This is a genomic window from Arthrobacter sp. STN4, assembly GCF_024539665.1.
Lineage (GTDB): Bacteria > Actinomycetota > Actinomycetes > Actinomycetales > Micrococcaceae > Specibacter.
In genome coordinates, this window is the sequence record NZ_JAKZGX010000003.1 from 114899 (window position 1) to 229470 (window position 114572).

Here is a 114572-nt window from a genome sequence, read left to right on the forward strand (position 1 = left end):
ATCAAGGTGTCCCCCTCACTGGACGGGACCGCCATCACGGCCCTGCGCACGGACATCGCCTCGGCGTTGCACGTTGACGAAAACCAGGTGGACGGGGCCGTGCTCGAGAAGGTCATGTTCAACCAGGTCATCAACACGCTGCTGCTGGTGGTGACCGGCCTGCTGGCCGTGGCGATTGTCATCGCCCTCATCGGGGTGGCCAACACGCTGTCGCTGTCAGTGCTGGAACGGACCCGCGAGAACTCGCTGCTGCGGGCGCTGGGCCTGACCCGGGGCCAGCTTCGCGGCATGTTGGCGCTGGAGGCGGTGCTCATTGCCGGGGTGGCCGCCGTCATCGGCTCCGTCCTGGGTGTGGTGTACGGCTGGCTCGGGGCGCAGTCCGCCCTGGGCAGCTTCACCACCGTGGTGCCGGTGGTTCCTTGGGCCCAGGTGTTGCTGGTGGTGGCCGTGGCCGCCGCCGCGGGGCTGCTGGCCTCGGTGGTTCCGGCCCGCCGCGCGGCCCGGCTCTCCCCCGTCGAGGGCCTGGCCGTGGACTGACGCGCGCGGCGGGGGTGCCCGCGGCCGCCTGTCACCGCGGCAATGACTGCAGCGGGACCAAATTTCAGCTGGTGCAGGCGTGCCGAGGGTTATCCACAGATCCCGGATTGCCCCTTTCGTGGCGCAGGCCCTGATGACACGCTGGGAGGCATGAACAAGCCGCGCCTGATCCTTCCGGCGGATTTGAGACTGGTGGTACAGGACTCCAGGAAGCTCGCCCAGCGAAAGAACAAGGGAGAGCTGGTGCGCATCCGTCGGGGCGTCTACACGAAATCCGACGACTGGAACAGTTCCAGTCCGGCGCAGCAATATGGGCTCCGGGCTGCGGCGTTCCAGGCGCTGGCACCGCGCCAACCCGTCCTGTGTCATGCAACCGCAGCACGCCTAGGGGGACTGTGGATTGTCGGACTGCCGTCAAAGCTGCACGTGGTGACGGAGACCGCCACCAGCGGACGCAACAACAACGGGGTCATCCGTCACCTTGGATCGCTGACCAACGGCGTCGTGCAGTGCGGTCCGTTCCTGCCCACCGACAAGCTGACCACCACCGTGGCACTGGTCAAGGGGCTGTCGTTCCCTTTTGCGGTCGCTGTCTGCGACTCCGCCCGGCGATCCCCCGAGGCCGGCCAGGCTGTCAACGAATTCATGGCCGCCGGCTCCGTGCCCGACCTCCATGAGCTGTCACGGGAAACTGACGGTCCACAGGGACAGGCCGTTTCGGTGGACGATCTGCGCGGCCGCCGGCCGTCTCGGCAGCAGGGCTGCCCGCGAACGAACCTTGGCGGTCATCAACTTCGCCTCGGACCTGTCCGGGTCTGCAGGTGAATCCATCAGTCGCGCCAAGATGTTCCAATTCGGATTTCCCGCACCAGTGCTCCAACAGCCGTTTGTCCTGCGTGACCGCAGAAAGGCAAAAGTCGACTTTTGGTTTGAGGAACAACGGGTCGTCGGCGAATTCGACGGCAAGGGCAAGTATCTCCGCGCCGACGGGGGTGCAGGCCTGTCCATCCAGCAACGGGTGATGAAGGAAAAGGCCCGTGAGGACCAGATCCGCGCCCAGGGCGTCGGGTTTGTCCGTTGGGAATGGAAGGAAATGATGAACCGTCAGCAGTTCATCCACTTGTTGCGCCGAGCCGGGCGGCCCCGGAAATGACGTGCCACGGCAATTCCGGGTGGCGGACACTAGGCCTCGGCCGGCTCCTCGTACTTCGGGAAGACCGGCGCCGGGGCGGGCAGGACGGTACCGGGCACCAAGGGCACGGAAATGGCAGCAAACTGGCGGACGGCGTCGTCCGGGGCGGTGCCCTGGCCCAACATGTCCAGCAGCTTCGCGGCGGCGTCCGGCATGACCGGCTGGACCAGGATCGAGACGATCCGCAGCACCTCCAGGGTCACGTACAGCACGGTTTCCATGCGGGGGACGTCCGTCTTGCGCAGCACCCACGGCGCCTGGTCGGCAAAGTAGGCGTTGGTGTCGCCGAGGACGTGCCAGATCTTCTCCAGTGAGCCGTGGAAGTCCTGCACCCCATACGCGGCGCGGGACTGTTCCAGCAGGGCGCCGGCGGCGGCGAGGATCGCCTCGTCGGCCGCGGTCAAGGCACCGGGCACCGGCACCACACCGCCGCAGTTCTTGGCCACCATGGACAGGGACCGCTGGGCCAGGTTGCCCAGGTTGTTGGCGAGGTCGTGGTTCATGCGACCCACCACGGCTTCGTGGTTGTAGGAGCCGTCCGCGCCAAACGGGACCTCGCGGAGCAGGAAAAAGCGCACGGCGTCGAGCCCGTACTGGGCCACCCAGTCGGCCGGCGCCACCACGTTGCCCAGCGACTTGGACATCTTCACGCCGTTGTTGTGCAGGAAGCCGTGGATCATGACGCGCTTGGGCAGTTCGATCCCGGCGGACATCAGGAAGGCCGGCCAGTACACGGCATGGAAGCGGGAGATGTCCTTGCCGATGACGTGCACGTCCGCCGGCCAGTACTTCCTGAACGATTCCGATTCCGTGTCCGGGTAGCCGACGCCGGTGAGGTAGTTGGTCAGCGCGTCGACCCACACGTACATGACGTGCTTGTCGTTGCCGGGCACGGGGACGCCCCAGTCGAAGGTGGTGCGGCTGACGGAGAGGTCCTCCAGCCCGCCCTTGACGAAGCTGATGACCTCGTTGAAGCGGGTGCGCGGGGCACCAAAGTCGGGCTGGTCGGCGTACAGGGCCAGCAGCCGGTCCTGGTAGTTGGAGAGGCGGAAGAAGTAGCTTTCCTCCTCCGTCCAGGTCAGCTCGGTGTCGGTGACCTTCGAGTAGCGCTTGCCGTCCTCGCGCAGTTCGGTCTCGTCCTCGCCGTAGTAGGCCTCGTCGCGGACGGAGTACCAGCCCTCATACTTGCCCAGGTAGATGTCCCCGGCCTCTTCCATCTTTTTCCAGATGGCCTGCGACGCCGCATAGTGGTCGGCGTCCGTGGTGCGGATGAAGCGGTCGTAGGTGATGCCCAGCGCCGCGTGCGCCGCCTTGTAGATGGCCGCGTTGCGGTCCACGAGCTCCTTGGGCGTGATGCCCTCCTTCTCGGCCGCCTGCGCAATCTTCATGCCGTGCTCATCCGTGCCGGTCAGGAACATCACGTCAAACCCGTCCAGGCGCTTGAAGCGTGCCATGGCGTCGGTGGCGATGTACTCGTAGGCATGCCCGATGTGCGGGACGCCGTTCGGGTACGTGATGGCGGTGGTGAGGTAGTAAGGCGTCTTGGCCGAGTCAGTAGATGTCACCCTACGAATTTACCGTGAAGCAGCCGGTTTCGCCGCTTCGTGTCCGGCGCCCGGGCGTTAACGTGCGACGGCGGCACCCGGGTGGGATGTTCGTCCCACCCGGGTGCCGCCGTCGTCCGGTTCCCGGCAGGCCCGGCGTCAGTCTTCCAGGTCGACCTCGCGGGCCACGGTGGCGCCGATGCCTTCCTTGATGGCCTCCAGCACGCCCTGGGGGACGGCGCTGTCGACGGTGATGAGGGCCAGGGCCTGGCCGCCTTCGCTGTGGCGGGCCACCTGCATGCCGGCGATGTTGACGTTGTTTTCCCCGAGCAGGCGGCCGAGGGTGCCGACCACGCCGGGGCGGTCCGCGTAGGAGATGACCAGCAGGTGGTCGCTCATCGGGATTTCCAGCTCGTAGCCGTTGATGCCCACGATCTTCTGGACCTGCTTGGGCCCGGTCAGGGTGCCCGCCACGGAGATCTGCGAATCGTCGGAGAGCGCACCGCGGATGGTGAGCACGTTGCGGTAGTCGCCGGATTCCAGCGTGGTGATCAGGCGGGTGTTGATGCCGCGCTGTTCGGCCAGGACGGGGGCGTTGACGTAGGACACCTGCTCGGAGACGACGTCCTTGAACACGCCCTTGAGCGCGGAGAGTTCCAGGGCCTTGACGTCCAGGGCGGCAATTTCGCCGGCCACCTCGACGTCGATCTGGGTCACGGAGGCGTGGGTCAGGGCGGTGAAGATCCGGCCCAGCTTCTCGATCAGCGGGATGCCCGGGCGGACGTCGGCGGCGATGACGCCCCCGGCGACGTTGACGGCGTCGGGCACCAGTTCCCCGGCCAGGGCCAGGCGCACGGACTTGGCCACGGAGACGCCGGCCTTTTCCTGGGCTTCGCCGGTGGAGGCGCCCAGGTGCGGGGTGACAATGACGTTGTCCAGGCCCAGGAAGTCGACGTCCGTGGCAGGTTCCTTGACGAAGACGTCAATGCCGGCGCCGGCAATTTCGCCGTCGCGCAGGGCGATGTTGAGCGCGGCCTCGTCCACCAGGCCGCCGCGGGCGACGTTGATGACGTAGGCGCTCTTCTTCATCTTCGCGAACGCCTCGGTGCCGATCATGCCCAGCGTCTCCGGCGTGCGGGGCATGTGGATCGTGACGAAGTCGGACTGCTCCAGCAGCTCGTCCAGGCCCATCAGCTGCACGCCGAGGCTGGCGGCGCGGGCGGAGGTCACATAGGGGTCGTAGGCAATGATCTCCATGCCGAAGGCCTTGGCACGTTCGGTGATCAGGGCGCCGATGCGGCCCAGGCCGATGATGCCCAGCTTCTTCTCCAGCAGTTCCGTGCCGGTGTACTTGGAGCGCTTCCACTCGCCGTTCTTCAGGGCGGTGCTGGCGGCCGGGATGTGGCGGGCCAGGGAGAGGATGTGGCCGATGGTCAGTTCGGCGGCGGAGACGATGTTCGACGTCGGCGCATTCACCACCATGACCCCGGCCTGCGTTGCGGCCTTGATGTCCACGTTGTCCAGCCCCACACCGGCACGGGCAATGACCTTCAGCTTCTTGGCGGCCGCAATGGCCTCGGCGTCGACCTGGGTTGCGGAGCGGACCAGGATGGCGTCCACGTCCTCAATGGCGGTGAGCAGCTGGGACCGGTCGGACCCGTCCGTCTGGCGGATTTCAAAGTCGGGGCCCAGTGCCTCGACCGTGGCGGGTGAAAGTTCCTCTGCGAGGAGTACGACTGGCTTGGTGGCGCTCACCTGTGACCTCTTTAGCTCTCGGGTATGTTCTGGTGGGGATTTTGGTGGCTGGTTTTTTGCGAAGCGAATCAACAAAAAAGCCGGACTCCAGTTTATGGGAGTCCGGCTTCCTTGGCCGTAACATTCGGCGGTGGCGGCGACGCAAGCGATGCACGTCACACGCCCGGAGGATGCGTGTCAGCGGGCGACGGAACCTTCGGTGTAGTCGTCCGCGGACTTGATCCAGGAGAACAGCTTGCGCAGCTCGCGGCCGGTGGCCTCGATCGGGTGGTCCTCACCCTTCTTGCGCAGCGCCTTGAACTCGGGGGCGCCGGCGTCCTGGTCGTCGATGAAGCGCTTGGCGAAGGCGCCGTTCTGGATGTCCGCCAGGACCGCCTTCATGTTTTCCTTCACGTCGGGGGTGATGACGCGCGGGCCGGAGACGTAGTCGCCGTACTCTGCGGTGTCGGAAACGCTCCAGCGCTGCTTGGCGATGCCGCCCTCAACCATCAGGTCAACGATGAGCTTGAGCTCGTGCAGCACCTCGAAGTAGGCGATTTCGGGCTTGTAGCCGGCCTCGGTAAGGGTCTCGAAACCGTACTGCACCAACTGGGAGGCGCCGCCGCAGAGAACTGCCTGCTCGCCGAACAGGTCGGTTTCGGTCTCTTCGGTGAAGGTGGTCTCGATGACGCCGGCGCGGGTTCCGCCGATGCCCTTGGCGTAGGACAGCGCCAGTTCGCGGGCCTTGCCGGACGGGTTCTGCTCGACGGCGATCAGGTCCGGCACGCCGCGGCCTGCTTCGAACTCGCGGCGCACAATGTGGCCCGGGCCCTTGGGGGCGACCATGGCGACGTCGACGTCGGCCGGCGGCTGGATGTAGCCGTAGCGGATGTTGAAGCCGTGGCCGAAGAAGAGTGCGTCGCCGGCGTTCAGGTTCGGGGCGATCTCCTCGGCGTACACGAAGCGCTGTACCTGGTCCGGGGTCAGGATCATGATCAGGTCCGCTTCCTTGACGGCGTCGGCAACGCTGAGGACGCGCAGGCCCTCGGCCTCGGCCTTGGCGCGGGACTTGGAGCCTTCCTTGAGGCCGACGCGCACGTCGACGCCGGAATCGCGCAGGCTCAGTGCGTGTGCGTGGCCCTGGCTGCCGTAGCCAATGACGGCGACCTTGCGACCCTGGATGATGGAGAGGTCTGCGTCGTCGTCGTAGAACATGTCGGTCACTGTGTAACTCCTTGAATAATTGTTGGGTGCTGCTGTGTTTTCACTACGTTTGCGTGGCGGCCGCGGACGGCCGCCGGTGCGCTGGGAAACGCTGCGCTAGGAGGCGCGAAGTGCCCGGTCGCTCATGGAACGGGATCCCCGTCCGATGGCCAAGGTGCCGGATTGCACAATCTCGCGGACGCCGAAGGGCTCGAGCACATTGAGCAGTGCCGTGAGCTTGTCCGGGTGGCCGGTGGCTTCGATGGTGAGCGAGTCGGTGGACACGTCGACGACCGAGGCACGGAAGAGGTCTGCGGCTTGGGTGACCTGCAGCCTCGTGGCGGCATCCGCACGTACCTTGACCAGGATGTGGTCCCGTTGCACGGAGTTCTCTGAAACGAGTTCAACAATCTTGATGACGTTGACCAGTTTATTCAGCTGTTTGGTGACTTGTTCAATCAGGTCCCCGTCGGCGTCGACCACGACGGTCATCCGGGACACCCCGGAGACCTCGGTGGGACCGACGGCCAGGGAATTGATGTTGAAGGCGCGGCGGGCGAACATGCTGGCCACGCGGGTCAGGACGCCGGGCTTGTCCTCAACCAGGACGGAAAGGGTATGGCGTGTCATGTCTAGTCCTCTTCTTCCCACACCGGGGTCATGTTGCGGGCCACCTGGATCTGGTCGTTGCTGACGCCTGAGGGGACCATTGGCCACACCATGGAGTCGGGGCTGACCACGAAGTCAATGACGACGGGGCGGTCGTTGATGGCGAGCGCCTTTTCAATCGTCGCGTCAATGTCCTCGACCCGTTCGCAGCGCAGGCCCACACAGCCGTAGGCGTCGGCGAGCTTGACGAAGTCCGGCACGCGCATGGAGTCATGGCCCGTGTTCAGGTCGGTGTTGGAGTAGCGGCTGTTGTAAAACAGGGTCTGCCACTGGCGCACCATGCCGAGCGAGGAGTTGTTGATGACGGCAACCTTGATCGGAATGTTGTTGATCCGGCAGGTGGCCAGTTCCTGGTTGGTCATCTGGAAGCAGCCGTCGCCGTCAATGGCCCAGACCACGCGGTCCGGGTTGCCGACCTTGGCGCCCATGGCTGCGGGCACCGAATACCCCATGGTGCCGGCGCCGCCGGAGTTCAGCCAGGAATGCGGGCGCTCGTACTTGATGAACTGTGCGGCCCACATCTGGTGCTGCCCGACGCCGGCCACGTACACGCCCTCCGGGCCCGTCAGCGCGCCGATGCGGGAGATGACCCGCTGCGGGGACATGAGGCCGTCCTCCGGTTCGGTCCAGCCCAGCGGGTAGGTCTCGCGCAGGTTTCCCAAAAACGCCCACCAGTCGCTGAGGTCCGGGGTTCCGCCGGCCTCAAACTCGGCCTTCACCGCGGCGGTGAGGTCCGGGATGATCTCCTTGACCGAGCCCACGATCGGGACATCGGCCGTGCGGTTCTTGGAGATTTCCGCCGGGTCGATGTCTGCGTGGATCACCTTGGCATGCGGGGCGAAGCTGCTCAGCACGCCGGTAACGCGGTCGTCAAAACGGGCGCCCAGGGTGATCAGCAGGTCCGACTGCTGCAGCGCCGTCACGGCCGAGACGGATCCGTGCATGCCCGGCATGCCCACGTGCAGGGGGTGCGAGTCCGGGAACGCGCCCCGGGCCATCAGGGTGGTGGCCACGGGCGCACCGGTCAGCTCGGCCAGCTCCATGAGTTCCTTGGCGGCGTGCGCCTTGATGACGCCACCGCCCACGTACAGCACCGGCTTCCTGGCCTCGCGGATCAGCTTGGCGGCCTCGCGCAGCTGCTTGGAGTGTCCGCGGAACACGGGCCGGTACCCGGGCAGGTCGATGACCGGCGGCCAGGAGAACGTCATCTGGCCCTGCTGGGCGTCCTTGGAGACGTCCACCAGGACGGGGCCGGGCCGGCCGGTGGAGGCGAGGTGGAACGCCTCCGCCAGGATGCGCGGAATGTCCTGGGCGTCGGTGACGAGGTAGGAGTGCTTGGTCACCGGCATGGTGATCCCGACGATGTCGGCTTCCTGGAAGGCGTCCGTGCCGATCACGGAGCTGGAGACCTGGCCGGTGATGGCCACGAGCGGCACCGAGTCCATGTGGGCGTCCATGATGGGTGTGACCAGGTTCGTGGCGCCCGGACCGGAGGTCGCGATGCACACGCCGACCTGGCCGGTGACCATGGCGTAGCCCTGGGCCGCGTGCCCGGCACCTTGTTCATGGCGGACCAGGACATGGTTGAGGGAGGAGGCCATGAGGGGGTCATAGGTGGGCAGGATGGCTCCGCCGGGAAGCCCGAAGACGTCCTTGACGCCCAGCTCTTCAAGTGAACGGACAAGTGCCTCGGAGCCGGTCATTTGTACGGGCGCCACAACGTTGTTGGGGCCGACGACGGCGGTGGCCGGGCTGGCCGGGCTGACTGCTCCTGAGCTGCTTCCTGCCGTGGCACCATGTCCGTGGGACTTGGTGGCCATCAGCGCAGGGCTGGCGGGCTTTCCTTTACTCATCGGTTCTTCCTTTGCGGAACTCGTGTTCTTGGTACTTCCATGGCTTGCGTTTCGGGTCGCTTACGCAGTGTTACGAGTTGCCATACTGTGGTGGAAACAAAAAAACCCCTCAGCCGTCAGGCTCTCATCGAGGGGTTTGCACGTGTTGCGACGTTCTCTTCACTGGTTTGTCAGAGGGTCATGGCCTTATGGTGTGGCCATTTTGCGTCACGCGCTAGCTAATGACGACTACGAGCAACATGTTCATGTCTGTAGTCTTTCCTTTTGCCGCCGGAGGTGTCAAACAGCATACCCCGTGATTCCAGCATGTGGACGCATGGTCCACTCTGTGGAATCACCCGCAGTAGGCGCCGGTGGAGGCGCTGTTGACCAGCTTCGCATACTTGGCCAGCACGCCCGTGGTGAACTTGGCCGGCAGCGGCCGCCACGCCACCTTGCGTGCCTCCAGTTCGACGGGCTCCACCAGGAGGTCGAACGACCGGGCGGCGATGTCCACGCGGATCCTGTCGCCGTCGCGCACAAAGGCGATGGGTCCGCCGTCGGCCGCTTCCGGGGCCACGTGGCCGATGCACAGCCCGGTGGTGCCGCCGGAAAAGCGCCCGTCCGTCAGCAGCAGCACCTCCTTGCCGAGCCCGGCTCCCTTGATGGCGCCGGTGATGGCGAGCATCTCGCGCATGCCCGGGCCGCCCTTGGGGCCTTCGTAACGGATGACGACGACGTCCCCGGCGTGGATTTCGCCGCTGTCCAGCGCGTCCAGGGCGCCCTGCTCGCGTTCAAACACGCGGGCGGTTCCCTCGAACACATCCAGGTCAAAGCCGGCGCTCTTGACAACGGCGCCTTCCGGGGCGAGCGAGCCGTGCAGGATGGTGATGCCGCCGGTCTTGTGGATGGGGTTGTCCAGGGCGCGCAGCACCTTGCCGTCGGGGTCCGGCGGGTTGATGTCGGCAAGGTTTTCCGCCACCGTCCTGCCCGTGACGGTGAGGGCGTCGCCGTGGAGGAGCCCGGCGTCGAGCAGTGCCTTCATGATGACCGGGACGCCGCCGATCCTGTCGACGTCGAACATGACGTAGCGGCCAAAGGGCTTCAGGTCGCCCAGGTGCGGGATCCTGTCGCCGATGCGGTTGAAGTCCTTCAGGGTCAGGTCCACCTTGGCTTCGCGGGCAATGGCGAGCAGGTGCAGGACGGCGTTGGTGGAGCCGCCGAAGGCCATGGTCACGGCGATGGCGTTTTCAAAGGCTTCCTTGGTCATGATGTCGCGGGCACGGATGCCCTTCTCCAGCAGGTGGACCACGGCCTCGCCGGACTTGCGGGCGTACATGTCGCGGCGGCGGTCGGCACTCGGCGGGGCGGCCGAGCCCGGCAGCGACATGCCGAGGGCCTCGCCGATGCAGGCCATGGTGTTGGCCGTGTACATGCCGCCGCACGCGCCTTCGCCGGGGCAGATGGCCCGTTCGATGCTGTCCAGGTCCTTCATGCTCATCCTGCCGGCGGCGCAGGCACCGACCGCCTCGAAGGCGTCAATCAGGGTGACTTCCTTTTCCGTGCCGTCCTCCAGCTTGGCAAAGCCGGGCATGATCGAGCCGGCGTAGAGGAATACGCTGGCCAGGTTCAGGCGGGCCGCGGCCATGAGCATGCCGGGCAGGGACTTGTCGCAGCCGGCCAGGAGCACCGAGCCGTCCAGGCGCTCGGCCATCATGACCGTTTCCACGGAGTCGGCAATGACCTCCCTGGAGACCAGGGAGAAGTGCATGCCCTCGTGGCCCATGGAGATGCCGTCCGAGACGGAGATGGTGCCGAACTGCATGGGGAAGCCATCCGCCGCGAAGACGCCTTCCTTCGCGCCCTGGGCCAGCCGGTTCAGGGACAGGTTGCAGGGGGTGATTTCGTTCCAGGAGCTGGCGACGCCGATCTGGGGCTTGCGGAAGTCGTCGTCGCCCATGCCCACCGCGCGGAACATGCCGCGCGCCGGGGCGGCGTGGATCCCGTCGGTGACGACCCTGCTGCGGGGCTTGATGTCCGGCTTGCCCTCTGCGGTCCGGACAACTTCTTCTGCTGAATTGGCATCCACGCTCATGGGGGCAGTCTATGACGGAGATCACGTCCCGGCCAGCCTTTGCCGCGGGTCGGCCCTCAGGAAGGGCCGGGGAAGGGCAGGGAAGACCGCCGGAAGGGCTCGGGAGGGAACATGGGGCGGCCGTGCCGGTTTCAACGCGGAAATTCGTGTCCTGGCCGCCAATAAACCGCGTCTTTCCCGGGATTTTGACCCCGGCCGCCTGTGATCTGTGCCGCAAACGGACTTTTCGATTTCACACCCGCCCAAAAACCATGTAGTGTTTCATGTCGTTGCAGGGAACACAACGGACACAAACCGGCGTGAACCGCTGCAGCCAGAAGATGCACCTCTAGCTCAATTGGCAGAGCAATTGACTCTTAATCAATGGGTTTCGGGTTCAAGTCCCGAGGGGTGCACAGTTGAAAGACGGCCTCCGGTCCGCTTAGGCGGACCGGAGGCCGTTTTGTTTTCCCCGCCAGGTGCGCGAGCGCCGCCCGGCCGCTGCCCGGGCAGGTGGCCTCCGATGCCGCCGAAGGCGGGGCCCGCCGCGAATTTAAGGGTCCACGGCAACTGGCCTAGGCTGAAGTGAACATCCCGCCGCGTTCCCTTGCGGCGCCCGTCCACACACCGCCCCAGGAGCCACCATGACCGAACGCCTCGTCCCCGGCGACACCGCCCCGGCCTTCAGCCTGCCCAATGCCGACGGCGGCACCACGGCACTGCAGGACTTCACGGGCCAGAACGTGGTGGTCTACTTTTACCCCGCCGCGGCAACGCCGGGGTGCACCAAGGAGGCCTGCGACTTCCGCGACAACCTGGCGTCGTTGAAGTCGGCCGGCTACCAGGTGCTGGGCATCTCCCCCGATCCCGTCGCCAAGCTGGCCAAGTTCGCAGCCAAGGAGGAACTCACGTTCCCGCTGTTGTCCGACGAGGACCATGCCGTTGCGGACGCCTACGCTGCGTGGGGTGAGAAGAAGAACTATGGGAATACGTACCAGGGGCTGATCCGCTCCACGATCGTGGTCGACGGCGGCGGGAAGGTGGCACTGGCACAGTACAACGTCCGCGCCACCGGCCACGTCGCCAAGCTGCGCCGTGACTTGAAGATCGACGCCTGATCGAAAATCGGCCCTCCGGCCCGCCCGTTTCGCGATCCTGGCGCGGCCGCAAGGCCGGCAACGGCAGTGATCAATGTGTGCGCAAGAGGGGACTTGAACCCCTACGCCCGAAGGCACAGGTACCTAAAACCTGCGTGTCTACCAATTCCACCACTCGCGCCGGCAAATACATGCGGTAAAGACCTGCACAATACTACCCGGCAATCCCCCCGGCCCGTCACACCCGCAACCACGGCTCCAGCCCGCAGCCTGCCGCTGCCGGGCTTGAGCAACTAGGATGAGTGGCTGACGGAACACCCTGCGGCAAGGAGAACCCCCACGTGCCACTTCAGGCCCGCACGCAACGCACGCCGAGCCGACGCACGCCGCACCGGGCCGCGGGCAGGGCGGGCCGTCAGCACCCGCGCACGCGAGGCCTGCTCGCGGCGGCGATGGCCGCCGTCGTCCTGCTGGGCGTGACTGCCTGCTCGGGGGCGCCGTCACCGGGCCCGAGCGCCACGGGGCAAGACAGCGCCAATGCGGCCCCCGTGACCTTCCGCTTTGGCACGGGCGCGGACCCGGCGGGCCTGGATCCGGCGCTGGTGGCGGACACGGAATCGTACCGGGTGACGCGGCAGGTCCTGGAGGGGCTCGTGACGGTCGACCCCGTCACGGGGGCGCCGGCGGCAAGCCTGGCGACGTCGTGGAAGGAGTCCGACGGCGGGCTCAGCTACCAGTTCAAGCTGCGCCCCGGCGTCACGTTCCAGGACGGGACGGCGTTCAACGCGGAGGCCGTCTGCAAGAACTTCCAGCGCTGGTACACCTTCCCAAAAAATGTCCGCGGCGACGGTTCCGGCACCATGTTCAAGCAGGTTTTCCGCGATTTTTCAGACCAGCCCAACGACTCGCTGTACGGCGGCTGCACCGTGGACGGGCCGCTGGAGATGACCCTGCAGCTGAAGCGGCCGCTGACAGGCTTCCTGCAGGCCCTCACGCTTCCCTCGTTTGCGATCTCCTCCCCCACGGCACTGGCGAAGGGCACGGCAAACATCCTGGACCGGACGCTTAACGGCAACAAGGTGTCCCGGTACGCCCTGCACCCTGTCGGCACGGGACCGTTCATGTTCACCTCCTCGGCCAAGGGCAGCGTCACCATGACCGCCTACCCGAAGTACTGGGGCAAAAAGGGCCAGATCCACACCCTCATCTTCACCACCTACAACGAACCGGTGAGCCGGCTCGCCGCACTGGAGGACGGCACCCTGGACGGGTTCGACCCGGTGACGCCAAGCAACTTTGACAAACTGGTCAAGGCCGGAAAGCAGGTGCTCCAGCGCGACCCGTTCTCCGTGATGTACCTGGGCATCAACCAGGCCATCCCCGTGATGAAGGACGACAAGGTGCGCGAGGCCATCGCCGCCGGCATCGACAAGACCACCATCGTGGGCAAGTTCTTCATCGCCGGCACGGCCACCGCGGGCCAGTTCATCCCGCCCAAGCTCAGCGGCTTCAACAACGCCGTGGCGGGCATCCCCTACGACCCCGTCAAGGCCAAGGCGCTCCTGAAGGAATCCAGCTACCGGGGCCAGGAAATCAAGTTCTACTACCCCACCGACGCCACCCGCACCTACCTGCCCACCCCCGAAAAGGTGTATGCGGAAATTGCGCGCGAGCTGACGGCCATCGGCTTCAACATCAAGCCCGTGCCGATCGCCTGGAACGCCGGCTACGTCCAGGCCGTCACCCGCCCGGGCGACCACGCACTGAGCCTCATGGGCTGGAACGGCGGCTACGCCGACCCGGACAACTTCGTGGGCCCGCTCTTTGGCGCCCCCAATGGCGAGCTCGGCCTGCAGGACCCCCAGCTCGTCTCAAAAATCACCCGCGCCCGGAGCCTGCCCAACGGGCCCGAACGCGTCGCCGCCTACGACGCCATCAACAAACTGATCGCCACCTCCGTCCCCGCCGTCCCCATTGCGTTCCCGATCTCCGCGATCGCCCTTTCCGACAAGGTTGCCAGCTACCCGCTCAGCCCTGTCCTGAACGAAGTCTTCAACCAGGTGACGCTGGCCCCCGGCAAATAGCGCCCCGCGTGGGGTACGGCGCCCGGCCCCTCCCGTGTGACCCAGCTCCCTTGATTTACGCTGGGAGCACCTGCCGCGATACGCTTCTACCGCTAGGAAGAGCCTCTATTCGGAGTTGACTGTGACCTTCATCTCGACCACCAAAGACGCTGACGTCGTACTCATCGGAGGCGGCATCATGAGCGCCACTCTGGGTGCAATGCTCAAGCAACTCGAACCAGACTGGAAGATTGTGCTGTTTGAACAGCTCGGTTCGCCAGGTTTGGAATCCTCCAGTCCCTGGAACAACGCCGGCACCGGCCACTCCGCGCTCTGCGAGCTGAACTATTCACCGATGGCCAAGGACGGCTCCGTTGATCCGGCGAAGGCGCTGAACATCAACGAACAGTTCCAGCTCTCCCGCCAGTTTTGGGCACACATGGTGGACAACAACATGATCGGCTCCCCCAGGGGCTTCATCAACACCGTCCCGCACATGAGCTTTGTCATCGGCGAGCCGCACCGGAAGTTCCTCAAGACCCGGCACCAGGCCCTGGCCGGCAACCCGCTGTTTGCGTCCATGGAGTACACCGAGGACCCGGCACAGATCGCCGAATGGGCGCCGCTGGTGATGAAGGGCCGCGACCCGCAGCAGGTGGTGGCCGCAACCCGTGCAGCCGAAGGAACCGACGTCGACTTTGGCGCCCTGACCCGCGAACTCATCGGCTACATGGACCACAACGGCGTCGAGGTGAACTTCAACACCTCCGTCACCGATGTCCAGCGGACCGGCGACGGCCAGTGGGACATCGACACCAAGCACCCCTCCTCCGGGGAGCGCGGCCGCATCAAGGCAAAGTTCGTGTTCATCGGCGGCGGCGGCGGGGCCCTGCACCTGCTCCAAAAGTCCGGCATCCCCGAGGGCAAGGGCTTTGGCGGCTTCCCCGTCTCCGGCCAGTTCTTCCGCTGTACGGATGAGGCCATCGCTTCCAAGCACAGCGCCAAGGTCTACGGCCAGGCCTCCGTGGGGGCCCCGCCCATGTCCGTCCCGCACCTGGACACCCGGTACGTGGGCGGCAAGCGCTCCCTGCTCTTCGGCCCGTACGGCGGCTTCTCCACGAAGTACCTGAAGACCGGCAGCTACCTTGACCTGCCCGGCTCCATCCGCCCCGGCAACATCATCCCCATGCTCGCCGTGGGCAAGGACAACCTGGACCTGGTGAAGTACCTGGTCAGCGAGGTCACCAAGTCCCACGCCGGCAAGGTGGAGGCGCTCCACGAGTACTTCCCCGGTGCCGACGGCAACGACTGGGAGCTGATCACAGCCGGCCAGCGCGTGCAGATCATCAAGAAGGACGCCAAGAAGGGCGGCGTGCTGCAGTTCGGCACCGAGGTCATCACCTCGGCCGACGGAACCATCTCCGCCCTGCTGGGCGCATCCCCGGGTGCGTCCACGGCCGTGCCGATCATGCTGCAGCTGCTCCAGCGCTGCTTCCCGCGCAAGTTCAAGCTCGAATGGCAGGATTCGCTGCGTGGCATGATGCCCACCTACGGCACCAAGCTCAATGAGAACGCGGAGCTGTTTGCGCAGACCCTCGCCGCCACGGCCGCGTCCCTCCAGCTGCAGACCGACGCAGCCTAGCGTTCCCGCCCGGCAGGGCCGGGCAGACCAGGCATAACGCAGTGGGAGTGTATTGATGTTTCGCTTGGCACGGATGTCGCTGGGCAACCGGGCGCTGATTGCGCTGATCACCGTCTTCGCCGTGGTGTTCGGCGTGATCACGCTCGGTTCGCTCAAGCAGGAACTGATCCCCTCCATCGAGTTCCCGCGCATCACCGTGGTCTCGGCCATGCCGGGCGCGTCGCCGGAAGTGGTGGACAAGCAAGTTGGCGCCCCGCTGGAGGCTGCCCTGAACGGCGTCGAAGGCCTCGAGAGCAGCACGTCGACCTCCCGCAGCGGCGTCTCAACGATCAACCTGTCCTTCGCCTACGGCACCAACCTGGACCGGGCCCGGAACCAGATTGACCGGGCCATTTCCAATGTCGCCCCCAAACTGCCGGACGGTGTGCAGCCGCAGCCCATTTCCGGCAGCATCGACGATTTCCCGATCGTGTTCCTTGCCGTGTCCTCGGACCAGGACCTGGCAGCCCTGAACACCAGCCTGCAACGCCTGGCGGTGCCGGCGCTGCTGAAGATCGACGGCGTGCGCAGCGCCGACGTCACCGGCGCCAACACCCAGCACATTGCCATCCTGCCCAATGCGGCCAGGCTGTCGGCGGCCGGGCTGAACCCCGGCTCCATCACGAAGGCGCTGAAGAACAACGGCACGCTGGTGCCCGTCGGGTCGCTGGGCAACCAGGGCCTGACGCTGCCCATCCAGGCCGGCAGCCCCGTCGATTCGCTCGACGCCATCAAGGCCCTGCCGCTGTCCGGGGGCAAGGCGGCCACGGCCCCCACGATCGGATCCGTGGCTAGCGTGGCGCTGGCGGATGATCCCACCACCTCCATCACGCGCACCAACGGCAAGCCCACGCTGGCACTGTCCATCACCAAGACACCCGGGGCGGACACCGTGACGCTCTCGCATGAGATCGCCGCGCAGCTGCCCCAGATCCAGGCCTCCCTGGGCCACAACACGAAGTTCACCACCGTCCTGGACCAGGCGCCGTTCATTGAAAAGTCCATCCACGACCTCACCCAGGAGGGCTTGCTAGGACTCGGCTTCGCCGTCGTGGTGATCCTGGTTTTCCTGCTGTCCGTCCGCTCCACCCTGGTCACGGCGATCTCCATCCCGCTCTCGCTGCTGGTGACGTTCATCGGGCTATGGGCCACGGGCTATTCGCTGAACATCCTGACCCTGGGCGCCCTGACCGTCGCGATCGGCCGGGTGGTGGACGACTCCATTGTGGTCATTGAAAACATCAAGCGGCACATGGGTTACGGCGAGGACAAGAAGGCAGCCATCCTTTCCGCCATCCGCGAGGTGGCCGGCGCCATCACGGCGTCCACGCTGACCACGGTGGCGGTGTTCCTGCCCATCGCGTTTGTGGGCAGCCTGGCCGGGGAACTGTTCCGCCCGTTTGCCCTCACCGTGACGTTTGCGCTGCTGGCCTCGCTGCTGGTGTCGCTGTCCATTGTCCCGGTGCTGGCCTACTGGTTCCTGAAGTCCCCCGCCGGCACCGCGGACGACGCCGGCACCGCCCTCGCCGGGCAGGCGCTCCTTCGCGCCGTGGAAGGGAAGGAACGCAGCTCCTGGCTGCAGCGCGGCTACCTGCCTGTGCTTGCCAAGACGCAAAAGCACCCCGTCTACACGCTGCTGGCCGGGGCTGTCATTCTGGGAGCAACGCTGGCCATGACGCCGCTGCTGCCCACCAACCTGCTCGGCGACACCGGGCAGAACAGCATGACGGTCAACCAGGCGATGCCCGCGGGCACCAGCCTGGACGTCACCGACGCCGCGGCGAAAAAGGTCGAGGCCGTGCTTGCTGGCATCGACGGCGTCCAGGACGTGCAGGTCACGGTCGGCAACGCCTCGGGCGGCTTCTCCTCGCTGCTTTCCTCGGGGGCGTCCAGCGCCTCCTTCCAGGTCATCACGAACCCCGACGCCGACCAGGTGAAGCTGCAGGACACCGTCCGGAAGGCCGTGGCCCGCATCAAGGATGCCGGGACCATTGCGCTGGGAGCCTCCGGCGGCGGCTTTGGCACCTCAAACTCGGTGGACGTCATGGTGAAGGCGGGCACCGGCGTCGAACTCCAGGCGGCGTCCGACACCCTGGTGAAGGCCATGGCCGGCCTGCCCGGTGCGCAGTCCGTTTCCAGCAACCTCTCCGGCGCGCAGCCAGTGGTGCAGGTCAGCGTGGACCGGGCCAAGGCCGCCGCGGCGGGGCTGGACGAGGCACAGATCACCGGGCTGCTGGCGGCCACCGTCAGCCCCATCCCGGCCGGGACGGTGCGCATCGACACGACCGACTACAAGGTCCAGGTGGGCACTGGCAGGACCTTTGACTCCGTGGCGGACCTCGCCGCGGCCGTCATCCCCACCGCCGCCGGGCCCGTGCCGCTGGGTTCCGTCGCCACGGTGAAGCAGGTGGACACGCCGCTGACCATCACCTCCTCCAACGGCCAGCGGACGGCCACGGTCTCCGTGGTGCCGGAAGCCAACTCGCTGGGCTCGCTGAGCGCCGAGGTGCAAAAGAAGCTCGATGCCGTGACACTGCCGGCCGGTGCCATTGCCACGATCGGCGGCGCGGCCACGCAGCAGGCCGATTCCTTCCGGCAGCTGGGGCTGGCCATGCTCGCTGCCATCGCCATCGTGTACGTGATCATGGTGGCCGCGTTCAAGTCGCTGGTGCAGCCGCTGATCCTGCTCGTCTCCATTCCCTTTGCGGCCACGGGCGCCATCGGGCTGCTGCTCATCACGCGCGTGCCGCTGGGCCTGGCGTCCCTGATCGGCATGTTGATGCTGGTGGGCATCGTGGTCACCAACGCCATTGTGCTCATTGACCTGATCAACCAGTACCGCCGTCCCTCCGGCGACCGGCCGGCCATGAACGTGGCCGACGCCATTGAGCACGGCGCCCGGCAGCGCCTGCGCCCCATCCTGATGACGGCGCTGGCCACCATTTTCGCGCTGACGCCGATGGCGCTGGGCGTGACGGGCGGCGGCGGGTTCATCTCCCAGCCCCTGGCCATCGTGGTGGTGGGCGGACTCGTGTCCTCCACCCTCCTGACGCTGGTGCTGGTGCCGGTGCTGTACCGCCTCGTGGAGGGCCGCAAGGAAAGGCGTGAGCTGCTGAAGGCGCTGAAGACGGTGCACCGGCCGGCTGCCGGTCCCGGCCGCGGCCCCGGCGGCCCGGCGTCGCCGGCGCAGCCCGCGTTCGAGGACTGGACCACGGGTGCCATCCCGAAGGTCCGCGGCCGCCGCGCCGCCCTCGACTAAACCCCGCCCGGGCCGCCCCTCCCCTGTCCTTGTTGCAGATCCTGGCCCAAAAAGGGACATTTCAGCGGATTTTCGTCCAAGAGCTGCAACATGGATGGCGGGTGGGGCCCGGTTGTGGATAACTTAAACGCCCACTGCCGGAAATTGCCATGCTTGGGGGCATGGCAGCGCTTGACCGTCTTCCCGAAATGTTCCGGGCAGCCCCGTTCACCCTCGAGGAAGCGCGCGCGGCCGGAAGCAGCTACGGCGAGCTGTGCCACCGCGACGTGGTCACGCTCAGCCGCGGCATCAAGACCTTGAAGAACGACGCCGACCTCCCCCTGGCGCTCCTCACGCGCCCCTATACCGTGGTCACCGGATATTCGGCCGCCTCCCACGGCACTGCGCTGGCCATCTGGGACATTCCGGGGTTCCTTCCCGGTCAGGACGGCAAGGCGATCCATATCTCCCGCCAGTACCCCCGCGTCCCGGCGCGGCGGCGCGGGGTGGCCGGCCACCGCACCATGTTCCGCGACGACGAAGTCTGCATTCTCGACGGCCTGTGGATCACCACCAGGACAAGGACTTGGCTGGACTGCGCCCGCAAGATGGCAGTTGCTGAACTGGTGGTGGCTGCCGACCACCTTGTCCGTATCCCGCGGCCCGTATTTGAAGGCCGCAGCGAGCCCTACGCAACCCTTTCGGAACTCGCCGTTCTCCTGGAACGGCATCCGGGAACGCCGGGCATCGTGAAGGCACGTGAGGCGCTGCACCTGGCCCGGACCGGCTCCGACTCGCCCCAGGAAACCAGGCTCCGCCTGGCGTGTGGGCAGGCAGGCCTTCCGGAACCCCAACTCAACGTTGCCGTCCGGCTCACCGACGGGGTGGAACGGACACCCGACCAGTCCTACCGGGACTACAAGGTCGCTGTCGAATACGACGGAGCAACGCACGCCGATCCACGGCAGGTGGAAAGGGACGTCGCCCGGGAAGAGGACTATGCCCGGGCGGGCTGGAAGGAAGTGCGCATCATGAGGAGGCACATGGCCAACGACGCCCAGGAAGCCGTCCGCAAGGTCCGTGCGGCCCTCCACGAACGCGGCTGGCGGCCCTCCTAAGATCTGTGTTGCAGCTCTTGGGTCAAAACCGGCCATTTGCGCCGAAATCGGTCCAGGACCTGCAACATGGATGCTGCGGGGAGGTGCCAACCGCTGCAGGAGGAGGCCCGGGAACATTTTGGGCCTTCCCCGGGTTGGACCGTATATTAGATGCAAACGCATATATATCCCGGGTCGCGTCCGGGAGACCAAGGAGCACACCATGCAGTTCGGAATATTCAGTGTTGGCGACATCACCATGGACCCCACCACGGGCCGGACGCCCACCGAGCACGAACGCCTGAAGGCCATCACCACCATCGCCAAGCATGCCGAGGACGTCGGCATGGACGTCTTTGCCACCGGTGAACACCACAACCCGCCGTTCTACCCCAGCTCCCCCACCACCATCCTGGGCTACATCGCTGCGCAGACGGAGAAGATCATCCTCTCCACGACCACCACGCTGATCACCACCAACGATCCCGTGAAGATCGCCGAGGACTTCGCCACCCTCCAGCACCTTGCCGAGGGCCGCGTGGACCTGGTCCTGGGCCGTGGAAACACCGCCCCCGTCTACCCCTGGTTTGGGAAGAACATCCAGGATTCGGTGGAGCTGACGGTGGAAAACTACGCCCTGCTGCGCCGCCTCTGGGATGAGGAAGTGGTGAACTGGGAGGGCAGGTTCCGCACGCCGCTGCGCGGCTTCACCGCCACACCGCGCCCGCTCGACGGCGTTGCCCCCTTTGTCTGGCACGGCAGCATCCGCACGCCCCAGGTTGCCGAGATTGCCGCCTACTACGGCGACGGCTTCTTCGCCAACAACATCTTCTGGCCCAAGGAACACTACATCCAGTTGATCAACCTCTACCGGGAACGCTTCGCCCACTACGGCCACGGCACCCCGGAACAGGCCATTGTGGGCCTGGGCGGCCAGTTCTTCATCCGGAAGAACTCGCAGGACGCCGTCAACGAGTTCCGCCCGTACTTCAACAACGCCCCCGTCTACGGCCACGGCCCGTCCATGGAGGACTTCACCTCCCAGACCCCGCTGACCGTTGGCAGCCCGGCGGAAATGATTGAAAAGACCCTGGCGTTCCGCGACTACTTCGGCGACTACCAGCGCCAGCTGTTCCTCGTGGACCACGCCGGCCTGCCGCTGAAGACCGTCCTGGAACAGCTGGACCTCTTCGGCTCGGACGTGCTCCCCACGCTCCGGAAGGAGTTTGCGGCGAACCGCCCGGCCAACATCCCGGAGGCCCCGACGTTCGCCGCCCGGAAGGCGGCAAAGGAAGCCAAGGAGGCCGCCGGCGTCGAGCATGAAACGGCTGGCGGTGTGGGCGCATGATCTCCGCCGCAGCCCACCGACGCCTCGCCACCGAGGCGTGGGAATCGCTGCTGCGCTCGCAGGTGGCCGTGATGCGCGAACTCCACAAGGAACCCATTTTCAAGAAGGTGGGCAGCCGCGAGTACGACGTCCTGTTCAACCTCTCGCGCTGCCCCACGGGCTGGCTGCGCCTGAATGAACTCAACGACAACGTGTTGCTGACCCAGCCGAGCATCTCCCGCCTCGTGGAGCGGCTGGAGGCGCGCGGCCTGGTGCAGCGCCGGACGCCCGACGACGACCGGCGGGGTGTGCTGATCGGGCTCACCGAGGCGGGCGCGGCCCTGCAAAAGGAGGTGGGGCGGGCGCATGTGCAAAACATCATGCAGCTCATGGAGGAGGCCCTCAGCGATGCCGAAATGCAGACGCTGTTGGAGCTGACCGGCAAGTTGCGCTCCGCCGTGGCACTCCGGGCCGGCGGGGCGGCTGCGGCCGCCGCTGCGGTCAGTCCAGCACCTTCAGCGACGTGACCATGCGTTGGATGTCCAGGTAGCCGCCGGTGCGCATGTAGGCCTGGGCGTCCGCGATCGTGGCAAAGGCACGCAATCCGGCGGACCCGTCCAGGGCGCTGGTGAACTGCCGGACGTCGCCGAACATGTAGGCGCCCAGGGCGTTCGACTGGACGGTGTTGTGGACCAGGCAGGCCTTCCCGTCGGCCCCGCCCGCCTGGTCGGTGATGCCATATGACGCGTAAAAGTGCGTGCCGCCCTGGATCACGCGGTAGACGAAGCGCGGGGCCACGGCGGCCGCGCCCGTGTTGTCCGAGGGAATCTGCAGCGGGATGCTGGCCAGCACGGTGTAGGGCCGCTTCGCCGCGGCCGGGCAGGTCCCGCCCGGCGCCGGGAGGTGCGTTTGCAGGGTGGCCATGAGGTCGCCGGAACCGCCGCGCACCTCGACCCGGATGCCCTTGCCGGGCTTCCCGGGCACCAGCTGCGTGGTCCAGGCGGCGGGCAGGTCAAAGCTGACGGTCCGGGCCGGGTCCGTATACGTCTTCCATTGCGCGGCCGTGGACCCCGCCGTTGACGTGGCGCTGCCCGTGGCTGCGCCACCCGTGGTTTCCGCGGACGACGGCGCCGGGCCGGCCTGGGTGTCTCCGCCGGCCGACGCTGCGGGGCTGGCCGCGGTGATCGTCACCCCGCAGGCTGCCAGTGACAGGGCGGCCGCCAGCCCCGTGGCCGCCAGGAACCACGCCCGCAATTGCCTGCCTCCACTAAAACGTTGCATTGCATCCCCTCAAAGGTCCGTTTCCCCCCTTCGGGACCAACACTAGCCATCACGGCCGTGGCCGCGTCGGCGGCGCGCCATCCTGGTCGCCGTCCGGGGAGGCCCGGGTCGGTTCACAGGCCCTTGACCAGCTCCCGGTAAAACACCACGCCGGCGCCCAGGGAGGCGATGCGCACCTTCTCGTCGATGCCATGCAGGCTGGCCCGGTCGGCGTCGTCCATCAACAGCGGGGAGAAGCGGTAGACGGCGGGGCAGATGGCGGCGAAATGTCGGGAGTCCGTGGCGCCGGTCTGCACGTACGGCGTAACCACCGCCTCCGGATAGGAGACGCCGACGCTGCGCGCAATGAGTGCAAACTGGGCGTTGGTGAAGGAGGAGACCGGCGAAGGGCTGTGGCCGCTGCGGAACCCCAGCTCGACGGCGGGGTCGTTGATGGTGCGCCGCACGCGTTCGAGGGTGCCTTCCACGGTCTCCCCGACGGCGATGCGGATGTTGGCATGGGCCCGGGCCGTGGCCGCAAGCACGTTGGCGCCATGGCTGCCTTCAAGTTCCGTGATGGCCACGGTGGTGCGCGTCATGGCGCGGGTTTCATCACCGAGGGCGTCAAACAGTTTCGTCACTAGTCCCTTGAACGCCCACATGTTCGACGTCACCAGCCGCAAGCCCAGGCCGCTGTTGGCGCCGGTCCTGCGCAGCATTTCCACAACCGGCGCCGGCATGGACTGCGGAAACGGGTTTTCCTCCAGGGCCATGATGGCACGGGCCAGGCGCGCTGTGGCACCCATTTTCGGCGGCGTCGAGGCGTGTCCGCCCGGGCTGCGCGTGAGCAGTTCAAGGTCCAGGACACCCTTTTCCGCGACCCCGACGACCGCGGCCGGCGGCGCCAGCCCCGGAAACGCGTTTTCAGCCACGGCACCGCCTTCATCGAGCACCATCCAGGGCCGGACGCCGCGGCCGTTCAGCAGCGATGCCGCCGCCGCGGCGCTGTCCCCGGCGGTTTCCTCGTTGTTGCCCAAGGACAGGTACACGTCGCGTGCCGGGGTGAAGCCTTCCTGCACCAGCGACTCCACGGCGCTGAGGATGAGTACGACGGCGCCCTTGTCGTCGAGCGCGCCGCGCCCCCACACGTGGGTCCCGTCCTGGTGGCCGGAGAACCCCGGATGGGTCCAGGCGTCGCGCGCGTCCACAGGCACCACGTCGTAGTGGGCCATGAGCACCGCCGGCGCGGCATCGGCCCCCGGCCCCGCACCCGGCCATTTGAAGAGCAGGGCGTGGCCATTGACGAACTCGCGTTCCAGGTGCGCGTGCACACCGGGGAAGAGGCGGGCCAGGGCGTCGATGAAGCCGGTGAATTCATCCAGTTCAATCTCGTCCCGCCGGCGGGAAAACACCGTGCGGAAGCGGATCAGTTCGCCCAGCCGGTCTGCGGCGGCCCGGGCGAAGTCCGCTCCGATGGCGTCCGGGTGCGCAGTCCCGGCACGCTCCCCCGTCTTTGCCGCCTGGGCTTCGGCGCCCGCGCGCACGGCACGCGCGCCCATGACGGCTGCGGTTCCGGCGGCACCGGCCGCGAGCGCTGCGGCGACGGCACGGTTCACTGACTTTGCGCTGACGCGTCCCATGGCCAAAGTCTAGGTCACGGTCCCCGTCCCGACCGAAGGTAGGATGTCCTCATGACCTTCGTCCCGTACCGCCTGGCCCGTGTCCGCCCCCTCGATGCAGAGGCGGGACCACTGCCGGAGCAGTTCTTTGTCCGCAATGATGCCGCGGACTTCGCCAGCGCCGAAGGCGGCGTCTGGACCGTGGTCGAGTCCCCCTTCCCCACGTCCCCCGCCAACCAAAACAGCCGGGCCCGGGCCGGCTGGACCACCGGGGCGACGGTTGTCGAGAGCCAGTTCACCTTCCTGGCCCCGTGCTCCCCCTCCAACGTGTTCGGGATGGCCCACAACACGGGGGCACCCGGCCGGGCCCTGCCGCCGCAGGCGTTCCACAAGGCGGCCAGCTCCGTCGTCGGCCCCGGCGAGGCGATCAGGCTGCGCCCCGGGGCGGGGTACGTGGACCCCGAAGCCGAGCTGACCGCCGTCGTCGGCAGGCCGGCGAGGAACCTGACCCTGGACAATGCGCGTGAGGCCATCCTGGGCTTCACCATCGGCAACGACGTCTCCGACCGCGACGCCCAGAAGAGCGACGAACTGTGGCTGAGCGCCAAGAGCCCCGACACGTTCACCCCGCTGGGACCGTGGATCGTGGTCGGCCTCCAGGACCGCGGCCAGCCCATCGGCATCGTGCACAACGGCACCGAACTGGCGCAGGGGTCCACCGACGACCTCGGCTGGGGTGTGGAGGAGATCCTCGTCTACCTCAGCGGCTTCATGACCCTGCAGCCGGGGGACGCCATCCTCACCGGATTCCCCGCCGAATGCCGCCGGATCGTGCCCGGCGACGAGGTGGCGTGCCGGATTGGCGGCATCGGGGAGCTGTGCAATCCGGTGGTGGCCGGCCTCTGACCGCGCCCTGTGCAGGGCGTTCTCACAGCGAATACACAAGCAACGTTTTGGGCAGCCCCAACCTCAAGTGGCAGTATTGGTGACAAATGGCAACTACACCTCCGGGCGAACCTGCAGCCCTGGAACCAGGTCCCAACACTGGAGCCGGCGGGACAGCGCCAGTGGCCATGTCACCGGCGGCGATGAAGCACATCGTCCTGCTCGACCAGCTGCGCGGATTCGGCATCGTTGCCGTGATTTGCACAGTGGTTTCCATGCTGATTTTTGCCGCGCTGCGCCACCCCCTCGGCACCCAGTGGGCCAATGCCATCTCCCTGGTGCTGTGCTCGGTGCTCAACACGGAGTTGAACCGGCGCATCAGCTTCGGCATCACCGGCCTGCACCTGTGGTGGCGGGACCAGCGGCGCGGGCTGTGGATCATGCTGCTGGCGCTCGGCATCACCAGCGGCAGCCTGTTGGTCCTCCACGCGGTTTCGCCCAAAGCGTCCCTGGCCACTGAGCTTGCCGTGATCGTGCTGGGCAATGTGGCCTCCGCCGTGACCCGGTTCGTGCTGCTGCGCTATTGGATTTTCCGTCGGCTGCGCCACGGCGCCACCGCCGTGCCGCTGCACAACTGACCCGGCTGGGCCGCCGCGGCATCGCGGCTTATGCCCGCAGCCGCTTGATCCGCCCCATGGCGGCTTCGAGCTCCTGGGCGGCCGTGGCCAGCTGGGCCTGCGTGGTCTCCGCCCCAAAGCTGAACCGCAGCGCTGTCTGGGCCACCCCGCGCGCGTACCCCATGGCCGTGAGCACGGCTGACGGCTCGTCGGAGCCTGCCGCGCAGGCCGAGCCGGACGAACACACGATGTCCCGCCGCTCCAGTTCCAGCAGCACCGATTCGCCGCTGGTGCCGGGGAAGCAAAACGACGCCACGGACGGCAGCCGCCGGGTTCGGTGACCCGTCAGCTGCGCGCCGGGAACCCTTGCCAGGACCTGGTCGATGAAGCCGTCCCGCAGGGCCGTGGCCTGGCCGGCGGCGGCGTCGCGGCCGGCTTCCGTGAGGCTCAGCGCGGTGGCCAGGGCCACTGCGAACGCCACGTTTTCCGTGCCGGAGCGCGTGCCGCGTTCCTGCCCGCCGCCGTGGACCAGCGGCTCGCAGGGCACACCGGCGCGCAGGTACAGCAGGCCCACGCCTTTCGGCGCGCCAAGCTTGTGGCCGGAAAGGGCCAGCGCATCGACGCCCAGCCGCTGGACGTCAAGGTCCAGCCAGCCTGCGGCCTGCACGGCGTCGGTGTGGAACGGCACGCCCAGCCCGCGGGCGGCCGACGCCAGCGCCGGGATGTCCTGGACGGTGCCGACCTCGTTGTTGGCATACATGACCGAGGCGACCGCCACGTCGCCGGCCAGCAGGCGCACAAAGCCCGCCGTGTCCACCAGGCCGTCGGCCCCCACGGGCACCATGTCCACCGTGAAGCCGTGGACTCGCCGGAGGTAGTCGGCCGACTCGGCAATGGCCGGATGCTCGATGGAGCTGATGACAATACGGGTCCGGCACGGGTCGGCGGCGCGGCCGGCCAGGGCAATGCCCTTCAGGGCAAGGTTGTCCGCCTCGGTGCCGCCGGAGGTGAAGGTGAGCTCGCCCGGGTGGCAGCCCAGCACGGCTGCCGCCTGGGTGCGGGCGCCGGCCAGGGCGGAGGCGGCCTGCTCCCCCAGTTCGTGGTGGCTGGACGGGTTGCCGAACTGGTTGGTTAAAAACGGGAACATGGCCTCAATCACCTCGCGGCGCACCGGTGTGGTGGCCGCGGCGTCGAGGAAGATCATCGTCAGGCCTCGATGGCGATGTCCAGGCCCAGGTCCAGGGCCCGTACGCTGTGGGTCAGGGCGCCGACGGAGATGATGTCCACGCCCGTGCGCGCAATCGCGGCGATGGTGGCCAGGTTGACGTTGCCGCTGGCCTCCACCAGCGCCCGGCCGTTCACGAGCGCCACACCTGCCGCGAGTTCTTCGTTGCTGAAGTTGTCCAGCATGATGGTGTCCACCCCGGCGGCGAGCACCGGTTCGATCTGCTCCATGTTGTCCACCTCGACCTCGAAGTGGACGGTGTGCGGCAGCTGCGCACGGACGCCGGCGAGCGCCGGCGTCAACTTGGCGGGGTCGCCGCCGGTGAGCACCGCCAGGTGGTTGTCCTTGGCCAGCACGGCGTCGGAAAGCGAGAAGCGGTGGTTGTGCCCGCCGCCGCAGCGCACCGCGTAGCGTTCCAGCGCGCGCAGGCCGGGGGTGGTCTTGCGGGTGTCGGTGACGCGGGCCCTGGTGCCTTCGATGAGCTTGGCATATTCGGCGGTCTGGGTGGCGATGGCGCTCATCCGCTGGGTGAGGTTCAGCGCGATGCGTTCGGCCGTCAACACGGCCCGCGCCCGGCCGGTGACGGACATGATCCGCTGGCCCTTCACAAACGGCTGGCCGTCGGCGACCAGCTGTTCCACCTCGGCAGCCGGATCCTGCATCACCATGGCCGCGGTGAACACGTCCCCGCCGGAAAAGATGCCCGGTTCGCGCGCCACGAGCCAGGCTGTGGCCCGTGCCGTGGCGGGCAGGAGCGTGGCGGAGGTGATGTCGCCGTACGGTGCGTCCTCCACAAACGCCGTGCGCAGGATGTTGTCCACAATCGCGCCGGGCAGGGTTGGCAGCGGGGCGGTGGGGGCAAGGTCGACGGCGTTCATACTGTTTCGCTTTCAAGGACGGGAAGGCTGGTGGGAAGGTGGGCATCGTCGCCGCTGGCGGGCCGCACCGGGGCGTGCGGGCCCTGGACCTGGGGGTGCGGGCCCCGCCCGGGCGCGGGGACCTGGGGGAAGTCGCTGCGGCAGTGGGCGCCGGCTGAATTGCTGCGGGCCAGGGCCGCGCGGACCAGCAGTTCGGCCCCCAGGAGGAGGTTGGCCAGTTCGGCTTCGGCTTGAGTGGCGGGCTGTCGGGCCAGGCCGGCTGCCTCCTGCCGCCACACGGCAAGCTGCCGCGCGGCCTCCTGGAGGCCGGCAGCATTGCGGACCACCCCGGCATGGGCTCCCATGAGGCGCTGCAGCGCCTGCCGCGTCAAGGGCACCGGCCGGGCCCCGCCGGCCCGGGCAGGGGCCGGCCCGGGCCAGCCGGGCAGGCCTCCCCCGTATGGCACTTTCACGGCAACTTCTTCCTGGCGCGGGGGGCGGCCCACGGGCACCGGGCTGGCGCCATCCCACGCGCTGGCGAATCCGGGCGCCGTGGACTGCACGAAGGAGTCCACTGCGCGCCGGCCAAACACGAGGCCTTCGAGCAGCGAGTTCGAGGCGAGGCGGTTGGCGCCGTGGACACCGGTGCAGGCCACTTCGCCGGCCGCGTAGAGCCCCGGCAGGGACGTCTGCCCGTCAAGGTTGGTGGCCACCCCGCCCATCCAGTAGTGGGCTGCGGGCGTGACGGGCAGCCACTGGCTGGTCCAGTCAAAGCCGAGTTCGCGGGTCCGGGCGGCGATGGTGGGGAACCTCCGCGCCAGGTAGCCTGCCCCGCGTACGTCCTCCACGCCAGTGGCATCCAGGAAGACGGTTTCGCCGGCGGCTGCACCCATGCTTGACAGGTGCGCGGCGATGCTCCGGGAGACCACGTCGCGCGGGGCCAGGTCTGCCTCGGGGTGGTACCGGGACATGAACGCGGTCCCGGTGCTGTCACGCAGCACGGCACCCGCACCGCGGACGGCCTCGGAGACCAGGAAGTGACCACCAACGGCAAGGGCCGTGGGATGGAATTGGAAGTATTCCAGGTCGGCAACGGCCGCCCCTGCGCGCCAGGCGGCGGCGAGCCCGTCGGCCGTGGCCACGGCCGGATTGGTGGTGAAGTCGAACAGCTGCCCGGCTCCCCCGCTGGCCAGCAGCACGGAGTCGGCCGGGAGTTTTCGGCGCCCCCCGTCCTGGGTCAGCAGCGAGATCCCGGCGACGCGACCGGCGTCGAGCACCAAGTCGCTGACAAAGGAATGCTCAAGGATGGTGACCGTGCCCAGTTCCTGGGCGTCACGCACGGCGCGGATCAGCCCGTCGGCGATGGCCGCGCCGGTGGCGTCGCCGCCGGCATGGAGGATGCGGGCGGCGGAATGGGCGCCCTCAAGCCCCAGCGCCCGGCGCCCGGTCCTCGCATCGCGGTCAAAAACCACGCCGAAGCGCTCCAGTGCGGCGATGTCAGCGCGGGCCTCGCCGCACAGGATGCGCACGGCGTCGGGGTTGCACTGGCCGGCACCGGCCTTGAGGGTGTCGGCGATGTGCGCCTCGACGGTGTCCCCGGGGGCGGCGTCGCCGGGGCCCAGCACTGCGCAGATGCCGCCCTGGGCGAAGTGGGTGTTGCTCTGCGCCAGCGCACCCTTGGTGACCAGGGTGACGCGCAGCCCGGCTTCGGCAGCCAGCAGGGTGCTGAACAGGCCGGCGATGCCGCTGCCCACCACGGCCAGGTGCGAATTGCGGGCACTCATGCGCGCGGGTCTCCCTGTGTGGCGGGCTGCCGGGTCCTGGATGCGGCCTGCCGCGCGGAGCGTTCCTGCACCGAGCGCGGCTTGGCGGCAAGCATGCGTTCGAGCGCCACCCGTGCGTTGACGGCCGTGGCCTCGGGGACGGTGATCTGGTTCAGGACCTCCCCGCGCACCAGCCCCTCAAGCACCCAGGCCAGGTAGCCGGGGTGGATGCGATACATGGTGGAGCAGGGGCAGATGACGGGGTCCAGGCAGAAGATGGTGTGCTGCGGGTACTGGGCGGCCAGCCGGTTCACCATGTTGATTTCGGTGCCGATGGCAAAGGTGCTGCCGTCCGGGGCGGCCTGGACGGCCTTGAGGATGTAGTCGGTGGAGCCGGATTCGTCGGCGGCGTCCACCACCTCCATGGGGCATTCGGGGTGGACGATGACGCGCACGCCGGGGAAGTCGGCGCGCGCCTGGTCGATCTGCGCCGTCGTGAAGCGCTTGTGCACGGAGCAGAAGCCCTGCCACAGCACCACCTTGGCGTTATCCATGACGTCGGCGGTGTTGCCGCCCAGGGGCAGGCGGGGATTCCACAGCGGCATCTGCTCCAGCGGGATGCCCATGGCCTTGGCCGTGTTGCGGCCCAGGTGCTGGTCGGGGAAGAACAGCACGCGCTGGCCGCGTTCGTAGGCCCATTCGAGCACGGTGGCGGCGTTGGACGATGTGCACACGATCCCGCCGTGCTCGCCGCAGAATGCCTTCAGGGCCGCCGAGGAATTCATGTAGGTCACGGGGATGACGGGCACCCGGCCGTCGGCATCCGGCTCGGTGCCGTACAACTTCTCCAGCTCGGCCCAGCAGGCCTCCACGGACGGCACGTCCGCCATGTCGGCCATGGAGCATCCGGCGGCCAGGTTGGGCAGGACCACCGACTGGTGCGCGCCGGAGAGCATGTCCGCGGTCTCGGCCATGAAATGCACACCGCAAAACACGATCGCCTCGGCAGCGTCCCTGGCCTTTGCGGCGTTGGCGAGCTGGAAGGAGTCGCCCAGGAAATCGGCAAACCTGACCACCTCGTCGCGCTGGTAAAAGTGGCCGAGGATGACAACGCGGTCGCCAAGTTCGGCCTTGGCGGCCAGGATGCGCGCGGTGAGTTCGTCGTCGGACGCGTCCTTGTACTCCTGCGGCAGCTGGCCCTGGCGCGGGGTGGCCGCCGGGGCGGTGTCCGCGTTGGAGGCGCCGGGGCCGTAACCCGGCGTGCCGGCGAGCGCCTCCGCCAGGTCGAACTCCCAGGGCCCCTGGGCCAGGGCGTCGTCGCAGCTTTCCTGGGCCCGGCCCGGCTTGCCTTTGGCCCCGGAGCCCGGCGCTTCGGCCTGGCTGCGGGTGATGAGCTGGATGGTGGTGTTGACGGATGGCATGGTGTGCTCCAAGGGGTGGGACGGGAACGTGGAAGGAGGGGTGGGACGGCGCAAGTCACGCATTGTCTGCGCGGGGATGGGGGGCCGGGGAGTCTTCGGCGATGTTTCCGGTGTAGCGGTAGAGACGGGGCGGGCGATGCTTGCCGCCCTGCAGGTATTCGCCGGTGGGTTCAATGTGGGCGGTCTGCTTGAGCTGGCGCCGGAAGTTTGCCGGGTCCATGGTGCGGTCCAGGACTGCCTCGTACACCTCGCGCACCTGGGCCAGCGTGAACGTTTCGCCCAGCAGGTGGTACGCGATGGGGCCGTACGCCATCTTGTTGCGCAGCCGCCAAAGGGCATAGTCAACAATCTGGTTGTGGTCGAAGGCGAGCGTTTCCAGCCCGTCGGCCCGGAACCACTTCACGTTTTCCGACTCCTGCGCCATCTCCGCCTCGGTGGGCTGCACCATGGCCCAGTACACGATCGAGACAACGCGCTGGCTCGGCGAGCGGTGGAGGCCGCCAAAGGCGTACAGCTGTTCCAGGTAGCTCGGGGCCAGCCCGGTGGTGTCCTGCAGGTTGCGTGCCGCCGCATCCTGCAGCGATTCCGCCTGGGTCAGCGGCCCGCCAGGCAGCGCCCACAAACCCTGGAACGGCTCGCGGATCCGGCGCACCAGCGGCAGCCACAGGGTGGGCCGGCCGCTGGCTTCGCTGGGGCGCAGGGCAAAGATGACGGTCGATATTGCCAATGCCGGTGGCTGGGCCAGCCGTTCGCTGACGTTGGCCGCACTGGCAAAAGGCTGCCGTTCCATGCCGTAGCGCCCCGCTTCCTTAGTTAAAGTCATGTTGACTACAACTGATTCTACGGCCTCGTGCCGGCTGAAACAAACTTTTTGGCGAAAAAGTCGCTGCCTGTCAGCCGGCCGGGCACCGGCCGGACCAGGAGTTCGGCGGCGCTGCTTGTGCGGATTTAACGCGCGTTTGAGCCCCGCCAGCCCGTTTTACGTGCGCCGTCGAACCGTCCCCCAGGCGTCAGGCAGCGGGCCGCCGTGATCAAAGGGCTTCCGTCCCACGGGGCGGGTGTGGGTGGCTGCGGCCACCGCGGTTTCCGGACCGGCGGCAACCGGTCCGGGGGCGCGCCCGTCCCGCGGACTTGGGAGCAGGCAGGTGGCCGGTGGATAATGACCCCTTGGCAGGGCACCGCCCGGCCGCCCGCGCAGGGCCGCCCAACGGCCCCGACCAAAACTGCTGCACCCGTGACGCCGGCCCCGTAAACCCGGCACCGCCCGTGCCGCACCGAACCAGCACCCCGAAGAAGGCCGACCCGTCCATGAGCACCCAGCCGACCGCTGATACGCAAACCGCACCACCGACCACCGGCCTGGGCCATTCCCTCAAACAGCGGCAGCTCACCATGATGGGGTTGGGCAGCGCCATCGGCGCCGGGCTGTTCCTGGGCTCCGGCAAGGGCATCGAGGCGGCCGGCCCCGCCGTCCTGATCTCGTACCTCACCGCCGGCACGCTGATCATCCTGGTCATGTGGGCCCTGGGCGAAATGGCCGCGGCCAATCCCAACTCCGGCGCGTTTTCCGTCTACGCACAAAAGGCGCTGGGCAGCGTGGCCGGATCCACGGTGGGCTGGCTGTGGTGGCTGCAGCTGGTGGTGGTGATTGCCGCCGAGGCCCTGGGCGCCGCATCCCTGCTGGTCACCGTCTGGCCCGTGCTCCCCGTCTGGGCCCTGACGCTGGTCTTCATGATGGCGTTCACAGCCGTCAACCTGACCAGCGTAAAGAACTACGGCGAATTCGAGTTCTGGTTTGCGCTGCTGAAGGTGGCCGCCATCGTCCTGTTCCTGGCCTTTGGCGCAGCCCTGCTGCTGGGCTGGATCCCCGGTGCCACGTCCCCGGGCCTGGGCAACTTCACCAGTCACGGCGGCTTTGCCCCCAACGGGCTCACCGGCATAGCGACGGGCCTGTTCGTGGTGGTGTTTGCCTTCGGCGGCACGGAAATTGTGGCGGTCGCCGCCGCCGAAACGGCCAACCCGGCCCGCAGCGTGGCCATCGCCGTGCGGACCGTGGTCTGGCGGATCCTGGTCTTTTACATCGGATCCATCTTTGTCATTGCCGCCGTGCTCCCCTGGAATTCCACGCACCTCGATTCGCCGTTCGCGGGCGTGCTGGACTCCGCCGGCGTCTCCTGGGCCGGCACCGCCATCACGCTGGTGGCCGTCGCCGCCCTGCTCTCCGCCCTGAACGCCAACCTGTACGGCGCCTCCCGCATGGTCTATTCCCTGGCGGAGCGTGGCGAGGCCCCGCGGTTCTTTGCCCGCACCAGTGCCCGCCGGGTCCCGCTCGCCGCCGTCGCGGTTTCCGTGGCCTTCGGATTCGCCGCCGTCGTCCTGGAACTGCTCTTCCCGGGCCGGGTGCTGGACGCCCTGCTGAACCTGGTGGGCTCCACCTGCCTGATCGTGTGGGGCACCGCCCTGGTCTCCCAGCTGGTCCTTCGCCGCCGGGCCGACCGCGACGGCACCGCGCTCCCCCTGCGCATGAAGGGCTTCCCCGTCCTGACCGGGATCGGCCTGGCCCTGCTCGCCGCCATTTTCGCCGTCGGCTTCTTCGGCGCCCAAAGCCGCATGCAGCTGATCGGGACATTCGCCCTCGTGGCGGGAATCGCCGTCGTTTGTTGGCTGGCGGGGCGCCGCCAGGCGGTGGCGGCACGCCGCTGACCGGGCCGAGATTGCTTCCGCCCGGGAATGTGACTACCGTCTCAGGTGGACGGTGTGCTCAACGGTGCGCATGCCGTTCCGAAATTGGGTCCCTTGGTTCGCTACTGTGGAGGTACGACGGCGGCACGCGCCACCGCGGGAAAGGTCACCATGTCCGCCCCTGGCAAGCACCCGGCCGCTGCGGCCCTGCACAACATCGAAGGCGCCAGCGCGGGCCTCAACGTCGCCGTCTTTGACCCCGACTCCCCGGCACCCCTGCCCCCGGTCTTTTTGATCCACGGCTTTGCCTCCTCGATTGACCTGAACTGGGTCAAAAGCGGCTGGGTTGCCGCCCTGAACCGCGCCGGGCGCCGCGTGCTGTCGGTGGACCTGCCCGGCCACGGGCAGAGCACCGCCCCGGTGGACCTGGATTCCTACACGCCGGGGAAGGTCCGCGCGGACCTGCTGCAGGTGCTCATTGACGAGGGCGTGCGCCCCTTGCGCGACGGCGACCCCACCTCCGGGGTGGACCTGATCGGGTATTCGCTCGGCGCCCGGCTGGCCTGGGAGTTTGGCGCCACACAGCCGGAGCTGGTCCGCCGCATGGTGCTCGGCGGCCCCAACCCGCACGACCCCCTGGCCGACTTTGACCTGGCCGCCGCGCAAAACTTCCTCAACGACGGCACCCCCATCGCCGACGAATCCACTGCCTGGCTGCTGAACATGGCCCAGCTGGTCCCCTCCAATGACATCTTCGCGCTGCTGGCGATGATCCAGGCCATCAAGCTGGAACCGTTCGACCCCACCGACGCCGTGCCGAAAATGCCCATCCTGCTGGTGGCCGGCGACCTGGACGAACGCGCCAAGTCCATGTCGCTGCTGGCCAGGCTCAGCGGCCGCGCCGAGCAGCGCATCATTGCCGGACGGACCCATGAAAACGCCGTGACGTCGCGCGAATTCAAGGACGCCGCCATCGCCTTCCTGATGTAGCCGGGGCACCGCCGCCATGGACTACACCGCAGAACCGAAGCCCTGGCAGCCGTTCCTCGACAGGGACGACGCCGGCACCCGGCTGGGGCGGGCCCTGCTGGAGGCGCCGGGCGGGAAAGGCCTGGACCGCCCCCTCGTGCTGGGGCTGGCGCGTGGCGGGGTCCCGGTGGCCGCAGGGGTGGCGCGGGCGCTCGGGGTGCCGCTGGGCGTGCTCGTGGTCCGCAAGCTCGGGGTGCCCGGCTCTCCCGAGGTGGCCTTCGGGGCCGTAGCCACCTATGCCGGCGCCGCGGCAGCCGTGCACCTGGAACAGACCATCCACGAGTTGCGGCGCCACGGCTACGGCGCACGGGAACTCGAACAGGTGGAGCAGGAGGAACGCGCCGAACTGGCACGTCGGCAGGCGCTGTACGCCCCCGAACCGCAGGATCCCGCCGCCGGGCGGACCGTTCTGTTGTGCGACGACGGGCTGGCCACGGGTGCCACCATGCGTGCCGCCGTCACCCTCATGCGCAACGCGGGTGCCGCGGAAGTGCTGGCCTGCATCCCGGCGGCGCCGGAGAAAGTATGTGCTGAACTTCTCACGGTTGCGGACCGCGTGGCCTGCCTCCAGCCGTGGCCCGGCCTCCGTGCCGTCAGCGAGGCCTACCTGCGCTTTGGGCAGCTGGGCGACGCCGGGGTCCTGGCACTGCTGGGCGGCTGGTGACGGCCCCGGGCATTCCATTGCCCTCCGGCCCGCTAGCATGGCAGTGACCCCGCGGACTGCACTGGGCACCCCGGGGACCGTGGAGGAGACATCGCCCATGCCAGGCATGTACATCAAGATTTGCGGGCTGCAGACGCCCGAGACCGTTGCCGCGGCAACGCAGGCCGGGGCCGACGCCGTGGGTTTCGTCTTTGCACCCGGCAGCCCGAGGACGGTCACCGCCGACGCTGCCCTGCAGCTGGGCCGCGACGTGCCTCCCGGGGTTGAAACCGTGGGCGTGTTCCGCAACCAGCCCATCGACGACGTCGTTGCGACGGCGCGCCGGGCGGGGCTGACCTCCGTGCAGCTGCACGGCGACGAATCGCTGGCCGACATCCGGCGGCTCCAGGATGAAGGATTCCGCACCCTGCGGGCGTTTTCGGCCGCTGCGTACGGCGCCCTCGCCCCGGAGGAGAAGCGGGCGTGGGAGTCGGAGCGGATCCTGCTGGACGCCGTCGAACCCGGGGCCGGCGTGGCCTTTGACCCCAGCCTCCTGGCAACGGGGGCGCCCGGCGGCTTCTGGCTGCTGGCCGGCGGGCTCACCCCGGGAAATGTTGCGCACCTGGTCTCCGTGGTGCGGCCGGCGGGCGTGGACGTTTCCAGCGGCGTGGAATCCAGCCGCGGCGTGAAGGACACCGGGCTCATCCGGGACTTCATCGAGGCCGTGCGGGCCGGGGCCTAGGCAATTGCCGCCCATGCTTTGCACTGAAGGCCGGCCGGCGTCCACGCCGGCCACCGTCGTGACGCCGGCCGGTTTCCAGGGCGGCCCTAACCTCTGAATGCGGGATGCTTTCGGCCGGAGCAGCACCAGGTTCGCAAATCCTGTGTGCGCTGTCCTCGGGCCCGCAGGGATTTTCGATGGACCCCGGGGGGCGGGAGGTCTAAAATGATCAACACCAAAAATGCCTGCGCCTGCCGGAAAAGGGTGAGGAACCATGGGAGGCAACAACCAAAAAACCGGCCGTCCGAAGCTGGCCGGGATGGTCGAGGAAGAGACGGCTTATCCGATCTGGTGCGACCGCTGCGGCTCCGACGCGTTCATCTTGATCGAGTCCGCCCGCCGCCAGCACTGGGCCCCGGCCGGCTATCTTGACATTACGTACTTTTGTTCCAAGTGCAACGCCATCTATGGCCATCTGGTCAGTGAAGCGGACCTCAAGGCGGAATTCATGGCGGCCATCGCCGTGGCCGCCCGCCCACACCCGATGGCCGAGTACACGGGCTACGACGAGGCTTCCTGACGCACGGTGCCGGAGTTCCGGGCGGCGCGCGCCCGGACGCATTACGGGCGGGCTATTTCTTCCCGCGGCGCAGCACCATGGCCGTCACGAGGCCCAGGAGCAGCAGCGTTCCGGCCGCGGAGACCGGCACAATGAATGCGGCCGCATACCCGGAGGACTGCGCCAGCGCCCCGGCAATGGATGAACCCACCGCGGTCCCGGCCACAATGCCGCTGGCCAGCGCCGTCATGACCGTGCCCATCCATTGGGGCGGGGCGATGACACTGCCCACGGTGAAGATGGTCACCATGGTGTGGGACCCACCGGCAGGCCCACCAGCAGCAACACGACGATCATCATCCCGAGGCTGTCCGGGAGGAAGAAGGCGGCCGAGGCAGCGGCCATGAGCAGGGCAGCCAGCACCCACCGCCAGGCGTGCGTGAAGGCGGCCGGCCAGTAGGCCACGGACAACGCGGCCACGGCGGAGCTGGCACCCAGGACCGAGTACATGAGCCCGGCCTGGTCGACGGAGCCGTGCACGCCGGTGAAGGCCGCCAAGGCTGTCTGGGAGGCCCCGAAGAACGTCCCCATGCAGAGCATGGCCGCCACCGGCACGGCCACCTTGAACCAGTTCACCGATTCCTGTGGGACGTACCCGGCGTTGCCGGCGGAGGCGGACTTCCGGGCGGCCACGGCTGCGTGGGTGGGGTGGACGGCAAAAAGGGTCACGAGCACCAGGGTCATGGCGGCGGCCAGCACCAGCGGCAGCCACGGCGCCACCAGCGAGGCCAGCAGTCCCACCAGCGCGGGCCCGAGCACGAACGTGACCTCATCGGCGGTGCCTTCCAGCGACAGGGCGGTGTCCACCATGGCCCCGCGCTGCTCCGCAGGCAGCTTTCGGCTCAGCGCCATCCACCGCACGCGGGACAGCGGCCCCACCTGCGGCGAGCTGGCCCCGGCCAGCAACGTGGTCCCCAGGACGGCCCAGGTGGCGGCGGGCGTGAACTGCCCCGTGGCATAGACCAGGACGACGGCGGCACCCACGATCACGGCGTTCGCCACCGCCGCGACGACCAGGACCGGTTTTTGGCCCAGCCGGTCCGCCAGGTAGCCGAGCAGCGGGGCGCCGATCGCGGCGCCGACCCCCACCGAGCCGGCGGCAAAACCGCCGATGGCATAGGAATTGCTGATGGCCGTCACCAGCGTGAGAACGCCGATGGTGAGCATCGCCAGCGGAACGCGGGCAAACAGGCCCAGGGGGATGTAGGAGTTTCCGGCCAGGTGCGGCAGCATGCCGTAGCGGCCCACTTTCTTCGCGGGGCCGCTGCCGGCCGGTCCCCCTTGGTGGGGAGGCACCGGCGGGGGCCCGGCCAGGGCGCCGGTGGAGGAGGGGTGGGGGGTCGTCATGGTTTATCCGGTCAGCAAAGGGCGTGCACCGTCCCGCCACCCGGTGCACCCGACCCAGATACGTGCCCCATTCTACCGGCCCCGCCAACCATCGGGCGCCCGCAGGCGGCTCACACCACGCCGAGGGCCAGCGTTGAGCCGTTGCGTCCCTTCGTGACCTGCAAATGCACGGGAATGCGCGTCTTCATCTCGGCCACGTGGCTGACCAGGCCCACCACGCGGCCGCCGTCGCGCAGCCCTTCGAGGGCATCCATGACCTGGTCCAGGGACTCCTCGTCCAGGCTGCCGAAGCCTTCGTCAACGAACAGCGTTTCGATGTCCAGGCCGCCGGATTCCTGCTGGACCACGTCGGCGAGCCCCAGCGCCAGCGAGAGTGAGGCCATGAAGGACTCACCGCCCGAGAGCGTGGCGGTGTCCCGGCTGCGCTGTGTCCATTCATCCACCACTTCCAGCCCCAGGCCCGACTTGCGGTTCCCGCCCGCCTTCGCATCCGTGTGGCTGAGGGTGTACCGCTGGCCGCTCATGGTGGAGAGCCGCAGCGAAGCGGCGATGGCCACCTGCTCCAGCCGGGCGGCCAGCACGTAACTGGTCAGCGTCATCTTCAGCTGGTTGTCCCCGCCGCCGCGGACCGCCTCGGCCAGGCCGGCCACCAGGGCGGCCCGCTCGCGCAGCGGCGCGACGAGTGCTTCCAGGGCCGCGAAGGCCGCGGCGGTTTCAGCCACCTGCTCCCCCGCCTGGCGTGCCAGGCCCAGCCGCACGGCCGCCGTCTGGGCCAGGTCGCCGCGGCGCTGCGCCTCTTCCTGCAGTCCGGCCAGGTCACCCGCCGTCGGGGCTTGAAGCCCCTGCGCCGCCTCGAGCGCGGCTTCGGCCACCTCGGCCCGCTCCAGCTGTGCCGTGTTGAGCGCGCCGTCCCGGTCAAAGGCGGTGAGCCGCTCCCGACGGGCGGCCGCCTCCTCCTTCGCCAGCAGCGCCCCGCGCACCTGCGCCGCGTCGGTAAAGGTGCCTTCCGCGAGCGCCGCCTCCAGTGCCCGGCCGGCCGAGGCGGCCGCCTCCGCCGCAGCAATTTGGCGCCGCAGTGCCTCCGCCAGTGCCGACGCGGCCTGCTGGGCCCCCTCCACCGCCTGCTGCCGATCGGCCAGCGACGCATACCCGGCCCGGGCTGCGGCAAGCCCGTCTTCCAGCTGCCCGGCTTCCTGGGCCAGTGCGGCGTTCCCCGCAGCAAGCGTCGCAACACGCTGCGTGCCGGCCAGCAGCGCCGCCTGCGCCGCGGCCACGGCGGTTTCCACGGTGTCGGCTTCCCGGGCCAGCCCCACAATCCGCGCCTCCGCGGCGGCGGCGGCGTCCAGCGTCTCCCTGGCCCGGACGACGGCGGCACGGGCCTCCCCTGCCTCGCCGCCGCCGCCGCGCTCGGCCAGGACGGCGAGCGCCTCCCGGGCCTGCGAGAGTTCGGCGTGCGACGCCGCCGCGCGCTTGTCGGCCTTGTCGCTCGCGGCCTTGGCCGCCTTTTCCTGATTGGCTGCCTCCGGGCCGGAACCGGCCAGGGCCGAGGGCGCCGGATGCGCCGTGCTGCCGCAGACCTGGCACGGTTCGCCGTCCACCAGCAGCATGGCCAGTTCCCCGGCCGCCATGGAGTGGCGCAGTTCGACGGCGTCCAGCCAGGCCTGCCGGGCGCGCAGCGCCGCCTCGCGCACCTCGAGGTCGTCGGCGGCGCGGCGTGCCACCACCTCGGACTGCGCTGCATGGGCGGCGATGCTGGCCACGAGCCGGGCGGCTGCCTCATGCCGCTCCCAGGCTTGTTCGACGGGGACTGCGCTGCCGCGCAGGGCGGCAAGTTCTGCCTTGGCCTCAGCCAGGCGGGACTTGCCGGCGGCTTCGCCATCGCGTTGTTGGGCGACCTCCGCCGTGGCGGCAGCGAGTGCCTGTTCCCCGGCGGCAAGGTCTGCCGTGACGCGGGCCAGCCGCTGTTCGCCGGGCAGTGCCGCCGTGACGGCTGCCAGCTGCCCGGCCAGCGCCTTTTCCACGTGTGCCGGCAGGGCAAGGTCCGGCACGGCGCCAGGCACCTCGCCCGCGTCCGTCCCTGCACCCTGTGTTCCGGTGCCGGTGGCGGCTTGTCCGGCCAGGTCCTCGGCGAGTCGGACAGCGAGCGGGTTGGCTGCAAAGCCGTCCCGGGCGGCCGCGCCGGCGGCGTCGGCGGCCATCAGGGTGCGGGCCGTGGTGGTGGCAGCGGCCACCACAGGGGCCAGGACCTCCGCCTCGTGGTGGCGCTTGAGCGACTCCCGCCATTGGCCGGCCTCACCGGCCAGGGCGGCCAGCCGTGCCTGCCCGGCCAGGGCCGCGTCCCGCAGGGCGTGCCTGTCCTGGCGTTGTTTCGCCGTGGCGACCGCCTCGGCAGCCGCCCGGGCGGCATCGGCCGTCGCCTCCGCATCCGCCTTGGCCTTCCGGACGGCAACCTCCAGCGATTCGGCCAGCCAGCCAAAGAGCTCGGCACCGGAGGATGCCAGGCTGCGCCCGTCCGCGGCTTCCCCCTCATCGTCCCCGGTGTCGTCCGCCGCCGCAGGCCCGGCTTCCGCGGCGGCACCCCCGGCTTCCCCCTCAGTCCCGGCCGCAAGGCCCGTTTCCGCAGCCTGGCCCGAATCCGCCGGCAGCCCCGCCTCCGCCAGGGCCGCGGCGGCCTGGCTGCGGGCCAGGGCCTCCTGGGCCGCCAGCGCTGCCAGGCCCGAGGCAAGCTGGGCTGCGGCCTCCCGGGACTCGGCGGCCAGCTGCGCTTCCAGGTCCTGGTAGACCTCGGTGCCAAAGAGTTTCTCCAGCAGTTCCTCGCGGTCCTTGGCGTTGGCGCGCAGGAACGCCGCAAATTCGCCCTGTGCCAGCAGGATCACCTTGGTGAACTGTTCCATGTTCATGCCCAGCAGCCGCTGGATCTCGCCGGCGGCCTCGTCGTTGCGCTGGGACAGCGGGACCCATTCGCCGTCGGCCCATTCACGCAGCTGCGTGCTCGCCTGTTCCCGGGTGGTGCCGGAGCCGCGCTTGGCCGGGCGCATCCATTCCGGGCTGCGCCGCACCTCCAGGCGGCGGCCGCCGGCACTGAATTCGCACACGACTTCCGGGCCTACGCCCTCGGCGGCGTGGTGGCTGCGCAGGCTCTTGACGGCATTGTTCCGCGCCCCCGGAATGCTGCCGTACAGGGCGTAGGCCACGGCGTCCAGGACGCTGGTCTTCCCCGCGCCGGTGGGCCCGTTGAGCAGGAACAGCCCCTGCGCCCCCAGCGCGTCGAAGTCAACCACCTCGCGGCCGGCGAAGGGGCCGAACGCCTGCATTTCCAGACGGTGGATTCTCACAGGGCGGCCTCCTGGGCATGGACGGAGGCGAGCACATCGCGCAGGAGCCCTTGTTCGTCGTCGTTGGCGGGCCGGTGCCGCACGTGGTCAAGGAATCCGCAGCACAAATCCAGCTCGTCCACGGCGGCCAAGACGCGCTGGCTGTACGATTCCGCGCCCCGGTCGCGCGCATTTTCCGGCTCAAACATGAGCACGAGCGTGTTTGGAAAGCGTGTGCGAAGCGCTTCCATGGCGTTGGCCGGGCGGTCGTTGTCCGTCAGGGTCACTTGGCAGAAGTGCGCCTCCGCAGCGTCCCACTGCGGGTCCGCCAGCAGATCCGCCAGGGTGCCCCGCAGCACGGACAGCGGGCGTTCCGCCGGCCAGTCGACGCGCCGCACCTCCTTGAGCCCGTCCGCCGTGACCTCCACCAGCCATGCCCCCTTGGTGTGGGCGGCCTCCGAAAAGGAGTACGGCAGCGGCGAGCCGGAATACCGGACGGTTTCGCTCAGCCTTTGGCGCCCGTGCAGGTGCCCGAGTGCTGTGTAGGTGAACCCGTCAAAGAGGTCCAGCGGCACCGCGCCCACCCCTCCCACGGCCAGGTCCCGTTCGCTTGCGGAGGTGATGCCGCCGCTGGCGAAGGTGTGGGCCAGCACGACGGCGGCCGTCCCTTCCGGGCGCGCCGACAGGTCCGCGCGGACCAGCTTCAGGGCCGCCTCGGTGACGCTGAAGTGGGAGGCGGGTTCGGCGTCGAGCGCCACGGCCACCAGCCTGGGTTCCAGGTACGGGATGCCGTAGACGGCCAGCTGCGGTCCGGCGGGGCCGGTGGCGTCGAGCGGGAAAAGCGCCGGGGTGGCGAGGTCCGCGAGGCGGGTACGCAGGTGCACGCCGGCCCGTTCCATGATGCGCCCGCCAAAGCCGAGCCGGGTGGCGGAATCATGGTTGCCGCTGGTGATGACGATCGGCACCCCGGCCTCATTCAGCCGCGCCAGGATGTCGTCAAAGAGGTTGACCACGTCCACATTGGGCAGTGCGCGGTCGTAGACGTCCCCGGCCAGCAGGACCACGTCCACGCCTTCCGCCGCAACGGTGGCGAGCAGCTGGTCGGCAAAGCGGCGCTGGGCCGGCAGGGTGCCCACGCCGTGGAAGGAACGGCCCAGGTGCCAGTCGGAGGTGTGCAAAAGCTTCATGGTTCAAAGCTAGCCGACGCCACTGACATCGGGTGCCGGTGCGCCGTTCAGCGCAGGGCGCTACTTGCTGGGTGCGTCAAAGAAGTCCTGGGCGTCACTTTTTGCGGCGGCCGGCTCCACAGCCGCGGCGGCGGCAGGCGTTGCGGGAACCGGTGCCGGGACGCCGCCGTCCACGGCAGCGTCCACGCCCCTGGCGGAAGGCGCACTGTAGTCGATGGCCCCCGGCTTGGCTGCAGCGTCGGCGGCAGCGGCATTGTCCGCTGCCGCCTCATCCGCGGCTCCAGCGGACGCGGCGGCGGACTGCGGGGCAAAGGTGCGGTAGATGGCCGCGGCCAGCGCTGCGCCGAAGAGCGGTGCCAGCCAGAACAGCCACAGCTGACCCGCAGCCCAGGAATCGGTCAGGAACGCCGCCGCGGTGGAGGCAGCCGGGTTCAGCGAGCTGTTGGCCACGGGCAGGGCGATGGTGATGGTGACGGCCAGGGCCAGGCCGATGCCGACCGGGGCCAGGACGGTCGCATTGCGTGCGTGGGTGGCGCCCAGGATGATGGCCACCAGGACGGCCGCGGCCACCAGCTCGACGATCATGACACCCACCATGGGCACCTTCAGCGGGGAGTGCGAGTCAAAGCCGCTGGACAGGGTTGCGAACACCTTGGAAACGCCGCCCGTGGACTCTGACGGGAGCACATTGACCAGCGCGTAAATGACGCCCGAGGCCAGCACGGCGCCGACGGCCTGCGCCAACACGAACACCACCATGTGCAGCCACTTGATCCGGCCGGCAACGGCCATCGCCAGTGAAAAGACGGGGTTGAAATAGCCGGTGGAGACGCTGCCGAAGGCAACCAGGGCCGCCACCATGGCCAGCCCGTAGCCAAACGCCACCGTGGACGTTGACGCACTGAACAGCGCGGTGGCCATGCCGGCGAAGACGATGAAGAAGCTGCCCAGCGCCTCAATGAAGACGTGGGTGCTCAGCGGGCGGGGCTGCACGGTGGCCGGGGCCGTACCGGAAGTGCTCATGGTGAAGAAGGTCCTTCGGTGGGAAACGTCGGTGGGATTCATCGGTTCTGCGGTTGCGCCGCCCCGGGCCATGCACGCCATCGAAAAATTACATCCCCAGGACAATGGCGAAAATCGCCGCGACCGCCAGAGCCACTATAGCGGCCGATGCTGTGCGTAAGGTAAGTGCCGGTGCTGCGATGCCGCCCTCGTGGTCCTGGCGGTCCACGCCGGCGTGCAGCGACTTGATCCGGCCCACCGCACAGCACACCAGCACGACGGTGGTCAGGCTGGCCACGCCGGCACACACCCCCAGACCCGTGACGTGGGCGGGCAGGGCGGAGAGAAAGAGCCCGCCGGGCTCGCTGTGTTCATGGGTGAGGGCGTGAAAAAAGCCGCGCCAGATCAGGAGGTCGGCGACGATGATGCTCATGATGGTCCGGCGCCAGGACAGTGCCGTGCGCTCGGGCTGCAGCCCCGGGTCCCGGGTTGCCCGTTCAGTGGTTTCCGCCACGGTCAGGTCCGGGTCAGGATCAGGATCGCAAAGACCAGGGCGGCGGCCGACACCACCACCGTCATCCCGAGCATCAGCCAGGAATGCGGCAGTTCCTGGTCGTTGCGCATGGCCTGTTCCTGGTGCGCCCAGCGCCGGTAGCTGACAACGGCCAGGGAGGCGCCGATCAGCGCCAGCACCAGGCACAGGATGATCCGCACCACCGTGGGGGCGATTTCCGGCGCCAGCTGGTCGATGGCCACGGCCCCGGCCAGCAGCGCCAGGGCCGTGCGGACCCAGGCCAGAAAGGTGCGCTCGTTGGCCAGCGAAAACCTGTAGTCGGGGGTCTTTCCAGTCCGTCGCCAAGCAGGCTCGCGCATGTGTCTCCTAATTTTGGGGGTCCGGCCAATTCTACCGGCTCTTGTTGAACGCAACACCTCACCCCGGCCGTGCGCGTGCCGCCGGTGACGGTAAATTGGAACCATGACTTCCCAGCCGCAACCCACCAACGCTCCCCCGGCCGACTTCGGGCGCCGCGTCCACGGCACGATCATGGGCGGCGCCCTCGGCGACACGTTGGGCTACCTCGTGGAATTCGATTCGCTGGCGGACATCCAGGCCAAATACGGCGCCGCCGGGTTGGTGGACCTGTCCCAGGAAACTCCGCCGCTGCACTTCTCCGACGACACGCAGATGACCCTCTACACCCTGGACGGGCTCCTGGAAGTGCTGGAGTGGGCCAACGACGGCGTGGGCGCGGACATCAATGCCTGCCAGTGGCTGGCCTACCTGCGCTGGCTGAAGACCCAGGGCATCCAGGCCACGGGGCCGGCCCCCGAGCCGCAGCCGCGCTGGATCGACACCCAAAGCGTGCTCCACCACCGGCGCCACCCCGGCAATGCCTGCATCACGGGGCTGTCCGGCGGCGAGATGGGCACCGTCCACCGCCCGGTCAACCCCGATTCCAAGGGCTGCGGGACCGTCATGCGTTCGGCCCCCTACGGGCTGATCCCCAACATCCCCGCGGAAACCGTGTACAAGATCAGTTCCGAGGCCGCGTCCCTGACCCACGGCCACCCGTCGGCCCGGCAAAGTTCGGGCGCGTTCAGCTGGCTGATCCACATGCTGGCCGTGGCCGGGCTGGGGTTGCGCGAGGCGGCCGCGTCCGCAGGCGTCCGGGCCCATGCCGAGCCCGGCGCCGACCCCGAGCTGTTGTCCCGGCTCGACGCCGCCCTGGCCCTGTCCGCCCCGGAGGTCCTTGCCGCGCACGACGGCGTTCCCCTCTCCGGCGCGCAGCTCACCGATGCGCTGGGGCTGGGATGGGTGGCGGAGGAGGCCCTCGCCGTCGCCCTGTATGCCGTGCTGGCCACGGCTCCCGGCGCCGTGTCACCCCCGGAGCACTTTCTGGCCGCCGTGCGCCTGGCCGTCAACCACGACGGGGACAGCGACTCCACCGGCTCCATCGCCGGGAACGTCCTGGGGGCGTTTTACGGGGAGGAGGCGCTTCCGTTGGCCTGGCTCAAGCTGTGCGAGGACCCGCAGCTCATCCAGCACCTGGCCGGGCAGCTGGTCAAGCTGACGGTGGGCGCCTGAGGCGCAGCCTGGCTTCGACGGGCCCGGCTACGCCTTCCGGAAGGAGAAGTTGGCGCATTCCTCGCAAATGCCGGCCGGAATGAGCCCCCGGCGTTGAAGGATGCCAAAGATGGCGCAGCCCAGGCACAGGCCCACGAACGCCTCGAGGGAGGCCGCCACAAGGAGCAGTACAATCAGCGTCCAGCCGGCCAGGGACGCCCCGGACAGCAACAGCGCGACGGCGCCGATGGACAGTACGGCGCCGATGCCCTGGGCAAAGCGCTTGGGCGGGCCCGGCACGAGTTTCGGCCGGCCGAACCGCGGCGCGAGCACCTTGACGGAAAGAAGCGCCGCCGGCGAAATGCGCGGACCGAAGGCCAGCCGCAGGACGAAGCCCGCGGCGATGACGGCCACCAGCCACGCCTGGCCGGAGACCAGTGCGGCCAGGGCCAGGGCCACCACGATTCCCGCTGTGGACCGTGCGGCATATTCGTTGACCGGGTTGGGGAAGGCAAACAACCGGCGCAGGCCCCCCGCCCGCGGCACCTGGATGAATTCGGTTGCGGACGGAAGGTGGTCATTGAAGGCGGTCATCCTTCAAGGCTAGGGCCAGCCGTCCCGCGCGCTCCAGCATTGTTGCGCAGCATGACGGAACCGGTCCATCCCGGCCGTTCCCCGTGGGGCGCAGGCCGGTCCCGCCCCGCCGCGTGCTCAGCCCACCATCTGCATGAACTCGCCCTCGGAGAGCACCTCAATGCCCTGGCCGCGGCGCTGCAGTTCCAGCACACGCGCCGCCTTCGACGTCACGCGGCCGCTGCGCAGGTCGGCCGCTGCGAAGCCGCTGCCCACCACCAGGACGGTCGTATTTCGGGTCACGCTGCTGGCGCACCGTGCACCGTGGTGTGCGGCCCGCAGCTTCGCCTCCGGCCGCTGCAGGCCCAGGTTGCCGGTGAACACCACCGTCTGCCCGTAGAGCGGGTGCGCCGGATCGGCGGCCGCGTTGGGTTCCGGGTTGGGGCCTTCCACGGACCAGCCGGAGCGGCCGGGCCGGCCGCCATAGGCTGCCGCCGCACCGCCCGCCGCCAGTTTCTCCAGGGCCGACCTGGTCGCCTTGGACACCTGGTCGGTGGCGGGGTCCCAGGAATCGACGTGCGGCATCGAAAGCTTCATCGCGGCAAAGACCCCGGCCACGGACGACGCCTCCTGCCGGGCGGCAATGTCCACCATGATCCCGGCGCAGGCCCGGGCGTCCTCGGTGGCGTCGTGGTGGTTGACCAGCGGGACGCCGGCCGCCTCGGCCACGTAAGGCAGCGAATAGGACGGCAGCGAATAGTTCTTGCGCGAGAGCACCACCGTGCAGGCGTAGTCAAAGGCCGGGGCGGGCATGGCTGACACTTCCGAGGCGGACCGGATCACGCCAAGGTCAAACGCCGCGTTGTGCGCCACCAAGGCATCGCCGCCAATGAAGTCGCGCACCTCGCCGAACACGTCCTTGAAGCGTGGGGCGCCCAGGACGTCGTCGGGCGAGATGCCGTGGATGGCGATGTTGCGCGCATCAAAGTGGTCGTGGCCGGCCGGCGGGCGCATGAGCCAATAGGCCTCGTCGACCACCGCCCCGTCGCGGACCTTCGTCACCCCCACCGAACAGGGCGATCCCCGAAATCCGTTGGCGGTCTCAAAATCGATGGCAGTAAAGTCCACAGGCACCCTTCAAGGCTACCGCTCCCGGAGCCCGGTGCCCGACGCGCCTCCTGCGCGCCTACGGTGTGTTCCCGCCCACGGACCGGGGCCCCGGTGCGGCCCGTACCGTAATCTGTAACGATGATACTTTCAGCCTTGGGTGAATTCGCCCTGCCCGCCCTTATGGGCCACGGCCCTGCCCCCACGTTGAGCATCCTTCCCCCCTGGCTCAACCCGGACGTCTTCCTGCGCGACCCGGCGCTGGCGCCCTGGATCATCCTGTTGGTCTGCGGCATTGTCTTTGCCGAGACCGGCCTGCTGGTGGGGTTCTTCCTGCCGGGCGATTCAATGTTGTTCACGGCCGGGCTGCTCGTCGCAACGGGCGCCCTGGACATCCCCCTTCCGTTCTTCGCCCTGTGCATTTTCGTGGCGGCCTTCATTGGCGACCAGACAGGATTTTTCATCGGGCACAAGGCCGGGCCCGCCATCTTCAACAAGCCGGACTCACGCCTTTTCAAGCAAAGCCATGTGGCCCGCGCCCATGCTTTCTTCGAACGGTTCGGCGGCCGCGCCGTCATCCTGGCCCGGTTCGTGCCGATCGTGCGCACCTTTGTCCCGGTCATCGCCGGGGTGGCGAAAATGCCGTACCGCACCTTCATCGGATTCAACGCCATCGGCGCCGCGCTGTGGGGCATCGGGGTGACCCTGCTCGGTTTCTGGCTTGGCCAGTACAGCTGGGTCGGGGACAACATCGACCTGATCTTCATCGCCATCGTGCTGCTCTCCGTCATCCCCATCATCACCGAGCTCACCAAGGCGTTCCTCGCCAACCGCAGGGCGTCCAAGGCCTAGCGCCCGCCCGGCACCAACCCCGGCCATGCACGACGGCGGCCCCCGGCACCCAAGCCGGGGGCCGCCGTCGTGCATGGGGGCCGTGGGAAAGGTTAATGCGTGCTGGCCACGGCGATGGGCTCCCCGGAGACTTCCTCAAACTGGCGGCTGCGGCCGGCGAGGAAGTAGTAGAGCACTGCGGCGATGCCGGCGCCGAAGAACCACGAGAAGTCTGCAATGTCGTGGAAGAACGGCACCAGGCCAAGGACGATGGCAATGACGGCGGCCGGGAGAAAGGCGGTGATGGCCCGCGGGTTGACCCCCTGCCGGTAGAAGTACGGCCCGGAATCCTGCTGCGTGTAGAGCGCCGGAACGTTGACGCGGGCCTTGCGGATCAGCCAGTAGTCCACCATGATGATGCCGAACAGCGGGCCGAGCAGTGCACCCAGGCCGCCCAGGAAGTACACGATCACCACCGGGTTGTTGTATAGGTTCCACGGCAGGATGACCAGGCCGATGATGGCGGAAATCAGGCTGGCCCGGGCAAAGTTGAGGTGCTTGGGGAAGAAGTTGTTCAGTGCGTAGACCGGCGCCACGAAGTTGGCCATCATGTTCACGGCGATGGTCAGCACCAGCAGGGCCAGGCTGGCCAGCACCACCAGGAGCGTGTTGGGGATGGCCTGCACGATGTCGGAGGGGCTGGAAATGATGTGGCCGTTGATCCTGAACTGTGCACCGGCCATGACCACCGCAATGACGCCAAAGAGCATCGTGTTGACCGGGATGCCCCACAGGTTGCCCCTGGCGATCGACTTACGGGACCTGGAGGCGCGGGTGAAGTCGCAGAAGTTCAGCACGAAGGTGCCGTAGATGGTCACCCAGAGCGCGGCGCCGCCAAAGATGCTGCGCCACATGGCGCCTCCCGTGAGCGGATGGCTGGTGGAGAAGGAAATGGACAGGCCGGCCTTGAAGAACATCCAGACGGCCAGTGCAATCAGCGTAAACAGGACGACCGGGCCGGCGAAAACCTCATATTTGCGGATCATGTCCATGCCGTAGCGGACGATCACCACCTGGATGACCCACAGGAAGAGGAAGGTCAACCAGCCAAGTGTTGAGAGGCCGAGGAAGGAATTTTGGTCCAATGCCCCGAATCCCGGGGCGATGGCGATGAGCATGACCCGAAGGACCAGGGTGGCCAGGTACGTCTGGATGCCGAACCAGACGATCGCCACCGCACCGCGGATGGCTGCCGGCAGCTGCGCACCCCGGATGCCGAAGGCGATCCGGCTCATGACCGGGAAGGGCACGCCCGTCTTGTGTCCCATGAAGCCGGAGTAGGTCAGCAGGAAAAACAGCAGTGCGGCGCCGATGGCCAGCGCGAGCAGGATCTGCCAGGCTCCCAGGCCCAAGGCGAACAGGCCGAGTATGAAGCCGTAGTTGCCCAGGCTGTGCACGTCGTTGGCCCAGAGTGCGAAGATGCTGTACGACGACCAGTGCCGGCCCTCTTTTTTCGTCGGGGCCAGGTCCTGGTTGTACAGGGTGGCACTGATCCGGGGCAGCCCGGGCACTTCACCGCTCGGCGGGTAGTGCAGCACGCGGTCCATGTGAGCGCGCCTGACTGTTTCATCGTGCAGCGGGGTGGCGGGTTCGATTTTCATGATGCTGGGCCAATCACTCTCGGGCGGCCTCATCGTTGAGGCCACCCTGAAAGTGTAGGCAGAATCACATTGATTCCACAAGGGGATATTACATTTTCATAATGTGAAAATCTGGACGTCTGGGCCGCCCTGCCCGGGGCGCCGGAATTACCGCGCGAGTGCCTTGACGATGTGCGGGAGCAGGGCGCGGAAGGCCTGGCCGCGGTGGCTGATGGCGTTCTTTTCCTGCGCCGTCAGTTCGGCGCACGACTTGGCCAGGCCCAGCGGCTGCAGGATGGGGTCATAGCCAAAGCCGCCGCTGCCGCGCGGTTCCGAAAGCAGGGTGCCCTCCAGGGTCCCCTCCTCCACGATGTCCAGGACGCCGTCCGGGCCGGCCAGCGCCGCGGCGCACACAAAGCGGGCGCCGCGGTGTGCGCTGTCGATGTCGGCGAGCTGGGCCAGCAGCAACTGCAGGTTCGCGGCGTCGTCCCCGTGTTTCCCGGCCCACCGGGCGGAGAAGATCCCGGGCGCGCCGCCCAGGACATCCACTGCCAGGCCGGAGTCGTCGGCAATGGCCAGGATCCCGGTGAACCTGGCCACCTCATGGGCCTTCAGCCGCGAGTTCTCCGCAAAGGTGACCCCGGTTTCCTTGACGTCCGGCGCCTGCACGGCACCGGCGTCGACCACATCCACATCAACGTCCAGGCCGGGCACCTGGCCCCGGAGCAGCTCGCGCAGCTCACCCAGCTTGCCCTGGTTGTGGGTCGCCAGGACCAGCCGCGGGCCGCTCACTTGGAGCCGAGCGTTTCGCGCTGGATCTCGGCCAGCTGGCTGGTGCCGATCAAGGCAAGGTCCAGGAGCTGGTTCAGCTCGGTCCGGTCGAACGGCGCGCCTTCGGCGGTGCCCTGGACCTCCACGAACTTCCCCGAGCCGGTCACCACCACGTTCATGTCGGTCTCGGCCCGCACGTCCTCCACGTAGGGCAGGTCCAGCATGGGGGTGCCGTCGATGATGCCAACGGAGATGGCCGAGACGGTGTCGATGAGCGGCTGGGCGTTCTTGGCGATCAGCTTGTTCTCCTTGGCGTAGGCGATCGCGTCGGCCAGCGCCACGTAGGCGCCGGTGATCGCCGCGGTGCGGGTGCCGCCGTCGGCCTGCAGGACGTCGCAGTCCAGGACGATCGTGTTTTCGCCGAGCGCCTTCGTGTCGATGATGGAGCGCAGCGAGCGGCCGATGAGCCGGGAGATCTCGTGCGTGCGACCGCCGATTTTGCCCTTGACGGACTCGCGGGAGTTGCGGGTGTTGGTGGCGCGCGGCAGCATGGCGTATTCGGCCGTGACCCAGCCGGTGCCTTCGCCCTTGAGCCAGCGCGGCACGCCGGCGGTCAGCGACGCGGTGCAGAGCACGCGCGTGTTGCCGAATTCGATCAGCGCCGAGCCCTCGGCCTGCTTGGACCAGCCGCGTGTGATGGTGATGTCGCGGAGCTGGTCGTTGGTGCGCCCGTCGGCGCGCAATGTCTGCGTGGAAGTCATGCTGACAAGCCTATCCGCCCGCAGGGCCCCGGCCGGTTAGCGGAACTTGTTGGCCTGCTTGAAGTTCTTCATGTCAGTGAAGAACAGTGATCCCGGCTTGATGAAGCACAGGACGATGGCGGCGATGCCGGCCAGCACCTGCAGGATCGAGAAGATCCCGGCGGGCATGTGGAGGCCGAAGAGCTGGGAGAGCGAGACCACTGCCAGCACGAGTCCGGTGATGCGCGCCCAGCCGGCACCCTTGTTGATGAACAGGGCAATGATGATGTAGACGACCACCGCCACCACGGCCGAGACGATCAGGAAGCCGATGGTCGTGGCCACCGTGACCGACACCAGGTCACGGCCGGTGGTGTTGGGCAGGTGTTGCTTTTCGATGGCCGCATGCGCCGTGGCACGGAACGAGTCCGAGGTGGCATAGACAATGCCGAAGATGGCGGCCACGACCTGCAGGAGGGCTGCGGCCAGGATCAGCTGGAAGGCCCAGCCCACCTGCTTGGGCTTGACCGGGGCCGCCACGGCGGGCTGCTTGGACCACTCTGGGTTGTAGCTGGGCATCGGCATGTTGCTCATGGCATTGTCCTTTTGCTGGGAACGGCCTTGGCGGTCCCGCCGGTCCTGTCAAGCAACCGTCAGACGCCCCCAAGTCTTGTGCATCGGTAGCCCCGAGCCTATCGGACCCGGCCCGCCCAATCATGATCATTTGGGATGATTCTTCAGGGCCTAGATGATGTAGTGGACCCCGGCGACGGCGACGGAAACGTCGCGCGAATACACCCCCCGGGCCTCGCCCACCACGGTGTTGGGGTCGGTCCAGACCGGGATGTGCGTGAGCAGGAGCCTGCGGGCGTTGGCGCGTTCGGCTGCTTCCCCGGCCCGCTTGCCCGTCAGGTGCACGTCCTTGATGTGGTCGTCGCGGCCTTCTTCAAAGGCCGCCTCACACAGGAACAGGTGGGCATCCCGGGCGGCGTCCTCCAGTCCCGTGCAGGCGTCGGTGTCCCCCGAATAGGCAACAACGATCTCCCGGTCAACACCGGTTCCGTCATATTCGATGGTTTCCACCCGCAGGGCGTATGCCTCCGCCACGGGATGGTTTACGGGGTGCGGGATGACCTTGAACGGGCCCACGGTGACCGGCTCCAGCGCCTGCCACGGCTGGAAGTCAAACTCCTCGCGCATGCCCGGGTCCAGTTCCAGGCCGTAGGCGGTGGCGAGCCGGTCCGCCGTCGCCTCCGGGCCCCAGACGGGGATGCGCCCGCGGTGCCAGCCGTGGGGGTTCCAGCGCACGGCCACGTGCAGCCCGCACAGGTCCATGCAGTGGTCCGGGTGCAGGTGGGAGAGGAAGATCGCGTCGATGTCCTCCAGGTCCATGTACTTTTGGACATCGCCCAGCGCCCCGCTGCCCAGGTCCAGCAGCACGCGCCAGGGCCGGGCGCCGTCGTGGGCGGTCAGCAGGTAGCAGGATGCGGATGACGACGGGCCCGGGAAGGACCCGCTGCACCCCACGATCGTCAGTTTCATGTGCGTTCCCCAGCCGCAGCTTCCGGAACGGAGAGCCTGCCCGCAGGCTGGTGCAAGACAAAATTGGACATGCGCGGGCCGGCCTGGCCGCCCGCCGCACGGGCGGCGGCGATCATGTCCGGGGTGATGAGGGCCATCGAGCCGGTGGGATAGTGCGCCGAGACATGGCTTGCCTGCTCCACGCCCCGGACCTCCGGGCCCAGGAAGCGGCGGGCCAGGACGCCGAACTGCCCGGCGTCGCCCGTGGAGAGGAAGGTGTGCGTGGGAGGGTTGTCGGAGAGCCGTTCCAGGTCGTGCCCCACCAGCGCCTTGTAGACGTCCTTGGCCGTCTCCTCGGCGCTGGAGACCAGGGTCACGCCGTCGCCCATCACGTAGGAGATCACGCCGGTGAGCAGCGGGTAGTGCGTGCAGCCCAACACCAGGGTGTCCACACGGGCCTCCCGCAGCGGGGCCAGGTAGGCCTCGGCCGTGGAGAGCAGTTCGGGGCCCGCCGTGACCCCGGATTCCACAAAGCGCACAAAGTCCGGGCAGGCCACCGAGGTGATGCACAGGTCCGGCGCCGCCGCAAAGGTATCCTCGTAGGCGCGCGAGCCCACGGTGGCCACCGTGCCGATGACACCCACGTTGCCCGTACGCGTGGCGGCAACCGCCCGGCGCACGGCGGGCTGGATGACTTCGATGACGGGGATGCCGTAGCGGGCCGTGTAGCGTTCCCGGGCGTCGCGCAGCACCGCGGCGGAGGCGGAGTTGCAGGCAATGACCAGCAGCTTCACGCCGGCGTCAACGAGTTCGTCCATGACGCCCAGGGCGTTGGCCCGGACCTCGGCGATGGGCAGCGGGCCGTAGGGTCCGTTGGCGGTGTCGCCCACGTACAGGATGGATTCGTTGGGGAGCTGGTCGATGACGGCGCGGGCCACGGTCAGTCCGCCCACCCCCGAGTCGAAAATGCCGATGGCGCGGTCTGCCAGGGGCTGCGCGGCACCAGGCAGGGCTGTGGTCAGGGGTCCCCGGGGCAATGTGCTCATGATCGTTTCAGAATAGATGCCAAAGCCGACGGCCGGGTACTTTTGCTCGCGTCTGTTTTGTCACAGCGCCCCCAGCCCGGCACTTATTTGCTGCCCTTCAGCCCCGCCAGCATGGCCTGGACCAGGCTTTCCTGCAGCCACGAAACAAAGTTGTAGACCAGCGAAAGGTAGCTCTCCACGTCCTCCGCCTCGCCCCAGTCCTGCACCTGGTGCACCCGCTCGGCGTCGTCCTCGTCCTTGATTTCCAGCCGTTGCGCCAGGACCAGCCGGACGTCGTTCAGGGCCCGGGACCACAGCCGGGCCGCCTCGGCATCCAGGACCAGTTTGTCCTTCTCCAGGTCCAGGGTGGCCGCCCGCAGGGCGCCAATCTTCGTTTCCCGCAGGGAACGCTCGGTGAGCTGGCGGAACTCGAGGGAGGCTTCGGCGTCGTCCTTCACGGCGTCCGGCAGGAGGCGCAGGAGGGCGGGGTCGGTGGGGACGGTGACGTCCATGTCCAGTCCGATGAGTGCCGCGAGCGGGTCCTCGTGGGCGGGCCGGGACGGTTCGAGCATGGTGATGATGTCCGCGAAAAGCTTGCGCAGGAGGTCGCGCTCGGCCGGTTCGAGGAATCCGGTGACGCCGCGGCGGCCGGCATTGAAGGCCTTAGCCACGTCCGCCGCCTTTCTGGACCGTGGCCCACAGGCCGAATCCGTGCATGGCCACCGCGTGGGCCTCCATTTTTTCCTTGGCACCGTGTGCCACGGCCGATTTCCCCTCGGTATGGACCTGCATCATCAATTCAGCGGCCTTTGCTTCGGAATAGCCAAAATAGCTTTGGAATACGTAACTGACATAGCTCATCAAATTCACGGGGTCGTTCCAGACAATCAGCTCCCAGGGAATGTCAGGGGAAGTGAGTTCGTGTGTGGATTGGTCCCGATCAGTTTCCGGGGCTGTGCTGACACTCATGTGACCATTCTAGTGTTGCGCCACTAAAGTGAATTCCGTGACTTATGCATCAAGCTGGGGACAGCCCCGCACGTCCCTGTTCACGGACCACTACGAGCTCACCATGCTCCAGGCCGCCCTGCATTCCGGTTCCGCCCACCGCCGCAGCGTGTTCGAGGCGTTCGCGCGCAGGCTCCCGGACGGGCGCCGTTACGGGGTTGTGGCCGGGACCGGCCGGTTCCTGGAGGGGCTGGCGGCGTTCCGTTTTGGCGCCCGGGAGCTGGACTTCCTGGCGCAGAACAAGGTGGTCAATGACGAGACGCTGGCGTGGCTGGCCGATTTTTCCTTCTCCGGCAATGTCTACGGTTACGCAGAGGGCGAACTGTACTTTCCGAATTCCCCCATCCTGACCATCGAGTCCACCTTTGCCGAGGCCTGCATCCTGGAGACGTACGTGCTCTCGACGCTGAACCACGACTCCGCGATAGCCTCCGCCGCCTCGCGCATGATCACCGCCGCCGGCTCCCGCCCCTGCATCGAGATGGGCTCCCGGCGCACGCACGAGGAATCCGCCGTGGCCGCCTCCCGCGCGGCCGTGATCGCCGGCTTCCACAGCACCTCCAACCTCGAGTGCGGGCTGCGTTACGGCGTCCTGACCCAGGGCACCGCCGCCCACTCGTTCACCCTGCTGCACGACTCGGAGGACGACGCCTTCCGCGCCCAGGTCCAGTCCATGGGCGCCGGCACCACCCTCCTCGTTGACACGTACGACGTCGAAGCGGCCGTCCGCAGGGCAGTGGCCATTGCGGGCCCCGCCTTGGGCGGCGTGCGGCTGGACTCCGGGGATCTCCTCGCCCAGGCCCACGACGTCCGCGCGCTGCTCGATTCGCTGGGCAACGTCAACACGCGCATCACCGTCACCTCCGACCTGGACGAGTTTGCCATCGCGGCTCTCGCCGCCGCGCCGGTGGATTCCTACGGCGTGGGCACCTCCCTGGTGACCGGCTCCGGCGCGCCGACGGCCTCCATGGTCTACAAGCTGGTCTCCCGCGAAGGCAATGACGGCAAATTTGTCCCGGTGGCGAAGGCCGCCAAGAACAAGGCGAGCGTGGGTGGCAAGAAGTTTGCCCTGCGCCGCCTCAATGAGCGCGGGCTGGCCACCGCCGAGATGGTGGGGATCGGCGACATGCCGGGGAACGACGGCAACGACCGCCCGCTGGTGCAGGAGTTCATGCACGACGGCGTGCTGGCGCCCGGCTGGACCGGCGCGGAAGGCGTCCGCCGGGCCACCGAACGCCACGCCGCGTCCATGGCGGAACTGCCCGGAGCCGCGCGCCGGCTCCAGCGCGGCGAGCCCGTCATCCCCACCGAATTCATCCAGCCCTCCACCGTACGGAACTAAAGGAGCAACGCATGGCCAAGGCACTGATCATCGTGGACGTGCAGAACGATTTCTGCGAAGGCGGCTCGCTCGCCGTGGAAGGCGGGGCCGATCTCGCCTCGGAGATCAGCGAGCTCATCTCCGAATCGCGCGATTTTGACTTCATCGTGGCCACCCAGGACTGGCACATCGACCCGGGCAGCCACTTCTCCGACACCCCGGACTTCCGCACCAGCTGGCCGGTGCACTGCCTGGCTGGTTCCAAGGGCGCCGCCCTCCACCGCAACCTGGACACCGAGGACATCGACGCCTATTTCCGGAAGGGCAAATACCACGCCGGCTATTCCGGCTTTGACGGCCTGCTGGCCCCGGAAGACGAGGTCATGGTCGGTGAACGCGAGGCCCATGAGCCTGCCGACCCGGAGGCCGCCGGGGCGGATGTCAGCCTGGACGACTGGCTCCGCGAGAACGATGTCGATGACGTGGTGGTGGTGGGCCTCGCCACCGACTTCTGCGTCCGCGCCACCGCCCTGGATGCCATCAACGCCGGCTACGGCACCACGGTGCTGCGCGACTACGTTGCCGGGGTGGATGCGGACGCCAGCGAAGAGGCCCTCCAGGAACTCGCCGAAGCCGGCGTCGAGGTCAAATAGCCCGGCTGCTCGAGCAGCGAGCCCGGTGTTCGCGATCCGGGACCCGGACCGCACCGAGTCCAACCAAGCGTCGATCCCTCCACCGGAAGCCGTGTCGAGTGCGTTGTCCACAATCCCGCTTACGACCCTCGACGGTTGATCGGCAGGGACCGAGAATGTGAACATGCCACATGTCCATATCTTCAAATGCCATGACATCTTGAAATGCAATGACATCTTGAAATGCAATGACTGTTCGTACTACGTCGGCAGTAGGTGGGACTTGGAGCGCCGGCTTTTCCAGGACAACTCCGGGGAGGGTGCCACCTACACGCGACGTCGCAGACCCGTCGTCTTGGTGTGGGCCCATAAAACCGAACGTGTCGACGCCGCATACGCCCTGGAAAAACAGATTCAAGGCTGGGGCAGGGCCAAGCGCGAAGCCTTGGTTGAGGGTCGTGTTGCGGACCTGCCCGCATTGTCCCAGGCCAAGTCCCGGCAAGCGGACCCCTGTCTGACCACGCTGTAACCAACCGGGTCTCGACGCGCTCGCAGAGCTCGCTGCTCGAGCACCGGCGGCCGCTATTTGCGGCCGACGAACCAGTCCTGGAGCTTTTTCAGGCGCTGCTGCAGTTGCGGTTCGTTGGCCTGGGCCACCGCCGGTCCCCCGCAAATGCGCCGCAGCTCGCTGTGCACCATGCCGTGCGGCATGCCGGAGCGGGCACTCCAGGCGGAAACGTTCTTGGCCAGTTCGTGGCGCAGGTCCATGAGCATCCGGTGGTCCACCACAGCGGGGGCTTCCGCCTGTGGTGCCGCTGCGGCCTTGCCCCGGCGCCGCGTCTGCTGGTCCGCTTGGCGCTGGCGCAGCAGCACCCCCACCTGTTCGGCGTCGAGCAGTCCGGGGATGCCGAGGAAGTCCAGTTCGTCGTCGGAGCCGATTTCCCCGCCGGCGCCGAATTCGCCGCCGTCGAACAACACCTTGTCAAAGGACGCCTGTGACTCGAGTGCCTCGAACTTGAATTTCTCCAGCGTGTCCGAGGCCTTCTCCTCGCGGTTGGCCTCCTCCATCTCGTCATCGGTGATGAACCCGTCCGGGTCCTTGTCCGGCCGGTCCAGGGCGTGGTCGCGCTCCAGCTCCAGCTGGTTGGCCAGTTCCATCAGGTTCGGCACGGAGGGCAGGAACACCGATGCCGTCTCCCCGCGCCTGCGGGCACGCACAAAGCGGCCGATCGCCTGGGCAAAAAACAGCGGCGTGGCGGTGGAGGTGGCATACACGCCCACGGCCAGGCGTGGCACGTCCACGCCTTCGGACACCATGCGCACGGCCACCATCCAGCGCTTCTCGCCAGCGGAAAACGAGTCAATCTTGTCGGAGGCCTTCGCGTCGTCGGAGAGGATGACGGTGGGCGATTCCCCCGTGATCTTCTTCAGCTGCCCGGCGTAGGCCCGCGCGTCCTCGTGGTCGGTGGCAATGACCAGGCCGCCGGCGTCGGGCACGGCGCGGCGGACCTCGGTAAGGCGTTTGTCCGCGGCGGCCAGGACGGCCGGGATCCACTCACCGGCCGGGTTCAGCGCCGTGCGCCAGGCCTGCGAAGTGATGTCCTTGGTGACGGGCGCGCCCAGGGTGGCGGCCATTTCCTCGCCGGCACTGGTTCGCCAGCGCATCTGGCCGGAGTAGGCCATGAACATGACGGGGCGCACCACATGGTCCTTCAGGGCCTCCCCGTACCCGTACGTGTAGTCGGCCTTGGAGCGCCGGATGCCGTCACGGTCCTGGGCGTATTCCACGAACGGGATGGGTGCCGTGTCGGAGCGGAACGGGGTGCCGGTCAACGCCAGCCGCCGCGTGGCCGGGTCGAAGGCCTCGCGGATGCCGTCCCCCCAGGACAGGGCGTCCCCGCCGTGGTGGATCTCATCCATGATCACCAGGGTACGGGCGGCTTCGGTCTTGGCCCGGTGCAGCAGCGGCTTGCTCGCCACCTGTGCGTAAGTGACGGCGACGCCGATGAAGCCCCTGCCATGGCGGCCGTCGGCGTTTTTGAAGTTGGGATCGATCGAGATGCCCACCTTGGCCGCGGCATCCGCCCACTGGCGCTTGAGGTGGTCGGTGGGGGTGACGATCGTGACCCTGTTGATGGTGCCGCGCGCAATCAGTTGGGTGGCGATGTGGAGGGCGAAGGTGGTCTTGCCGGCGCCGGGCGTGGCCACGGCCAGAAAGTCCCTGGGTGCTTCGGCGAAGTACTTCTCCATCGCCTCGGACTGCCAGGCGCGCAGCTTCTGTGCCGTACCCCAGGCTGCCCGTTCCGGGTAGGCGGGAGGCAGCGACGGGCCCCCAAACAAAGTTTCCGTCACGATTTCCCCGCCATCAAATCACTTCTTCCATGGGCATCCCCGTTATCCGGGCACGCCAAATCTAGGCACGGAACCGCACCTTTGGAACTGCTGTTGTTGCTGTTACTTCTTGGGATTCTTCGGGCCCTTGCCCTTGCCTCCGGCGGGGCTCATGCCCTCATAAATGGCCTTGCATTCGGGGCAGACGGGGAACTTGTGGGGGTCCCGGCCCGGTGTCCAGACCTTGCCGCAAAGGGCCACCACGGGTTCGCCGGTCATGGCGGACTCCATGATCTTTTCCTTGCGCACATAGTGCGAGAACCGTTCGCTGTCGCCCGGCTCCACCTCCTGGCGGAGTTCCTCACGTTCAATGACAGCCGTGGAACCGCCGGTATGGCCGGGGCCGTGCATGGGGTCGTTTTCGAAGGGATCTGGTGGCAAGCTCATGGAAACCATTCTAGCCTCTCCACCCCTGCGGCACGCCCAAGCCCCGGCCCCGCCCACGGCCCCCGTCTAGAGACCTTGCCAGGCCGGCTTGTTCGCAAAGGCGTGCCGGTACGATGCGGCACCGGCCAGCTTGGCTGCCGCATCCTCGTCGACCAGGATGGTCGCGTGCGGGTGGAACTGCAGCACGGAGGCCGGGCAGGCGGCGGAGACCGGGCCCTCGACAAAGTCCCGGACGGCCTGGGCCTTGCCCGCGCCACAGGCGACAAGGACCACGTGGCGGGCGTCCATGATGGTGCCCAGGCCCTGCGTCACCACGTGGTGCGGGACCTGGTCGATGTTCTCAAAGAACCGGGCATTGTCCTGGCGTGTCTGGTCCGCGAGGGTCTTGATGCGCGTGCGGGACGCCAGCGAGGAACCTGGCTCGTTGAAGCCGATGTGCCCGTTGGTGCCGACGCCGAGAATCTGCAGGTCCACGCCTCCGGCTGCCCGCATGGCCTCCTCATAGGCGAGGCAGGCAGCGGCAATGTCCGCAGCCGTGCCGTCGGGGCCGCGCACGTTTTCCGGGGCCACGTCCACCCGGTTGGTAAATTCCCGGCGGATCACCTCACGGTAGGACTCGGGATGGCCGGCGGGCAGGCCCACATACTCATCCAGGGCAAATCCGCGGGCCTGGGTGAAGCTCAGGCCCTCCTCATCGTGGCGGCGGGCCAGTTCGTCATAGACAGGCAGAGGGGAGGATCCGGTGGCCAGTCCGAGGACGGCGGCAGGCTTGTTCCGGACCAGGTTCTCGATGGCGTCCGCGGCAAGCGCGCCAATTTCCTTGCTGCTGGGGAGGATGATGACCTCCATGAAACACGATCCTTTCAGGGCACCGGCGTGCCGGCGGGTGGGAGTGCGTGGAGCCACCTTGGCGGACAGGAACGCCCCGCCCGCCCGGACGCGGCTGCATCGGGGCGGACAGGGCGTCTACGCCGGACAAGGGTGTTCGCTGGAACCAACCTTATCGAGTGTCAGCGGTCAGCCGAAACGGCAAGCAGCAGTTCGGGCGCGCGGCGGTCGTAAATCCGGGCCCCGATCCGGATGCCGGCCAGCACGGACACGGCCCCCAGGACGATGCCGCACGCCAGGGACATCCAGCCGAACACGGGCTGCCTGGTGGCCATCGCGACGACGGCCAGGACAATTTCGGGGAGCAGCAGGACGCCGACACCGGCAAAGCCGGCCATCTGGATGAGCATGGCGGAAAAGTTGTTGCCGGGCTTGGATTTCAAGGGGCTGTCACCCGGCAGCGGCGCGTTCATGGTGAAGCGGGCGGAAAAGACGCTGGCCAGGCCCAGCCCGCTGCCAACCACCCCGACGGTCAGGCCCAGCACGGCTGGCAGGGGCGCCCACGTACCGGCCATCCCGGCCCCCACAACTGCGTACAGGAGGCCGAGCGGGAGCGCCAGGCAGGCTGCCGCCATCGCACGGCCGGCACGGTCGGCCGTCCCGGAAACGCCGGCGGCCAGGTGCAGCGCAAAGGCGGTGTTGTCGTAGGAAATGTCGGAGGAGATGCTCCACACCACCAGGAATGCGGCAAGCACCCCGCCCAGCCCCAGGGTCAGGCCCAGGGTCCCAATCCCCCCGGTCCGGGAGCCGGCAAAGACAAACACCAGTGGCAGGAGCGGCGCAATGACCAGGCCTGCGCTGTAGCGCGGATCCCGAAGCCAGTACGTCAGGCTGCGGGCGGCAACGGCGCCGGCAGGCGTTGGCGGAAACAGCCTGAAAAAGCCCATGTTGCCGGCACTGCGTCCGGAGTTTCCTGCATAGGCGGGCGTTACCAAGGCCTTCGCCAGGCAGGCCTTCCACATCCAGGCCAGGGCGGCAGTGGCCGCCAGGGCAATGGCCAGCTTCGCGCCGGCCAGGCCCCAACGGTCCGCCGCCACCTCAGCAGGGACGGCCCAGACCGCGCCCAGCGGGGTCCATGACAGGGTGTTGGCGAGCGAGGGCAAATACGCCTGGAGGTCCTTGACGCCGGCCGTGACACCGGCGATGATCGGGCCGAGAAAGAGCAGGGGCACCAGCAGGACCACGCCGCTGAGGTCCTTGAACCTGCGGGAGGACGCCAGGCTGGCGCTGGCCGCAGTCATGGCACGGGACGCGACAACGCATGTCAGGGCGGCGAGTGCCCCGCACAGGACCGCCGCACCGGCGGCCACGGGCTGCCGCCACCAGGCGGCGGCCGTGCCAACGGAGGCCAGCAGCGTGATGGCCCCCGGAATGCCGATGAAGCCGGACAGCGCCAGCCCGGCCAGCAGCGACGTCATGGGAACCGAATAGGTGATGAACCGCGCAGGGTCCAGCGTCATGTCCAGCCCGGCGGCCACCACGGGAATGATCAGCCAGCCCAGGAACAGGGCCGAGCCCGCCAGGACAATGACGACCCCGATCGTCCCGGGACCCTGCGTGCCCAGGACGGCGAGGCCCACCAGCACCATGCCCAACACGCCCAGCCCATACAGGGCGCCGATCGCCAGCCCAATAAGCTGCATGGGGCTGCGGCGCAGCGAGTTGCGCAGCAGCGCCAGCTTCAGCCTTAGGAGGTGCGCAACCACGCCAGCCCCGTCCCCTGGTTCCTGCCACCGACCAGCTCCACGAACCTGTCCTCCAGGCTCAGCCCGCCGCGGACCTGCTCCACGGTGCCCGCGGCGAGGACGTTCCCGCCGGCGATGACGGCCACGTGGCCGCACATGCGCTGGACCAGGTCCATGACATGGCTGGAGACAATCACCGTGCCGCCCGAATCGACGTAGCCGTGCAGGATGTCGCGGATGTTGGCCGCAGAGACCGGGTCAACGGACTCGAACGGCTCGTCAAGGACCAGCAGCCGCGGCGCGTGGATCAACGCGGCAGCCAGGGCAATCTTCTTGGTCATCCCTGCTGAGTAGTCAACCACCAGCGTCCCGGCGTCCTTGGCCAGGTCGAGGGTGGCCAGCAGGTCCGCGACGCGCCCGGCCACGGTGTCCTTGTCCATGCCGCGCAACAGCCCGGCGTAGGTGACCAGCTGTTCGCCCGTGAGCCGGTCGAACAGGCGGACGCCGTCGGGCAGCAGGCCCATGAGGCGCTTCGCCTCCAGTGGGCGGCCCCACACCTCGACCCCGTGCACCCACACCTGGCCGGCGTCCGGGCGCAGGAGCCCTGTGGCCATGGAAAGCGTGGTGGTCTTGCCGGCCCCGTTGGGCCCCACCAGACCGTAAAAGGACCCCGCGGGAACGTCCAGGTTGATGGCGTCGACTGCCACCTTGGTGCCGAAGCGCTTGACGAGGCCCCGGATGGCCAGGGCCGGTGGCCGTTGGGCGGCTGCCGCGGGCTCCGTCAGGTGCGGCGCAATCTCAGTCATGGCGCCACACTAACAAGCCAGGGCCGCCGGGATCGCCATCCGAAAGGATGAATTCCGCCCGGTCCGGGGCGGCACCCGGCGGCCTTTGGTGCGCCGGGTCTAGAACAGGGCCCGGGCCAGGGCCTGGCGTGAGGCTGAGACCCGCGGGTCCGCGGCGCCCACCACCTCGTAAAGTTCGAGCAGGCGCAGGCGGACGGTGTCCCGTTCCGGCCCGAAGTGGAGGGAAATGAACTTCACCAGCCGGGCGAGCCCGTCCTCCACATGGCCCCCCGTGACGTCCAGGTCGGCGATGGCCAGCTGTGCCTCGACATCGTCCGGGTCCCCCGCGGCCCGTGTGCGAAGGGCGTCGGCCTGGGCCGCGTCCAGACCGGCCGTACGGCGCATGAGGTGGACCTGCGCCAGCCCCACCTTCGCGTCGGCGTCGTTCGGCTTCTCCGCCAGTGCCTTTTCGTAGGCTGCCTCCGCGGTGGCCAGGTCGCCCGCCTCGATGGCGTCGAAGGCGGCCTGGTGCAGGGGCGGCAGCGGCGGGGCCTCCGCCGCGGCAGGGTCGGGGGCGCCACCGAGGTTTCCGGTGACCCCGTTGGTGGCTGCCACCTTCAACAATTCGTCCAGGAAGTTCTTGATCTGCTCCTCCGGCAGATCACCCTCAAACAAAGGCACGGGCTGGCCGTTGATCAACGCCACGACCGTTGGAATGGCCGCAACGCCAAACGCCTGGGCGATCCCGGGGCTCGTGTCGGCATCCACGCGGCCCAGCGCAATCTTGCCGGCATAGTCGTTCATGAGCTTTTCCAGCACACCGTTCAGGACGGCCGACTGGTTGGAGCGGCTGGACCCCAGGGACACCACCACGGGCACCTTTTGGGACAGGCCCACGAACTCCTGGAAGCTTTGTTCATTGACATCAACTGCGTACGGGGACCCGCCGCGGTTACCGCCTGCCGGTGCCGTGGCACGGTTTTTCAGGGCGGAGAGGTCGACGGCGCCGCGCAGGTTGGCGCCGGAGGGCGGTACGGCAGGCATGGAACTGTTTTGGCTCATGGACCCACTCTAACGTTGCGGCGCCCGCGGCGTTTTGGAATCACGCCGCGGGCGAAACTGACGGTACAGCCCGGTTACTTGAACTTGGCCCCCACCAGGCTGCGGTTGGCGGAGACAATGCTGATCTGCCCCTTGGCCGACGCCGGCGGAATGTACATGACCACCGGCTCGCCGTACTGCAGCACGAAGCCCGTGGTGGTGGTCGTGCCGCCGGCAAAGACCGCCGCGTCCGGGCCAATGGTCAGGGTTGCCTCCGCCTTTGACGTTGCATCAATGCCGAAGGTGTAGCCCACCACCACCATGGCGCCGCCGTCGGCCGTGCGCATGGCCAGCGCCGACTTCAGGTCCGGTGTATGGCTGAAGACGTAGCTGGCGTCCTTGGCTTCCTTGAGCACATTCGCCTGCGTGCTGAGCACGCTCGGGATGTACACGGTGTCCTTGAACGTGGACTTCCACTTACTGTCCGCCTTCGTCAACCGGTCACTGAGTGCGGCAATGGCGGCCTTCGGGCTCATCTGCAGCCCGGTGGCCGAATCCAGCGGAACACCGGCGGCGCCCTCCTTGTCGACCTGCGGGAACGTCTGTCCTGGCAGCAGCGGCGAAGCGTTGACCAGCTTGTAGTTGTCACGGGGGCCGGCCTGGACGAGGGTCAGCAGCTGGGGCAGGGCGTTGCCGTCCCCCTGCGTGACAAAAATGGCTGAACGCGGCCACGACGAGTCCGTCGTCACAACCCGGGCCAGCAGCCGGGTGCCTTGGACCGGGTCCAGGGCCGCCTGCGTGGACACCTTGGACCGGATCTTGTAGTTGGCCGCCCGGACCTGCAGCGCCATTCCGGCGACGCGGGACTGAAGTTCTTTGGCGTTCTTGGCACTGTCGCCCGAGGCCACCACCGTGGACACGGCCGCGGCGATCCGCTGCACCTGGCTGTCCAGGAGCACGGGGAGCCCGACGGTTGCCCCTTCCGTGGCCGAGACGCTGGCCGTTGACGACGCCGAGGGGCCGGCCGCGGGCGTGGTGGGGTCGGCCGCCATGGCCGGCCCGACGGTTCCTGCCACCAGGACGGTGGCAACGGCAGCCCCCCAGCGCAGCCTCACCGGCAACATGCGCCGGTCCTGAGGACGTACGACGGCGGCCGGCCCGGCCGTGAACTCCTTCTTCCCTGCCCCGGGCTTGCCTTTTGCGCCGCCCTTCGTGTTGTTTTTGGTCTTGTTGCCGGTGCCGGTCTTGGCAGTGCCCTTGGCACCTTTCCCGTTATTGTCCTTGGTGCCTCCCTTGGCCGTGCCGGTCGTGGCCCCCTTCGCGGCCCCGCTGCCGGGGCCTCCTGCGCCCGCGTTGTCCGCCGAGCGGGATCCCCCGGCCGGAGGCTGTTGTGCGGCAGCTCCGGAACCAGCGGAGGTGCCTGCGTCGCCGCCGTCGTTCCGGTCCCTGTTCCCGCCCGTGGGCTTGACTGCCTCATTGCCGCCGTCGGAGGCGGCGTCGGCACCGTCCCGCTTCTCATCACCGGAAGCGCTGGCGGCCGGCGCCGTGCCGGGAAGCGGGATGGCCGTGGTTGCCGCGGCACCCGTACCGCGCCTACCTCCCAGGACTGCCCCCGGCAGTGCAGTGGCGTGGTCCGTGCCCGCCTCCGTGCCGGGAGTGGCCGCCGGGGCGGCTGCGCCGTCAACCGGGACCGCGGCTTCGTTGCGGCGCGCGGCGCGGCGGGCATCGGCGATCGTCGCCGGCTTTGGCTCCCGCGCCCGGGCAGCCTGTTCGCGGGCTGCCAGGATCTTCTCCACCTCCATCGTGCCGGTTGCGGCATCGGACGGGGCCCGGCCCGCGGCCCGGCGCCCGGCCACGGCGGCCTGCGGCCTGCGCGGTGCGATGAAGAACAGCAGTGCAGCCAGCGCCAGCAGCGCCGAGCCGATGATCATCAACGGCACCGCCCAGGGGGTCCCGGCGTCGTTGTCCGTGGTGAGCGAAATGTCGGTGGGCGCCGGCGCCGTGCCGTCCGAGGACAGGAGCAGGGCCCAGTCTCCGTGGCCCGGAGCCTGCCAGGTGTAGCTCAGCTCGCCGGTGGCCTTTTCCTCACTGACCCACATGTCCGAGCCTGCCGGGTTCGGAACCTTGGCATCGCCGGCGACACCCTTGGCGGCCAGGGCCGTGAAGTCGCTGTTCACGCCCGTAATGTCGGTGTGCGCGGCCTTGCCCACCCAGCCGCTGATGTCCCGCTGCTGGCCAACGGCCAGTTGGATGGGGCCCTTGGCCTTAATGGTCATCGTGAAGTTGCCGTCCTTGGCGTTGAGCACGTCGGGGCCGATCACGGTCAGGGGCGCAGGCGCAACACTGCCCTGGACGCTGGCCGTGATCGTGGCCGGCGGGAGCCAGATGGTGCGCTGGCCGATCCCCAAACCGAGGACCACCAGGCCCAAAATGGCCAGGACAACTGCAATCTTGGAACGCAAATACATACCTAACATCGGCGGAAAACTACTAAGATCGTTGGTTCAAGGGTAACCGAAACGTTATCTTTGGCCCCGTTTTGCGAGGAAACTCTCATCCCCGGCACCGCCCCGGACGGCAACCGGCACGGCTTGGCGCACCCTGTCCGGGCGGCGGAAATGGCCATCCCGGGCGACCTGTCGCTGATACTGTCGACTCACCATGAACAACCCGGCTTTGGCGAGGCCTGACACTCCCGAACACGAAGGCAGCATCCCTTGAGTTCTTCCCATGAATCCGACGCACCTGGACCGGATCCCTCCGGCAACCATGCCTCCCTGAGGAACGACGCCGGCCCGGAACCGGAGGCTGCGGGCGCCCCCCGGGTGCCGTCCCCGGCAGACGGGGCGTCCCCGCGCGCCGGCAACGGCACTGAAAGCAACGGGCCCGCCAGCCCCGGGCCCGCCACGGCTAACCGCACCGCTCCCGACGGAACACCGACGGGGGGCCGGGGCGGGGCGCCCGGGCCGGAGCCGGCGTCGTCCGTCCCCGCAGCGGGTCCGGCAGCCCCGGGATGGCGCGCCTGGCTGGCCCAGAGGGTCCGGCAGCCGCTTCCGGGCGCACAGCCGCGCGTGCGCTTCGCGCTGCCGTCCGAAACGGCCGGGGCCGGTGTCGAAACCGAAGCCGGTTCCGCGCTGTCCCCGACCGCCGGCATGTTTCGCCACCCCATCTATTTTGGCTTCATGGGCACGGTGGGTGTGGGAATTGCGCTGTTCCTGAACTACATCATGGCCAACACCTCCCAGCTGCTGCTGTGGATTGTCACGGCCCTGTTCATTGCGCTGGGACTGGACCCCGTGGTGCGGTGGCTGGAGATGCGGAAGGTGCCCCGGCCGCTGGGCATTGTGCTGGCGCTGGTGGTCCTCCTCGGCCTGGTCGCCATCTTCTTCGCCACGCTGATCCCCACGATTGTCGACCAGACAACGCAGCTTGTTGTCAAGGCGCCCGGCTGGATCAATGAGTTCCTCAGCTCGGACCTGTTCCATCAACTGGACGTGCAGTACCACGTGGTGGACACCATCAATGCCCAGGTGGCCAAGTTCTTCCAAAACGCGCAGACCGTCGGCGGCATCTTTGGCGGCGTGGTGGGTGTTGGCAGCACCATCGCCAACGGCCTGTTCGGCACCTTGATCGTGCTGGTCCTGAGCCTCTATTTCCTGGCGTCGCTGCCGTCCATGAAGAAGTGGGGCTACCGCCTGGCGCCACGGTCGAAACGGGCCCGTGTGGAGGAGCTCAGCGAGGAAATCACCCGCGGCGTGGGCAACTACGTGATCGGCCAGGTTTGCGTTGCGGTGCTCAATGCCGTGTTCGCCTTCATCGTCATGAGCATCCTGCACGTCCCCTTCAGCGTCCTGCTGGCCTTCGTGGTGGCGCTCCTTGCTTTCATTCCGCTGGTGGGCGGCATGCTGGCGGCCGTCGTGGTGATCGCCGTCAGCCTGACGGCCGGGTGGCAGACGGCCGTCATTTACGCCATCTGCTATTTTGCCTACCTGCAGTTCGAGGCCTACTTCATCTCCCCGCGCATCATGCAGAAGGCCGTGGCCGTGCCGGGCGCCGTCGCCGTCATTTCCGTCATTGCCGGGGGCAGCCTGCTGGGCGTTCTGGGCGCACTCATTGCCATTCCGACCGCCGCGGCCGTCATGCTGCTGGTCAAGGAAGTGTTCATCATCCGGCAGGACAAGATGTAGCGGCCTGCGTGTCCCGCCGCGCTGCCCGGCCGCCCTGTCGGGTGGACGCCGCGGCGGCCACCGCCTATCCCGCGGGCGCGGCGGCCACCGGCCCCTGCCACGCGGCGGGCAGTTCCACGCTGCGCCCCAAGACCGTCGAGGCCATCTCGGTCAGCACCCGCACCACATATTTTTCCCCGACCCACAGGTGCTTTGCGCCGTCGACGGCCACCATCCGGGCCTGAGGGACCAGTGCGAACCGCTCCCGCGCGGCCTCCGGCTGCAGGTAGTCGTCAAACTCGGGCACCAGCACGGCCAGCGGCTTGCCGAAGGCAGCCCAGGCTGCCAGGTCCGCGTCCCCGGCCCGGTGCAGCGGCGGGGAAAGCAGCACGGCGCCCTCCACCTGGGAGGCCGCCGGCTCCAGCGCGCCGTACTTGAGCACCAGTTCGGTGCCAAAGGACCAGCCCACGAGCCACCGGTTCGGCAGCCCGCGGTCCACGGCAAACTGCACCGCCGCTTCCAGGTCCAGCCGCTCCCCCACACCGTCGTCAAATGCGCCGCCGCTGGTGCCTCGCGGCGACGACGTGCCGCGGGTGTTAAACCTCAACACGGCAATCCCGGCCATCGCCGGCAGGCGGTACGACGCCTTCTTGTAGACGTGCGAGTCCATGAAGCCGCCGTGGGTGGGCAGCGGGTGCAGCGTGATGAGCGTGGCCCGGACCACGCCGTCGGCCGGCAGCGCGAGCTCCCCGACCAGGGTGAGCCCGTCCGCCGTCGTCAGTTCAATGTTTTCGCGCAGGGCGGGCAGCACCGTGGATGCACGGACCGCAACGGGTGCGCCGGGGGTGGAAAAGTCAAGGGTTGCCGGGTCAAGTGCCATGCCTACCAGCCTATCTGTAACGGTAGCTGCGGCCCCGCCAACAGTTGGTGTGCCAGTGCCGGCGGTCGCGCAGCCCGGCTTCCGCGCCAAACAGGGCATCCTCCTGCCACACCACCAGGTGCGCCACGCCCGGCTGGACGGGGTGGTTGCAGCCCGGGCAGGTGTACACCTTCTGCGCGTTGCGGGCCGTGATGGTGCGCACCGCCCACTCGCCGTCCGGCGCCGATTCCCGCTCGGGGATGCCCAGCCGCGCCCGGTCCAGGTCCAGTTCTTCGTCCGCCGCCGCGCCCTTCCCGCCCGCTGCCCGCCCCAAGCTGGACGTTCGACGGCGTCGCGGATGGTTTGAGCGGGGCATGCCACCATTGTGCCGCACGGGTGCCTGCCGCACCCAACCAGGCCGCCGGCCCACACCGCTGCCACCGGCGAAGACCCGCTATTGTGGAGGGCGTGCGTTTAGTGATTGCCAAGTGCTCCGTCGACTACGTCGGACGCCTCAAAGCCCATCTTCCCCTGGCCATCCGGCTGCTGCTGGTAAAGGCCGACGGATCCGTGCTGGTCCACTCCGACGGCGGTTCCTACAAGCCGCTGAACTGGATGAGCCCGCCGGCCACGCTGCGCACGGTGCTGCCCGCCGACGCCGAGTTGGAGGACGGCGTGGTGGAACAGTGGGTGGTGCAGTCCACCAAGGCGGACGACAAGCTCATCATCAACGTCCACGAGCACATCCACGAGTCCAGCCACGACCTTGGCACCGACCCCGGACTGATCAAGGATGGTGTCGAGGCGGACCTGCAACGGCTGCTGGCGGCCCAGATCGAGCTCCTGGGCAGCGGCTTCACGCTGGTGCGCCGGGAGTACTTCACGGCCATCGGGCCGGTGGACATCCTGGCGCGGGACGCCCAGGGCGCCGCCGTGGCCATCGAGCTCAAGCGCCGGGGCGACATCGACGGTGTCGAACAGCTCACCCGGTACCTCGAACTGCTCAACCGGGATCCGCTGCTGGCACCCGTGCGCGGCATCTTCGCCGCCCAGCAGATCAAGCCGCAGGCGCGCGTGCTCGCCGCGGACCGGGGCATTGAGTGCCTAACCCTGGACTATGACGCCATGCGCGGGGTGGACGACAGCGCCTCGCGGCTCTTTTAGCAGCCTCGCCTCCCCGGCGGCGGCAGGCGCCGCCCCCCCCAACGCGCCGCTGGCTAGACTTGACGCATGAGCGAACCCACTGACGCGGCCCAGCCCGCCAAGACCCTGATCCACGGTCCCGTCCACACCGACCACGGACTGGTGGAGGACGGCCTGCTGGCGGTGGAGGGGGAACGGATCGCCTATGCGGGCCGGGCCGACCACTTCGACGAACCCGGCTTTGAGCCCGCCGGGCTGGACCCGGCCAACATCATCACCCTGCCCCCCGGGCAGCGCCTCATCCCGGGCCTCGTGGACGTCCACAACCACGGCGGCAACGGCGGCGACTTCCCCAGCGGCGACGAGGCATCGGCCCGCACCGCCGTGGGCTTCCTGCACCGTGCCGGCACCACGACGCTGCTGGCCAGCCTGGTCACCGCGGCGCCGAAGGACCTTCTCAAGGGCATCGGCATCTACGCGAAAATGACCGCTGAAGGGCTGCTCGCCGGCATCCACCTGGAAGGCCCCTTCCTCTCCCACGCCCGCTGCGGCGCACAGAACCCCGATTTCCTGCTCGAGCCGGACCTGGAGCTGACGGCCGCGTTGATCGAGGCCGGCGAGGGCACCATCGCCACCATGACCTACGCACCCGAACTGGCCGGCGCCGCCGACCTCGTGGACCTGCTGACCGCCCACGGCATCACCCCGTCGGTGGGCCACTCCGACTGCGACACCGCGACGGCGGCCGAATCCCTCGCCCAGGCCCGCGAAGGCCTCGGCTCCACCGGCTTCGACGGCGTTTCCGGCCGTCCCACAGTGACCCACCTTTTCAACGGAATGCCTCCCATGCACCACCGCTCCCCCGGCCCCGTCGCCGCCTGCCTGCGCGCTGCGAAGGCAGGCCACGCCGCCGTGGAGCTGGTGGCCGACAACACCCACCTGGACCCGGAGACCGTCAACACCGTGTTTGCGCTGGTGGGTGCCGCCAACATCCTGCTGGTCACCGATTCCATGGCGGCCGCGGGGCTCGCCGACGGGCAGTACATGCTGGGCCCCTCGCCCGTCACGGTCAAGGACGGCGTGGCCACCCTTGACGCCACCGGCTCGATCGCCGGCGGCACGGCAACCCTGCTTGACGTGGTGCGCCGCACCGTGGGTGCCGGTGTCAAGTTCACGGATGCGCTCCGCTCCGCCACCGCGGTTCCCGCCGAAGTGCTGGGCCTGACCGATGAGGTGGGCTCCCTGCGCCGCGGCCTGCGCGCCGACGCCCTGGTGGTGGACGAATCCCTGGCATTGCAGCACGTGATGCGTGCCGGCAAGTGGTTGAATTAGTTACTTTCCAGGTAATGATTGCGTCGTCTCGTTGACCAGAAATGTGATGCATGCCATGCTGAAGGCTGTCTTGCATGAGCATTACATTTATGAGGAGAAACAATGGCACAGGGAACCGTCAAGTGGTTCAACGCTGAAAAGGGCTTCGGCTTTATCACCCCGGACAATGCCGATGGCGATGTCTTCGTCCACTATTCGGAAATCGAGGGCGCCGGCTTCAAGTCGCTGGAAGAAAATGCACGCGTCGAATTTGAAATCGGCCAGGGCGCCAAGGGGCCGCAGGCCACCGGTGTCTCAACGCTGTAGCAGGTAACGCTGCCTGAAAGGGCCCCGGCCATGGCGCCGGGGCCCTTTTTTGCGCCGGTTGGGCGGCCGGCTACGCCCGGCGCAGCAGCCGCGTCAGCTCGCGGACGGAGACATTTGGCATGTAGGCCTCCCCCACGGCGCGGCCGATGGCCGGCAGCGACAGCGGATCCTGGTAGGCCATGTAAAGCGTACGGTGCCGCGGCTGGAACCTCTTTTTGAAGTTGGCCAGCGACGCGAATCCGTACACCGGCTCCAGGGTCCGGGCCAGCACGCCCAGGATCCGTTCCATCGAGGTGCCCTCGAGTGCCAGAAGCGGATGCATGTCCGTCCCGGGCGCCTCGGCGGCCGCGGTGCCCGGGCCGCCTTCGGCCGCCGGCACTTCCGGCGCGCTGACGGCCAGGGGCGATCCGGACAGGGAGATGTATTCGACCTGGTCGCGGAAGTGCAGCACGGCCTCCGCAATCAGGAACTCCATCACGCCCTTGAAGGCGCCGTCGTTGCGGCGCATGAAGTCCAGCGTCCAGCTGACCACTTCCCCGTCCGCGAAGACGGGCAGCCAGCTCGTGACACCGTGGACGCGGCCGGTGCCGTCCACGGCGAGGCAGACCTGGACGTTGTCGTCCTTGAGCTGCTCCACGGTGCCCAGCGTGAATCCCAGTTCGGGCAGCGCCCTTTCCGACACCCAGTCTTCGGAAATTTCGTGGATCTGCGTGCGCAGGCCGGTGCTGAGCCCCGAGTATTTCTGCCAGCTCGCCTCAACCTGGAGTTTGGCCGCCTTGTTGAGGGCCGTGCGCACGTTTTGCCATTCCTTGCCCTTGAATTCCATGGCACGGATGTCCAGGAGGGTTTCGGTGGCCACGCCCGCACGGTGGAAACCGCGGCGCTCCAAGGTTTCCCAGCATTCATCGGTCAGTGAATAAAAACACGGGGTCAGGGATTGTTCGGAGCAATAATCAATGAATCCGTTCACGGCGGCCGGGTAGTCCGCCGGCTCCCCCAGGGGTCCGCCTACGGTCACCGCGACGCCAAAATGTTCCTGGTAGGCAAAGCCGGCGGTCCGCGCCGGCGTAAACCAGTACTCGTTGCCGGGCCAGAGCGCCATCCAGGACAGCGAATCGCCACCGCGGTGCACCAGGGCCGCCGCGGCTGCCTTGTCCGCACCGGCCGGACCGGACACCACGCGGCGGCTCAGGAACAGTCCCAGGACCACGACCACACTGGCGGTCCATAACGCGGCCCCGCCCATGCTGAAGAGCAGCGTGGAGAAGAAACCCTGCGGGTACACGGCGGCCCCATAACCAAAGGGGAAGGGGTAGGGCAGCAGCACCCTGGGCAGGCTGGCAAAGAGGCCGATGAACCCGTATTTGCCCTGTTCGTTGCCTTCCAGGTACCAGGCGGCTGCGTACAGCGCCACGAAAGCGCCGAGCATGATTGGCAGCAGGACGGCGGCCCGGCGGCGCAGGGCAGGGTCCGGGTCGATGTGGAAGTGGCGGCGCCGGGACACCAGGACGGCGGCGATGACAAACGGCACCAGGACCACGGGGAATACCTCCCACGCGGAGCTGTCAATGCTCAGAACGCGGCGTCCCCGCAGCAGCGGCAGCCCGAAGCCGGCAAACACCTGGAGGTAAAACGCGCTCATGACACCGATCACCAGGTGCAGGTAGACGGCCATCCAAAGGGCCAGCCGGTTCCCCCGCCGCAGCCCCTCGGCACACGCCAGGAGCAGCAGCATGGGGGCCAGTGCCAGCAGGTGCCCGCCCGGACCCCAGAGACCCATGCCGTGCCCCAGGCCGCGGCAGGATTCCTCCAGCGGCGTGCAGGCCGCCTGCAGCTGGCCAATGCTGGGCACCGGGTTGACCACCAGGTTGCGCAGCCTGGCCAGCGGACCCACCGGGATGTGGGCGACGGCGGCCATGAGCGGGCCCACGGCAAAGACGGCCACCACAATGGCCAGGTTGGTCCGCGTTTCACGGCTGGTGGAGCGCACCACGTAGGGGGCGGTCCGTGCCGGGAGCAGTGCCATACCCATCACCAGGCCCACCAGCGCCGCCACCAGGATGAACAGGTTCTGTGCATGGCCCACATAGAGGGTCAGCATCACCGCGGTGGCCAGCACCAGGTTGCGCATGCGCCGGCGCCACATGCGGCTGACCAACCGGCTTGCAGCCATCAGGGTGCCGGCCGAAGCCGCGTACGGCCCCATGAGGGTCGCCGCCTGCATGCCCTGAAGCCATTCAATGCCAAGGGCCCCGCCCAGCTGCACGACGCCGGTGAAGACCACCGCCGCCGCGAGCTGCACCGAGAAGAACAAAGCTGCGGCCCGCCACGTGCCCACCGTGACCTCTGCGAGGCCCAGCACCCCTATCAGCAGGGCCAGCGCGGCCAACAATCCGGCAGGGCCCTGGGTGAGGAACAGCGTGGTGATGAACGACCACCACTGCCCGTGCACCAAGTCGGTGGACTGCAGCCCGGCAGCGCCGGCCACAAACCGGGACAGGGGGTAAATAACCGACCGGGTGCCAACCACCACGACGACGGTCGCCGCCACGACGGCCAGCGAGAAGGGCGTCCGGCGCACCCAGCTGGCGAAGGCAGCCGTCACTGCAGTCCCAGCCGCGCGCCGAGGTAGGCAAACGCCGAAGGCAGCGCCTCCGTCACCATGATCCACGAGTGTCCGCCCGGGAAGGTGGTGCGTTCCACCTTCATGCCGGCCTTGCGCGCCGCAGCCTCAAGCACCACGGCATTGTGGGTGTACACCTGGTCCTGTTGGCCACTGGCAAACCAGCCCTGGACGAACGGGTAATTTTTGTGGTCGAGCAACGTCAAGGGCACCACGGCGTCGAACGCGGACGCATTACCGTGGAAGGCGCGCTGGATGGTCACGGCCCGGTCGGCGGTCAGCGCCGGCTCCCGCTCCGCGGAGATGGCTGCAAATGTCCTGTAGACGCTGGGGTGCCGGGTGACCATCTCCATGGCGCAGGTGCCGCCGTAGGAAAACCCCGCCACGGCCCAATGCTCGTGGTTCGTGTCCACGTTCAGGGTGGCGGAAATCCAATGCGGCACGTCCACCGCCATGTAGGTGTCCGCGCGGCCGAGGGCCGAGTTCATGCACATCGTGTTGGCTTCCTGGCTGCCGTTGGCATCCGGCATGACCACGACGGGTGCCAGGCCGTGATGGGCTCGGGCGTAATCAGCCATGGTCTGGGGCAGGTGCCCGGAGACGAGCCAGTTCTCCGGCGATCCCGGCTGCCCGGTGACCAACACCACCACCGGAAGAGCTGGCGCACGTGGCGCGAAGTAGGCCGGAGGCAGGTAGACCACCGCAGGGCGGGCATGAAAGCCGGAAACCTTCCCGGGAATGGTGACCTGGCGGAATTCGCCGTTCAACATCTTGCTGGGCGGCACCCAGCCGTCTTCCACCGGCAGCAGCCGGAAGCGCTCCGCGCTCTTCTTTTGCAGGAAATGAGGGATGCCCCGGGCCAGGGCCGGGTCCCCGCGTACCAGGCTGCCCACCGTGGGGTATTCGCCAAAGTAGACATTGACCTGCACCGCACAAACCACGAGCACGACGACGCCGGCAGCCACGCCCAGCAACCGCCTCACCAAGGACGTGCCCGCTCGCACCTGGCGGCCGCCATGGCGCACCTGTCCCTCGCGCGCGCGACGCCCGCCCAAGCCAAGAAGCGCCGTCGCCAATCCGAGGACCAGGCCCCAGATGCCGAAAGCCACGCAGGCAACGACGGTGGCGGGAAGGTCTTCAGGCCACCAGTACCAGACGTGGATGACGGCCCAGCAAAGCAACATCCCCAGGGCCGCCGAGACGGCTGCGGACAGTGCGCAGAAAATCCACCAACGGCGGGAGCGGCGGACCAGCAGGTACGCCAGCGCAACGACGCCCAAGACAAAGGCCGCCAGAGGCAGGAATCCCGAGGCCAGGCTCAGCCCATAAATCCACACACCTAATTGCATTGCTTGCCCTTTTCCGCCTGTCCCGCATCCAACATCGGGCAACACTGGAGATATTAGTGCCAAATTCTGGGAGGCTGCTGGAGCTTATCTCCAAGTACCGATCCCCACCACGGGACCGGCCTCCAGCCAGGACGACAATCCCGCGTAGGCACCGAATTTCATGGCCAGCAGCACTTCCTCACCCTTGTAGGAGAGCGTGACAATGACCACCCCGGGCGGCACCCGGGTCAGTTCCGCCTCGGTGGGCTTGCGCCGCCCCACCAGCTCAATGGAACTGCGGACCATCTTGCGGCGCGGAATGGGGCTTAACGAAAGAAGCCGGAACCATTCAAGGTCCGACTCCTGATAACGGCAAACCCCCATCTGCCAGCGGTTGCCGCCAATGCAGAGGGAGGCGTCCACGGTACCCAGGGCGCGCCGCAGTTGAAAGCGGCGCACCCCAAACAGGCACAGTGCTATAACGACCAGCAGGAAAATCGCTGCCAGGACGATGAACGGGATGCCGGGTTCGTTCATCAAATACTTGCTAGTGGTTGCCTGCGTTTGACGCTGCGCCGTCTTGCAACTGCGCGTTGTCGGCAACGATCACCACCCGGTCCTTGTCTACCGAGAAGAAGCCGCCGTCCACGGAAACCGCCATGCGGCCTCCGTTGACGGGCTCGATGGCCAGCTCACCCTCTGCCAAAATGGCCAGCAGGGGCGAGTGGCCCGGGAGGATGCCGATCTCGCCGTCGGACGTGCGCGCCTTGACCATCTTCGCCGCACCGGCCCACACATGGTGGTCCGCCGCTACGATTTCAACTTCCAGTTCGGCCATGGTTACTTGGTCGATTCCTGGATCTTGGCCCACTGGCGTTCGACGTCGGTCATGTCACCGACGTTGAAGAACGCCTGCTCGGCAATGTGGTCGACGTCGCCGTCGCAGATCGCGGTGAAGCCTTCGATGGTGTCCTTGATGGAAACCGTGGAGCCCTCGACGCCGGTGAACTGCTTGGCGGTGTACGTGTTCTGCGACAGGAACTGTTGGATGCGCCGGGCACGGGCCACGACGATCTTGTCCTCTTCGGAGAGCTCGTCCACACCCAGGATGGCGATGATGTCCTGCAGTTCCTTGTTCTTCTGGAGGATCTGCTTCACGCGCACTGCGGTGTCGTAGTGCGCCTGGCCGATGTACTGCGGGTCGAGGATGCGCGAGGTGGATGTCAGCGGATCAACGGCCGGGTACAGGCCACGTGAGGCAATTTCACGCGAGAGCTCGGTGGTGGCGTCCAGGTGGGCGAACGTCGTTGCCGGGGCCGGGTCGGTGTAGTCGTCGGCAGGGACATAAATGGCCTGCATGGACGTGATCGAGTGGCCCTTGGTCGAGGTGATGCGCTCCTGCAGGAGGCCCATCTCGTCGGCAAGGTTGGGCTGGTAGCCCACAGCGGAGGGCATGCGGCCCAACAGCGTGGAAACTTCCGAACCGGCCTGCGTGAAGCGGAAGATGTTGTCGATGAAGAGCAGCACGTCCTGGTTCTGGACATCGCGGAAGTACTCCGCCATGGTCAGGGCGGACAGGGCAACGCGCAGACGCGTTCCCGGCGGCTCATCCATCTGGCCGAACACCAGGGCGGTGTCTTTGAGAACACCTGCCTCGTCCATTTCAACCCAAAGGTCGTTGCCCTCACGGGTGCGCTCGCCAACACCGGCGAACACGGAGGTGCCTCCGAAGTTGCGGGCAACACGGGTGATCATTTCCTGGATCAAAACGGTCTTGCCGACACCGGCACCGCCGAACAGGCCGATCTTTCCACCCTGGATGTACGGGGTGAGAAGGTCGATCACCTTGATGCCGGTCTCGAGCATCTGCGTCGAGCCCTCAAGGGTGGCGAAGGCCGGGGCCTTGCGGTGGATCGGCCAGCGCTCGGTGGTGGTCAGCTCCGACTCTTCGATGTCCAGGGGCTTGCCCAGGACGTTGAAGATGTGGCCCTTGACGCCTTCGCCGACGGGGACGGAGATCGGCGCGCCGGTGTCCTTGACAGACGTGCCGCGGACCAGTCCGTCGGTAGCCTGCAGGGAGATGGCCCGGACCAGGTTGTCACCGAGGTGCAACGCGGTTTCGAACGTGATGGTGCGCGTCTCGCCGGCGAGCGTCAGCTCTGCTTCGAGGGCGTTGTAGATGCCGGGGATGGACCCCGCTGGGAATTCTACGTCAACAACGGGGCCAATGACGCGGGCAATGCGTCCAATGGCACCGGCCTTGGCGGCTACCTGCTCTGTAGTAGTGGCAGTCATCTCTCTCACTTCAATCAGTAGATGGCGTGGGGTTAAGTGTATCGGGGTCAGAAACCGGGCGGGCGGACCCGCCCCGGGGTGCGGCGTGGGCTAGGACGCGTTCAACGCGTCGGCACCGGCCACAATCTCGGACAGTTCCTGGGTGATTTCGGCCTGGCGGGCCGTGTTGCGCAGTCGCGTGTACTTCTTGATCAGGTCCGAGGCGTTGTCGCCGGCGGACTTCATCGCCCGCTGGCGTGCTGCAAGTTCGCTTGCGGCAGCCTGCAGGAGCGCGTTGAAGATACGGGATTCGATGTACCGCGGAAGCAGGGCGTCAAGCACCTGTGCCGGCTCGGGCTCGAACTCGTACAACGGAAGAAGGTCGGACTCGCTGGTTGCCTGCTCCTCCACCACCTCAAGGGGCAGCAGGCGGACAACCTGGGGAACCTGCACGACCATCGACTGGAATCGGGTGGAGACAATGTGGATTTCATCCACACCGCCCTTTTCGTATTCCGTGGCGAAGGCTTCCAGGACTGCCTGGGCAATCTCCTTGGCGGTGCTGAATTCGGGGGCATCCGTGCCACCGGTCCAGACCCGCGCGTAGCCGCGGTCACGGAAATCGAAGTACGCCTGTGCCTTGCGGCCGACCAGGAAGTACGAAACTTCCTTGCCTTCCGAGCTGAGCAGCTCCGCGAGCTGTTCAGACTGCTTGAGGACACCGGCGGAATAGGAACCCGCGAGGCCCCGGTCGGAGGCAACAACGACGACGGCGGCCCGGCGGATCTGCTCCGGCGTCGTCACCAACGGGTGGTCGATCACACTCTGCGATGCCACGGCAGAAACGGCGCGGGTAATGGCATTCGAGTAGGGCAAGGATGCCGCCACACGCAGGCGCGCCTTACCGATGCGCGAGGTGGCGATCAGTTCCATCGCCTTGAAGATCTTGCGCATCGAGGTGGTCGATGCGATCTTCTGGCGGTAGACCCGGATCTGGGCTCCCATACTTTTCCTTTCCTAAAGTCCCGGTGGCCGGTCCTGCCGGGGACATTGCCCCGGCAGGACCGGCCGACGTAGAGTCAGCGCTTCTGCTTGACGATCTTCTCTTGGTCGACGTCGGAGCCGGCAAGAGGGTCGTGCTCCTCGTGTCCGGCACCAACCAGCTGGTTGGCCCCGACACCGAAGAAGCCGGCCTTGAAGTCCGTGATGGCGGCCTTGAGCGCATCAACGGTTTCGTCAGCCATGACGTTGGTCTGTGCCAGCGTGGTCAGGATGGAGGTGGCGTGGCGCAGGTGTTCCAGGAACTCCTTCTCGAAGCGCGAAACGTCCTGGACCGGGACATCGTCCAGGTAACCGTTCGTGCCGGCCCAGATGGAGACAACCTGGTCTTCCACCGGGAACGGTGCGTACTGGCCCTGCTTGAGCAGTTCCATGAGGCGTGCACCGCGGGTCAGCTGCTGCTTGGAGGCGGCATCCAGGTCCGAGGCAAACATGGCGAACGCCTGCATGTCGCGGTACTGGGCCAGTTCCAGCTTCAACGTACCGGAAACCTTCTTCATGGACTTCACCTGTGCGGCACCGCCCACGCGGGAGACGGACACACCGACGTCAACGGCGGGGCGCTGGTTGGCGTTGAAGAGGTCCGACTGGAGGAAGATCTGGCCATCGGTGATGGAGATCACGTTGGTCGGGATGTAGGCGGAAACGTCGTTTGCCTTGGTTTCGATGATCGGCAGGCCGGTCATCGATCCTGCTCCGAGCTCGTCGGACAGCTTGGCACAACGCTCCAGCAGGCGGGAGTGCAGGTAGAACACGTCGCCCGGGTAGGCTTCGCGTCCCGGCGGGCGCCGCAGCAGCAGGGACACGGCACGGTAGGCCTCAGCCTGCTTGGACAGGTCATCGAAGACCACCAGGACGTGCTTGCCCTGGTACATCCAGTGCTGGCCGATCGCCGAACCGGCGTAGGGTGCCAGGTACTTGAAGCCGGCGGGGTCCGAAGCCGGGGACGCCACGATGGTGGTGTACTCCAGCGCGCCGTGGTCTTCCAGGGTCTGGCGGACGGCGGCGATGGTCGAAGCCTTCTGGCCGATGGCAACGTATACGCAGCGGACCTGCTTGTTCGTGTCGCCGGAAGCCCAGTTCGCCTTCTGGTTGATGATCGTGTCAACGGCCAGGGCGGTCTTGCCCGTCTGGCGGTCGCCGATGATCAGCTGGCGCTGGCCGCGGCCGATCGGAATCATTGCGTCGATGGCCTTCAGGCCAGTCTGCATGGGCTCGTGGACGCTCTTGCGCTCGGTTACGCCGGGGGCCTGGAGTTCCAGGGCACGGGTGGTCTCGGCGGCAATCTCGCCCAGGTCGTCAATGGGTGTGCCCAGCGGGTCAACCACACGCCCCAGGAAGGCGTCGCCCACGGGCACGGACAGGATCTCACCGGTGCGGTGAACTTCCTGGCCTTCTTCAATCCCGGTGAAGTCACCGAGGATGATGACGCCGATTTCACGGACGTCAAGGTTCTGGGCGAGGCCCAGGGTGCCGTCTTCGAAGCGAAGCAGCTCGTTGGCCATGACGGAGGGAAGACCCTCCACACGGGCAATGCCATCGCCTGCGGTGGTAACCCGGCCAACCTCAACGCGCTCGGCGTTGCCCGGTTCGTAGGACGCCGCGAAGTCATTCAACGCAATACGGACATCGTCGGCGTTGATGGTCAATTCGGCCATCTGCAGTCCCTGCTCTCCTATTTCGCGATCACCGCGTGTTTCCCGGTGACCTAGCTTTCGCACCATTCCCGTCCTGGTGGGCGGGCGGTTTGGTTTCTTACTTTTTTGCTTTGCGGCTATCCAGCCAGCTGGCGGCGCAGTTCGCCCAACCGGGCCATGACGGAGGCATCCACTACCTCGTCACCCACCCGGACACGGACGCCGCCGATGAGCGCGGGGTCCACGCGGACGTTGACGTTCAGCTCGCGTCCGTACAGGGAGTTGAGCCCGCGCTGCAGCCGCTCGAGCTGCGTGGCGTCCATCGGACGGCTCACCGTGACCTCGGCAATCCAGCGCTGCTGGCGTTCCGCTGCCAATTTGGCGAAGCGTTCAATGAGCTTGACGCTCTTGAGCCCGCGCGGGTTGACGACCGCCTGGCGAATAAGAAGCTGGGATTCCTCGCTCGCGCCAGGTGCCAGCCTCAGTGCCAGGTCCACCTTGGCGGACTCGTCTGCCTGCGGTTCCACCAAGGCGCGCTGCACCTCGTGGCTGGATTCAACGGACTGGTTGAAGGCGAACAGGTCGCTCTCCAACGCAGCCAGGCCGTTGAGGCCGGAAACGGAGTTGCCGGAACTTGCAGACGCGCTCCGATTTTCAGCAACGGCGATGACCACGGTTGCGGCCACGGTCTCGAGTGCATCGCCAAGGTCACGCGCATCGCTCCAACGGGCTGCGGCCAAACGGCCGACGATGGCCTCCGCTTCCGCGGAAACCTTGCCCTTGACAAGTGAGGCAACCAGCGCCGTCTTCTGCGCACCCTCGCGGGACGGGTCAGTCAGCGAACGGCGCAGGCCGGCCGAGCTGTCCAGGACCGCCAGGATGGAAAAAAGCTCCTTGGCCAACGACAGCGTCGCCGTGGGAAGCTCTGCTTCCAACTGGCCCAATGCCATGGTCAGCGATTCGCTCGATACGCCTGCCATTACTTCGTAGCACCTTCGCTCTGCTTTTCCAGGTCAGCCAGGAAACGGTCCACCACGCGGGCTGCGCGGGCGTCGTCGTCCAGCGACTCGCCCACAATGCGTCCCGCCAGCGTGGTGGCCAGCGAACCGACCTCGGCACGGAGGGACACGACTGCGGCCTGGCGCTCGGCGGCGATGGCCGTCTGTGCCTGTTCCGTGATGCGGGCAGACTCACTGGCGGCCTTTTCCTTCAGGTCCGCCAGGATCTGGGCACCTTCGGTGCGGGCTTCCTCACGGATGCGGTTTGCTTCCGTGCGTGCGTCAACCAGCTGCTGCTTGTACTCACCGAGAGCCGCCGACGCTTCCGCCTGCGCCTTCTCAGCCTTGGCGATTCCGCCTTCAATGGCTTCAGTGCGGTCGGCATAGGTCTTCTCAAACATCGGGACAACGAACTTGGCCACGATGACCATGAGAATGGCGAAGCCGACAGCGACCACCAGGACTTCAGACCAGCTGACAGCCAGTGGGCTGGGCGCTGCATCCGCCGCATTGACGGAGGCTAAAACCATGAGATTATTCATATTTCACCCGTCCTTTTCTACTCGTGTTTTGAAACTTCGAAGTTCTCTTTACTTGAGAACGAACGCAAACACGAGGCCGAGGATGGCCAGTGCTTCGGTCAGCGCCAGGCCCAGGAAGGCGAGGGGCTGGAGCACACGCTGGGCTTCCGGCTGGCGTGCAACGCCGTTGATGTAGGCAGCGAAGACCAAGCCCACGCCAATGGCACCGCCGATTGCGGACAGACCGTAACCAATGAGGTTCAGCGAGCCGTTGATATTTCCCGTCATTGTGTTTCCTTTCAAGATGCCCGTAGGCAGGTTGTTTGGTTCAAGTTATCCCCCAAGGGGAATTCTTTTGGTGCGGTTAGTGGCTGTCCGCGTGGACAGCACCCTCAATGTAGATTGCGGTCAGCAGGACAAAGACGTAGGCCTGCAGGACCATAATCAGGGCTTCAAGCATGTACATGGCCACTGCTCCGACCAGTACCAAAATGGAGGTGCCCTTCAGGAACCAGCTTTCCTGTGCAATCAGGAACTCGATGCCGGAGCCGGCGATCATGACGATCAAGTGGCCGGAGAGCATGGTGGCGAAGAGACGCAGGCTGTGGGTCATCGGTCGAACCACAAAGTTTGAGATGATCTCGATCGGGACCACCATCGGCAGGATGTACCACGGCACACCCGACGGGACCACGGCCAGCTTGAAATAGCGCAGGCCGTTTTCCTTCAGGCCCACACCGATCCAGACCACGTACACGAGCAGGGCCAGGACATAGGCGCCGGAGACGTGCGAGAAGCTGGGCAGCTGCAGGATCGGGATGGCACCGAACAGGTTGTTGACCAGGATGAAGAAGAACAGGCAGAACAGCAGCGGCACGTACTTTTTGTAGTCCTTGGCCCCGATGACGTCCTTGCCAACGGAGTTGCGCACGAAGCCGTAGGCCATTTCGCCCACAAATTGCAGCCGGCCCGGAACGAGCTGGCCTTTGCGTGCCGCAGCCACGAAGAACCAGGCGATGATCACGACCGAAAGCAGCACCAACAAAATCTGCTTGTTGAATTCCAGGCCACCGATCGTAAAGAACGGGGTCAGGTGGCTTTCGACGCTGGGCGGGGTAAAGCTTCCACCATCTTGGGCGGGGAGCATAAGCGCGATCAACGCGTTTCCTCTCTGCAGTGTCCGTAATTGGGCTGGTTTGCGGGAGCGGAGACGGAACGCGCCTCGAAGCCCCCAAGGTTATAGAAAAAATGTGGTATCAATGTTGCTCAGGCCCCTGGCCGTTGGTCGCGGTTGGAGGTCCGTCCACACGCTTGGAACTGCCCATTCCGAAGCGGCGGGCAAATGACAAATAAAATCCGCCGGCGAGGCCAATGAGTGCCCCGGCCAGAACCATCCAATGTGTTCCGAGCAAAATATCCAGACCCCACCCTATCAAACTCCAGACCACTATTCCGCCAATAATGTAGCTGAACACGACCATTCCGGAGTTGTAGCCGCCCGTGCCTTCGGTGTTGTCGGGGTTGCCGGAAGCCGCGGAATACTTCTCCCCGCGTCCGTTGCCGCCGCTCATGCCTGGCCCGCTTCCGACGGTGGTTTGACGGGGTCGTTGTAGAGCTGCAGGCGCTGGCGGCTGAAGGTGACCACCTCGGTGGCCTGCCACAGCAAAACCACCACGACGCCGGCCGTTGCGAACCAGGGGCCGTTGAGCCAGGTAGGGGCACCCAAGGTGAAAAGGATGACCGCGAAGCCCACCACTTTCACCAGGTAGGTGACCATGAAAACGCCAATGGCACCGGAGGGATTCTTCCGGCCGTAAATGTGGCCCACCAGAAGACTGAGGCCGAAGAAGGCAACCACGACGGCGGCACCAAAGGCGACACTGCCAACCCCCGGCCAGCCCGAAACGACGAGCGCCGCAACGGCAAGCACCACCGTGGCGGCCACAGCCACCAGCAAACACTTCACGAGGATGTTCAGCCAAGGGGTGGCAGAAGGACCGGCGACCTTGACGGGTCCCCGAACGGCGCCGTGGGGGGCACTTTTATCCTTCATTACCACTCTCTTCAGGAGAGACTTTTATCGCACGAAAGCCAATGAAACGCGGGGGCGGAATTCGCCAAAAACAATTCTACACGAGATAGAACTGTTACATGACCTAACTAATGCCCCTCCGCACCGGGCCACGGCCGGTGCCGTGGCGCACAGCCGCCGCTACCGGGCTTCGGCGCCGGCCTTCCGGCGGAAATGCCGCTGGAAAAGCGTGGGCGTGCGAAGGTACAGCAGCACCGCCACCAGGCACAGGGCCGTGGCCACAACCTGCACCAGGCTGCTGCCCTGGGCGGCCACAATGCCCAGCACGCTGACCACCACCGTTGCTGCGCACACCACCGCGGTGGACTGCACATGGCTCAGGCCCACAATGTTCAGGCGCTGGTAGACGTGTTGGCGGTGCGAGGCATACCAACGCTCCCCCGCCAGCAGCCGCCGCAGGAACGTGACAAAGGTATCCACCAGGTAGACCAGCACGGGCGAGAAAATGTATTCCACCGGAACGTGGGCCAGGAAGGCGGCCATGGCGGTGACGGAGATGGACGCACCCAGCAGGTAGCTGCCCACGTCGCCCATGAAGACCTTGTTGCGGCCCAGGTTCCATGGCAGGAACCCGGCAAACGCCGCGGCGATGGCCACGCCGGCATACACCAGCCACTGGTGGCCCGTCACGGCACCGCCGAAGGCATAGAAGCCGCCCACCAGGAGCCCGTGCGTGCCGGAAATGCCGTCCATGCCGTCCATGAAGTTGGTGACGTTCACGTAGGCCGCCACGGCCACCGCGCCGGCCGGGATCCACCACAGCTGCTGCGCGGCCGGGTCAATGATCGCCACGGCTGCCGTGGCCAGGGCCCCCACCAGCAGCTGCAGCCCGGCACGGACGGTGATGGCCAGGCCCCGGATGTCCTCCACCCAGCCAATGGCAGCGGCACAGAGGGTCACCAGCAGGATCACGACCAGGGTGGCGCGCGCCTGCGACTCGTTCACGCTCCCCTGGGGGAGGAACAGGGCGAGGGCCAGTGCGGCCGGCAGGGCAACGGCCGTCGTGATTCCCATGCCCCGGATGGTGGGCCGCTGGTGGGAGCTGCGCGCGTTGGGCACGTCCAGCACCCCGGCGCGCACCAGGAGCGGGCGCGCGACGGCGGGCAGGCCGAGGGCCAACACGAGGGCGACGGCGGCCACGGCGGCGGACGCAAGCAAGCTGGAGGTGTCCATCAGGCGCCTGCCGCAACGTCGCCGTCGGACTCGTCAATGCTGGGCGCGTCGCCGCCGGACTCCTCACGGCAGCGCTGGAGCCACAGTTCGAGGTCCAGGTCCGCGGGGGCCAGGGGTCGGGCGTGGGTGTGGGAAATCTTGGGGTGCCCGTCGGGCTTGTTGATCTCGTCGTCGCCGGTGAGCTGTTCGTGGAGCTTCTCGGACGGGCGCAGGCCGGTGATCTGGATGTCGATCTTTTTCCCGGACATGGCGATCATGCGCCGGGCCACGTCCATGATGCGCACGGGTTCGCCCATGTCCAGGATGAGGACGTCGCCGCCGTGGCCGATGGCACCGGCCTGGATGACCAGCTGGCAGGCTTCGGGGATGGTCATGAAGAAGCGGGTGACGTCAGGGTGGGTGACCGTGACCGGTCCGCCCTTGTTGATCTGGTCCGTGAACAGCGGCAGCATGGACCCCCGGCTGCCGATGACGTTGCCGAAGCGCACGGAGACATAGCGCTTGCCGGTCTCCCCCGCCATCCAGGACGTCAGCTTTTCCGCGGCGCGCTTGGAGTGTCCCAACGCGGTGGTGGGGCTGGCGGCCTTGTCCGTGGAGACGTTCACGAAGGTTTCCACGTCGACGTTGCGGGCGGCGCTGAGCACGTTCAGGGAGCCGAGGACGTTCGTCTGCCAGCCCTCTTTCGGGTACATCTGCAGCAGGGGGGCGTGCTTGAGGGCGGCGGCGTGGAACACGACTTCGGGGCGGCGCTTGGCGAAGATTTCGTCGAGCGCGTCCGCGTCGCGGATGTCCGCCAGCACGGTGGAGTTGTCGTTGAGGAGGCCGTGGCCAAAAATTGAGAGCTGCGTGTGCTGCAGGCCGGATTCGTCACGGTCCAGCATGATCAGCTCGGCCGGGTTGAAGCCGTGCAGCTGGCGGCAGAGTTCGGAGCCGATGGAGCCGCCCGCTCCGGTGACCAGGACCCGCTTGCCGGTGACATAGCCGGCAATCTGGTCCACCTTGATGTCCACCGGGCGCCGGCCGATCAGGTCCTCGACGTCGATCTCGCGGAAGTCCGTGAGGCCGCCGGCGTTGTCCCGGTTGGTGTTGGAGGTGAGCATTTCCTGCAGCGGCGGGAGCACCAGGACCTTCACGCCCAGCCCGGCGACGGAGTCGGAAATTTCCCGGATGCGTTCGGCGTCTATGTGGGCCATGGCCAGCACCACCACGGTGGACCTGGTGCGCTTGATGATCTCGGGCAGCTCGTCGCCGCGGCCCAGGACACCCACCGAACTCAGGCGCAGGTGCTTCTTGGCCGTGTCGTCGTCAATGAGGCCCACCGGGACAAAGGGCGACTCCGGGTCCTGGACCATGCGGGTGACCAGCGAGTTGCCCAGGAATCCCGCCCCATAGATCAGCGTCTTTTGGGCCTCGTCGCCGAAGGTGGGCTTGCCCTCAACGTACAGGCGCTTGGCGTAGCGCACGGCCGCCATGATCAGCGCGGCAAAGGGAAAGGCGATGGCGCTGACGGAGCGGGCAATGTGAAGCTCCTGCACCGTCAGGAACAGGAAAACTGACGTCACGGCGGCCACAATCAGGGTGGTGGCCACCAATACCCGGGCTTCCTGGATGCTGCCGAACGTGTAGCGGCCGCGGTACAGCGAGAGCCACCAGCCGGCAACGAGCTGGGTTGCCACCGCCACGGCGATCAGCAGTGCCATCCCGCCGGGATTGATCAGCCGCACGTCCAGCTCGTAGCGCAGCAGCACGGCGAGCAGCAGGGCGGCGGCCCAGGACAGGGAATCCAGGATGGCCTGCGACCACAGCCACAGGCGCGGCTTGGCGTCGCCTTCGGGGTGCGTGGCTCCGGGTTTTCCTGCTGCTGTGGTGCTCGACATATTCAACGTGATTCGTAGTCCGTTTTCTGCCCGTAATTGGTTGGCATGCGCTTCGGGCCCAAATAGCCCTACAGTCCGTTCGAGGCGCGCTGTACTAAAGTAATGGCTATTACGATAGTAATCGCTTCACCCATGCCACACCGCCAACCCGCGCCGCGCGCCCCCGCCGGCCGAGAGGATCCAGGACTTGCAAAACACCGTAGCCGTGGCTGCCGTAACCTTTGACCGGCCGGGGGACGTACGCACTTTGCTGGAAGCCCTCTCGCGGCAGAGCCACGCACCGCATTCCATCTCCCTGGTTGATTCGGGCACGCAGCCGGTGGACCGGATTGCCGCGGACGCGCCGGCCCCCGTGACCTATCTGAGGTCCGAGGCCAACCTGGGCGGGGCAGGCGGCTTTTCCTTCGCCATCCTCAGCGCCCTGGCCTCCGGCGCCGAGTGGGTGTGGATCATGGACGACGACGCCCACCCGGAGGACCCGTCGTGCCTGGCGACGCTGCTGGAGGCGGCCCGGGAGCGTGGTTTGGACGTGGTGCTGCCGCTGGTCGTCGCCCCCGGGGAACCCACCAAGCTGTCCTTCCCGTTCCGCCTGGACGGGCGCCTGACGCACGAGCGTGCCGATGTGGAGCCGCTGGGCCTGATTGAAAACGTGGGCCAGTTCTTCAACGGCGCCCTGATCCGCTCCGACGTGTTCTTCAAGGTGGGCCTGCCGGACCTGCGCCTGTTCATTCGCGGCGACGAGGTCGACTTCATGCTGCGGCTGCGCCGGGCCAACGTAAAGTTCGGCACCGTCACCACCGTGGCACTGACACACCCCGCCGGCTGGGGCGAGGTCCAGGAACTCATGGGCAACCGCTTCCACGTGCTGGTCCCGGAATCGCCGTTCAAGCGCTTTTACTTCTTCCGCAACCGCGGCTACCTCACACGCAGGCACCGGCGGCTGAGGTCGTTCGTGGCCGACGCGGTGGGCTACCCGCTCTACTACCTAAAGCACGGGGACGTGAAAGGGCTGGCCGAATGGGCCGGCGCCTATTCGGCGGGGCTGCGCGGGGCAAAGTTCGGGCCGTTGAAGGACCAGAAATTCTAGCCGTGGGGCGACGCGACCGCTTCTTCATCGTGATCACCACCTTCAACCGGGCGGACTATCTCGCCGGGCTGATGGAGTCCGTGGCCGCCCTTGACCCGGCCCCCGACGCCGTTGTGGTGGTGGACAACGCCAGCACCGACAACACGGCCGCAGTCATTGCCGCGGCACGGGAGCGGCTGGCCGCCCTCCCGTCCCCCGTTGCCCTGCACCACCAGGCCCTGGGCACGAATGTGGGCGGCGCCGGCGGCTTTTCCGCCGGCGTGGAGCGCGCACTGTCCGAAGGCGCCCAGTGGATGTGGCTGATGGACGACGACGTAACCGCGGTTCCCGGGGCCATCGGCGCCTTCGGGCCGTGGATGGACAAATACGACGCGCTGGTGGGCCGCCGCTACGACCCCGCAGGCAAGCCGTTCTTTTGGCAACACACATTCAGCAGCTTTCTGGGCATCCACCTGCCGGTGCGCGGCGACGTTTTCGCCCACACCAACGAGTTCCCCACCAACGTTGGCTGCTTTGAGGGCATGCTGGTGCACCGTGACGCAGTGGCGTCGGCGGGCCTGCCGGACCCGCGCTTCTTCATCACCTGGGACGACGCCATTTACGGCTGGCTGGTGGCGCAGGAGCGTCCCGTCATGTACGTGAACGAGTTTGTGCTGCACAAGGTCCGTGAACAACGCACCGTTGACCTGTACATCCGGCACCTGAACGACTCCTCCAACCTGAGCCGCTTCTATGTGATGCGCAACCGCGGGCTCGTGGCCCAGTACCTGCGCGCCCACGGGCAGTTCAACCCCATGGGGTTTGCCGTCGGGACGGCCCTGACGGCAGCCAAGGAACTGGTGCGGCTGCTGGCCGTGGAAAAGACGCTGCGCGGCAGCGCCAGGCTGTGGGCAGGATGGCGCGCCTCGCGCCCCATCCTGGCGGACCGGCAGTGGCAGCCCATGGCAAAGCTGGACCTCTAGGCACCGAGCGTACAGCTCCGGCGGGCCGGCTGAAAGCGGACCCGCCGGAGCTGTACATTCGTCACGGAATCAGGCCTGCTCGGTGTTCGAGGCCGCCTCCGGTGATTGGGCCCCGGCGTGCTCGACCTGCGCGGTGCCAGCGGGCTCCGGGGCCGCCTTTTCCAGGCTGACGGGCGAGTCCGAACCACTTGGTTCCCACATGTGGGGTTCCTCGTCATGCCCCAGGGCACTGGGCACCATGCGCCGGATCTCCTCCAGCGTGATGGCACCTTCGCGGACCAGGCGGAGCCGTGGCCCGGTGGCGTCAATGATCGTTGACGGAACACCGTCCGTGCCTGCTAGGGGGCGAAACCCGGCCTCCAGGTAAACTTCCACGGATTCAGCAAGCTGTTCACGGGCCGCCTGGGCCGTCTGCGCAGCGGGCTGCCCGGTCCGGTTGGCGCTGGAGACGGCCAGCGGTCCGGTCAGGGTCAGCAGGTCCAGGGCCAGCTGCTCGTCCGGCACGCGCAGTGCCACGGTGCCGACGGTGTCACCCAGGTCCCAGGTCAGGGACGGCTGGGCGTGGAAGATCAACGTCAGCGGTCCGGGCCAGTACTTTTCCGCGAGCCTGCGGGCATCGTCAGGAATTTCCGTGGCGAGCCCTTCCATGGTGCCGATCCGTGGAATCAGCACTGGCGGGGGCATGTTCCGCCCGCGGCCCTTGGCGGCGAGCAGGGTGGCGACGGCCTGCGGCGAGAACGCGTCGGCCGCGATCCCGTAGACGGTGTCCGTAGGCATCACGATGACCTGCTTGGCCGCAATGGCCTTTTGGGCGTGCGCCAGTCCCTCGGCCCGCTGTTCATCATTGGTGCAGTTATACGAAGTGGTACTCACATTGACCATTCTTTCATCCGGAAACCCCGGTACGTGAACGCCGCATCCCCGGCCACGGCGATGGGCCCTTCCTTCAGCCGGCACTCCCCGGGCGGCGTGCGCTGGTGGCCCGGTCCCGTCCCGTCAGGTCGGGGTGCGTTGCAATGTCTTCCCAGGCGCCACTGCCTTTCAGCAGTTCCGCCATCTGCGCAGCCTGGACTTCGGCGTGTTCCATGACGAAGTACCCGCCAGGGCGCAGCAGGCGCGCGGCGGCGGAAGAGGCGGCCATGGGCATTTCCATGCCGTCCGCTCCCCCTCCATACAGCGCCATGTGGGGGTCGTGGAGCTGCACTTCCGGGTCCCTGGGAACGGCGCCGGCGGGAATGTAGGGCGGGTTGGAGACCACCACGTCCACGGTGCCGTCCAGCTCGGTGAACGCCTCCCGCAGGTCGCCGTGAACCAGCGTGACGCCGGTCCCGGCCAGGTTCCTTGCCGCCCACGGATACGCCTCGTCGCTGAGTTCGACGGCGTACACCCGGCAGCCGGGCACCTCCCCGGCCAGCGACGCGGCGATGGCCCCGGACCCCGTGCCAAGGTCCACGGCGGACAAGGCGCCGTCCACGCCACGTTCCTGGCGCAGTCGTGTTAAGACGTCGATGGCCAGCTGCACCACCGATTCCGTCTCCGGCCGCGGCACAAAGACGCCCTTGCCCACCGCCAGTTCAAGGTGGCGGAAATAGGCGGTCCCGGTGATGTGCTGCAACGGCTCGCGGGCGGCGCGCCGGGCCACGAGTGCCTCGTAGCCCTCCGGTGCCACAGCTGTGCCAAATAACATGGCGGCCAGTTCGCCGCGGCCCACGCCAAGCAGGTGCGCGGCCAGGAGCTGCGCGTCCACGGACGGTGACGGCACACCGGCCGCCGCCAGGACCGCCGTCGCACGCTTCACGGCGTCAGACAGCGACGCGGCACCTGACGGCGATGCGGCACGGGCCGACGGGGCGGAATCCCGATGGGCCCCGTCAGTCACCCAGGGCGTCCAGCCGGTGCTGCTCATCCATCTCGATGGCCGACTGCACCACGGCTTCAAGGTCGCCGTTCATGACGGCGTCCAGGTTATAGGCCTTGTAGCCGGTGCGGTGGTCGGCGATCCGGTTTTCCGGGTAGTTGTAGGTGCGGATGCGCTCAGAGCGGTCCATGGTGCGGATCTGCGACTTGCGCACGGCCGAGTTCTCGGCGTCGATGATGGCCTGCTGGTGGGCCAGGATGCGCGCACGGAGCACGCGCATCCCGGCCTCGCGGTTTTGCAGCTGCGACTTCTCGTTCTGCATGGCCACCACGATCCCCGTGGGAAGGTGCGTGATGCGCACTGCGGAGTCGGTGGTGTTCACGGACTGCCCGCCAGGGCCTGAAGAACGGTAAACATCAATCTTGAGGTCGTTCTGGTTGATGTCCACCTCTTCGGGTTCATCGACCTCCGGCAGCACCAGGACCCCGGCGGCAGAGGTGTGGATGCGTCCCTGGGATTCCGTGGCCGGCACCCGCTGCACGCGATGGACGCCGCCTTCAAACTTCAGGCGTGCATACACGCCCTCGGCGGGATCATTGGAGCGGCCCTTGACGGCAATGGAAATGTCCTTGTATCCGCCGAGGTCGGACTCCGTGGAGGAGATGACTTCCGTCTTCCACCCGCGTGAATCCGCATACCGCGTGTACATCCGGACCAGGTCCGCCGCGAACAGGGCGGCCTCGTCGCCACCCTCCCCGGCCTTGACCTCCAGGATCACGTCCCGGGCATCGTCGGGGTCGCGCGGGATCAGCAGCCGGCGCAACTTTTCCTGCGCTGAGGCGAGCTGGCTCTCAAGATCGGGCACCTCGGCAGCAAAGTCCGGGTCTTCGGCCGCCATTTCCCTGGCCGCCTCAAGATCGCCGGTGAGCTGTTCCACCTGGTGGTATCCCTCCACCACGCCGCTCAACTCCGCGTACCGGCGTCCCAACCTGCGCGCCAGCGACTGGTCGGCATGGACGGCGGGGTCGCTGAGCCGCTGCTGCAGTTCGGCATGCTCATCAAGCAGCCCGTGGATGGATTCAAACATTTCAAAACCTCTCTCGACGTAAGTCAAGTCTAATTACTTCTGCTGTCCGTACCCGGCCGCCCGTGGCCCGGTCCCCGTGGCCCGGTCCGGCGGCGGCCCGACGTTTTCCCGTCCGGCTATCCGCCCCTTCGGCCGCGGGCGGCCTTCGGGTCTCCTTTACGCCGGACTACAAAAACATCGGCTCCCCCGCCTTGGCCTCTCCGTCGCCCTTGCTGAATTGTCCGGACGGGCGCCCGGCGCGCTGGGCCCATGGACACGAAGTGCCCTTGGGCCAGCTGGTGGGCCTGCCGCGCAGGTGGTGGAGCGCTGTTTCCGTAGGTCGCGTAAAGGAGACTGTAAGGCCGCCCGCGGCCGTCAGTCGGATAGCGACCGAGGGAATGCCGCTCCGCCGCCGGACCGGACCACGGCGCCCAGGCTCTCGACAGGCTCGACCACCGCGTCCCGACAGGCTTGACGGCCGCGCAACGCGAAGGGGCGGGCCGGACACGAATGTCCGGTCCCGCCCCTTGTACTCAGCTACTTGTCGTGCTCGGCCTTGGATCCCAGGGTGGTCTTCTGGATCTGCATGAGGAACTCGACGTTGGACTGCGTCTCACGGATCTTGGAGGTCAGCAGTTCAAGCGACTGCTGCATTTCCAGGCCGGAGAGGACTCGGCGCAGGCGCCACATGATCTTGACCTCTTCCGGGGAGAGCAGGTTTTCTTCGCGTCGGGTACCCGAGGCGTTGACGTCAACAGCCGGGAAGATGCGCTTGTCGGCCAGCTGGCGCGACAGGCGCAGTTCCATGTTGCCCGTGCCCTTGAACTCTTCGAAGATGACCTCGTCGGCCTTGGACCCGGTTTCCACCAGGGCCGTTGCCAGGATGGTCAGCGAGCCGCCGTTTTCGATGTTGCGGGCCGCACCGAAGAAGCGCTTCGGCGGGTACAGCGCAGCGGAATCCACACCACCGGAGAGGATGCGTCCGGAGGACGGTGCGGAGTTGTTGTAGGCACGGCCCAGGCGGGTCATGGAATCCAACAGGACCACCACATCCATGCCCATCTCCACGAGGCGCTTGGCACGCTCGATGGAGAGTTCAGCCACCTGCGTGTGGTCGTCTGCGGGGCGGTCGAAGGTGGAGGCGATGACCTCACCCTTGACGGTGCGCTGCATGTCGGTGACTTCTTCTGGGCGTTCGTCAACCAGCACCATCATGAGGTGGACCTCAGGGTTGTTGGTGGTGATGGCGTTCGCGATCGACTGCAGGATCAGCGTCTTTCCAGCCTTGGGCGGGGAGACGATCAGGCCGCGCTGGCCCTTGCCGATCGGGGCCACCAGGTCAATGACGCGCGGGCCGATCTTCTTGGGGTCCGTCTCCAGGCGCAGGCGCTCGGACGGGTACAGCGGGACCAGCTTGGCAAATTCAACGCGGTCCTTGAGCTCGTCCGGGTTCTTGCCGTTGACGCTGGTGACGCGCACCAGGGCGTTGAACTTCTGGCGGGCGCTCTGGCCCTGGCTGCGGTCCTCGCCGTCACGGGGGGCGCGGATGGCGCCGACGACGGCGTCGCCCTTGCGCAGGTTGTACTTCTTCACCTGCGAGAGGGAGACGTAGACGTCGTTGGAGCCGGGCAGGTAGCCGGAGGTCCGGACAAAGGCGTAGTTGTCCAGGATGTCCAGGATGCCGGCCACGGGCAGCAGCACGTCGTCCTCGGTCACCTCGGTGTCGTCAAAGTCCGGACCGGCGTTGCGTCCGCGGCGGCGCTCGTTGCGGTCGCGGAAGCGGTCGTTGCGGTCGTTGCGGCTGTTTCCGCCCCGGTCGTTGCGGTCGGAGGAATCGTTGCGGTCGCGGCGGTTGCGGCGGTTGCGGTTGTTGCGCGATCCGTCTTCGTCATCGTTGCCGCCGTTGGAGGAACGCTCAGTGTTGGACGAACGCTCAGTGGACGGCTGGCCGGTGCCCTGGCGGTCGTTGTTGCGCTGGTTGCGCTGGTTGCGGCGGTTGTTGCGGTCGTTCTTCTCGTGACGCTCGGAACCCTCGCCGTTCTCGCCGGCAGCAGCGTGCTCGCCTTGGTGCTGCGCGCCCTGGCCGGCGTCGGCCTGGGGTGCAGCCGTTTCCGTCTTCGGTTCCGCGGAGGCGTCCTGTGGGGTGGCCGCGTCGCGTCCGCCGCCTTGTGCGCGGCGGTTGCGGGTGCGGGGCTGGCGGCGGGCCTCGCCGTCGGCGCCCTGTTCGGCTGCCTGTGCCTGGTCGCCGTGCGCGCCTTCCGCGGCGGGGGCCGCCGGGGCTTCCACGGCGGCGGTCTGCACTGTGGCGTCACCGGTGGTGATGATGCCGTCGCTGCTGGCTGCCCGGCGGCTGCGGCGGCCGCGGGCCGGGCGCTCTTCCGGGGCGGACTCGGCCGGGGCTGCGGGAGCTTCGGCAGCGGCAGCGGAGCTGTCCTTGCTGCTGCGGGGTGCCCGCTTGGCGGGTGCGGCGGCTGCGCCGTCGTCCTTGGCCGTGCGCACCGGGCGGTCAGCCACGGACGAACCGCGCTGGTGGGCCGAAATGGCGGCAACCAGGTCTCCCTTGCGCATCCGGGACCCGCCGGTAATGCCGAGCTGGCCGGCGAGTGCCTGCAGCTGGGCCAGCTTCAGGCCCGCCAGGCCGGCCGGCTTGGCCGTTGCTGTGGATTTGGCGGTGTCGTCCAACTCAGCTGCCTGGTTGACGGCAGCTGGAGTCATGGTTTCTGTCACGAAGGATCCTTCCCCCTCGAAAAGCGAGCCCCTTGGAGCGGGGCCGCGATGATTAGTGTCAGCCGTCCTGCCGCTGCCGCACAGGCCGGGGCTAAGAAAAACAGCTGAGGTTCCAATTCGCACTTGCGAAATCTTTTGGAAGTGCGGGATTGGGGGTGTTCACCCCTGAATCAACCTGTAAAAAGACCAATTCGTGAATAAACGAGGCGGCTGCCAATTGTTGATTCGATCTACCGGCCGGCCCAGATGGAACGTCACGGTGAAGGGGTGGCATCAATCTTGGGCCGCTTATGAACCCGGATGCACTTCCACTTTAGCACCTTCAAGGTCAACGGCCAGCCGCAGCACGCGCCACGACACGCCGCCGGTTGCCAAATCCGTGGCCGCCGGATTGCGCCTGCGGATGAATTCCACCACTGCGTCGGCCTCGGCCCCACCGTTTGCCAACGTCATGACGGTGGGCCCGGCCCCGGAAATGAACGCGGCGTGCCCCGCCGAACGCAGTGCCGTGACGAGCTCCGCGCTTTCCGGCATGGCGGCGGCACGGTAGCCCTGGTGCAGGTAGTCGCGGGTGCCGGCGGCCAGCAGTTCCGGCGCGTCCTTGAGCGCATGCATCAGCAGCGCCGCACGGCCCGAGTTGGCGGCGGCGTCGGCGTGCGGCACCGTGGCCGGCAGGAGCCCGCGGGCCAGCTCGGTCTTGACCTCAAAGTTGGGAATTGCCACCACCGGGACCACTGCGTCCGACGGCGTGAGCCGCGTGGTGGCGTATTCCCCGTCCGCCTGCCAGGAGATGGCGACGGCACCGAAGATGGCCGGTGCAACGTTGTCCGGGTGCCCCTCCATTTCCGAAGCCAGCTGCAGCACCCACTGCCGGTCCTGCCGGTCGGCCGGTGCCACCAGGGCGTTGGCGGCGGCGATGGCGGCCACAATGGCCGAAGCCGAGGAGCCCAACCCGCGCCCGTGCGGCAGCACGTTGTGGGCACAAATCCTCAAGCCGCCGCGGCGGTACCCCAGGCGGGCCAGGGCCAGGTCCATGGCCTTGACCACCAGGTGGCCCGCGTCCCGGGGCAGTTCGTCCACGCCCTCCCCGTGCAGGTCAAATTCCAGGACGTCCTCCGCCAGGGTGGTGACCTCCAGGGTGTCGTACAGGGAAACAGCCAGGCCCAGGGAGTCGAATCCGGGGCCGAGGTTGGCGCTGGTGCCAGGCACCTGCACCGTGGCGGTGAAGCCCGGGGCAAGTGCCGTGGCGGCGGAGGGCGTGAGTGTCATGGCGGTGCCTGTCATGGTGGTCAAGGACGTCTCGGCGGGCGGGACTAGTCGGCGAGGCCGAGGGCTTTGGCGACGGTGACGACGTCGTACTCCACCCGGGTGGGCTCAACGGCGCTGCCGTCAACGTTCTTCAGGGCCCAGTCGGGGTCCTTCAGGCCGTGGCCCGTGACCGTGATGACAATCGTCTTGCCCGCGGGGACTTCCCCGGCGGCATGCTTCTTGATGAGGCCCGCGACGCCCGCTGCGGACGCGGGCTCCACGAACACGCCTTCCTTGGCGGAGAGCCAGCGGTGGGCGGCGAGGATTTCCTCGTCGGTGACCGAGTCGATCAGGCCGCCGGACTCATCGCGGGCGGCGATGGCCAGGTCCCAGGACGCCGGGTTGCCGATGCGGATGGCCGTGGCGATGGTGTCCGGCTCCGTGATGGGGTGGCCGGCCACGAACGGGGCGGCGCCGGCGGCCTGGAAGCCCCACATGATGGGGGTGTGCGTGGACACGGCGGGGAGCGTGCCGGCGGCGGCCGACTCGTAGGGGGCCGAGTATTCCTTGTAGCCGCGCCAGTAGGCGCTGATGTTGCCGGCGTTGCCGACGGGCAGCACATGGTAGTCCGGGGCGTCGCCGAGGGAGTCGACGACTTCAAAGGCGCCGGTCTTCTGGCCCTCGATACGGGCCGGGTTGACGGAGTTGACCAGGAACACCGGGTAGGAGTCGGCCAGCTTGCGCGCCACGTCCAGGCAGTTGTCGAAGTTGCCGTCCACCTGCAGGATGGTGGCGCCGTGGGCCACGGCCTGGCTGAGCTTGCCCATGGAGATTTTGCCTTCGGGCACCAGCACGGCGCAGGTGAGCCCGGCCTGCTTGGCATACGCGGCGGCGGAGGCGGAGGTGTTGCCGGTGGAGGCGCACACCACGGCCTTGGCCCCGGCGGCGACTGCCGCCGTCATGGCCATGGTCATGCCGCGGTCCTTGAAGGAGCCGGTGGGGTTCATGCCCTCCACCTTCAGGTACACCTTCGAGCCGGTGAGCTCGGAAAGCTTCTGGGCGTACACCAGGGGCGTGCCGCCCTCGCCCAGCGTGATGACCTTGGTTTCCGCCGTTACCGGCAGGCGTTCTGCATATTCGCGGACTACCCCGCGCCACTGGTGAGCCATTAGACTCCCTCCACCCTCAAGACACTCGTAACTGAATTTATGATGTCCAGGCCCTTGATGGCCTGGACGGTTGCTGCCAGGGCAGCCTCGCTGGCGCGGTGCGTGACGATGCGCAGCTCGGCCGAGCCGGGAGCGCCGTCGTCGTGCGGACCACGTTCCCGGTGCACCGTCTGGCGCATCGCCTCAATGGAGACGCCGTGCTCGGCAAAGAGCGCGGAAATCTTGGCCAGCACGCCGGGCTGGTCCGCCGCGTCCAGGCCGATGTAGTACTGGGTGGTGACGGCCTCAATGCCCAGCACCGGCAGCACGCCGGTGGTGGTTTCGGTCCGTCCCGGCCCGCCCAGCACCAGCCGGCGGGCAGCGGAAACCACGTCGCCGAGCACGGCCGACGCCGTGGGGGTGCCCCCGGCGCCCTGGCCGTAGAACATGAGCTCCCCGGCGGACTCGGCCTCGATGAACACCGCGTTGAACGCACCGTGGACGGCGGCCAGGGGATGGTCGCGCGGCAGGAGCGTGGGGTGCACGCGGACGCTGACGCCCGCCTGGGCGCCCCCGTTGTCATTCCCGGCCGGCACGGGCAGCTTCTGTGCGATGGCGAGCAGCTTGATGACAAAGCCGGCGTCCTTGGCCGCGGCGATGTCCGCCGCCGTCACCTGCGTGATGCCCTGGCAGTGGACGTCCTCCAGGCTGAAGCGCGTGTGGAAGGACAGGGAGGCCAGGATGGCACCCTTGGCGGCGGCGTCGTGTCCCTCGATGTCCGCCGTCGGGTCGGCCTCCGCATAGCCCAGACGGGTGGCCTCGGCCAGCGCGTCCTCGAAGGAGGCGCCCGTGGTGTCCATCTGGTCCAGGATGAAGTTCGTGGTGCCGTTGACAATGCCCATGACGCGGGTGATCTTGTCCCCGGCGAGCGAATCCCGGATGGGGCGCAGGATCGGGATGGCCCCTGCCACGGCGGCCTCGTAGGAGAGTTCCAGTCCGGCTGCGTCGGCCTTCTCGTACAGGCTGGGCCCGTCCACGGCCAGCAGCGCCTTGTTGCCGGTGACCACGGTGGCGCCGTGTTCAATGGCCTCCAGGATCAGGGTGCGGGCCGGTTCCAGGCCGCCCATCAGCTCAATGACGACGTCGGCGCCGCGCACCAGTGTGGAGGCGTCCGTGGTGAACAGCTCCCGGGGCAGATCCACGTCGCGGGGGGCGTCAATGTTGCGCACCGCGATGCCCGACAGTTCCAGCCGGGCCCCGGTGCGGGCGGCCAGGGCGTCAGCGTCCTCCAGCAGGATGCGGGCCACCTGGGCACCCACGTTTCCGGCACCCAGGAGGGCCACCTTCAAGGTTTTAGTCTCAGCGGACGCCGGCGGTGAAAATACGGCCGCGTCCATGGTGTTGCGCTCGGTCAATGGTTTCTAGGCCCCTAAATCGCGTGCCAGCAAATCGTCTTCTGTTTCGCCCCGCACAATCAAGCGTGCGGCGCCGTCCTTGACGGCCACAACGGGCGGCCGGGGCACGTAGTTGTAGTTGCTGGCCAGTGCCCAGCAGTACGCGCCCGTTCCGGGAACGGCAAGCAAATCCCCGGCCGCCACGTCATTGGGCAGATATACATCTCTAACAACAATGTCGCCGCTCTCGCAATGTTTGCCCACCACTCGGGACAGCGCGGGCGCCGCCTGCGAGGCCCGGCCGGCCACGACGGCCGAATAATCCGCGTCATAGAGCACCGGGCGGGCGTTGTCGCTCATGCCGCCGTCCACCGACACATAACGACGCGGGGCCGTCACACCGTCCGTGCCGTCGACCTCGACCTGCACGGTTTTCAGCGTGCCCGTCTCATACAGCGTGAACGTGGAGGTGCCCACGATCGCGCGGCCGGGCTCAATGGAGATCCGGGGCGCGGCCATGTCCAGTTCCGCGCACGTCGCCCGTACGACGGCGGCCATCGCCCGGGCGATTTCGGCCGCCGGGCGCGGGGTGTCCACGGCGGTGTAGGCGATGCCGTAGCCGCCGCCCAGGTCAAGTTCGGGGAGCGTGACGCCGTACGTCTGCTGGATCCGGTGCGTGAACGCCAGCAGGCGGCGCGCTGCGATCTCAAAGCCCTCGGCCTCAAAGATCTGTGAACCGATGTGGGCATGGAAGCCCAGGAAGTTGATGCTTTCCGCTTCCACGGCCAGCTTGGCGGCGGCTTCCGCGGCGGGCAGGCCGGGCGCGTCCGGGTCCTCGGAGATGAGGGACAGCCCAAACTTTTGGTCCTCGTGGGCCGTGGCGATGGATTCGTGGGTGTGGGCGTGCACGCCGGGGGTCACCCGCAGCATCACGTTGGCGGTGCCGCCTTTCGCGGCGGCGAGCCCTGCAACGCGGTGCAGCTCGTGCAGGCTGTCCACCACGATCCGGCCCAGCCCCAGCTCCAGGGCCCGGTTGATTTCCGCGTTGGACTTGTTGTTGCCGTGCAGCCCCAGCTTGTCCCCGCGCAGCCCGGCGCGCGTTGCCACGGCCAGTTCGCCGCCGGAGCAGGTGTCCAGGCGCAGCCCCTCGGACTCCACCCAGCGTGCCACCTCGGTGCACAGGAAGGACTTCCCCGCGTAATAGACGTCCACGCCGCCGCAAATGTCCGCAAAGGCCGCATCAAAGGCGTCCTTGAACGTGCGGGCGCGGTGGCGGAAGTCGCCCTCGCTCATGACGAACAGCGGGGTGCCGAACTGCTCCTTGAGCGCGCCCACGGGCACACCGCTGATGGTGAGTTCGCCGTGTCCGGCGCGTTCGACATCGTCCGCCCACATGGCGGGCACCAGCTCGTTCAGGTCCCCGGGGGCGGGCAGCCAGGCGGGCGCCAGCTCCGCTCCGGCAATTTGGGTCTGGGCCATGTTCCTACATCCGTTCCGGGGCGGAGACGCCCAGCAGGGACAGCCCGTTGGCCAGGACCTGGCCCACGGCGTCGTTGAGCCACAGGCGGGTGCGGTTCACGTCCGTCACGGCGTCGTCGCCCATGGGGGTGACCCGGCAGGCGTCGTACCAGCGGTGGTAGGCGCCGGCGATGACCTCCAGGTGGCGGGCCACGCGGTGCGGCTCGCGGAAAGCGGCGGCCTGCGTCAGCACGCCCGGGTACTGGCCCAGGACGGCGAGCAGCTCCGACTCGGTGGGATGGCTCAAGGCCGCAGCGTCAAAGGCAGTGCGTTCGACGCCGGCGGCTGCGGCATTGCGGCCCACGGCGCACGTGCGGGCGTGGGCGTACTGGACGTAGAACACCGGGTTTTCGTTGGACTTCTTGGTCAGCACGTCCAGGTCGATGTCGATGTTGGAATCGCTGGAGAAGCGGGCCAGCGAATAGCGGGCCGCATCCGTGCCCACGATGTCCACCAGGTCCTCCATCGTGACCACGGTGCCGGCGCGCTTGGACATGCGCAGCGGGACACCGTCCTTGACCAGGTTGACCATCTGGCCGATGAGCACCTCGACCCGGTTGGCGTCGTCGCCCATGGCTGCCGCGGCGGCCTTGAGCCTTGCCACGTAGCCGTGGTGGTCGGCGCCGAGCATGTAGATGCACAGGTCAAAGCCGCGGTCGCGCTTGTCCTTGAAGTAGGCGATGTCCCCGGCGATGTAGGCGGCGTGGCCGTCGGACTTGATGACGACGCGGTCCTTGTCGTCGCCGAACCCGGTGGAGTTCAGCCACCAGGCGCCGTCCTTGGCGTACAGGTTGCCGGAGGCCTTGAGCTGCTCCAGCAGCTTTTCCACGGCGCCGTCCTCGAACAGCGAGTTTTCGTGGAAGTAGACGTCAAAGTCGACACCGAATTCGTGCAGCGATGCGCGGATGGAGGCAAACATGAGCTCCACGCCCTGGGCCCGGAATTCCTCCTGCGGGTCCGCGCAGCTGAGGATGTCCGGGGTGTTCGACATGACCTCCTTGGCGATGTCCTCGATGTAGGCCCCGCCGTAGCCGTCCTCCGGCGCGGGCTCGCCCTTGGCGCTGGCCAGCAGGGAGCGGGCAAACCTGTCGATCTGGTTGCCGTGGTCGTTGAAGTAGTACTCGCGCGTGACGTCGGCGCCCTGCGACTGGAAGATGCGGGCCAGGGAGTCGCCGACGGCGGCCCAGCGGGTGCCGCCGAGGTGGATGGGACCGGTGGGGTTGGCGGAGACGAACTCCAGGTTGATCCGGGTGCCGGCCATGCCGGTGTTGGTGCCGTAGCTTGCGCCGGCCTCCACAATCGCCTTCGCCAGCCCGCCGGCGGCCGCGGCATCGACAGTGACGTTCAGGAAGCCCGGTCCGGCGATGTCCACCTTGGAAACGCCGGGGATGGCGGCCAGGCGGCCTTGAAGGACCTCCGCGATCTTGCGCGGTGGGACACCGGCCGGCTTGGCCAGCTGCAGCGCGATGCTCGTGGCCCAATCACCGTGCTCGCGGCTCTTGGGCCGCTCCACGCGGACTTCCCTGGGCAGCGCGTCCGCCGGAACGGTGAGTTCACCGGCGTCGACGGCGTCTTTAAGGCAGGAGGTAATGGCGGCGGAAAGTTCTTCAGGAGTCACGGTTCCAAGTGTACGGTTCCCGCGCCGCGCTCCCCCAATCCGCCCACAGTGTGGCACCGGCGCCGACGGGGGCCGCGATAATGGAGGCATGAAAGTCGACCGGCTGGATGCCGCCATCATCGAGATGTTCACGGACGAGCCCGGGATCGGCGTGCTTGAATGCTCGCGGCGGCTCAAGGTGGCCCGGGCCACGGTGCAGGGCCGCCTGGACCGGCTGCACTCCGGCGGTGTCATCACCGGGATTGTTCCGCGCCTCAGCCCGGCGGCCTTCGGCTTTCCCATCATTGCGTTTTGCTCCATCGAAATCGCCCAGGGCATGGGCCACGGCGTGGTCTTTGACGCCATCGGCCAGATTCCGGAAATCCTCGAGATGCACACGGTGTCCGGTCCCAGCGACCTGCTGGTGAAGATCGTGGGCCGCTCCACCACTGACCTGCAGCGCGTGCTGGATGCGTTGTCGCAGGCACCAGGCGTCGCCCGCACCTCAAGCGTGATTGCGCTGGAGAGCCACATTGAAAACCGGCACCTGCCCCTGTTGAAGGCGGCCGCGGAGTCCTGACCCGCCGAGCCCATACAAATTGTATGGTTTACCGGGCGATCGATACCCCAATCTGTACAGGCTGGCTGGTGGTTTCGCCGACGCTTGCGTGCCGGGCCGGGGCGTTCCACTGTTGGGTGCACCACATCCGTTGTGCGTGCCACGCGGCCCGCCCGAGAAGATTTGAGCCTCCAGTGACCGAGCAGCCCACCGTATCCGACCTTGTTGCCGATGTTTGCGCCCGGCATGCCGACACCGTATTTGGGCTCATGGGCAACGGCAACGCCTTTTTCACCAGCAATGTCACCCGCCGCGGGATGCGCTACATCAGCGCCCGCCACGAGGCCGGCACGGTTGCCATGGCCGACGCCTACTACCGCGCCTCGGGCAGGGTGGCCGTCGCGTCCGTCACGTACGGGGCCGGCTTCACCAACGCACTGACCCCGCTGGCCGAGGCCGCCAAGGCCCGCATTCCCCTGGTGCTGGTTGCCGGCGGCGTCCCCGCCGGGGGCGCGCGGCCGTGGGACGTCAACCAGGACATGGTGGCCGCCGGGCTCGGAGTTGAAACGCTGGCGGTGACCTGCGAAACCGCCGCGTCGGCCACCGAACGGGCCTGGGCGCTGGCCGTCCGCGACAGCCGCCCCGTGGTGCTGGCCATCCCCTATGACATCGCGGCGCTCGACGCCGGCCCCCAGCAGGCGCCCGCCCCGGTGGAACAGCGGGTTCCCCCTGCCGTGGACGGTGCCGCCTCGCACCGGATTGCCCGGCAGCTGTCCGGCGCCGAAAGGCCCCTGATCATCGGCGGACGCGGCGCCGTGGAGGCCGCGGCCGGCCGGGCCCTGCGCCGCCTGGGCGACGGTTTGGGGGCATTCTTTGCAACATCCGCCATGGCCCGCAACCTCTTCGGCTCCCCCTGGGACCTGGGCATCGCCGGCGGCTTTGCCGGCGTTCCGGCGGCCGACATCATGCGCCGCGCCGACGTGGTGCTGGTGGTCGGGGCGGGCCTGAACACCTTCCAGACCCGCTACGGCACCTTGTTCGCCGACGGCGCCACCGTCATCCAGGTCGACGACCGCCCCGAAGCAGCCGCCCCCGCTGCCACCGAGTTTGTCCACGCGGACGCGGCCGCATTGGCCGCCGCGCTGCTGGATGCCCTGCCCCGGCTGTCCGGGCACGGCTGGCGGGACGGCTTCCCGGAGGTGGCCGACCGCTCCCTGTTCGCCGAACCGCCCGCCGGGGAATTCGCCCCGGACGGCCGGCTCAACCCGCGGGCGGTGGCCACGCTGCTCGACGCCGTGCTGCCAGAGGAGCGTACGATCGTCCAGGACGGCGGGCACTTCATCGGCTGGGCGCCCATGTACTGCGCGGTCCCGGACCCGCAGGCATTGATGATGGTGGGCACGGCGTTCCAAACCATCGGGCTGGGACTGCCGTCCGCCGTCGGCGCGGCAGCCGCCCGCCCGGAGCGGCTTACCGTCCTGGTCTCGGGGGACGGGGGCGCGCTCATGGGCCTGGCCGACCTCGACACGGCCGTGCGGACCATTGCCAGCGGTGTCATGGTGGTGTTCAACGACGCGGCCTACGGCGCCGAACTGCACCAGTATGCGGTGCGCGGCCTGGACGACACCGCCATGCAGATCGAGGAAGTGGACTTCGCCGCGCTGGCCGGGGCCTTCGGCGCCCACGGCACCAAGATGCGCTCCCTGGCGGACATCGGCCGTCTCCGGGAGTGGCTCGACGCCGGCGCCCGCGGCCTGTTCGTCCTGGACGTGGCCGTCTCCCAAAACGTCGTGGCCGACTACATGCGCGAAAGCATGGCGCCCATCCTCGCCGCCCGGGCCGGCTGAGGGGCAGGGCCGGCAGTCACCTGGCGAAGTCGTCCTCCAGCATCCTGGGCCGGCAAATGATGAAGGCGCCGGCGCCCAGGAGGACCAGTGTGGCGAAGAGGAACACGAAGGGCCCCGTCCAGGAGCCGGTCCACTGCCTCAGCAGCCCGAAGAAGAGCGGGCCCACACAGGCCAGCCCGTAGCCCATGCCCTGGCCGAAACCGGACAGCGCGCCGGCGCCGTGCTGTGTGCGGGTGCGGTGGTTGATCAGCAGCAGCGCCAGCGGGAACGTGCCCGGGCCCAGCCCCGCCAGCGACACCCACAGCCAGGTGCCGTTCGCCGGGGCGAGCAGCAGCCCCAGGTAGCCGGCCACGAAGCAGCCCAGCATGGCCAGCACCAGCGGGAATGGGTTGCGCATCCGGGCGGCGACCAGCGGTATGCCCAGGCTCATGGGCAGGCCGAGCGCGGCAAACAACGCGAGCATGGAACCGGCGTGGCCTCGGTCCAGACCGGCCTCCGTCAGGATTTCCGGCAGCCAGGCGAACAGCGCATACGTGTTCAGCGAGGTGCAGCCGAACATGAACGTCAGCCCCCAGGCTGTGGGCGAACGCGACAGCTTCATCCTCGGGCCGGCCGCGTCAGGTGAGGGGCGCGTAGGGACCGCCAACCGCACCGCTGCCGGCGGGGCCACGGCGCCCGGTGGGCCGGGCGCCGTGCCGGGTGCCGGCGTCGTGCGGGTGGGAATCGCGGCCAGCAGCCACGGGACCACGGCGATCATGCTGACCACGGCCCAGGAGGAGAGGGAAAACTGCCAACCGGCGGCGTCGGCCAGGGGCACCGAGATCTGGGCGGGAAGGGCGGTGCCGAGTGAAATGGAGGTCACGTAGAGGGCCGTCATCAAGCCGACCCTGCCGGGGAAGTGCTTCTTCACCAGGGGCGGCAGGAGGACGTTGCCGGCGCCGAGGCCGCCGAAGGCGACGACGGAAAAAACCAGGAACAGGAAGGTGTTGGGGGCAAAGACCCGCGCGATCTGGCCGACGATTCCGGCAACGATCGAAAGCACGATGAGCCGTTCCAGCGACGCCCAGCGGATCACGTACGGGGTGAAGAAGCCGAAGAGGCCAAACGCCGCCGTGGGGAGCAGGCCCAGGACGCCGATCGTGGCGGTGCCCATCGGGAGGTCGTGCGTGATGGTGGAAATCAGGGGCGGGACCACCGTCACGGCCCCGCGCAGCGTCAACGCGGTAAGGATGATGCCCGCCGCAAACAACCACAGGGAACGCGGGACATTCCTCACCATGTATTCACCATTGCCCCAATGTTACCGGCCCGGCCGGCGGCGGCGCAGGCGGTTCCAGTGGCTGGACGCGGGACCCGCCCGGGGCCGTCGACAGGCGGCCGCCATGGAGGCGGCGGACGGCGCGCGGGCACGGCGTTCGATTCAGCGCCCGGCACCTGCTAAGCTCTTTCTCGTTCCCTTCGGCAGCCACGGTTGCCGCGCCCTCGTAGCTCAGGGGATAGAGCGGTTGCCTCCGGAGCAACAGGCCGTAGGTTCGAATCCTATCGAGGGCACCACCGTCCGGGGTCCGCACGCAGCCAAACAGCTGTGTGCGGGCCCCGGATTTTTTGTTGCCGTCGCTGGGACGGCAGCGGCGGGCCCGAGGCTGGAGAACCGGGCGTGGCCAACCGTGCCAGTGCCTTCCTGCCCGGCTTGCGGAACCCCGGGGCGGGGTGGAAGCTGGGAAGGACGGCCCCAAGTGCCGAAACCAGATGAGACAGCAGTCACGAAGGAAGCAGGGTACATGTCCACGCAGCGATTGAACATCAACGAAATCGATCCCAAGGCCTACCAGCCCATGTACGCCATGGAAAAGTACATCCACTCCGGCACCCTCGGCGAGGACCTGCTGGCGCTGGTCAAGATCCGTGCCTCACAGCTCAACAGCTGCGCGTTCTGCCTGGACATGCATGGCCGTGAGGCCCGGGCCGCAGGCGTCGACAACCGCCGCCTGGACGTGCTCGCAGGCTGGCACGAGGCCCCGGGCCTGTACTCGGACCGCGAACAGGCCGCGCTGGCACTGACCGAGGCCGTGACATTGATCAGCAAGGGCGGGGTTTCCGACGCCATCTGGGCGGGCGTCAAGGCCGCCTTCACCGACACCGAGGTCACGGAGCTGCTGATGGCAATCTCCGCCATCAACGTCTGGAACCGGCTGGCCGTCAGCACCCACCAGGCGTTGCCCGAGCTTCCCTGACCCAGGGCATCGGGCTATTTAGGGCACCGGGTTATTTAGGGCACCGCGCTAGCTTGAGGAGAAGCCTTTGATTCGGCAATTTGACGAGGCGTACTGGAATGACCGGTACGGCAGCCACGGGCACATTTGGAGCGGGAACCCGAACCCGCAGCTGGTTGCCGAGGTGTCTGCACTGCCAGCCGGGACTGCGCTGGACGTGGGCTGCGGGGAGGGCGCCGATGCCGTCTGGCTGGCCGGGCGCGGGTGGCAGGTGACCGGCGTCGACATTTCCAGTGTTGCGTTGGAACGGGCTGCCGGGCACGCGGCCGGGCTGGAACTGCCCGGCTCGCTCGCGTGGCGGCAGCTGGACCTGCTCGCGTGGACTCCCCCTGAGGGGGCCTTCGACCTCGTGTCTGCCCAGTTCATGCAGCTGCCCCGCGCGGATCGCGGGCCCCTGTTTGCCCGGCTGGCTGCCGCCGTCGCGCCGGGTGGCACGCTGCTGGTGGTGGGGCACGCGCCGTCGGACATGGATTCCGGCGCGCGCCGCCCGCACCGGGCGGAAGTGCTTTTCGACGCCGGCGAGGTGGTCTCGGCACTGGATCCGGGGTTGTGGCAGGTCCTGGTGGCCGAGTCCCGCCCGCGCCAATCCGAGGGCCACGGCGGCGGGCCCGTCGCGGTCCACGACGAGGTGGTGCGCGCCAGCCGCCGCGCGGACGTGTAGCCTCGCGTCCATCTCCGAGCAACTTCGCCGCCCCCATCCGCCCCTCAGAGGAGCATCTCATGGCAGTAACCACCCTCGATCCACGGACCGCACTCATTGTTGTCGACCTGCAAAATTCAGTGGCCGCCCTTCCCACGGCGCATCCAATGGACCCCGTGGTGCAAAACGCCGCAGACCTGGCTGCCGGATTCCGCAGCCGCGGACTGCCCGTGGTCCTGGTCCGCGTGGACGGCCGCGCCCCGGGCCGCAATGAGCAGCCGCCCCGCGCTGCGACCGGAACACACTCGGACAACGCCACGGAGCTGGTGGCCGGGCTGAACCATCAGCCCGGGGACCATGTGGTGGTCAAGCGGACGTGGGGGTCCTTTACCAACACGGGGCTGGCCGAACACCTCGCCGGCCTGGGTGTCACCCAGGTGGTCGTGGCCGGCGTGGCCACCAGCATCGGCGTCGAATCCACCGCACGCCAGGCCCACGAGCTCGGCCTCAATGTCACACTGGCGGTCGACGCCATGACGGACATGAGTGCCGATGCGCACAACAACAGCCTCACCCGGATCTTTCCGAGGCTCGGGGAGACCGGCAGCACCCGCGCGATCCTGGCACTCCTCGCCCCTGCCGGCAACTGACGCCGGCCCCTGCCCGGCCAGGCCATCGTCCCCTGGCCGCGCTGCCCCGGTTTGGCGGGCTTGGGCAGCCATGGCAGCCGTCACCAGCGCCGTCGCACCCCGGCCTTTGGTCCGGTCACCAGGCTCGCCGCCGGCACGTCGTCGGCCACAACCGATCCGGCGGCGATGACGGCATCGCGTCCAATGCTGACACCGGGCAGGATCGTTGCACCCGCACCGATCCACACGTTGTCCGCCACGTCGATGGGGGCGCCGGTGAGGTACAGCCTGCGTTCTGCCGGATTGACCGGATGGCCGCTGGTGATCAGCGTGGCCTTGGGGCCGATCATCACGCCCTCGCCGAGCCGGATGCCCGCATAGTCCAGGAAAGTGCAGCCCTGGTTGATGAAGACCCGTTCGGCGAGGTGCAGATTGAGCCCGTGGTCCGTGTAGAACGGCGGATAGACCGTCACCCCTGACGGCAGCGGCCGGCCCAGGATCTGCCCGAGCAGTGCAGCCTTGCCCGCTTCGTCACCAAAGGGCAGGGCATTCAGCCTCGACGTGAGCGCGGTGACCTGCAGGACCCTCTCCGCCATTGACTTGAATTCGGGGCTGTGGATGCGCATGGTGCGGTCGGCGGACATGCCACAATCCTCCTCCCATCGCGCACGAACCAGTTCAAGGACACACCTTGGCTGAAAGTCCTGCCGTATCCGGTGCGTACGGCCCGTGGGCACCTGCCGCGGCGGTTTCAGCTTCGCCTTCTGCGCCTTCTGCGCCGTTTGCGGCGGCTGGTGCCCGGCAGGGCTGGCGCGACGGCCGTGTAGCTGTGCCCCGTGGGCGTGGTGGTGGTCGTACCGGGCGGGGCTGAGCCGGGCGGGGCTTTACCGGGCAGTGGTCCCTCGCCGGCCGGCGGTCCGATGGTGGGCGCTACGGTCCAGCCGGGGGCTTCCTTGGCCTGGTTGCAGGCGGCGCAGGACTTGATGTGGTCGTAGTTGCGAATCGGTGCATCGCAGTAAGGGCTGGCGCAGCGCTGGTACTGCAGGCGCAGGAACTCCTTCATTCCCTCGGGAAAGAAGCGGGCCCGGGAGTCCATGCTGAGCAGGGCTCCGCTCTCAGGATGGGTGAAAAGACGGCGCAGCCACAGTTTGGGCGAGAAGCCGGATTTCCCCGACGCCGTCCCCAGCACCATGGTGCTGGCTTCGGGCGCGGGGATCGGTCCGTGGCCGGTGATGATGGCGGGGTCGCTCGCACCGTCAAAGAGGGACCGGTCGGTCTTGACGAGCTCAATCATGATGTCCGGTTCGGTGACGGTGGTGCACAAGCCCGGGGTGTGCGGAGGTGCCGCCACGCCACCCAGTACACCCGGTCCCAGCGCACCCGGTTCCAGTACACTGCCATGCCGCGACCCGGCATTTTCCGGTGTTGGGCCGCGATGGTCGCCCACACCGCCCTGGCCCTCGTCACACGGCACGTGCCGCGTCAGGCGGTGGATGAGGGCGTCGGCCATGAGCTGTCCGCGGCCCCGGCCGTCGCCTGCGGCCTTGGCCGCGTCGGCTACCTGGGTGAGGGCGTTGATGACAGTGACCCCGTGCTTCAGTGGGATCAGGGCGCTGAGCAGAGTCATCCCATCCGCAGCCGGGCGCAGGGACACGTAGCGGTCCGCAACCGCTTTCTCCCGGCGCTGGACGAAAACTTCGGGCTCGAGCCGGTAGGCCTCGGCCCTGGCCGCAGTGGCGATTTGCCGGGAGCCCATGCCTGCCAGTTTCTCCTGGTCTGCGCAGATCAGCGCGTCGACGTCGGCGCGGTGTTCGGCAGAGAGGAATACCGTCTCGGATGCCACTATCCTCGCCCGGTCCTCCCCGATGATCCCGGCCGTGACGGCGTCCATGGTGTGTGGGAGCTCGCGCACCACGACGGCGGCAAGCTCGGCCAGCTGGCGCCCGCGGTGGGCGGATTCATGCCGGGCGAGCCCGACCTGCACCCCCACGTCCCGGCCGAGCTTGGCTTTCGGCACCCCCGTGCGGGCCTGGACCAGGCGCTGCTGGGCCGTGAAGAGCACCTCGGCCTGCATCTGCACCGCCGTCAAGGAATTTTTGGCTTCTTCCAGCCCGGTTATGACATCCACCAGGACCGCGCCGGAAACCCGGTTCACGACGTCCGGGTCGTATCCCCCGGCTCCCACGGAGCCACCGAACGCAGCAACGACCGAGGCGGCCTCCCCGGCAAGCTTCCCGGCCCGGGTCGCGGCGGCCCTGCATGCTGCGGCGCGGCACGCCAGCCGCTCCAGGAACGCCGCGGCCCGCCCCTCCCGCACGCCGGCATCCAACAGCTCACCGGCTTCCACGGCCCGGTCACGGGCCTGGGCGGCCAGTTCAAGGGCCAAGGCTGCATCCAGCTGGGCCAACACCGCAGGGTCAAAGAATCCGCCACACACGCCGGCCAGGGCCTTGGCGGCTTCGACCACCAATGAAGCAGGATCGGCCGCGTCCATGGGACCCATGGCCTCGCCGGCAGCAGGAGCGGACGGCAAGCCGTCAGGGCCCGTTGCTGCACCTGCCACGGTGGCGCCCAATCGTCCGAGTGGGTCCGGGCCCGCCACCTCGGGCACAGTGCCTGCAGACACGCCGGCACTGACCGTGGCATTCCATTCCGGCACCGCCACCGCGTCCACCCCCTCTGCCTGTGCACCCGGGTCCCCCAGCGGCCCCCAAGATATGGAAACCGTGTTCGAAAACCACCAACTTCCCTGCTGCCTCAAGCCTAAAATGGACTGCCCGGGCAGGAACGGGGCGCAACCCGAAATGTCAACAACCATCGGCCGGGCACCCCCCTGTGGAGGGAACAGGCAGCAGTATTTTTCCACCCCGCGTGGCAGGACCCGCAGCAATTCATGAGTGGCCCGGCGCGCAGCAGCCCGGCAGCGGAACCCTCGCAAAAGCACCCTCGGCCCCGGCCCGGCGGCCCAGGCACGCCCGAGCCCGGCAGCAGCAACCCGGCGGCGGAACGGCGCAACGGCTAAAGGACCAGCTTGAATCCGGCGTGGGAGTGGACGAAGCCCAGCCGCTCATAAAAGCGGTGGGCGTCCGTCCGGGAAAGATCCGACGTCAACTGGACCAGGACGGCCCCGCGGCGGCGCCCTTCGGCAACGGCCCACCCGATCATGGCTGAGCCCAGTCCGTTGCCGCGCAGCCGGCCGGCAACCCGGACCGCCTCAATCTGCAGGCGGGCGGAGCCGCCGCGGGCCAGGCCCGGCAGAAGGGACAGCTGCATGGTGGCAACCACAGTGCCGGCGTCGTCGTCCACCACGCACAGCAAATGGGCGGGGTCGGCAGCGATGGCGTGGAACGCGGCCAAATAGGGGCCCCGGCGTTCGGGTGCGGCGGAGTCAACGGCCGCCCGCAGCTGCTCCGCGGCCAACAGCCCGACGATCGGGCCGACGTCGGACTCCTGCGCCCGCCGCAGCACGAAGCTCCGGCCGGCGGGCGCAAGGTTCGCCAGCGCCGTCGAGCGGGGGAAATTGTTTTCCTGGGCCATTCCCCCAGCCTCTCACGCCCACCCCGGCTGCGGCGCAGGCCAGAGCCCCGGCCACGCCCGCCAAGCAGGAGGTGCCCTGGTGAGGGCCCCGGGGCCCACCGTGGCGGCAGGCGCCTGCGCAGCCTGGTGCAGTTCACCGCACGCCGGCCTGCTTTGGCACCAAAGCACCCCGAAGCCCACCGCGCCAATATCGGCATAAACTGGGTGGCACCATGACTTTCACCATCACCTACCCCGCCGCGCTTCCCGTCTCGGAACGCCGCGAGGACCTCATGGCCGCCATCGCCGCCAACCAGGTCACCATCATCGCCGGCGAGACGGGCTCCGGAAAGACCACCCAGATCCCGAAAATGTGCGTGGAGCTGGGGCTGGCGGAGAAGGGCCTGATCGGGCACACGCAGCCGCGCCGCCTCGCCGCCCGCACCGTGGCCGCGCGCATCGCCAGCGAACTCGACGTCAAGATCGGCGAGGAAGTGGGCTTCCAGGTCCGCTTCACCGGCCACGTGGGCCCGCAGACCAAGATCAAGTTGATGACCGACGGCATCCTGCTGGCGGAAATCCAGCGCGACAAACTGCTGCGCAAATACTCCGTCCTCATCATCGACGAGGCCCACGAGCGTTCCCTGAACATCGACTTCATCCTCGGCTACCTTCGCCAGATCCTGCCCCAGCGCCCGGACTTGAAGGTCATCATCACCTCGGCCACGATCGACCCGGAACGCTTCGCCGAGCACTTCGCCTCCCCCGGGGGCCCGGCGCCCATCATGGAGGTCTCCGGACGCACCTTCCCCGTGGAAATCCGCTACCGCCCGCTCTCCGGCCCCGCCAAGGGGGAGGACGACGACGAACTTGGCGCGGGCGCGGACCGGAACCGACACGGCGGGAACCGGGAAGACGGCGGCAACCGTGAGGAGGACCGGGACCCGCTCGATGCCGTGGGCGACGCCGTGGAGGAGCTCTCCCGCGAAGCACCCGGGGACATCCTGATCTTCTTCTCCGGCGAGCGCGAAATCCGCGACGCGGCCGAGGCCCTGCGGGGCCGCATCAAGACCAACCCGCGGCTGCGCGACGCCGAGATCCTGCCCCTGTTCGCCCGGCTGTCGCTGGCCGAGCAGCACGCCGTGTTCACCCCGGGCACGCGCCGGCGCATTGTCCTGGCGACCAATGTGGCCGAGACGTCGCTGACGGTGCCGGGCATCAAGTATGTGATTGACCCCGGCACGGCCCGCATCTCCCGGTATTCGCACCGGACCAAGGTCCAGCGCCTGCCCATCGAGCGCGTGTCCCAGGCAAGTGCGAACCAACGTTCGGGCCGCTGCGGCCGCGTGTCCGACGGCATCTGCATCCGGCTGTACTCGGAGGAGGATTTCGACGCCCGCAGCGAGTTCACGGACCCCGAGATCCTGCGCACCAACCTGGCCGCCGTCATCCTCCAGATGGCTGCCATGGGCGTGGCAAAGGGACCCAGGGACGTGGAGAAGTTCCCGTTTGTGCAGCCACCGGACTCCCGGGCCATCACCGACGGCGTGACCCTGCTGCGCGAGCTGGGCGCGGTGAACGCCCAAGGCGGGATCACCGGCGTCGGACGCCAGCTCTCCCAGCTTCCGGTGGATCCGCGGCTGGGACGGATGATCGTGGAAGCCGCGAAACGCGGCGTGGCCGCGGAGGTCATGGTGCTCGCAGCCGCGCTGACCATCCAGGACCCGCGTGAGCGCCCCCAGGGGGACGGCACAAACAAGCAGCAGCTCGCCGCCGAAAAGCACAAGCGCTTTGTGGATGCGAATTCCGATTTCACGGGCTTTTTGAACCTGTGGCGCTACATCAAGGAGAAGCAGGCGGAGCTGTCCTCCAGTGCGTTCCGCAGGTTGTGCAAGGCCGAGTTCATCAACTACCTGCGCGTGCGTGAATGGCAGGATTTGTTCACCCAGCTCAAGCAGATGGGCAAGCCGCTGGGCATCAAGGTCTCTGGCAGCGGCATTGACCCGGTGGCCAACCACGACGCTATCCACCTGTCCCTGCTGACGGGGCTGCTCAGCCACATCGGCCTCTATGATGCGCGCAAGCGCGAGTATGCCGGCGCGCGCGGGACCAAGTTCATGGTGTTCCCGGGCTCGGCGCTGTTCAAGAAGTCGCCGGACTGGGTCATGGCCGCCGAACTCGTGGAAACGTCGCGGCTGTGGGCCCGCGTGGCCGCCAAGTTCGATCCCCTGTGGGCCGAGGAGGTGGCCCCGGACCTGGTGAAGCGCAGCTACTCCGAGCCGCACTGGTCCAAGAAGATGGGCTCGGTCATGGCACATGAGAAGGTCACCCTGTACGGCGTGCCGATCGTGCCCGACCGCCGCGTCCACTACGGACGCATCGACCCGGAATTGAGCCGGGAGCTGTTCATCCGGCACGCCCTGGTGGAGGGAGACTGGCACACCAACCACAAGTTCTTCCACCGCAACCAGGCCCTGCTCGCCGAAGTGGAGGAGCTGGAAACCCGCATGCGGCGCCGCGACCTGCGCGTGGACGACGAGGCACTCTTTGAGTTTTACGACGAGCGGGTGGGGCCCGGCGTGGTCTCCGAGCGGCACTTTGACAAGTGGTGGAAGGACGCCCGGCACAAGAACCCTTCGCTGCTGGACTTCGACGCGCACGTGGTCATGGCCGAGGAGCCCGAGCTCGACGGGGCCGCGTTCCCGAAGACCTGGACCGAGGGCGGGTTTGAGCTGCCGCTCTCCTACGAGTTCCACCCGACCGCGCCGGGTTCCGCACCCAACCCGTCCGACGGCGTGACCGTGCAGGTGCCGCTGTTGTTTTTGAACCAGCTGCACGAGGCCCCGTTCCGGTGGCAGATCCCCGGGCTGCGCGCGGAGCTGGTGACGGCGCTGATCAAGTCGCTGCCCAAGGCCGTGCGCAAGAACTTCATCCCCGCCCCGGACGTGGGACGGCAGGCGGCCGCGGCCCTGGCCACCGACTTCGACCCTGCCGTGGACGCGCTGGAGCCGTCGCTGGAACTGGCCCTGCGCAGGATCAAGGGGCACATCATCCCGCCGGGGTCGTGGAACTGGGACGCCGTGCCCTCCCACCTGCGCATGACGTTCTCCGTGGTGGACAAGAACGGCCGCATCCTCGAAGATGGCCAGGACCTCCCGGCGCTGCAGTCACGACTGGCCGGCGCCACGCGCCGGGCCATTGCCGAACAACTCGGGGCCACGCCGA

At 67.8% G+C, this 114572-nt stretch carries 100 protein-coding genes, 3 tRNA genes and 1 pseudogene (2 of these 104 running past the window's edge); 36 read left to right on the forward strand and 68 right to left on the reverse strand.

Annotated elements, in window-relative coordinates; genetic code table 11:
- The 3 genes from MMF96_RS03970 to MMF96_RS03980 form a co-directional block, all read left to right on the forward strand.
- On the forward strand, window positions 1-537 hold the 3' end of the coding sequence (locus MMF96_RS03970) for an ABC transporter permease (protein ID WP_256882622.1). Its footprint begins 2055 nt before the window's first position; the window shows 537 of its 2592 coding nt (coding positions 2056-2592); its start codon lies beyond the left edge, outside the window; it ends in the stop codon at window positions 535-537.
- Between the two features lie 150 nt (window positions 538-687).
- Window positions 688-1362 (forward strand): hypothetical protein, encoded by a 675-nt coding sequence (locus MMF96_RS03975; RefSeq protein WP_256882623.1) that lies wholly within the window; start codon window positions 688-690, stop codon window positions 1360-1362.
- Window positions 1316-1690, forward strand: coding sequence for a hypothetical protein (locus MMF96_RS03980; protein ID WP_256882624.1), 375 nt, complete (start codon window positions 1316-1318; stop codon window positions 1688-1690). Before MMF96_RS03975 ends, MMF96_RS03980 begins: the two co-directional genes overlap by 47 nt.
- A 29-nt stretch (window positions 1691-1719) precedes the next feature.
- Here the strand turns inward: MMF96_RS03980 and metG are convergent, their stop codons facing one another.
- The 6 genes from metG to ilvD all read right to left on the reverse strand — a co-directional run bounded on the left by metG (window position 1720) and on the right by ilvD (window position 10806).
- Window positions 1720-3294: a methionine--tRNA ligase gene (metG, locus tag MMF96_RS03985; protein WP_256882625.1), complete on the reverse strand. Its 1575-nt coding sequence runs from the start codon at window positions 3292-3294 to the stop codon at window positions 1720-1722.
- A gap of 138 nt (window positions 3295-3432) precedes the next feature.
- Window positions 3433-5028, reverse strand: a complete 1596-nt coding sequence (gene serA, locus MMF96_RS03990; protein WP_176616546.1) for a phosphoglycerate dehydrogenase — start codon at window positions 5026-5028, stop codon at window positions 3433-3435.
- Window positions 5029-5205: 177 nt separating this feature from the next.
- A complete protein-coding gene (ilvC, locus tag MMF96_RS03995) occupies window positions 5206-6231 on the reverse strand; it encodes a ketol-acid reductoisomerase (protein ID WP_176616547.1) in 1026 nt (341 codons plus the stop codon).
- A gap of 96 nt (window positions 6232-6327) precedes the next feature.
- Complete coding sequence (gene ilvN / locus MMF96_RS04000; protein WP_176616548.1) at window positions 6328-6840, reverse strand: acetolactate synthase small subunit; 513 nt, start codon at window positions 6838-6840, stop codon at window positions 6328-6330.
- A gap of 2 nt (window positions 6841-6842) precedes the next feature.
- On the reverse strand, window positions 6843-8732 hold the full coding sequence (locus MMF96_RS04005; RefSeq protein WP_256882626.1) for an acetolactate synthase large subunit: 1890 nt from the start codon (window positions 8730-8732) through the stop codon (window positions 6843-6845).
- Between the two features lie 334 nt (window positions 8733-9066).
- Complete coding sequence (gene ilvD, locus MMF96_RS04010; RefSeq protein ID WP_256882627.1) at window positions 9067-10806, reverse strand: dihydroxy-acid dehydratase; 1740 nt, start codon at window positions 10804-10806, stop codon at window positions 9067-9069.
- 322 nt (window positions 10807-11128) lie between these two features.
- Between ilvD and MMF96_RS04015 the strand changes: the two genes are divergently transcribed.
- Window positions 11129-11201, forward strand: a tRNA-Lys gene (locus MMF96_RS04015).
- A 228-nt stretch (window positions 11202-11429) separates the two neighbouring features.
- A complete protein-coding gene (bcp, locus tag MMF96_RS04020; RefSeq protein WP_256882628.1) occupies window positions 11430-11903 on the forward strand; it encodes a thioredoxin-dependent thiol peroxidase in 474 nt (157 codons plus the stop codon).
- A gap of 78 nt (window positions 11904-11981) precedes the next feature.
- Here the strand turns inward: bcp and MMF96_RS04025 are convergent.
- Window positions 11982-12063 (reverse strand) — tRNA-Leu (locus MMF96_RS04025).
- A 121-nt stretch (window positions 12064-12184) separates the two neighbouring features.
- Between MMF96_RS04025 and MMF96_RS04030 the strand changes: the two genes are divergently transcribed.
- The 6 genes from MMF96_RS04030 to MMF96_RS04055 all read left to right on the forward strand — a co-directional run bounded on the left by MMF96_RS04030 (window position 12185) and on the right by MMF96_RS04055 (window position 21815).
- A complete protein-coding gene (locus MMF96_RS04030) occupies window positions 12185-13966 on the forward strand; it encodes an ABC transporter substrate-binding protein (RefSeq protein ID WP_375141397.1) in 1782 nt (593 codons plus the stop codon).
- 121 nt (window positions 13967-14087) lie between these two features.
- Window positions 14088-15587 (forward strand): malate:quinone oxidoreductase, encoded by a 1500-nt coding sequence (locus tag MMF96_RS04035; RefSeq protein ID WP_256882629.1) that lies wholly within the window; start codon window positions 14088-14090, stop codon window positions 15585-15587.
- Window positions 15588-15642: 55 nt separating this feature from the next.
- Window positions 15643-18885, forward strand: a complete 3243-nt coding sequence (locus tag MMF96_RS04040; RefSeq protein ID WP_256882630.1) for an efflux RND transporter permease subunit — start codon at window positions 15643-15645, stop codon at window positions 18883-18885.
- Between the two features lie 161 nt (window positions 18886-19046).
- On the forward strand, window positions 19047-19982 hold the full coding sequence (locus MMF96_RS04045; RefSeq protein WP_256882631.1) for an endonuclease domain-containing protein: 936 nt from the start codon (window positions 19047-19049) through the stop codon (window positions 19980-19982).
- Window positions 19983-20184: 202 nt separating this feature from the next.
- Window positions 20185-21309 carry an LLM class flavin-dependent oxidoreductase gene (locus MMF96_RS04050; protein ID WP_256882632.1) on the forward strand — a complete coding sequence of 375 codons (1125 nt, stop codon included), beginning with the start codon at window positions 20185-20187 and terminating at the stop codon, window positions 21307-21309.
- The gene (locus MMF96_RS04055) at window positions 21306-21815 is read left to right on the forward strand and encodes a MarR family winged helix-turn-helix transcriptional regulator (RefSeq protein WP_256882633.1); all 510 of its coding nucleotides are present in this window, start codon (window positions 21306-21308) and stop codon (window positions 21813-21815) included. The genes MMF96_RS04050 and MMF96_RS04055 overlap by 4 nt, the downstream gene beginning before the upstream one ends.
- Here MMF96_RS04055 and MMF96_RS04060 read toward each other — a convergent pair.
- Entirely contained in the window at window positions 21790-22569 is a 780-nt protein-coding gene (locus tag MMF96_RS04060; protein ID WP_256882634.1) for a hypothetical protein, read from the reverse strand. The genes MMF96_RS04055 and MMF96_RS04060 overlap by 26 nt on opposite strands.
- Before the next feature lie 113 nt (window positions 22570-22682).
- On the reverse strand, window positions 22683-24188 hold the full coding sequence (locus MMF96_RS04065; protein ID WP_256882635.1) for a M20/M25/M40 family metallo-hydrolase: 1506 nt from the start codon (window positions 24186-24188) through the stop codon (window positions 22683-22685).
- 51 nt (window positions 24189-24239) lie between these two features.
- Here MMF96_RS04065 and MMF96_RS04070 point away from each other — a divergent pair, with 51 nt between their 5' ends.
- Together MMF96_RS04070 and MMF96_RS04075 are read left to right on the forward strand one after the other, a co-directional pair.
- Entirely contained in the window at window positions 24240-25073 is an 834-nt protein-coding gene (locus tag MMF96_RS04070) for a fumarylacetoacetate hydrolase family protein (protein WP_176616557.1), read from the forward strand.
- A 167-nt stretch (window positions 25074-25240) separates the two neighbouring features.
- The gene (locus MMF96_RS04075) at window positions 25241-25690 is read left to right on the forward strand and encodes a GtrA family protein (protein WP_256882690.1); all 450 of its coding nucleotides are present in this window, start codon (window positions 25241-25243) and stop codon (window positions 25688-25690) included.
- 28 nt (window positions 25691-25718) lie between these two features.
- On the opposite strand, the gene MMF96_RS04080 is transcribed toward MMF96_RS04075, so the two are convergent.
- The 5 genes and pseudogenes from MMF96_RS04080 to MMF96_RS04100 all read right to left on the reverse strand — a co-directional run bounded on the left by MMF96_RS04080 (window position 25719) and on the right by MMF96_RS04100 (window position 31758).
- Entirely contained in the window at window positions 25719-26873 is a 1155-nt protein-coding gene (locus MMF96_RS04080; RefSeq protein ID WP_256882636.1) for a cysteine desulfurase family protein, read from the reverse strand.
- A 2-nt stretch (window positions 26874-26875) separates the two neighbouring features.
- Entirely contained in the window at window positions 26876-27772 is an 897-nt protein-coding gene (gene nadC, locus MMF96_RS04085) for a carboxylating nicotinate-nucleotide diphosphorylase (protein ID WP_256882637.1), read from the reverse strand.
- Complete coding sequence (locus MMF96_RS04090; protein ID WP_256882638.1) at window positions 27769-29535, reverse strand: L-aspartate oxidase; 1767 nt, start codon at window positions 29533-29535, stop codon at window positions 27769-27771. Before MMF96_RS04090 ends, nadC begins: the two co-directional genes overlap by 4 nt.
- 77 nt (window positions 29536-29612) lie before the next feature.
- Window positions 29613-30935, reverse strand: a pseudogene (gene nadA / locus MMF96_RS04095) (quinolinate synthase NadA); the annotation flags it as partial.
- 55 nt (window positions 30936-30990) lie between these two features.
- Entirely contained in the window at window positions 30991-31758 is a 768-nt protein-coding gene (locus MMF96_RS04100) for an NUDIX domain-containing protein (RefSeq protein ID WP_256127833.1), read from the reverse strand.
- A gap of 485 nt (window positions 31759-32243) precedes the next feature.
- On the opposite strand from MMF96_RS04100, the gene MMF96_RS04105 reads away from it, so the two are divergent.
- From MMF96_RS04105 to MMF96_RS04125, 5 genes are all read left to right on the forward strand, one after another.
- Window positions 32244-33638 (forward strand): amino acid permease, encoded by a 1395-nt coding sequence (locus MMF96_RS04105; RefSeq protein WP_256882691.1) that lies wholly within the window; start codon window positions 32244-32246, stop codon window positions 33636-33638.
- A 150-nt stretch (window positions 33639-33788) separates the two neighbouring features.
- On the forward strand, window positions 33789-34607 hold the full coding sequence (locus MMF96_RS04110) for an alpha/beta fold hydrolase (protein ID WP_176616563.1): 819 nt from the start codon (window positions 33789-33791) through the stop codon (window positions 34605-34607).
- A 16-nt stretch (window positions 34608-34623) separates the two neighbouring features.
- Window positions 34624-35310 (forward strand): phosphoribosyltransferase, encoded by a 687-nt coding sequence (locus MMF96_RS04115; RefSeq protein WP_256882640.1) that lies wholly within the window; start codon window positions 34624-34626, stop codon window positions 35308-35310.
- A 97-nt stretch (window positions 35311-35407) separates the two neighbouring features.
- The gene (locus MMF96_RS04120; RefSeq protein WP_306295688.1) at window positions 35408-36031 is read left to right on the forward strand and encodes a phosphoribosylanthranilate isomerase; all 624 of its coding nucleotides are present in this window, start codon (window positions 35408-35410) and stop codon (window positions 36029-36031) included.
- Window positions 36032-36284: 253 nt separating this feature from the next.
- Window positions 36285-36590 (forward strand): hypothetical protein, encoded by a 306-nt coding sequence (locus MMF96_RS04125; protein ID WP_176616565.1) that lies wholly within the window; start codon window positions 36285-36287, stop codon window positions 36588-36590.
- Between the two features lie 52 nt (window positions 36591-36642).
- Here MMF96_RS04125 and MMF96_RS19565 read toward each other — a convergent pair whose 3' ends face one another.
- From MMF96_RS19565 to MMF96_RS04165, 7 genes are all read right to left on the reverse strand, one after another.
- Window positions 36643-36879, reverse strand: a complete 237-nt coding sequence (locus MMF96_RS19565) for a hypothetical protein (protein ID WP_306295689.1) — start codon at window positions 36877-36879, stop codon at window positions 36643-36645.
- Window positions 36873-37976, reverse strand: coding sequence for an MFS transporter (locus tag MMF96_RS04130; protein WP_306295690.1), 1104 nt, complete (start codon window positions 37974-37976; stop codon window positions 36873-36875). The genes MMF96_RS19565 and MMF96_RS04130 overlap by 7 nt, the downstream gene beginning before the upstream one ends.
- Window positions 37977-38086: 110 nt before the next feature.
- The gene (locus tag MMF96_RS19570; protein WP_309145214.1) at window positions 38087-41311 is read right to left on the reverse strand and encodes an AAA family ATPase; all 3225 of its coding nucleotides are present in this window, start codon (window positions 41309-41311) and stop codon (window positions 38087-38089) included.
- Entirely contained in the window at window positions 41308-42477 is a 1170-nt protein-coding gene (locus tag MMF96_RS04150; protein WP_256882641.1) for an exonuclease SbcCD subunit D, read from the reverse strand. The genes MMF96_RS19570 and MMF96_RS04150 overlap by 4 nt, the downstream gene beginning before the upstream one ends.
- Window positions 42478-42537: 60 nt before the next feature.
- Window positions 42538-43500, reverse strand: coding sequence for an aquaporin (locus MMF96_RS04155; protein ID WP_256882642.1), 963 nt, complete (start codon window positions 43498-43500; stop codon window positions 42538-42540).
- 88 nt (window positions 43501-43588) lie between these two features.
- Window positions 43589-43993: a DUF202 domain-containing protein gene (locus MMF96_RS04160; protein ID WP_256882643.1), complete on the reverse strand. Its 405-nt coding sequence runs from the start codon at window positions 43991-43993 to the stop codon at window positions 43589-43591.
- A 2-nt stretch (window positions 43994-43995) separates the two neighbouring features.
- The gene (locus tag MMF96_RS04165; RefSeq protein WP_176616571.1) at window positions 43996-44352 is read right to left on the reverse strand and encodes a YidH family protein; all 357 of its coding nucleotides are present in this window, start codon (window positions 44350-44352) and stop codon (window positions 43996-43998) included.
- A 103-nt stretch (window positions 44353-44455) separates the two neighbouring features.
- On the opposite strand from MMF96_RS04165, the gene MMF96_RS04170 reads away from it, so the two are divergent.
- Window positions 44456-45565, forward strand: a complete 1110-nt coding sequence (locus MMF96_RS04170) for an ADP-ribosylglycohydrolase family protein (protein ID WP_256882644.1) — start codon at window positions 44456-44458, stop codon at window positions 45563-45565.
- A gap of 27 nt (window positions 45566-45592) precedes the next feature.
- On the opposite strand, the gene MMF96_RS04175 is transcribed toward MMF96_RS04170, so the two are convergent.
- On the reverse strand, window positions 45593-46138 hold the full coding sequence (locus tag MMF96_RS04175; protein ID WP_256882645.1) for a DUF4395 domain-containing protein: 546 nt from the start codon (window positions 46136-46138) through the stop codon (window positions 45593-45595).
- 117 nt (window positions 46139-46255) lie between these two features.
- Complete coding sequence (locus tag MMF96_RS04180; RefSeq protein WP_256882646.1) at window positions 46256-47251, reverse strand: exonuclease domain-containing protein; 996 nt, start codon at window positions 47249-47251, stop codon at window positions 46256-46258.
- A 114-nt stretch (window positions 47252-47365) separates the two neighbouring features.
- Between MMF96_RS04180 and MMF96_RS04185 the strand changes: the two genes are divergently transcribed.
- The gene (locus MMF96_RS04185; protein WP_256882647.1) at window positions 47366-48076 is read left to right on the forward strand and encodes a DedA family protein; all 711 of its coding nucleotides are present in this window, start codon (window positions 47366-47368) and stop codon (window positions 48074-48076) included.
- 92 nt (window positions 48077-48168) lie between these two features.
- On the opposite strand, the gene MMF96_RS04190 is transcribed toward MMF96_RS04185, so the two are convergent.
- The 8 genes from MMF96_RS04190 to clpS all read right to left on the reverse strand — a co-directional run bounded on the left by MMF96_RS04190 (window position 48169) and on the right by clpS (window position 54721).
- Window positions 48169-49662: an NCS1 family nucleobase:cation symporter-1 gene (locus tag MMF96_RS04190; RefSeq protein WP_256882694.1), complete on the reverse strand. Its 1494-nt coding sequence runs from the start codon at window positions 49660-49662 to the stop codon at window positions 48169-48171.
- Between the two features lie 201 nt (window positions 49663-49863).
- Complete coding sequence (gene rdgB / locus MMF96_RS04195) at window positions 49864-50487, reverse strand: RdgB/HAM1 family non-canonical purine NTP pyrophosphatase (protein ID WP_256882648.1); 624 nt, start codon at window positions 50485-50487, stop codon at window positions 49864-49866.
- Window positions 50484-51227 carry a ribonuclease PH gene (gene rph, locus MMF96_RS04200; RefSeq protein WP_305144521.1) on the reverse strand — a complete coding sequence of 248 codons (744 nt, stop codon included), beginning with the start codon at window positions 51225-51227 and terminating at the stop codon, window positions 50484-50486. Before rph ends, rdgB begins: the two co-directional genes overlap by 4 nt.
- Window positions 51228-51263: 36 nt before the next feature.
- Window positions 51264-51800: a hypothetical protein gene (locus tag MMF96_RS04205; RefSeq protein WP_256882649.1), complete on the reverse strand. Its 537-nt coding sequence runs from the start codon at window positions 51798-51800 to the stop codon at window positions 51264-51266.
- Between the two features lie 150 nt (window positions 51801-51950).
- Window positions 51951-52748 carry an MBL fold metallo-hydrolase gene (locus MMF96_RS04210; RefSeq protein WP_256882650.1) on the reverse strand — a complete coding sequence of 266 codons (798 nt, stop codon included), beginning with the start codon at window positions 52746-52748 and terminating at the stop codon, window positions 51951-51953.
- Window positions 52745-53773, reverse strand: a complete 1029-nt coding sequence (gene murI / locus MMF96_RS04215) for a glutamate racemase (RefSeq protein WP_256882651.1) — start codon at window positions 53771-53773, stop codon at window positions 52745-52747. The genes MMF96_RS04210 and murI overlap by 4 nt, the downstream gene beginning before the upstream one ends.
- Window positions 53774-53856: 83 nt before the next feature.
- A complete protein-coding gene (locus MMF96_RS04220; protein ID WP_176616836.1) occupies window positions 53857-54423 on the reverse strand; it encodes a DUF2017 domain-containing protein in 567 nt (188 codons plus the stop codon).
- Window positions 54416-54721 (reverse strand): ATP-dependent Clp protease adapter ClpS, encoded by a 306-nt coding sequence (clpS, locus tag MMF96_RS04225; RefSeq protein WP_176616835.1) that lies wholly within the window; start codon window positions 54719-54721, stop codon window positions 54416-54418. Before clpS ends, MMF96_RS04220 begins: the two co-directional genes overlap by 8 nt.
- A gap of 37 nt (window positions 54722-54758) precedes the next feature.
- Between clpS and MMF96_RS04230 the strand changes: the two genes are divergently transcribed.
- The 3 genes from MMF96_RS04230 (at window position 54759) to MMF96_RS04240 (ending at window position 57242) form a co-directional block, all read left to right on the forward strand.
- Window positions 54759-56102 carry a nicotinate phosphoribosyltransferase gene (locus MMF96_RS04230; RefSeq protein WP_256882652.1) on the forward strand — a complete coding sequence of 448 codons (1344 nt, stop codon included), beginning with the start codon at window positions 54759-54761 and terminating at the stop codon, window positions 56100-56102.
- Between the two features lie 11 nt (window positions 56103-56113).
- On the forward strand, window positions 56114-56734 hold the full coding sequence (locus MMF96_RS04235) for an isochorismatase family protein (protein WP_256882653.1): 621 nt from the start codon (window positions 56114-56116) through the stop codon (window positions 56732-56734).
- A gap of 163 nt (window positions 56735-56897) precedes the next feature.
- Entirely contained in the window at window positions 56898-57242 is a 345-nt protein-coding gene (locus MMF96_RS04240) for a GIY-YIG nuclease family protein (RefSeq protein WP_256882654.1), read from the forward strand.
- A gap of 53 nt (window positions 57243-57295) precedes the next feature.
- On the opposite strand, the gene MMF96_RS04245 is transcribed toward MMF96_RS04240, so the two are convergent.
- From MMF96_RS04245 to MMF96_RS04275, 7 genes are all read right to left on the reverse strand, one after another.
- Window positions 57296-59065 (reverse strand): DEAD/DEAH box helicase, encoded by a 1770-nt coding sequence (locus MMF96_RS04245; protein WP_176616832.1) that lies wholly within the window; start codon window positions 59063-59065, stop codon window positions 57296-57298.
- Between the two features lie 102 nt (window positions 59066-59167).
- On the reverse strand, window positions 59168-59500 hold the full coding sequence (locus MMF96_RS04250; RefSeq protein WP_176616831.1) for a DUF3039 domain-containing protein: 333 nt from the start codon (window positions 59498-59500) through the stop codon (window positions 59168-59170).
- A 57-nt stretch (window positions 59501-59557) separates the two neighbouring features.
- A complete protein-coding gene (gene nagB, locus MMF96_RS04255) occupies window positions 59558-60340 on the reverse strand; it encodes a glucosamine-6-phosphate deaminase (protein WP_256882655.1) in 783 nt (260 codons plus the stop codon).
- Window positions 60341-60501: 161 nt separating this feature from the next.
- Window positions 60502-62085 carry a transporter gene (locus tag MMF96_RS04260; protein WP_256882656.1) on the reverse strand — a complete coding sequence of 528 codons (1584 nt, stop codon included), beginning with the start codon at window positions 62083-62085 and terminating at the stop codon, window positions 60502-60504.
- The gene (locus MMF96_RS04265; RefSeq protein WP_176616828.1) at window positions 62067-62870 is read right to left on the reverse strand and encodes an ABC transporter ATP-binding protein; all 804 of its coding nucleotides are present in this window, start codon (window positions 62868-62870) and stop codon (window positions 62067-62069) included. The genes MMF96_RS04260 and MMF96_RS04265 overlap by 19 nt, the downstream gene beginning before the upstream one ends.
- A gap of 99 nt (window positions 62871-62969) precedes the next feature.
- A complete protein-coding gene (locus MMF96_RS04270; RefSeq protein ID WP_256882657.1) occupies window positions 62970-63911 on the reverse strand; it encodes a tetratricopeptide repeat protein in 942 nt (313 codons plus the stop codon).
- 74 nt (window positions 63912-63985) lie between these two features.
- On the reverse strand, window positions 63986-66352 hold the full coding sequence (locus MMF96_RS04275) for a hypothetical protein (RefSeq protein ID WP_256882658.1): 2367 nt from the start codon (window positions 66350-66352) through the stop codon (window positions 63986-63988).
- 255 nt (window positions 66353-66607) lie between these two features.
- Here MMF96_RS04275 and MMF96_RS04280 point away from each other — a divergent pair, with 255 nt between their 5' ends.
- The gene (locus tag MMF96_RS04280) at window positions 66608-68077 is read left to right on the forward strand and encodes an AI-2E family transporter (RefSeq protein WP_371130941.1); all 1470 of its coding nucleotides are present in this window, start codon (window positions 66608-66610) and stop codon (window positions 68075-68077) included.
- Between the two features lie 64 nt (window positions 68078-68141).
- On the opposite strand, the gene MMF96_RS04285 is transcribed toward MMF96_RS04280, so the two are convergent.
- Together MMF96_RS04285 and MMF96_RS04290 are read right to left on the reverse strand one after the other, a co-directional pair.
- Window positions 68142-68936 carry an alpha/beta hydrolase gene (locus MMF96_RS04285; RefSeq protein ID WP_256882659.1) on the reverse strand — a complete coding sequence of 265 codons (795 nt, stop codon included), beginning with the start codon at window positions 68934-68936 and terminating at the stop codon, window positions 68142-68144.
- Between the two features lie 10 nt (window positions 68937-68946).
- Complete coding sequence (locus MMF96_RS04290) at window positions 68947-69291, reverse strand: ATP/GTP-binding protein (protein ID WP_176616824.1); 345 nt, start codon at window positions 69289-69291, stop codon at window positions 68947-68949.
- A 92-nt stretch (window positions 69292-69383) separates the two neighbouring features.
- On the opposite strand from MMF96_RS04290, the gene nucS reads away from it, so the two are divergent.
- From nucS to MMF96_RS04305, 3 genes are all read left to right on the forward strand, one after another.
- Window positions 69384-70079, forward strand: a complete 696-nt coding sequence (gene nucS / locus MMF96_RS04295) for an endonuclease NucS (protein ID WP_256882660.1) — start codon at window positions 69384-69386, stop codon at window positions 70077-70079.
- 66 nt (window positions 70080-70145) lie between these two features.
- Entirely contained in the window at window positions 70146-71390 is a 1245-nt protein-coding gene (locus MMF96_RS04300) for an N-acetylglucosamine-6-phosphate deacetylase (protein WP_256882661.1), read from the forward strand.
- Between the two features lie 102 nt (window positions 71391-71492).
- Window positions 71493-71696, forward strand: coding sequence for a cold-shock protein (locus tag MMF96_RS04305; RefSeq protein ID WP_256882662.1), 204 nt, complete (start codon window positions 71493-71495; stop codon window positions 71694-71696).
- Window positions 71697-71766: 70 nt separating this feature from the next.
- Here MMF96_RS04305 and MMF96_RS04310 read toward each other — a convergent pair whose 3' ends face one another.
- The 15 genes from MMF96_RS04310 to MMF96_RS04380 all read right to left on the reverse strand — a co-directional run bounded on the left by MMF96_RS04310 (window position 71767) and on the right by MMF96_RS04380 (window position 87278).
- Entirely contained in the window at window positions 71767-74301 is a 2535-nt protein-coding gene (locus MMF96_RS04310) for a DUF2156 domain-containing protein (protein ID WP_256882663.1), read from the reverse strand.
- The gene (locus MMF96_RS04315) at window positions 74298-75668 is read right to left on the reverse strand and encodes an alpha/beta hydrolase family protein (RefSeq protein WP_256882664.1); all 1371 of its coding nucleotides are present in this window, start codon (window positions 75666-75668) and stop codon (window positions 74298-74300) included. Before MMF96_RS04315 ends, MMF96_RS04310 begins: the two co-directional genes overlap by 4 nt.
- A gap of 84 nt (window positions 75669-75752) precedes the next feature.
- Entirely contained in the window at window positions 75753-76184 is a 432-nt protein-coding gene (locus MMF96_RS04320) for a DUF2550 domain-containing protein (protein WP_176616818.1), read from the reverse strand.
- 10 nt (window positions 76185-76194) lie between these two features.
- A complete protein-coding gene (locus MMF96_RS04325) occupies window positions 76195-76485 on the reverse strand; it encodes a F0F1 ATP synthase subunit epsilon (protein WP_176616817.1) in 291 nt (96 codons plus the stop codon).
- A gap of 2 nt (window positions 76486-76487) precedes the next feature.
- The gene (atpD, locus tag MMF96_RS04330; protein ID WP_176616816.1) at window positions 76488-77942 is read right to left on the reverse strand and encodes a F0F1 ATP synthase subunit beta; all 1455 of its coding nucleotides are present in this window, start codon (window positions 77940-77942) and stop codon (window positions 76488-76490) included.
- A gap of 90 nt (window positions 77943-78032) precedes the next feature.
- Window positions 78033-78926 carry a F0F1 ATP synthase subunit gamma gene (locus MMF96_RS04335; protein ID WP_176616815.1) on the reverse strand — a complete coding sequence of 298 codons (894 nt, stop codon included), beginning with the start codon at window positions 78924-78926 and terminating at the stop codon, window positions 78033-78035.
- Window positions 78927-79000: 74 nt separating this feature from the next.
- The gene (gene atpA, locus MMF96_RS04340; RefSeq protein WP_176616814.1) at window positions 79001-80638 is read right to left on the reverse strand and encodes a F0F1 ATP synthase subunit alpha; all 1638 of its coding nucleotides are present in this window, start codon (window positions 80636-80638) and stop codon (window positions 79001-79003) included.
- Between the two features lie 116 nt (window positions 80639-80754).
- Window positions 80755-81597 (reverse strand): F0F1 ATP synthase subunit delta, encoded by an 843-nt coding sequence (locus MMF96_RS04345; RefSeq protein WP_176616813.1) that lies wholly within the window; start codon window positions 81595-81597, stop codon window positions 80755-80757.
- On the reverse strand, window positions 81597-82157 hold the full coding sequence (locus MMF96_RS04350; RefSeq protein ID WP_176616812.1) for a F0F1 ATP synthase subunit B: 561 nt from the start codon (window positions 82155-82157) through the stop codon (window positions 81597-81599). Before MMF96_RS04350 ends, MMF96_RS04345 begins: the two co-directional genes overlap by 1 nt.
- A gap of 48 nt (window positions 82158-82205) precedes the next feature.
- Entirely contained in the window at window positions 82206-82424 is a 219-nt protein-coding gene (atpE, locus tag MMF96_RS04355) for an ATP synthase F0 subunit C (protein ID WP_113718645.1), read from the reverse strand.
- A gap of 76 nt (window positions 82425-82500) precedes the next feature.
- Window positions 82501-83295, reverse strand: coding sequence for a F0F1 ATP synthase subunit A (atpB, locus tag MMF96_RS04360; RefSeq protein WP_176616811.1), 795 nt, complete (start codon window positions 83293-83295; stop codon window positions 82501-82503).
- A gap of 97 nt (window positions 83296-83392) precedes the next feature.
- Window positions 83393-83707, reverse strand: coding sequence for a hypothetical protein (locus MMF96_RS04365; RefSeq protein WP_176616810.1), 315 nt, complete (start codon window positions 83705-83707; stop codon window positions 83393-83395).
- The gene (locus MMF96_RS04370; protein WP_176616809.1) at window positions 83704-84189 is read right to left on the reverse strand and encodes a hypothetical protein; all 486 of its coding nucleotides are present in this window, start codon (window positions 84187-84189) and stop codon (window positions 83704-83706) included. Before MMF96_RS04370 ends, MMF96_RS04365 begins: the two co-directional genes overlap by 4 nt.
- Before the next feature lie 159 nt (window positions 84190-84348).
- Window positions 84349-85401 (reverse strand): UDP-phosphate glycosyltransferase, encoded by a 1053-nt coding sequence (locus tag MMF96_RS04375; protein WP_256882665.1) that lies wholly within the window; start codon window positions 85399-85401, stop codon window positions 84349-84351.
- Complete coding sequence (locus tag MMF96_RS04380) at window positions 85401-87278, reverse strand: nucleoside-diphosphate sugar epimerase/dehydratase (protein ID WP_176616807.1); 1878 nt, start codon at window positions 87276-87278, stop codon at window positions 85401-85403. The genes MMF96_RS04375 and MMF96_RS04380 overlap by 1 nt, the downstream gene beginning before the upstream one ends.
- A gap of 187 nt (window positions 87279-87465) precedes the next feature.
- Between MMF96_RS04380 and MMF96_RS04385 the strand changes: the two genes are divergently transcribed.
- Both MMF96_RS04385 and MMF96_RS04390 read left to right on the forward strand, forming a co-directional pair.
- Window positions 87466-88365, forward strand: a complete 900-nt coding sequence (locus MMF96_RS04385) for a glycosyltransferase (RefSeq protein ID WP_256882666.1) — start codon at window positions 87466-87468, stop codon at window positions 88363-88365.
- Between the two features lie 2 nt (window positions 88366-88367).
- Complete coding sequence (locus MMF96_RS04390; protein WP_176616805.1) at window positions 88368-89327, forward strand: glycosyltransferase; 960 nt, start codon at window positions 88368-88370, stop codon at window positions 89325-89327.
- Between the two features lie 69 nt (window positions 89328-89396).
- Here MMF96_RS04390 and MMF96_RS04395 read toward each other — a convergent pair whose 3' ends face one another.
- The 9 genes from MMF96_RS04395 to argS all read right to left on the reverse strand — a co-directional run bounded on the left by MMF96_RS04395 (window position 89397) and on the right by argS (window position 101904).
- Window positions 89397-90200 (reverse strand): L-threonylcarbamoyladenylate synthase, encoded by an 804-nt coding sequence (locus MMF96_RS04395; protein ID WP_256882667.1) that lies wholly within the window; start codon window positions 90198-90200, stop codon window positions 89397-89399.
- Window positions 90201-90273: 73 nt separating this feature from the next.
- Window positions 90274-91206: a peptide chain release factor N(5)-glutamine methyltransferase gene (prmC, locus tag MMF96_RS04400; protein ID WP_375141398.1), complete on the reverse strand. Its 933-nt coding sequence runs from the start codon at window positions 91204-91206 to the stop codon at window positions 90274-90276.
- Window positions 91199-92272 carry a peptide chain release factor 1 gene (prfA, locus tag MMF96_RS04405; RefSeq protein ID WP_176616802.1) on the reverse strand — a complete coding sequence of 358 codons (1074 nt, stop codon included), beginning with the start codon at window positions 92270-92272 and terminating at the stop codon, window positions 91199-91201. The genes prmC and prfA overlap by 8 nt, the downstream gene beginning before the upstream one ends.
- A 516-nt stretch (window positions 92273-92788) precedes the next feature.
- On the reverse strand, window positions 92789-94978 hold the full coding sequence (rho, locus tag MMF96_RS04410) for a transcription termination factor Rho (protein ID WP_375141399.1): 2190 nt from the start codon (window positions 94976-94978) through the stop codon (window positions 92789-92791).
- Between the two features lie 288 nt (window positions 94979-95266).
- Window positions 95267-96247, reverse strand: coding sequence for a homoserine kinase (gene thrB, locus MMF96_RS04415; RefSeq protein ID WP_256882668.1), 981 nt, complete (start codon window positions 96245-96247; stop codon window positions 95267-95269).
- A 44-nt stretch (window positions 96248-96291) separates the two neighbouring features.
- Window positions 96292-97395, reverse strand: a complete 1104-nt coding sequence (thrC, locus tag MMF96_RS04420; protein ID WP_176616800.1) for a threonine synthase — start codon at window positions 97393-97395, stop codon at window positions 96292-96294.
- Window positions 97395-98771 carry a homoserine dehydrogenase gene (locus MMF96_RS04425; RefSeq protein WP_256882697.1) on the reverse strand — a complete coding sequence of 459 codons (1377 nt, stop codon included), beginning with the start codon at window positions 98769-98771 and terminating at the stop codon, window positions 97395-97397. Before MMF96_RS04425 ends, thrC begins: the two co-directional genes overlap by 1 nt.
- Before the next feature lie 24 nt (window positions 98772-98795).
- Window positions 98796-100247 carry a diaminopimelate decarboxylase gene (gene lysA, locus MMF96_RS04430; protein ID WP_256882669.1) on the reverse strand — a complete coding sequence of 484 codons (1452 nt, stop codon included), beginning with the start codon at window positions 100245-100247 and terminating at the stop codon, window positions 98796-98798.
- A 4-nt stretch (window positions 100248-100251) separates the two neighbouring features.
- Entirely contained in the window at window positions 100252-101904 is a 1653-nt protein-coding gene (gene argS, locus MMF96_RS04435) for an arginine--tRNA ligase (RefSeq protein ID WP_176616798.1), read from the reverse strand.
- A gap of 88 nt (window positions 101905-101992) precedes the next feature.
- Here argS and MMF96_RS04440 point away from each other — a divergent pair, with 88 nt between their 5' ends.
- Both MMF96_RS04440 and MMF96_RS04445 read left to right on the forward strand, forming a co-directional pair.
- Window positions 101993-102463, forward strand: a complete 471-nt coding sequence (locus tag MMF96_RS04440) for an Lrp/AsnC family transcriptional regulator (RefSeq protein WP_176616797.1) — start codon at window positions 101993-101995, stop codon at window positions 102461-102463.
- A 173-nt stretch (window positions 102464-102636) separates the two neighbouring features.
- Window positions 102637-104289, forward strand: coding sequence for a thiamine pyrophosphate-binding protein (locus MMF96_RS04445; protein ID WP_256882670.1), 1653 nt, complete (start codon window positions 102637-102639; stop codon window positions 104287-104289).
- Window positions 104290-104305: 16 nt separating this feature from the next.
- On the opposite strand, the gene MMF96_RS04450 is transcribed toward MMF96_RS04445, so the two are convergent.
- The gene (locus tag MMF96_RS04450; RefSeq protein WP_256882671.1) at window positions 104306-105568 is read right to left on the reverse strand and encodes a CynX/NimT family MFS transporter; all 1263 of its coding nucleotides are present in this window, start codon (window positions 105566-105568) and stop codon (window positions 104306-104308) included.
- A gap of 199 nt (window positions 105569-105767) precedes the next feature.
- On the opposite strand from MMF96_RS04450, the gene MMF96_RS04455 reads away from it, so the two are divergent.
- The 4 genes from MMF96_RS04455 to MMF96_RS04470 all read left to right on the forward strand — a co-directional run bounded on the left by MMF96_RS04455 (window position 105768) and on the right by MMF96_RS04470 (window position 107852).
- Window positions 105768-105843: transfer RNA gene (locus MMF96_RS04455), tRNA-Arg, on the forward strand.
- Window positions 105844-106070: 227 nt separating this feature from the next.
- The gene (locus MMF96_RS04460) at window positions 106071-106523 is read left to right on the forward strand and encodes a carboxymuconolactone decarboxylase family protein (RefSeq protein ID WP_256882672.1); all 453 of its coding nucleotides are present in this window, start codon (window positions 106071-106073) and stop codon (window positions 106521-106523) included.
- Window positions 106524-106590: 67 nt separating this feature from the next.
- Window positions 106591-107223 carry a bifunctional 2-polyprenyl-6-hydroxyphenol methylase/3-demethylubiquinol 3-O-methyltransferase UbiG gene (locus tag MMF96_RS04465; RefSeq protein WP_176616793.1) on the forward strand — a complete coding sequence of 211 codons (633 nt, stop codon included), beginning with the start codon at window positions 106591-106593 and terminating at the stop codon, window positions 107221-107223.
- Between the two features lie 59 nt (window positions 107224-107282).
- Entirely contained in the window at window positions 107283-107852 is a 570-nt protein-coding gene (locus MMF96_RS04470; RefSeq protein ID WP_176616792.1) for a cysteine hydrolase family protein, read from the forward strand.
- Window positions 107853-107932: 80 nt separating this feature from the next.
- Here MMF96_RS04470 and MMF96_RS04475 read toward each other — a convergent pair whose 3' ends face one another.
- The 3 genes from MMF96_RS04475 to MMF96_RS04485 form a co-directional block, all read right to left on the reverse strand.
- The gene (locus MMF96_RS04475) at window positions 107933-108475 is read right to left on the reverse strand and encodes a sugar O-acetyltransferase (protein ID WP_256882673.1); all 543 of its coding nucleotides are present in this window, start codon (window positions 108473-108475) and stop codon (window positions 107933-107935) included.
- A gap of 107 nt (window positions 108476-108582) precedes the next feature.
- Window positions 108583-110457 carry a DUF222 domain-containing protein gene (locus MMF96_RS04480; RefSeq protein ID WP_256882674.1) on the reverse strand — a complete coding sequence of 625 codons (1875 nt, stop codon included), beginning with the start codon at window positions 110455-110457 and terminating at the stop codon, window positions 108583-108585.
- Window positions 110458-110849: 392 nt separating this feature from the next.
- The gene (locus MMF96_RS04485) at window positions 110850-111368 is read right to left on the reverse strand and encodes a GNAT family N-acetyltransferase (RefSeq protein WP_256882675.1); all 519 of its coding nucleotides are present in this window, start codon (window positions 111366-111368) and stop codon (window positions 110850-110852) included.
- Window positions 111369-111580: 212 nt separating this feature from the next.
- On the opposite strand from MMF96_RS04485, the gene hrpA reads away from it, so the two are divergent.
- Window positions 111581-114572: the 5' portion of an ATP-dependent RNA helicase HrpA gene (gene hrpA, locus MMF96_RS04490; RefSeq protein WP_256882676.1), read on the forward strand. The gene runs 971 nt beyond the window's last position; only the first 2992 of its 3963 coding nucleotides appear in the window; the start codon lies at window positions 111581-111583; its stop codon lies off the right edge, out of view.

Bases quoted from the DNA above. Each gene is read 5' to 3' on its own strand.
- thrC (WP_176616800.1), bottom strand. From the start codon at position 97,395: ATGGCTCACCAGTGGCGCGGGGTAGTCCGCGAATATGCAGAACGCCTG.
- MMF96_RS04425 (WP_256882697.1), bottom strand. From the start codon at position 98,771: ATGGACGCGGCCGTATTTTCACCGCCGGCGTCCGCTGAGACTAAAACC.
- MMF96_RS04075 (WP_256882690.1), top strand. From the start codon at position 25,241: ATGTCACCGGCGGCGATGAAGCACATCGTCCTGCTCGACCAGCTGCGC.
- MMF96_RS04250 (WP_176616831.1), bottom strand. From the start codon at position 59,500: ATGGTTTCCATGAGCTTGCCACCAGATCCCTTCGAAAACGACCCCATG.
- MMF96_RS04240 (WP_256882654.1), top strand. From the start codon at position 56,898: ATGCCACATGTCCATATCTTCAAATGCCATGACATCTTGAAATGCAAT.
- atpD (WP_176616816.1), bottom strand. From the start codon at position 77,942: ATGACTGCCACTACTACAGAGCAGGTAGCCGCCAAGGCCGGTGCCATT.
- MMF96_RS04050 (WP_256882632.1), top strand. From the start codon at position 20,185: ATGCAGTTCGGAATATTCAGTGTTGGCGACATCACCATGGACCCCACC.
- nadC (WP_256882637.1), bottom strand. From the start codon at position 27,772: ATGAACGCCGTCGACCTTGCCCCCACCGCCCCGCTGCCAACCCTGCCC.
- lysA (WP_256882669.1), bottom strand. From the start codon at position 100,247: ATGGCCCAGACCCAAATTGCCGGAGCGGAGCTGGCGCCCGCCTGGCTG.
- MMF96_RS04130 (WP_306295690.1), bottom strand. From the start codon at position 37,976: ATGACGACCCCCCACCCCTCCTCCACCGGCGCCCTGGCCGGGCCCCCG.
- MMF96_RS04460 (WP_256882672.1), top strand. From the start codon at position 106,071: ATGTCCACGCAGCGATTGAACATCAACGAAATCGATCCCAAGGCCTAC.
- MMF96_RS04005 (WP_256882626.1), bottom strand. From the start codon at position 8,732: ATGAGTAAAGGAAAGCCCGCCAGCCCTGCGCTGATGGCCACCAAGTCC.
- thrB (WP_256882668.1), bottom strand. From the start codon at position 96,247: ATGACACTCACGCCCTCCGCCGCCACGGCACTTGCCCCGGGCTTCACC.
- prfA (WP_176616802.1), bottom strand. From the start codon at position 92,272: ATGTTTGAATCCATCCACGGGCTGCTTGATGAGCATGCCGAACTGCAG.
- MMF96_RS04365 (WP_176616810.1), bottom strand. From the start codon at position 83,707: ATGAGCGGCGGCAACGGACGCGGGGAGAAGTATTCCGCGGCTTCCGGC.
- MMF96_RS04235 (WP_256882653.1), top strand. From the start codon at position 56,114: ATGGCCAAGGCACTGATCATCGTGGACGTGCAGAACGATTTCTGCGAA.
- MMF96_RS04170 (WP_256882644.1), top strand. From the start codon at position 44,456: ATGACTTCCCAGCCGCAACCCACCAACGCTCCCCCGGCCGACTTCGGG.
- MMF96_RS04100 (WP_256127833.1), bottom strand. From the start codon at position 31,758: ATGACTTTAACTAAGGAAGCGGGGCGCTACGGCATGGAACGGCAGCCT.
- MMF96_RS04320 (WP_176616818.1), bottom strand. From the start codon at position 76,184: ATGAACGAACCCGGCATCCCGTTCATCGTCCTGGCAGCGATTTTCCTG.
- MMF96_RS04080 (WP_256882636.1), bottom strand. From the start codon at position 26,873: ATGATCTTCCTCGACGCCGCGGCCACCACACCGGTGCGCCGCGAGGTG.
- MMF96_RS04150 (WP_256882641.1), bottom strand. From the start codon at position 42,477: ATGAAGCTTTTGCACACCTCCGACTGGCACCTGGGCCGTTCCTTCCAC.
- MMF96_RS04165 (WP_176616571.1), bottom strand. From the start codon at position 44,352: ATGCGCGAGCCTGCTTGGCGACGGACTGGAAAGACCCCCGACTACAGG.
- MMF96_RS04290 (WP_176616824.1), bottom strand. From the start codon at position 69,291: ATGCCCCGCTCAAACCATCCGCGACGCCGTCGAACGTCCAGCTTGGGG.
- bcp (WP_256882628.1), top strand. From the start codon at position 11,430: ATGACCGAACGCCTCGTCCCCGGCGACACCGCCCCGGCCTTCAGCCTG.
- MMF96_RS04305 (WP_256882662.1), top strand. From the start codon at position 71,493: ATGGCACAGGGAACCGTCAAGTGGTTCAACGCTGAAAAGGGCTTCGGC.
- MMF96_RS04055 (WP_256882633.1), top strand. From the start codon at position 21,306: ATGATCTCCGCCGCAGCCCACCGACGCCTCGCCACCGAGGCGTGGGAA.
- MMF96_RS04120 (WP_306295688.1), top strand. From the start codon at position 35,408: ATGCCAGGCATGTACATCAAGATTTGCGGGCTGCAGACGCCCGAGACC.
- MMF96_RS19565 (WP_306295689.1), bottom strand. From the start codon at position 36,879: ATGGTGACCATCTTCACCGTGGGCAGTGTCATCGCCCCGCCCCAATGG.
- MMF96_RS04265 (WP_176616828.1), bottom strand. From the start codon at position 62,870: ATGACTGAGATTGCGCCGCACCTGACGGAGCCCGCGGCAGCCGCCCAA.
- MMF96_RS04155 (WP_256882642.1), bottom strand. From the start codon at position 43,500: ATGAGCACTTCCGGTACGGCCCCGGCCACCGTGCAGCCCCGCCCGCTG.
- MMF96_RS04070 (WP_176616557.1), top strand. From the start codon at position 24,240: ATGACCTTCGTCCCGTACCGCCTGGCCCGTGTCCGCCCCCTCGATGCA.
- MMF96_RS04350 (WP_176616812.1), bottom strand. From the start codon at position 82,157: ATGAATAATCTCATGGTTTTAGCCTCCGTCAATGCGGCGGATGCAGCG.
- MMF96_RS04040 (WP_256882630.1), top strand. From the start codon at position 15,643: ATGTTTCGCTTGGCACGGATGTCGCTGGGCAACCGGGCGCTGATTGCG.
- MMF96_RS04205 (WP_256882649.1), bottom strand. From the start codon at position 51,800: ATGAGCAACATGCCGATGCCCAGCTACAACCCAGAGTGGTCCAAGCAG.
- MMF96_RS04175 (WP_256882645.1), bottom strand. From the start codon at position 46,138: ATGACCGCCTTCAATGACCACCTTCCGTCCGCAACCGAATTCATCCAG.
- MMF96_RS04380 (WP_176616807.1), bottom strand. From the start codon at position 87,278: ATGTCGAGCACCACAGCAGCAGGAAAACCCGGAGCCACGCACCCCGAA.
- MMF96_RS04190 (WP_256882694.1), bottom strand. From the start codon at position 49,662: ATGGACCGCGTGCTGCACTACCCGCCGAGCGGTGAAGTGCCCGGGCTG.
- MMF96_RS04335 (WP_176616815.1), bottom strand. From the start codon at position 78,926: ATGGGAGCCCAGATCCGGGTCTACCGCCAGAAGATCGCATCGACCACC.
- rph (WP_305144521.1), bottom strand. From the start codon at position 51,227: ATGACTTCCACGCAGACATTGCGCGCCGACGGGCGCACCAACGACCAG.
- MMF96_RS04285 (WP_256882659.1), bottom strand. From the start codon at position 68,936: ATGGCACTTGACCCGGCAACCCTTGACTTTTCCACCCCCGGCGCACCC.
- MMF96_RS04105 (WP_256882691.1), top strand. From the start codon at position 32,244: ATGAGCACCCAGCCGACCGCTGATACGCAAACCGCACCACCGACCACC.
- atpE (WP_113718645.1), bottom strand. From the start codon at position 82,424: ATGACGGGAAATATCAACGGCTCGCTGAACCTCATTGGTTACGGTCTG.
- MMF96_RS04325 (WP_176616817.1), bottom strand. From the start codon at position 76,485: ATGGCCGAACTGGAAGTTGAAATCGTAGCGGCGGACCACCATGTGTGG.
- atpA (WP_176616814.1), bottom strand. From the start codon at position 80,638: ATGGCCGAATTGACCATCAACGCCGACGATGTCCGTATTGCGTTGAAT.
- MMF96_RS04185 (WP_256882647.1), top strand. From the start codon at position 47,366: ATGATACTTTCAGCCTTGGGTGAATTCGCCCTGCCCGCCCTTATGGGC.
- MMF96_RS04370 (WP_176616809.1), bottom strand. From the start codon at position 84,189: ATGAAGGATAAAAGTGCCCCCCACGGCGCCGTTCGGGGACCCGTCAAG.
- MMF96_RS04270 (WP_256882657.1), bottom strand. From the start codon at position 63,911: ATGAGCCAAAACAGTTCCATGCCTGCCGTACCGCCCTCCGGCGCCAAC.
- MMF96_RS04210 (WP_256882650.1), bottom strand. From the start codon at position 52,748: ATGAAACTGACGATCGTGGGGTGCAGCGGGTCCTTCCCGGGCCCGTCG.
- MMF96_RS04110 (WP_176616563.1), top strand. From the start codon at position 33,789: ATGTCCGCCCCTGGCAAGCACCCGGCCGCTGCGGCCCTGCACAACATC.
- MMF96_RS04345 (WP_176616813.1), bottom strand. From the start codon at position 81,597: ATGGCAGGCGTATCGAGCGAATCGCTGACCATGGCATTGGGCCAGTTG.
- MMF96_RS04485 (WP_256882675.1), bottom strand. From the start codon at position 111,368: ATGGCCCAGGAAAACAATTTCCCCCGCTCGACGGCGCTGGCGAACCTT.
- MMF96_RS04300 (WP_256882661.1), top strand. From the start codon at position 70,146: ATGAGCGAACCCACTGACGCGGCCCAGCCCGCCAAGACCCTGATCCAC.
- MMF96_RS04450 (WP_256882671.1), bottom strand. From the start codon at position 105,568: ATGGTGAGGAATGTCCCGCGTTCCCTGTGGTTGTTTGCGGCGGGCATC.
- MMF96_RS04045 (WP_256882631.1), top strand. From the start codon at position 19,047: ATGGCAGCGCTTGACCGTCTTCCCGAAATGTTCCGGGCAGCCCCGTTC.
- MMF96_RS04125 (WP_176616565.1), top strand. From the start codon at position 36,285: ATGGGAGGCAACAACCAAAAAACCGGCCGTCCGAAGCTGGCCGGGATG.
- MMF96_RS04440 (WP_176616797.1), top strand. From the start codon at position 101,993: ATGAAAGTCGACCGGCTGGATGCCGCCATCATCGAGATGTTCACGGAC.
- MMF96_RS03975 (WP_256882623.1), top strand. From the start codon at position 688: ATGAACAAGCCGCGCCTGATCCTTCCGGCGGATTTGAGACTGGTGGTA.
- MMF96_RS04475 (WP_256882673.1), bottom strand. From the start codon at position 108,475: ATGTCCGCCGACCGCACCATGCGCATCCACAGCCCCGAATTCAAGTCA.
- ilvD (WP_256882627.1), bottom strand. From the start codon at position 10,806: ATGAGCGTGGATGCCAATTCAGCAGAAGAAGTTGTCCGGACCGCAGAG.
- ilvN (WP_176616548.1), bottom strand. From the start codon at position 6,840: ATGACACGCCATACCCTTTCCGTCCTGGTTGAGGACAAGCCCGGCGTC.
- nagB (WP_256882655.1), bottom strand. From the start codon at position 60,340: ATGGAGGTCATCATCCTCCCCAGCAGCAAGGAAATTGGCGCGCTTGCC.
- MMF96_RS04315 (WP_256882664.1), bottom strand. From the start codon at position 75,668: ATGCAATTAGGTGTGTGGATTTATGGGCTGAGCCTGGCCTCGGGATTC.
- MMF96_RS04090 (WP_256882638.1), bottom strand. From the start codon at position 29,535: ATGAGTGCCCGCAATTCGCACCTGGCCGTGGTGGGCAGCGGCATCGCC.
- murI (WP_256882651.1), bottom strand. From the start codon at position 53,773: ATGAGCACATTGCCCCGGGGACCCCTGACCACAGCCCTGCCTGGTGCC.
- clpS (WP_176616835.1), bottom strand. From the start codon at position 54,721: ATGAGTGTCAGCACAGCCCCGGAAACTGATCGGGACCAATCCACACAC.
- MMF96_RS04375 (WP_256882665.1), bottom strand. From the start codon at position 85,401: ATGGACACCTCCAGCTTGCTTGCGTCCGCCGCCGTGGCCGCCGTCGCC.
- MMF96_RS04060 (WP_256882634.1), bottom strand. From the start codon at position 22,569: ATGCAACGTTTTAGTGGAGGCAGGCAATTGCGGGCGTGGTTCCTGGCG.
- MMF96_RS04470 (WP_176616792.1), top strand. From the start codon at position 107,283: ATGGCAGTAACCACCCTCGATCCACGGACCGCACTCATTGTTGTCGAC.
- MMF96_RS04065 (WP_256882635.1), bottom strand. From the start codon at position 24,188: ATGGGACGCGTCAGCGCAAAGTCAGTGAACCGTGCCGTCGCCGCAGCG.
- MMF96_RS04115 (WP_256882640.1), top strand. From the start codon at position 34,624: ATGGACTACACCGCAGAACCGAAGCCCTGGCAGCCGTTCCTCGACAGG.